We start from the raw sequence: 112,104 nt of genomic DNA on the forward strand, positions 1-112,104 counted from the left end.
TCGACGTGTTGTACGGCTTCATCGACCCGAGAGTGAGGGTGGCATGACCGACGTCCTCGCCGTCCAGACCAGGCGCAAGGGCCGCTTCCGCGTCTCGAAGCAGCTGCGCACCCCGCTCGCCGTCGCGGGTGGCGTCATCGTGCTCTTCTGGCTGCTCGTCGCGGTGCTCGCACCGTGGATCCGCCCGTTCGACCCGCTCGCGCAGGACTTCGACCGCCTGCAGGCACCGAGCGCCGAGCACTGGTTCGGCACCGACCAGGTGGGCCGTGACGTCCTGTCGCGAGTCATCAGCGGTGCCCAGGTCTCGATCCCGCTCGCCCTCATGCTCGTGGTCTTCGCCATGCTCATCGGGTCCCTGCTCGGGGCGATCGCCGGATACTTCGGCAAGGCGCTCGACGAGACGATCATGCGGATCGCCGACCTGGTGTTCGCGTTCCCGACGATCATCCTCGCGATGGTCATCGCCGCCTCGCTCGGCCCGAGCCTCACGAACGCGGTCATCGCGATGCTCATCGTCTCCTGGCCGGCCTACGCCCGCGTCACCCGTTCGCTCGTCATCGGCGCGCGCGGTGCCGAATACGTCATCGCTGGCCGGCTGCTCGGCAACGGGCCGTTCACCTCGCTCGGCAAGGACATCCTGCCGAACGTCGTCTCGCCCGTCGTGGTCCTCGCGACCCTCGACGTCGGCACGGCCATCCTGTTGCTGTCCGGCCTGTCCTTCCTCGGTCTCGGCGCGGTGCCGCCGACGCCCGACTGGGGTGCGATGGTGTCAGACGGCGTGCAGAACTTCTCCTCCTGGTGGATCGCGGTCTTCCCGGGACTCGCCATCCTCACGGTGGTGCTCGCCTTCAACTTCCTCGGCGACGCCCTCCGCGACGCCCTCGACCCGCGCTCGCAGGAAGCCGTCCAGGGGCGTGCCCTGTGAGCGGCCGGCACGGCGGGACCGACGCACCGAAGGGACACGACATGACACCCGGAGCGAGCGCGGCAGGCGGAACGGGCGGCGGCATCGTGATCGAGGGGCTCACCCTCGGCTTCGGCCGCGGCGCCGCGGCCAAGCAGATCCTGCGGGGCATCGACCTCGAGGTCCCCGCCGGGCGGATCACCGGACTCGCCGGTGAATCCGGCTCCGGGAAGACCATGACCGGCCTCGCCATCTGCGGCCTGCTGCCCGCGGGCGCCGACCTCGGCGGGAGCATCCGCTTCGACGGCACCGAACTCGTCGGGCTGAAGCAGCGCACGATGAACCGGTACCGCGGCACGGAGATCGCGATGATCTTCCAGGACCCCACCGCGAGCCTGCACCCGATGCTGACCGTCGAGGCGCAACTCGTCGACCACTACCGGCACCACACCGGAGCGTCGAAGGCGGCGGCGCGTGCGCGGGCGCTCGAGATGCTCGGCCTGGTCGCGGTCCCGAATCCGGAGGCGGCGCTGCGCAAGTATCCGCACCAGTTCTCGGGCGGACAGCTGCAGCGCATCGCGATCGCCTCGGCACTCATGTGCGACCCGTCCGTCCTCATCGCGGACGAGCCGACCACGGCACTCGACGTGACGGTGCAGGCCGGCATCCTGCGGCTGCTGCGCAAGCTCTGCGACGAGCTCGGCATCGCGATCATCCTCGTCACCCACGACCTCGGGGTCATGTCCGCCCTCGCCGACACGATCGCGGTCATGCGCCTCGGCGAGATCGTGGAGCACGGCACCCGCTTCCAGGTCATCACCGATCCGCAGCACGAGTACACGAAGGCGCTCATCGACGCGCTGCCCGACACGGGAACGGAGGCGGCGTCATGACGCTGCTGCACCTCGACGACGTCCGTGTGACGTACAAGCTGCCCGGTCGTGGCTCGCTCAACGCGGTCGACGGCGTGAGCTTCGAGCTGGAGCCGCGCCAGGTCCTCGGGCTCGTGGGGGAGTCGGGCTGTGGCAAGTCGACGCTCGCCCGTGCCGTGTGCGGGCTCGAACCCACCTCGGGTGGATCGATCACGTTCAACGGGACGCCCATCGGCAAGCTCGGTCTCCGCAAGCGCCCGCCGGAGCTCCTGCGGATCCAGATGGTCTTCCAGAACCCCTACGCCTCGCTCAACCCGCGACGGACGATCGGGAGCCAGATCGAGGACGGCCTCCGGGTGAACCCGGTCCGCGACGCCTGGGACGTCGGTCAGCTCCTCGAACACGTGGAGCTCGACGCCGCCAGCCGGACCCGCTACCCCCACCAGTTCTCCGGAGGGCAGCGGCAGCGCATCGCGATCGCCAGGGCCATCGCGGCGGGGCCGGAGCTGCTCATCGGTGACGAACCGATCGCCTCGCTCGATGCCTCGTTGCAGGCGCGGGTGGCGAAGCTCATGCGGACGTTGGCGGTCGAGACCGGGGCGGCGCTGCTGTTCATCAGCCACGACCTGTCCGTCGTCCGCGTGATCGCCGACGACGTCGCCGTGATGAGTGCTGGACGCATCGTCGAGCACGGCCCGGTGGACCGCGTCTGGTCGGACCCGCAGGACCCGTACACGCAGCGCCTCCTGGCCGCGATCCCCGTCGTCGACGGGCTCGGTACGCTCCCGGGCGCCTAGGCCGCGCTCCCTGTCTCAGGTGCGTCCCGGCGTGTCGGACCCCCCCCTCTCCGACACGCCGGGGCGTTCCTGAGACAGGGAGCATTGCACCTTCGGAGCGACCCTCGCCCGGAGCGGGTCAGCGAAGGGTCGGCGAGACGACCGGGCCGGGGGAGTCGTCGAGGAACGGGCGGTCGATCGTCTCCCGCACGAGCAGCTCGAGCAGGCGGAACGCGCCGACGGCGACGAGTTGGACGAGCAGCAGCGGTGCCAGCAGCGCACCCGCATACGGCAACCAGACGAGGAGTCTCCGCTCCTCGCGCCAGAACACCGCCAAGACCGCGGGAGCGATCCCGAGGGCGAGCCACGCGGGGCTCTGCACGCCGAGCAGCGGGGTCACGAGGCCGATCGTCGCGGCCACGATCGCCAGCACGCCGAGGACCGACTGCCCGATGAGCACCGCGGCGAGGCGCGGGGCGTGCCGGAGGTACCGTTCCACCGAGACCACGGCCCACATCAGCCAGGCGCGGAGGAGCGGCACCCGCTGCTGCCGGAGACCGACCCGGAACTGCCGGTCGTCCTCGAAGCGCTGCGTGAGCGCTTCCTCCGACGGGAGCCCGAGTGCGAGGGACACCCGGTGGTCGTGCACGATCGCGGGGGCGGACTGGCGGCCGTAGCTGCCGATGAAGCTCCAGAGCACCCCGGGTACGGACGCGAGGTCCGTCCGTCGACGCGCGTCGTCCATGTCACGCGCGTCGTCGTGCGCTGGCGCCCAGACGACGGGGCCGTCGGGTGCGTGCTCCTGGAACCCGATCCGACGTTCGAGCCGGAACAGGCGGCCGGTCGGGGGGATCTGCGCGAGGTCGATCCGCTGCAGCGGCTGCTCGTCGTCGTCGAGATACGGCATGCGGACATCATCCCGCAGCCCACCGTCAGGTGTGAGTCACCTGGATGTCGGCCCCTCCGCTTGCCGTTGCGTTTCCCACGTCGTAGCGTGGCGTTCCGTTGCCGTTCAACAGAGTCTGGTCAGATGGTCGAACAGCTGCGATGCGGTTCGGAGAGCATCGCTCGAACGAGAGTTGTCACGTGAGTCTTCGCACGGCCGAGTACCCGAGGCCTGATCACTTCCTGCTCCATGTGAGCGACACGCACCTCCTCGCCGGCGGGGGGAGCCTGTACGGAGCGGTCGACAGTGAAACGCACCTGCGGCAGCTCTTCGCGGAGTTCGAGGCGTCCGGCGGGCGTCCGGAGGCGATCATCTTCACCGGCGACCTCGCCGACAAGGGCGAACCCGACGCGTACGACCGCATCCGCGCGATCGTGGAACCAGTCGCCGCGCGTCTCGGTTCCCAGATCATCTGGGTCATGGGCAACCACGACGACCGCCAGGCGTTCCGCGCCGGGCTGTTCGGTGAGGTCCCCACGACCCGCCCCGTGGACCGCGTCTACGACGTCAACGGCCTCCGGGTCATCAGTCTCGACTCGAGCGTGCCCGGCCACCACCACGGCGAGGTGTCCGACGCCCAGCTCGACTGGCTCGCCGAGGAGCTCGCGACCACGGCCCCACACGGGACGATCCTGGCCATGCACCACCCGCCGGTGCCGAGCGTGCTCGACCTGGCCGTGAGCGTGGAGCTGCGCGACCAGCCGAAGCTCGCCGAGGTCCTCGAGGGCTCGGACGTCCGCAGCATCCTCGCCGGACACCTCCACTACTCCTCGACCGCGACCTTCGCCGGCATCCCCGTGTCGGTCGCATCGGCGACGTGTTACACCCAGGACCTCAACGTGCCCGTCGGTGGGACCCGAGGACGCGACGGTGCCCGGGCGTTCAACCTCGTGCACGTGTACGGGTCGACGGTGCTGCACTCCGTCGTCCCGCTCGGCGAGACGCCCCCGCTCCACTACATCGACCCCGAGGAGAGCGCCCGCCGCCTCGCGCTCGCGGGCGTCGAGCTCCCGGTGTCGGACACGGTCCGCGTGGAGCCGGAGCCGCCGCTCACGATGCCGATCGGCGTGATGGCCTAGGCCTCGCTGCACCGCGACACCCCTGGTTTGTGAGCCTGCCGAAGGGCTGCGACCTCGCCGTTGCGGGAGGACCGTCGCGCGGACGCGCCTATCGTTGACGGATGACTTCTTCACCGAACCGTCGCACCGCACTCGTCGTCGGCGCCAGTGGCATCACCGGCGCAGCGATCGTGTCACACCTCCTGGCCGACGGCGACTGGCGCATCCTGGCCCTCTCCCGCAGTGCTCCCGTGTCCCACCCGCAGGTCGAGCACGTCGCCGCCGACCTCCGGAACGCGGACGACCTCCGCCGGGTGCTCGGCGGTAGCGGAGTCTCCCACGTGTTCTTCACGGCCTGGTCGCGGCAGGACTCCGAGGCCGAGAACATCCGGGTGAACGGCGGCATGGTCCGCGACCTCCTCGCCGCACTGTCGGACGAGCCGGTGCAGCACGTCGCCCTGGTGACCGGCCTCAAGCACTACCTCGGTCCATTCGAGGCCTACGCGGCGGGCGAGATGCCCGACACCCCGTTCCACGAGGACGAGCCGCGCCTCGACACGCCCAACTTCTACTACGAGCAGGAGGACGAGCTGTTCGCGGCGGCCGCGCGGTCGGGCTACACCTGGTCGGTGCACCGCTCGCACACGGTGATCGGGCACGCCGTCGGCAACGCGATGAACATGGCGTCGACGATCGCCGTGCAGGCCTCGCTCTGCAAGCGGCTCGGACGTCCGTTCGTGTTCCCCGGCTCCGAGACCCAGTGGAACGGGCTCACCGACATGACGGACGCCGGACTCCTCGCCGAGCAGATGCTGTGGGCGGCGACCTCGCCGGCCGGAGCGAACGAGCCGTTCAACATCGTCAACGGCGACGTCTTCCGTTGGCGCTGGATGTGGCCTCGCCTGGCCGCGTACTTCGGCGTCGAGGCGGAGGGGTTCCGCGACGCACCGCGTCCGCTCGAGCAGCAGATGGTCGGGCTCGAAGGCGAGTGGGCCGAGCTGGTGGCCGAACACGGTCTGGTCGAGCCCGACCTCGCGCGGGTGGCGTCCTGGTGGCACACCGACGGCGACCTGGGGCGCGACATCGAGGTCGTCACCGACATGAGCAAGAGCCGTCTCGCCGGGTTCACCGGCTACCGGCGCACCCTGGACGCGTTCACGGCGATCTTCGACCGCCTCCGCGAGGAGCGCATCGTCCCGTGAGTCCGGTTCGACAGGCTCGGTGACCGCGTCGGTCCCTGAGCCTGTCGAAGGGCGGGCGCCCGCTCAGCTGAGCTTGGCGGGTTCGATCTCCAGGGTGCTCGGCACGGCGGCCTCGCGCTCCCACGGAGCCGGGAACGGGAAGTAGCGGTCGAGGAAGTCGATCACCGCGGTGGTGCGCTCCTCGACGGAGATCTCCGGGCGGCTGCCGTCGTTCAGGCAGAACATGTCCTGGTCGCGTCGCTTCAGGAGCCGCTCCATCTGTCCGAGCGACTGCTTGAGCGTGGTCTCGATGTAGCGGACCTTCGCCTGGGTCTGCTGCACCGCTCGCCCGGTCATGAGGCCGTAGTAGTGGTAGAACGAGTTCGTCACCGAGATGTTGTCGGCCGCGCGGAAGGCACTGTGGGCCGTCGAACGGAACTCCTCGGCGAACTCCTGTTCCATCTCCGCCATGATGCTGCGGCGGAGCGGTGCGGCGCAGTGCTCGAGGTGCCTCGTGGTGACGCGTCCGAAGCGCTCGTGCAGGAGGCGACGGTTCACGCGGGCGGCGTTCTCGAAGCCGCTGCGGGACGGGTCGTTCGCGCCGAGACCGATACGGGTCGTCGCCTCGACGAACTTGCTGATCCCGCCGGGTGAGAAGAACAGCTCGGGGCTGATCGGCCGGCCGAGGAACATGTCGTCGTTGGAGTACAGGAAGTGCTCCGAGAGCCCCTCGATGCGGTGGAGCTGGCTCTCGACGGCCATGGAGTTGTGCGTCGGGAGGGCATCGAGGTCGGCGAAGAACTCCTCGCTGCGCACGATGGTGACCTTGGGGTGCTCCGCCAGCCATTCGGGCGCGGGGGAGTCGGTCGCGATGAAGATGCGCCGGATCCACGGGGCGAAGGTGTGGACGCTGCGGAGCGCGTACTTCAGCTCGTTGATCTGGCGGAACCGGGCGTCGGAGTCATCGCCGTCGCCGACGACGTAGCTCTGCATGCGCTTCGCCCTGGCGCGCTGGAACTCCTCCGACGAGCCGTCGACCCACGAGAACACGAGGTCGATGTCGAAGGTGACGTCGCTCGCGAGCGCGCCGAACATGTGCTCGAGGGTGCGCCAGGTGCGGCCGTACCGTTCGACGGTGGTCTCGACCGCCTCCGTGCGCGGCATGTAGGTGCGCATGAGGACGTTCTCGACCGGAGCGGTGATCTCCTCGTCGCCGAACCGCCAGAACTCGAGCTGCAGCGCCGTCTCCATGCCGTAGCGGAGGCGGCCGAGCGGTTCGATGCGCGGTCGGTAGAGGCGGAACACCTCGGCCTTGCGCGAGCCGGCGAGCAGGCCGTCGGAGAGGAGGTGCGGTTCGCCGGCGGGCTTCATGGAGTCCATGCGCGCCTTAATCGGGACGCTGTAGAAGGGTTCGTCGGCGAACGCCTCGGCGAGGGCGGCCTGCAGGCGCTTCCGGAGCGAGCGGTCGATGACGATGACGGGGCGGTCGTGCTCCCCGCGGATGAGGAGGTACTCGATCTCCGCCGCGTCGAGCGCCTCGGCGACGGCGAGGAGGTCTTCGACCATCGACTGCTGCGGAGTGAGGTGCCCGTTGATGAGCGTGTAGATGCCCTTGCGCTGGACCACGTCGGGGCGCTCGAACCGCGGTGAGCGGGAGCCGCCGGTGACGAGCACGAGTTCCGGAGCCGTGGTGAACGGGAGTTCCGGCGGATTGGAGTCCTTCACGGTACTGGTGAAGGCCGTCGGTGCCTGAGTGCCGACGGTGATCCGCTGGTCGTCGAGTTCGTTCGTGATCGTGTCCGCCTCTGGTCTGCTGGGGAGTGGGTTCCTCGTTATTGTACGGCCGTCGTCCACTCGCGGCGTCAGCTTGTCGGCGACGGGGCCTCCGGTGCCGTCCGGCTACGATTGATCCCATGGTGAGCGTGGCGGAATCCTTGGTGCGCCTGCGGGACCTGGCCTCGTCGCCCGTGGTCGCCCGGGTCGCGACGGTGTTCGCCGAAGCCGGCTTCGAGCTGGCCCTCGTGGGTGGTCCGGTCCGCGATGCGATGCTCGGTCGGCAGGTCAGCGACCTCGACTTCACCTCGAACGCCTCACCCGATCAGATCCTCTCCGTGCTGAAGCCGATCGCGAGCGCGTGGTGGGACGTCGGCCGCGACTTCGGCACGATCGGTGCGAAGGTGTCCGTCGTCGACGACGCCGGGGTCGAGCACGCCGACACGGTCGAGATCACGACCTACCGGGCCGACGCGTACGACGGCGTGACACGGAAGCCCGTCGTCGCGTTCGGCGACACCCTCGAGGACGATCTGCGGCGACGCGACTTCACCGTCAACTCGATGGCGCTCCGCGTGCCCGAGATCACCCTGGTGGACCCCTCCGGCGGGGTCGAGGACCTCGTCGCCCAGCTGCTGCGGACGCCGAGCGCCCCCGAGGTCTCCTTCGGCGACGACCCGCTGCGCATGCTCCGGGCCGCCCGGTTCGCCTCGCAGCTCGGGTTCCACCCCTCGGACGACGTCGTGCAGGCGATGGAGGAACGTCGCGAGACCATCTCCATCGTGAGCCCCGAGCGCATCCAGGCCGAGCTCGGCAAACTGCTCGCGACCGACCGTCCGCGGGCCGGCCTCGAGCTGCTCGTCGACACCGGCATCGCCGACCTCGTCCTCCCCGAGCTGCCCGCGCTCCGGCTGGAGCCCGACGAGCACCACCACCACAAGGACGTCTACCAGCACTCGCTCACCGTGCTCGAGCAGGCGATCGGCTACGAGCACGCACGCCACCCCGGTGAGGCGCCGGACCTCGTCCTCCGCTGGGCCGCGCTCCTGCACGACATCGGCAAGCCGGCCACCAAGAAGATCGGCCCCGGCGCCGCGGTGACCTTCTACCACCACGACCTCGTGGGTGCGAAGCTCGCGAAGAAGCGCCTCACCGCGCTCCGTTACGACGGCGACACCATCAAGAGCGTCGCGCGGCTCGTCGAGCTGCACATGCGGTTCTTCGGGTACTCGGAGGGCGTGTGGGCGGACTCGGCGGTGCGGCGCTACGTGCGCGACGCCGGCCCGCTGCTCGAACGGCTCCACATGCTCGTCCGGGCCGACGTCACGACCCGCAACCGCCGCAAGGCCGACCGGCTCGGTTTCGCCTACGACGACCTGGAGCACCGCATCGTCGAGCTCCAGGAGCAGGAGGAGCTGGAATCGGTCCGCCCGGACCTCGACGGCAACCGCATCCAGGAGGTGCTCGGCATCGCGCCCGGTCGCGAGGTCGGCGAGGCCTACCGCTGGCTGCTGGAGCTGCGCCTCGACGAGGGCCCGCTCGGCGAGGAGGAGGCCACGCGTCGGCTCCTCGAGTGGTGGTCCTCACGCTGACCTCGTCACAGCCCGTCCCTGGCACTTCGCGGGCCTTCAGACTGAACTGCTAGCCTCCCTGAGGTTCCCGGAACGAAGGATGCTCATGCACAAGCGACACGCCGCCCTTGCGATCGCGGGCGCTTCGGCCCTGCTGTTGAGCGGGTGTGCCGCCGGGTCGACGGAACGCACGACCGTGACGGTCCGGGTCTGGGACTCGGCCGTCGCCGACGCCTACGAGACCTCCTTCGCCGCGTTCGAGCGCGAGAACCCCGACATCCGTGTCCGGGTGGACGTCGTGGAGTGGGCCGACTACTGGACGAAGCTCCGCACCGACGTCGCGGCCGACACCGCACCGGACGTCTTCTGGCTGAACAACACCTACCTCGCCGGATACGCCGACAGCGGCAGCCTCCTCGACGTCGGGCAGACCCTCGGCGACGACGCCTCGAAGGCCTGGGCGCCGAGCGTCGTCGATCAGTTCACCCGCGACGACAAGCTCTGGGCGGTGCCACAGCTGTCGGACGCCGGGATCGCGGTCTACTACAACGCCGACCTGCTCGACGCGGCCGGCGTGAAGCCCGAGGAGCTCACGAAGGCGACCTGGTCGCCCGACACGGCGAAGGACACGTTCCTGCCCTTGGCCAAGAAGCTGACGAAGGACGCGGCCGGTGTCTCGGCCGACCAGCCTGGCTTCAACCCGGCGGCTCCGGCCACCTACGGCACCGGCCTCGGCTACGACCTGCAGGCGGTGCTGCTGCCCTTCATTGGTTCGAACGGCGGCACGTACCAGGACGGTGACGACTTCGCCTTCAACGACCCGAAGACGAGTGAGTCCATCAGCTACCTCGTGAACGCGATCAACGGTGCCAAGGTCGCCCCGCCGGCCGCGTCGACGAACGCCGACGGCGATTTCGCGCGCGACGCCTTCATCCAGGGCAAGGTCGCGATGTTCCAGTCGGGGCTCTACAGCCTGAAGGCCGTCCACGACGGTGCCGACTTCCGCTGGGGCGTGGCCGAGCTCCCGTCCGGTCCCGCCGGTCGGGTGAGCGTGACGAACGGCATCGCGGCAGCGGGCAACGCGGCGACGGAACACCGCGACCAGGTGAAGAAGGTGCTCGCCTGGCTCGGCAGCACCGAGGGCAACGCGCCCGTCGGTTCGTCCGGCGCGGCCGTCCCCGCGGTGACCGCCGCCCAGAAGCAGTACTTCTCGTACTGGAAGGGTGAGGACGTCGACGTGCAGCCCTTCTTCGACGTGATCGACGACGACGCGAAGACGATCGCACCTCCGACGGGCGCCAGCTATGCCAAGGGCCTCGCGGCGTACGACCCGATCTTCAAGGAGATCTTCGCGGGCACGACGCCTGTGGCCGACGGACTCAAGAAGGCGCAGGAGGCGGCCAACGCCGCCATGAACGACTGAGCCTGCGTCCCGCAGGCGCGTGACGCCGCCCGCATCGCGGAGTGGTCACCGCGCTCGGGGCCTCACGCCCTTCCGGCGACCGGGTCGTCGTGCTGCGCGGCTCGGGCGTCTCCGGCGAGCCGCTCACTGACGCGCCCGTAGCCGGAGCCGATGTGGCGTTCGACGGTCTCGTCGATCTCGGCCGCCCGTCGTTCGAGGAGCAGGTCGAGGAGTTCGGTGTGCTCCTGCACGATGATGCTGTGGTAGTCGTCGACCTTGACGCGTCGCGTGAGGAGGAAGAGCGCGACCTGCCATTTGATGGCCTGCCAGGCGGTGTAGAGACGCGAATGGTCGGCGAGCAGGAACACCTGATCATGGAAGTCGATGTCGAGGCGGACGAGTTTGGCCTTCTGATCCGTCTCCACGGCGACGCGCATCTCTTCGATGATGGCGCGCATGGCGCTCACCTCGTCTTCGCCGGCTCGCTCGATCGCGCGTGACCAGGCGAGTCGTTCGAGCGCGGTCCGCAGTGTGGACAGCTCGAGGAAGTCCTGCGGTGACAGCGTGACGACGGACGCGCCCTTGTAGGGCAGCGACACGACGAGACCCTCCTGCTCGAGGTGGAGCAGCGCTTCTCGGACCGGCGCGCGACTGACACCGAGCGTGGTCGAGAGGTTCACCTCGCTGAGACGCTCCCCTTGGACGAGACGACCCTCCAGGATCGCCTCCCGAAGCTCGTTGACCGCGGCCCCTGTCAACCCGGTTCGTTCGAGAGTTTCCATGCCCGAATCCTAGCTCAAGCCATTCCTTGTTGTCGATTGTCGACAGTGTGCAGTCTGTGATATTGTCCACCAACAGCACATGAACGTTCCGTCGGCGGCTCGCTTCCTCAGGAGGTCCGGCACAACCCTGACAGGAGTACTCAGTGAAGAAGACACTGCGAGGCGCGCTGCTCGGAGCAGCGCTCGCGGTCGCCCTGACCGCGTGCAGCGCTGGCGGTGCGGGCGGCGGGAGTACGTCCGCCGCAGGCGGCGACCCCAAGTACGGCGGCACGATCACGACCGCAGCCGCATCCGATCCGGAGACCTTCGACCCGGCCGTCTGCACGGGCGCGACGTGCTGGAACATGATGCGGATGATGTTCGACCGCCTCTACGACTACGACCGCGACACCAGCGAGCTGAAGCTCCAGGCGGCCGAGTCCTTCCCGGAGGTGAGCGACGACGGCCTCACCTACACGATGAAGCTCAAGCAGGGGCTCACCTTCAGCAACGGTGACCCGCTCACCGCGAAGGACGTCGCCTACTCCTACGCCCGCGTCCTCGATCCCGCCACGAAGGCGGGCCTCGCGGAGTTCTGGCGCGGCATCGCCGGTGCCGAGGAGTACGCCGCCAACCCGACCGGACTGCCGAGCGGCATCGAGGTCGTCGACGACCAGACCCTGAAGATCACGCTGGCGACGCCGAACTCCTCGTTCAAGTACATCCTCGCCATGCCCGCCGGCTCGATCATCCCCGAGGGCAGCGGCGGGACCGTCGCGACCGAGCCCGTCGGCTCCGGGCCGTTCACGCTCGACACCTTCAGCGCGGGCAAGGAGATCACGCTCGACCGCAACCCGGACTACTGGGACTCGCCGCGTCCCTACGCCGACCACATCCGCATGATCCTCGGCGTCGACCCCGACAACCAGGTCCTCATGCTCCAGAAGGGCGACATCGACCTGATGGGCAGCCCGATCCCGCCCGCGAAGTTCATCCAGGTGACCTCGGACCCGAAGCTCAAGGACCAGCTCGTCGAGATCGAGAAGCCGAGCACCTACTACCTCACGATGAACGTCAACACGCCTCCCTTCGACAACCCGAAGGTCCGTGAAGCGGTCTCCCTCGCCTTCGACCGGAAGGCGCTGCTCAAGCTCGTCAACGGGCAGGGCACCGCGGCGACCGAGTTCATCCCGCCGAAGGTCCTCGGCTACACGGGTGACGAGATGACCCACGAGCAGGACGTCGCGAAGGCCAAGAAGCTGCTCGCGGAGGCGGGCTTCGCCGACGGCATCTCGACCGACATGTACGCCTGGAACGTCCCGCCCTTCTCGGCCCTCGCGCCGCAGATGCAGCAGGACCTCAAGGCCATCGGGATCGACGTGAACCTGCAGACGCTCGCCCCGAACACCTTCAGCGAATTGGCCGGAGCCGGCAAGGCCCCGCTCGCCCTGACCTTCTGGGTGGCCGACTACCCGGAGGGCTCGGACTTCCTGCAGGCACTCATGTCGTGTGCGTCGGCGGTCCCGCAGGGCCACAACTACGCGTACTACTGCAACCCGGAGATGGACGAGCTGGTCGCCCAGGCGCTCGCCGAGACCGATCCGGACGCGGCGACCGCGAAGTACGAGGAGGCGTCGAAGCTCATGCTCGCCGACAACCCGATCGTGCCGCTGTACTTCGGCACCAAGACCGAGCTCCACAGCACCGGCATCGAGGGGTACTTCCCGCAGCCGATCTGGGGTTGGGACATGGCCGAGTACTGGAAGTCGGACGGCACCGCCAAGCGGTAGTCACCGGTCCAGCAGCACCTGGCGCACCGGCGCGCCGACCCCATCACCGCACCACGGAACCACGGCACCCGAACCGCGGGTGGTCCCTCGACGGACCACCCGCGGCGCCCCCACCGAAAGGACGCGACATGAGTGCGCTGCTCGACGTCTCCAACCTCGTGGTCGACTTCCCGACCTCGTCGGGAGACCCGTTCCACGCCGTCGACGGCGTCTCGTTCCAGGTCTCGGCCGGTGAGCGGGTCGGCATCGTGGGGGAGTCGGGTTCCGGCAAGTCCCTGACCTCGCAGGCCATCATGCGGCTCGTGTCGGACCCGGGGGTCATCGCCGGCGGCTCGGTCCGGTTCGGCGGCGAGGACGTGCTCGGGTACTCGGATCGGGCGCTGCAGCAGTGGCGCGGCTCGCAGGTCGCCATGGTCTTCCAGGACCCCATGTCGAGCCTCAACCCGCTCATGCGGGTCGGTCGTCAGATCACCGAGTCGCTCGAGACGCACCTCGGTATGGGACGGGTCGCCGCCCGGGCACGTGCCGTCGACCTGTTGCGCCGCGTGGGCATCCCGGACGCCGAGGCCCGCATGAACGACTTCCCCGGCGCGTTCTCCGGCGGCATGCGGCAGCGCGTCTGCATCGCCATCGCCACGGCCTGTTCGCCGAAGCTGCTCATCGCCGACGAGCCGACCACCGCGCTCGACGTGACCGTGCAGGCCCAGGTGCTCGACCTGCTCGACGACATGGTCTCGGAGCAGGACACGGGCGTCATCCTCATCAGCCACGACCTCGGCGTGATCTCGAGCTTCTGCGATCGCATCCTCGTGATGTACGCGGGCCGCATCGTCGAGGAGGGCACGGCCGAGCAGATCGTCGGCGATCCGCAGCACCCGTACACCCACGCACTCCTCGGCTCCATCCTCAAGCTCTCGGAGCCGATCCCGCCACGCCTCCGCACGATCTCCGGCGCCCCGCCCACCGCCGGCCGCCGCCCGCGAGGCTGCTCGTTCGCGCCGCGCTGCCCGGCCGCGATCGACACGTGCCTCACGAACGACCCGGCGCTCGTCCAAGCGCCACTCGGCGGAACCGGACAGCGGGTCGCGTGCGGGGTCGTCGCCCCCGAGGCGTTCGCCGTCGAGCAGGAGTCGGCCGCATGAGCCGGCTGGACGGTTCGGACCTCGTCAACGGTCCGAGCAGCCGGTCGCGGACCGGTGAGGCGCTGCTCGAGGTGCAGGACCTCGAGGTCACCTTCCGACGCTCCGGTGGCATCGGTCGCCGTGCCACGCGCGTCCCCGCCGTTCAGGGTGTCAGCTTCCGGCTGCGAGCGGGCGAGACCCTCGGCATCGCGGGGGAGTCGGGCTCCGGAAAGAGCACCATCGCCAGGACGCTCATGGGCATCAACCAGGCGTCCGCCGGCAGCATGCGCCTGAACGGTGAGAACGTCGGAGCGCTGCGCGGACGTCGGCTCGCCGAGTACCGGCGCACGATGCAGATGATCTTCCAGGACCCGTACGACTCGCTCGACCCGCGGATGAAGGTGGGGGAGACGCTGCTCGAGGCGATCTCGCTCCGGACCACGAAGGCGACCGATCCCAGACGGGCGGTCGAGGGCATCCTCGACCAGGTCGGCCTCTCCCGGAGCTTCGTCGAGCGGCGTCCACGCGAGCTGTCGGGCGGTCAGCGCCAGCGCGTGTCGATCGCGCGGGCACTCTGCGTCGACCCACGCCTCATCCTCTGCGACGAGGCGGTCTCCGCCCTCGACGTCTCCGTCCGGGCCCAGGTGCTCAACCTGCTGAAGGACCTGCAGGAGGACCTCGGCCTCGCGTACCTGTTCATCTCCCACGACCTGTCGACCCTGCGCTTCATGGCGGACCACGTCGGGATCATGTACCTCGGTCGCCTCGTCGAGATCGGGACGCGCGACGAGATCTTCGACAACCCGCAGCACCCGTACACCAAGGCGCTGCTGTCGGCCGTGCCGGAGCCGATCGTCCGCGACCGCTCGACGCGCCTCCCTCGGGTCCGCCTGACCGGCGAACCGCCGAGCGCCGCGAACCCGCCGAGCGGCTGCAGCTTCCACCCGCGGTGTCCGATGGCCCAGGAGGTCTGTCGCACGGTCGCCCCGCCGCTGCGGACGACGAGCTCGGGCCAGGACGCTGCCTGTCACTTCGCAGATCCGGTGCTGGTGCCGGAACCCGTCCGGATCGGAGCCGAGGCATGAGCGAAGCACTCCCGCCCGTGATCGGCCAGGGCGTCGACCTGGCGGCCACCGACGACGACCGGCCCATGCGCGCCCGCGAGGTGCTGCGCAGTCTCCGACGCGACCCCGCGGCCCTCGTGTCGCTCGTCGTGCTCTTGCTCATCGCCTTGATCGCCGTGCTCGCGCCACTCATCACCCCGCACGACCCGCTCCAGACCTACAACGACATCGGGCTCGGCCCCCAGGGGCAGCCCCTCCCGCCCGGGACGCCCGGCTTCCTGCTCGGCACCGACGCCCTCGGCCGCGACGTCCTCTCACGACTCATCTCCGGGACGCAGGTCTCGCTCGTCATCGGCATCGTCGCCAACGGGCTCGCGACGATCGTCGGAGTGACGGTCGGTGTCATCGCGGGCTACTTCGGCGGCATCGTCGAGGCCGTCCTCATGCGGATCACCGACGTCGTCATCTCGTTCCCGATCCTGCTCCTCTGCACCGCGCTCATCGCGGTCACCACCCGGAGCACCACGAACGTCATCATCGTCATCGCCCTCATCTACTGGACGACGCTCGCCCGCATCATCCGCGGCATGGTCATCTCGCTGAAGCACCGCGAGTTCGTCGTCGCGACCCGCACGCTCGGCGTCAGTCACCTCCGGATCATGTGGAAGCACATCATCCCCCACCTGCTGCCGGCGATCATCGTGTACGCCACCCTCGGCGTCGCGTCCTCGATCCTCATCGAGAGCGCGCTGTCCTTCCTCGGCATCGGTGTCCCGATCCCGCAGGCCTCGTGGGGCCAGATGATCTCGGACGGCAGCACCTACTTCCAGATCGCACCCTGGATGCTCTTCATCCCCGGCATCTGCCTCATCGTCACGGTGATGGCGTTCAACCTGGTCGGCGACTGGCTGTCCGAGATGCTCGACTCCGCAGCACCGATGGCGAGGTAGACCGTGTTCTGGTGGCTTGCACGACGACTCGGCCAGATGGCCCTCGTCCTCTTCGGGGTGGTCAGCCTCGCGTTCCTCCTCGTCTACGCCGTGCCCGCGGACCCCGCGGCCACGCTCGCCGGGCCGAACGCGAGCGCCGAGACGATCGCGTCCATCCGCGCACAGCTCGGCCTCGACGCCCCACTGTGGGAGCAGTACCTGGGATTCATCGGGCGGCTCCTGAGCGGCGACCTCGGCACCTCCTACGTCCTGCGGGAGACGAGCGTGTTCGAGCGGATCGTCTCCGCCCTGCCGACGACGGTGCTCGTGGCGATCGGCGGGCTCATCTGGCAGATCATCCTCGGCGTCCCGGCCGGCATCTACGCCGCCTACCGTCGCGGTGGTTGGGTCGACCGCACGGTGACCTTCGTCTCGCTCATCGGGCTCTCGGCACCGTCCTTCTGGCTCGGCCTGCTCCTCATCTACTACTTCGCCTTCAGCTGGGGACTGTTCCCGCTCAACGGGCTCGGCGATCCGATCATCTGGTACCTCGTGCTCCCGACCTTCACCCTCGGCTCGGGCGGCGGCGCCTGGTACGCCCGCATGACGCGCACCAACATGATCGAGACCCTCGACTCGCCGTTCGTCCGTATGGCCAGGGCGAAGGGCATGCCGGAGCGCACCATCCTCTGGCGCCACTGCTTCCGACACGTCGCCATCCCGCTCGTCACGATGATCGGGCTCGACTTCGGCTACTTCCTCGGCGGCGTCGTCATCGTCGAGACCGTCTTCGGGCTGAACGGCATCGGCCGGCTCGCCTTCGACGCGATCTCGAACCTCGACACCCCGATGATCGTCGGCACGGTGCTCTTCTCGGCCCTCTTCATCGTGGTCGTCAACTTCATCGTCGACCTCCTCTACTCCGTCATCGACCCACGCGTCCGCCTGCAGCGCGCGTGACCTGAACCTCCGACCGATCCCACCACCGTCCGCGCATCGCACGATGCCGGCACCCGCAGAAGGAGAACCACCATGTCCGATCGCAAGCTCCGAGTCGCCGTCGTCGGTGCCGGCCGCTGGGCCGTCCGCTCCCACATCCCCGGCTGGCAGCGCGACCCGCGCGTCGAGGTCGTCGCGCTGGCCGAGATCGACGAGGAGGCGCTCGCCTCGGCGGCCGCGGAGTTCGGCATCGAGCGCGCCGTCACCGACTACCGCGAACTGATCGACGACCCCGACATCGACGTCATCGACGTCGCGACCGGCAACGCCATGCACTTCGAGATCTCGATGGCGGCCATCGCCGCGGGCAAGCACGTGCTCTGCGAGAAGCCCGTCAACAGCGACTACACCGAGACCCGGCGTGCCGCGGCGCTCGCCGCCGAACGGGGCGTGAAGACGAAGCTCGGCTTCACCTTCCGCTTCGCCCCGGCGATCCAGTACGCGAAGCACCTCATCGACCAGGGCTTCATCGGCGAGCCCTACATCTTCAACGGCTATGAGCAGAACAGCCAGTGGATCGACCCGAAGACGCCGCTCCGCCAGGTGGACCCGGACGCCGACCCCGACGTCATCGCAGTGTCCTCCATCGAGGGCTACGGTGCACCGATCATCGACATCATGCACTGGTGGCTCGACGCCCCGATGACGAGTGTCGTCGGCACCATGCGCAACTTCGTCCCCGAGCGGATGGTGCGCGACACGGGCGCCATGCAGCGCATGAACATCGACGACGGCGACATGTGGATCGCCGAGTTCGAGCAGGGTCGTCTCGCATCGATCCAGTCGTCCTACGTCACCGTCGGCAACTTCCCCGGCATCGAGGCCCGCATCTACGGCTCGGAGGGTGCGATCATCGTCCGCCTGGTCGAGGAGGCGGGGATCTGCCAGACGATCAAGGTCGCGAAGAAGGACCAGGTCGAGTTCGAGGAGCTCGAGATCCCGCAGGAGTTCTTCCCCGAGGGCGGGGCGTCCACGGAGCCGTGGCCGTTCCTCTTCTACTCGAACCTCTGCAAGGACTTCGCCACCGAGATCCTGTCCGGCGAGGACTTCAACCAGGGCAACTTCGACCAGGGCGCGCTCGTCCAGGAGACGATCAACGCGTTCGAGCTGTCGTTCCGCACCCGCGCATGGTGCGACTTCCCGCTCGCGCTCGCCCCGTCGGACGCGAACGACACCGAGGCGGTCCGCGCGTGACGAGCGCCGACACGGTCGCGCCGCTCGCCGCGGTCGACGCTGCGGCTCATGCGTGGGGCGAGCTCGCGGACGACCAGGCCGCCGCGACCATGCTCACGACGGTCCTCGCCGCGGTGGACGTGCCGGGCGTCAGCTATGCCGACGCCCGCCTGATCGAAGCCGAGGAGGTCCGCCTGTACTCGACGCTGGAGTCCGGCCTCGACGAGCGGATCGAGCACAACCTCGGCGTCGGTGTGCGCGTGCTCTTCAACGGCAGCTGGGGGTTCGCCTCCGTGCCGATCGACGACGACGACGACCTGACGCTCGCCGCCCATCGTGCCCTCGCCAACGCGCGGAACGCCGACCGGGTCTCGGACGCCCACCGCACTGAGCTGCCGCCGATGCCACCGGTGAGCGGCCGGTACGCGACCGACGTCGTCCTCGACCCGTTCGCGGTCTCGGCGTCGACGCGCCAGGCCCTGCTCGGCGACATCCTGAGCGCCGCCAGCGCCCCCGTCGAGGTCGTGATGGCGCAGGCCGGTCTGAACGCGAAACGGCAGCACCGGCACTTCGCCAACACCGAGGGCTCGATGCAGCACCAGCACCTCATCGAGAGCGGCGCGATGGCGCTCGTGAACGCGGTCGGCAACGGCACGATGCAACGTCGCTCCTTCCCCAACTCGTTCCACGGCAACACCGCGCAGGCGGGCTGGGAGTACGTCGAGGGGCTCCGGATGGTCGAGGAGGCCGACCGCATCGGTCGGGAGGCCGTCGAGTTGTTGACCGCCCCGCTCGCGCCGCAGGGCACGGCCGACGTCATCATCGGCCCCGCCCAGATGGCGCTGCAGATCCACGAGTCCACGGGTCACGCGCTCGAGCTCGACCGGATCCTCGGCGACGAGGCGAACTACGCGGGCACCTCCTTCATCGGACCGGACGCGGTCGGCTCGCTCCGCTACGGCTCCGAGGCGGTGAACATCACCTCGGACCCGACGGTGCCCGGCACCCGAGGTTCCTTCGCGTTCGACGACGAGGGCGTCCCGGCGTCCCGTCAGCCGCTCATCTCCGAGGGCATCATCCGCAACTTCCTCTCCACCAGGGACTCGGCCGCCCGGATCGGGGTGCCGTCGATCGGCGCAGCCCGCTCGGACGGCTGGGGCTACACCCCCGTGTGCTTCGCGACGAACGTGTTCCTCGAACCCGGCAGTGGGTCGACTGAGGAACTGCAGGAGCGCCTCGGCGACGGGTACTACATCGACGACAACCGCAGCTGGTCCATCGACGAACGGCGCCACAACTTCCAGTTCGGCACCGAGGTCGCGTACGAGGTGAAGCACGGTCGGCGGGGTCGCCTGCTGCGTGGCTTCTCCTACGGCGGCACGACGCCCGAGTTCTGGCAGTCCGTCGAGGCGGTCGCCGGGCCGGAGGAGTTCAAGGCCTTCGGCATGCCCTGCGGCAAGGGCGAACCCAAGCAATGGGGCTTCCTCGGGCACGGCGCCTCGCCGACGCTCGTGCGGAACCTCCGGATCGGAGTGGACCGATGAGCGACACCGACAGCACGACCACCACCGCGTTCAGGCCCGTCGTGGGCGGCGAGCGAGCCGCGGAGGCGCTCGAGGCCGCCCTGCGCGACGCCCCGGCCGACCGCATCGAAGCCTTCCTCACCGGTCGGCGCGGGGACTTCACCCGCTTCGCCGGCCGCCGGGTGCACCAGAGCCAGGCCATCGACGAGGTGCAGATCATGGTCCGCGCCGAGGTGGACGGGCGGGCGTCACTCGCTGCCGCCAGCTCGATCGCCGGGCTCGGTCGGGCGGTCGCGAACGCGAGTGCCGCCGCGCGCGAGCAGGCCGAGCGAGGACTCCCCGCCGCTGCTCCTCGAGCCGATCCCGGTCCGGTCGACGAGCCGGAGGTGTCCGGCCGCACCGCGTCCGGCGCCCTGCTCTGGGGTGAGGACACGGCGGCTTGGGACGTCGGCGAACACGTCGCCCTCGCCGACCGCGCGATGTCTGAGGCCGACCGGGCCGGTGGCGTTGCTGCGGGCATGTTCGGCCGCGCGGTCACCGAGGTCGCCTTCCACGACCGCGAGCGCGGCACCTCCCGGTACGCCGCGGCGACGGAGGCGCAGGGCTCCCTCACGGTCCGCATCGAGGACGGTTCGTCCCACTGGAAGGACCTCTCCCGATCCTCCGACCGTCTGCTCGCGGCGGAGTCGGTCGAGCGGACGCTTGCGGAGGCGTCCGCAGCGCGGGGCCGTGCGCCACTCGCCCCGGGTGAGTACGACGTGGTGCTCGGGGCGCTCGCCGCCGGTGAGTTCCTCGACTTCTTCGGAGCGTTCGGCTTCACGGGCGGAGCCTTGGCATCCGGCTTCGGCACGGCAGCGACCCGCCCAGGCGAGCAGGCAGCCTCATCGCTCGTCTCCGTACACGACGACGCGACGGCCGACCTCGGTCTCCCGTTCCCGTTCGACTTCCAGGGCACCACGAAGCGCGACGTCCCGTTCCTCGACCAGGGGCGGGTGGCCGAGGTCGTCACCGACCGCGAGACCGCGTTCGCCCTCGGGACGGCGTCGAGCGGCAACTTCCACATCGCCCGGGAGGAGGCGCCGCATGCGATCCCGATGAACGTCATCCTCCGCGCCGCCGACACCACCGAGCTCGACCTCATCGCGGGTGTCGAGCGCGGGGTCTACCTGCAGCGCTTCTGGTACACGCGCACCGTCGACCCGGTCCGCTCGACGATCACCGGGGTCACGCGCGATGCGTGCTTCCTCATCGAGAACGGTCGGATCACGCGCCCGGTCGAGTCGCAGCGGTTCACGGTGAGCGTGCTCGAGAGTCTCGCCCGGGTCGACGGCGTCGGTTCCGTCTCCCTGAGCCAGCCGCTCATGAACGTGTTCAACGGTGCCGCCACCGCGCCGCCGCTCCGTATCCGCGGTTTCGCCCTCGGCACCGCACCGGTCCCGAAGGGAACGACGGCATGAGTCTCAGGACGAACGAGGACCGCCTGGTCACGCAGATCCTGACCGGCGAGGTCTGGCCGCCCCAGGCCGACCGACACGGTTACCGGGTCGACCCCGACGGCCACCCCTTCATCCTGCCCGGCATGGGCGGGGTGACGATGGGTGCGCACGTCGGCGAGGCGGCCACGGGCTACGCCAGCGACCACCTCGAACCCGGGCTGTCGATCCGGCATGCGGGCGGTGAGGCGAACGCCGCACTGCAGTTCCTCAGCTGCGTCGGCAACGTCGTGACGGTGCGTTCGGGTGCCGCCGTCGGAGCGGAGGGTGTGGTCATCGGTCAGCATGCCTATGTCCTCGCCGACTTCGCCGACGGCTCGCTCCGCCAGGTGACCACCGGTGACGCCGTGAGTGTGGAGGCCCGCGGTCAGGGCCTGCGCCTCCTCGACCACCCGGACGTCCGGGTGAAGAACCTCGACCCGCGGCTGCTCCCGCATCTGCCGTTCTCGACGGCGACCGACGGGACGCTCCAGGTCGGTGTCGCCATGCGCGTCCCGGCGGAGGCGGCGGGCGCAGGAGGCGGCATGCTCTCGGAGTTCGCCAACACCGACCTGATGGGCGCCTACCCCGGGCTCAGTGAGGACCTCTCGCTCGGCCTCGAGTCGCTCCGCATCGGCGACATCGTCGTCCTCGAGGATCAGGACCATTCCTACGGCCGCGGCTACCGGCCGGGTTGGATCACGATCGGCGTCATCTCCACGGGCGAGTGTCGGCTCTTCGGGCACGGTCCGGGGCCGTCGACCCTGCTGTCCGGACCGGCGTCGGCGTTCACCGTCGTCGACGACCGGGCCGCGAACCTCGGCGTCGCGCTCGCAGGGATGGGCCGCGCGACCACCACGACCACGACCACGACGGAGACGGACGCATGAGCTCGATCATCGCCAACAACCTGCTCGGCTTCGTCGAGCACGCCGGCCTCACCCCGATGGTGTCGTACCGGATCGACCGCGACGGGCACCCCTACGTGCCGATCGGCGACGGTGGGGTCGTGCTCGGCGTGCACCTCGGGGACTCGGTGTTCGGCACCGACACCGACCACGTCGCCCCGGGGGTCACCCTCGTGCACCCGGACGCCGGGTCGCGTTTCGGACTGACCTCCTTCGCCTGCATCGGGAACCGTGCGACCGTTCGGTCGGGCGCTGCGGCAGGGGCGACGGGGTCCGTCATCGGCAAACGCGGCGAGGCGGGACGGGTCATCGTGTCCTTCGACGACGAGACGATGGCGGCCCTGCTGCCCGGGGACCGGGTCGCGGTGCACGCCATGGGCCAGGGGTTGCGACGCGAGGACCTGCCCGAGGAGATCGTCCTGCTGAACATCGACCCCGCGCTCCTCGCCGTCCTCCCACTCACGGTCGAGGACGGCGTCATGGGCTTCGACGTGGTCGGTGTGCTGCCGGGCAAGGTGGCCGGGAACGGTATCGGTCGGCCCGCGCACCAGTGGGACGTGGACCTCGCCGTCGTCCCGGACTCGCCCGAACTCGCGGGGATCGACATGCGGCTCGGGGACCTGTTCGCGGTCGAGCACCTCGACGTCCGCCACAACATGGGGTACCGGCGCGACTGGATCACCGTCGGGATCATCGTGCACGGTGGCTCACCCATGCCCGGTCACGGGCCCGGCTTCGTCCCGATCGCGTGCGGACCGAGCTCGGTCCTGCGGGTTCGCGCGGTGACCGAGGGGACGGACGGCGTCCGGCCCGCGCTCACCGCCGAACGGCTCGCAGCGGTGGCCCCCTGGCCGACCGCCTGAACGGACGACATCGCGGCACGCCGCGTCACGACCAACGCACCGCCGCGCCCGCGGCAGGATGGACCATCATGCAGATCCTCATCGCCAGCCACCTCGAACCCGAGCACGTCGAGGCGATCCGTGCCTCGCACCCGGACGTGGAGGTGCTCTACGACCCCGCGCTCGTCGGTGCCCCGCAGTACGTGTCGGACCACCACGGCCCCACGCCGCAGCTCTCCGCGGCCGACCAACAGCGGTGGGAGGACATGCTCGCGCGGGCGGAGGTCGCGTTCGACTTCGACTGGCAGGATCCCGCTGCGCTGCCGGAGCGCGCTCCGAAGCTGCGGTGGATCCAGGCGACGAGCGCCGGCATCGGCGCGTTCATGCGTCGCACCGGCCTCGACCGGAGCGGCATCGTCGCGACGACGGCCGGTGGCGTCCATGCCGTGCCGCTCGCCGAGTTCGCCCTCACCGGGGCGCTCTTCGTCGTGAAGGGCCTGCCGGATCTGCAGCGTCGGCAGCGCGAGCGCCGGTTCGAGCGCTACACCACCAGGCAGCTGGCCGGCATGCGGGTCACGGTCGTCGGCGTGGGTGGCATGGGATCGAACGTGGTGCGGACCTTCGACGCGATCGGTGCCCGGGTGACCGCCGTGGGTCGGGTGGGCGGCTCCTACGAGCTGCCCGAGGGCGTCGAGCTGAGCGATGTGGACCGCCTCGAGGAGGTGCTGCCGGGCACCGAGGTGCTCGTGCTGTGCACGGCGCTCACGCCGGAGACCGAGAACCTCATCAGCGCCGAGCGGATCGCGCTCCTCCCCGAGGGGGCCGCCGTGGTCAACATCTCGCGCGGACAGGTGATCGACGAGGACGCCCTCATCGACGCCCTCCGTTCGGGCCGGTTGGGCGGTGCGGCCCTGGACGTCTTCCGCGAGGAGCCGCTGCCCGCGGACTCGCCGCTCTGGGACCTCGACAACGTGCTCATCTCGCCGCACTCGGCGTCCACGGTGGAGAGCGAGAACGCGACCCTCACGGCGCTGTTCATCGACAACCTCGCCCGATATCGCGCGGGGGAACCCCTGCTCAACCGCTTCGACGCCGAGCGGGGGTACTGACCGGCGGATCCGCAGCCGGTCGGACCGTTCGTCAGGCGACGTTCCGCAGGCCGGCGACGAGCACCTCGACGGCCGCCCGGGCTTCCGACGGCCAGTGGGGGCGGTCCGTCGATGAGCCGATGCCGTGGAGGACCACCATGACGGCACCGACGGGCACGCCGTCGCGCATGTCCCCGTCGGCGACAGCGCGGGTGAGGAGCTCGGCGACGGTGCGCTCGAGTTCGCCGCCACCGGTCCGTTGCACGTCCGGGTCGACGAAGGCCGCGAGAGCGCGGGCGAGGCCGGTGTGGGCCACGACGTGTTCCACGAACCCGCGCAGGAAGGCGACCAGGTTGTCTGCGGAGGTCCGTGCCGGGTCCTGGGCCTCGGCGCAGAGGGTCGCCACCTCGCCCTCGTAGACCGCGGCTGCCAGCGCCGCCCGGGTGGGGAAGTGCCGGTAGAGCGTGCCGACACCCACGCCCGCCCGTGCTGCGAAGTCGTCGAACCGCAGCTGCGCGTCCTGGTCGAAGGCTTCCCGGGCCGCAGCGACGATCGCGTCGCGGTTCCGACGTGCGTCGGCCCGGAGCGGGCGTGATTCCGGCATCGGGCCGCCTTCCGTTGACAAGTGGAGGTAATCTCCATATCTTGTGTACATGGAGACGATCTCCATCTTATGACTGGAGTCGACGATGCGGATCTTGATGTTCGGGCGAGGGGTGATCGCCACCGTCTACGGCTGCATGCTCGACGAGGCCGGGCACGACGTCGAGTTCTACGTGCGGCCGGGACGCGCCGAGGAGTATGGCGACGAGGTTCGGCTGGACTGGATCGACGGACGGAGGAAGCCCTTCGGGCGGCGACGGCAGGAGGCGTTCCGGACGTCGTTGCGCGAGACGCTCGATGCTGCGGACGGGTTCGAGCTGATCGTGCTCAGCGTCGGCCACCATCGGCTCGCCGAAGCGGCGGCGTTCCTGGCCCCACGCATCGGCGAGGCGAGCGTGCTGGTGTTCGGCAACGTCTGGAAGGAACCACTCGACGCGGTCGCACCACTGCCCGCAGATCAGGTCGTGTTCGGTTTCCCGCAGGCGGGTGGCGGATTCGGCGAGGACGGCGTCCTCCAGGTGGCGTCGCTCCCCTCGGTCGTCGTCGGCACCGACGGCGCATCCGCTTCGATACGGGAGGCGGCGGTCGTCGCCGCCTTGCGGGAGACGGGCCTCTCGGTCCGTCGGGAGCCGGACATGCGCGGATGGCTGTGGCTGCACTTCGTGGCCGACGCCGGCATGTTCGCCCAAGCGCTTCGGAGTGGATCGCTCGCCCGGATGATCGGCGACCGCCAGGCGTTCCGCACCGCGTTCGCGACCGCGCGTGCGCTGCTCCCACTCCTCGAGGCCAGAGGAGTCGACCTCGGACGGCATCGGAGCGCCACCCTGCCGTTCAGGTTCCCCGGCCTCATGGCGGCCGCATCGGCATGGGTGACCAAGCTCGTCCCGATGGCCGGTACAAGCCTCGCCGCACACACCGACCCTCGCGCCGCGGAAGCACTCGCCGTGTTGGCGGACACCCGACTGGAGGCGCGCCGGCTCGGCGTCCCAATCCCGCGTCTCGGGCCCTGAGCGGCCGCGTGGCCCGATTCCCGGTCGAGGGCAGCCTCAGTCCCAGGCGTCCGAACCCGGCTGCAAGCGGGCGATGAGTTGGATCTCGACGGGCGCATCGCCGGGAAGCGCAGCGACACCGAGTGCGGCCCGGACGGGCAGCGCGGCGTCCGGGAAACGCTCGACGACGACGGCGCTCGCCGCGTCGGCGATCTCGCTCAGCCGGACGAACCCGTCGGCCACCGCGAGGTACACCGTCAGTGAGACGACCTCTCCGAGCGCTCTGCCCTCGGGTACGACGCTCGCGGCGGCCGCGAGGGCTCGCTCCGTTGCCACTCGGGTGGCTGCCAGCGCTTCGACGTCGTCCAGTTCACGGCCGATCCGCCCGGTCGCCAGGAGCGCGCCGTCGACGCGGGGGGTCATGCCGGCCGTGTGCACCAGGTCGTCGACGAGCCGGGCGACCGAGTAGGCGCCGGCCGGCCGGACCGTCGCATCGCTCATGCCTCGATGCCGGCCGCGGTCGCGAGTCCGGTCAGGCAGGCGACCATCCGCTCGAGCGCCGCCGCCCACTCGGTCTCGTCGCGGGCGTAGCAGATCCGGAAGTGGCCGGTTCCGGAGGGGCCGAACTGGTACCCGGGAGACACGACGACCTGAGCCTCGCGCTGCAGGGCTCCGGCCACCTCGACGTCCGACACCCCGAAGGCGGAGACGTCGAGGAACAGATAGGCCGTCCCGTCCTGCGGCGTCATCCGCAGCCCCGGCACCCGCGACAGGCTCTCGACGGTGGTCCGCTTGATCGCCTCGAGGTCGGCGATGCGTTCCCGGAGGAAGTCGTCGTCGTCGACGAGCCACCGGGCGAGCATGCGCTGGGCGTAGGCGGGCGCGCGGAGCGAGGTCATGGCGAGCGTCTGCTCGACCGACGCGATGACGTCCTCCGGGGCGACGACGACGCCGATCCGGAACCCGCTCATGGACTCGGTCTTGGAGGGGCCGAGGAGCGTGATGGTGCGATCCGCCATGCCGGGCTCCGAGCGGAGGTGCGGGAACGGGACATCGGTGTAGAGGAGTCGGCTGTACAGCTCGTCGACGAGGACACGGAACCCGCCGGCGAGGGCGAGGTCGGCGACCCGGGAGATCATCTCCGCGGGGTACACGGCGCCGGTGGGGTTGTTGGGGTGCGAGAACATGAGCAGCTTCGGCTGCTCGGGGAGGAACCGTTCGACCGCGTCGAGGTCGAGGCTCGGTTGTCCTCCGTCCAGGATGAGCGGGATGCGCTCGACCCGCGCGCCCAGGAAGGCGAGGATGCGTTCGCAGAACAGGTAGTCCGGGTCGGCGAGGAGGACGAGGTCGCCCTCGTCGACGAGCGAGGAGAGCGTGGTGAAGAGCGCTCCCTGCGTGCCTGGCGTCAGCGCCAGGTTGCCGGGGCCCACCGGGCTGCCGAGGAAACCGCCGATCGCCGTCGCGAGGTCGGCGAGCACGCCGGGGTCGCCGCGGTAGGGGGTGTACGCCCAGGCGCCGGTCGCGACCGCCTCACGGATGGCCTCGTCCGCCCAGGCCGGTGGCGGGAAGCGGACCGTGTCGAAGTGGGTCGTGTCGAGGAGCCCGTGGCCACCGCCGTCCAGGCGGAGCGAGAGGTCGGCCTCGCGGACCGAGAGCCCAGGCGCGGCATCCCGGTAGGTGAGGTGTGTTCGCGCCACGCGGGCGCTCTGGGCGGGGCGCAGGCCTGGAGCGGCGGGCGTGTCGCCGCCGAGCTGAGCGGTGGTGGCCGCAGGCGGGTGCACAGACATACGAGCTCCTCAGAACGATGAGGTCCGCCTCATCCGGACCTGTCATCTGTAGACTGTATACTATCGACAACCGGTGATCCATGATCCATCTCGAAGCCGACACTCGTCGGGATCGGCGGAAACGCGCAGTCGTTGCGTCGCGACAGCCGCGCGCGCACGTTTCGTGCTCGTAACGAATCTGCACCGGAAGCCTCCTGAGTTTGAGGGAGTTGTTCGGACCGTGCTGTAATCCTCTACAAGCACGTGCGAAGAACCTGCACACAGCCGTGCCGTCTCTCACACACAGAAAATGAGGTCGACATCAATGTCATCCCCACGTAGTGGATTCCGGAAGAGCGCCGTCGCGCTCGCGGGTCTCTCCATCTCCGCTCTCGCCCTCGCCGGCTGCGCCGCCGGTGGCGGCAGCGGCTCCAGCAGCGGTGCCAGCGGCACGATCGTCATCGGTACGACCGACAAGGTCACCACGCTCGACCCGGCCGGTTCCTACGACAACGGCTCGTTCGCCGTCATGAACCAGATCTACCCCTTCCTGCTGAACACGCCGTACAACAGCCCCGACGTCGAGCCCGACATCGCCGAGTCGGCCGAGTTCACCTCGCCGACCGAGTACACGGTGAAGCTCAAGGAAGGCCTCAAGTGGGCCAACGGCAACGAGCTCACCTCCTCCGACGTGAAGTTCAGCTTCGACCGCCAGCTCGCCATCGCCGACGACAACGGCCCGTCGTCGCTCCTCGGCAACCTGGAGAAGACGGACGCGCCCGACGACCTCACCGTCGTCTTCACGCTGAAGACCGAGAACGACCAGACCTTCCCGCAGGTGCTCTCGAGCCCCGTCGGCCCGATCGTCGACGAGGACGTCTTCTCGGCCACCGAGCTGACGCCGGACAACGACATCGTCAAGGGCAAGGCCTTCGCCGGTCAGTACACGATCGACAGCTACAAGTTCAACGAGCTCATCTCGTACAAGAAGTACGCGGACTACCAGGGCCTCCTCGGCGAGGCGAAGAACGACACCGTCAACGTGAAGTACTACACCGACGAGTCCAACCTGAAGCTCGACGTCAAGCAGGGCAACATCGACGTCGCGTCGCGCAGCCTCTCCGCGACCGACATCGAAGACCTGAAGAAGGACAAGAACGTCAAGGTCATCGACGGCCCCGGTGGCGAGATCCGCTACTTCGTCTTCAACTTCGACACCATGCCGTACGGTGCGACCACCGCCGACGCCGACCCCGCCAAGTCGCTCGCCGTCCGCCAGGCCGCTGCCGACCTCATCGACCGCGCCGCGATCGCCAAGGACGTCTACAAGGACACCTACACCCCGCTCTACTCCTACGTGCCCGCCGGCCTGACCGGTGCCACCGAGTCCCTCAAGGGCCTCTACGGCGACGGCGACGGCGGCCCGGACGCGGCGAAGGCCAAGGAGACGCTCGAGGCAGCCGGTGTGACCGTTCCGGTCGCGCTCAACCTCCAGTACAACGGTGACCACTACGGTTCCGGCTCCGGCGACGAGTACGCGCTCATCAAGGACCAGCTCGAGGCGGACGGTCTGTTCACCGTCAACCTGCAGCAGACCGAGTGGGTGCAGTACTCGAAGGACCGTACGACGGACGTCTACCCGGCCTACCAGCTGGGTTGGTTCCCGGACTACTCCGACGCTGACAACTACCTGTCGCCGTTCTTCGCCACGGACAACTTCCTCGCGAACCACTACGACAACCCGGCCGTCAACGACCTGATCAACCAGCAGCGCTCGACGACGGACGCCGACGCACGGACGAAGCTCATCGAGCAGATCCAGGATCTCGAGGCGGCCGACCTGTCGACCATCCCGCTGCTCCAGGGCGCTCAGGTGGCGGTCGTCGGCAAGGATGTCGAGGGCACCGTCCTCGACGCGTCGTTCAAGTTCCGCTACGCACCCATCAGCAAGGGCTGAGTAGCCTGACCAACTGATATCCGACTATGGTGAGTCGGACGTCGCGATCGGGGTGGCTCCACAGAGCCGCCCCGATCGTCTGTCCGGGCTCTACCGAGTCGGTGATCGAGGAGGATCCACTGCAATGACGGCAGCTGTCGCAACCCCACCCCCCAAGGCGGCCAGACGTTCCGGAGGTGGCGGACTCTGGCGGTACCTCGTCATCCGCTTCCTGTTGATCATCCCGACGGTGTTCATCCTGGTCACCATGGTCTTCTTCCTGATGCGCCTGACCGGTGACCCGATCACCGCGGCGCTCGGAGGACGGCTCCCGGCCGACCAGCTCGCGGAACGCATCAGTGCCGCCGGCTACGACCGGCCGCTCTTCGTCCAGTACTTCGAGTTCCTCGGACAGATCGCGGTCGGCAACTTCGGCACGACGATCTCCGACAACCGGCCCGTCATCGAGGTCCTCCTCACGTACGGTTCGGCCACGCTCGAACTCGCGATCTACGCGCTCATCGTCGCGTTCATCGTCGGCATCCCGCTCGGCATGCTCGCCGCTGCCCGCCGCGACCGCTGGCAGGACGCCGGCCTCCGCGTCTTCGCGATCCTCAGCTACGCCACCCCGGTGTTCTTCGCCGGCCTGCTGCTCAAGCTCATCTTCTCCGTCTGGCTCGGGATCCTGCCGGTCGCCGGTCGAGCCAGCACCGGCACGGAGCTGACGCTCCAGACCATCTCGAACCCGTCCGGCATCTACCTGGTCGACGCGATCCGGCTCGGTGACCCGACGGCGATCAGCGACGTCCTCGCGCACGCCGTGCTCCCGGCCATCGCCCTCGGCCTGCTGACGGCGGGTGTCTTCCTCCGTCTCGTCCGCACCAACGTCATCGGCACGCTCGGTTCCGGCTACGTCGACGCGGCCCGCTCGCGCGGCGTCAGCGAGTTCCGACTCGTCACGAAGCACGCCTACCGTCCGGCGCTCATCCCGATCATCACCGTGATCGGGCTGCAGATCGCCCTGCTCCTCGCCGGCGCGGTCCTCACCGAGACGACGTTCGAGTGGAAGGGCCTCGGCTTCATGCTCAGCGAGTACCTCAAGGCTCGCGACTTCGTGGCCGTCCAGGGCATCGTCGCGCTCCTCGCGGTGATCGTCGCCCTGACCAACTTCATCGTCGACATCATCGCGGCGATCATCGACCCGAGGGTGAGGTACTGAGCATGAGTGCTCCGACAGCCACCACCGCCGTGCAGACCGCGCCCGCGAAGCGTCCGCTGCGCGAACGCCTGCCCATCGTCAAGCAGTTCCGCCAGTCGGTGGGGCTGCAGCGCGCGATGCTCGTCATCGGTCTCGTTGTCACCGGCGTCTTCGTGCTCGTCGCGATCCTCGCGCCGCTCGTCGCGCCCTACCGCTTCAACCAGTTGCGCGGCGATGACGGCTCCTTCGGCACGCAGCAGGCGCCGAACGCGACGAACCTCCTGGGCACGACCGTCGGCGGGTACGACGTCCTATCCCGCGTGCTCTGGGGTGCCCAGACCGCGCTCTTCGTCATCGTGTCCGCGATCATCCTGTCGATCTTCATCGGCGTGCTGCTCGGCCTCGTCGCCGGATACTTCGGCGGCTGGCTCGACCGCGTGCTCGTCGTCGTGTGCGACGCCGTCTACGCGTTCCCGTCGCTGCTGCTCGCGATCGTCATGTCGATCGTGATCAGCCGCGGCCAGTCGAGCCTCTGGGGCGGCATCCTCGCCGCCGCGATCTCGATCACCGTGGTGTTCATCCCGCAGTACTTCCGGGTGATCCGCTCCGAGGTCGTGCGCATCAAGAGCGAGGCGTTCGTCGAGTCGGCGAAGGTCATCGGTGCGTCCAGTTCGCGCATCATGTTCCGCCACGTGCTGCGGAACGCGACGAGGACCTTGCCGCTCATCATCACGCTGAACGCCTCCGAGGCGATCCTCACGCTCGCGGGCCTCGGCTTCCTCGGCTTCGGCATCGAGCCGACCGCGGCCGCCGAGTGGGGGTACGACCTCAACCGGTCCGTCTCCGACGTCACGAGCGGCATCTGGTGGACCGCGCTGTTCCCCGGTCTCGCGATCGTACTCGTCGTGCTCGGCATCACGCTCGTCGGCGAGAGCCTCAACGACCTCTCCGACCCGCGTCTGCGCAGCCGTCGTCGGGTCAGTGCGTCGAGCGGGTCAGTCGCGGCCACCTCGAGCATCACCACCACCGGTGGCACGCCCGACAGCCCCGGTGGTGCCGGGATGATGGACGCCGAGTCGCTGGGTGCCGTGAGCGACACCGCGGCCGACAGCGATCTGGAGAACCGACGAGAGGACGAGCGCTCATGAGCCTGTCGAAGCCGACCAACGGTCCTCGCGACCTCGGCACCAAGGACATCGTCAGCATCCGCGACCTCGGCGTCTCGTTCTCGACCGACGCCGGCGCGGTGAAGGCGATCAACGACATCTCCCTGTCGGTCGCTCCGCGCGAGATCGTCGCGATCGTGGGCGAATCCGGGTCGGGCAAGACGGTCACGGCGAAGACCATCCTCGGTCTCCTCCCCGAGACGGCGACCGCGTCCGGCGCGGTCGTGCTGCGTTCGCGCGACGGCTCGACGGAGCAGGACGTCGTCACGGCGTCGGCCGAGCAGCTGCGGTCCATCCGCGGCAGTGACGCGGCGATGGTCTTCCAGGAGCCCTCGACGGCGCTCAACCCCGTGTACAAGGTGGGATGGCAGATCGCCGAAGGCCTCCGCGCCCACGGGACGTACACGAAGGCAGAAGCGCGGGCGAAGGCGATCGACATCCTGCGCCGCGTCGGCATCCCGGAGCCCGAGGAGCGGGTCGACTACTTCCCGCACCAGTTCTCCGGCGGGCAGAAGCAGCGCATCGTCATCGCGATGGCGCTCGTGCTCGACCCGGGCCTCATCGTCGCCGACGAGCCGACGACGGCCCTCGACGTCACCGTGCAGGCGGAGATCCTCGACCTGCTGCGTCGATGCCGCGACGAGTTCGGGACGGCCATCGTCCTCATCACGCACAACATGGGTGTCGTCGCCGACCTCGCCGACCGCGTCGTGGTCATGTACCAGGGCGACATCGTCGAGGAGGCTCCCGTGCAGGAGCTGTTCTCCTCGCCGAAGGCCGAGTACACGAAGAAGCTGCTGTCCTCGGTGCCGCACGTCGGCCGCGGCAAGAGCTCCGCACCGGCCGAGGTCGAGCGCGGCAAGCAGCTGCAGCTCGGCGAGCCGGTGGTCGTCGCGAAGGGACTCGAGATCGAGTACCCCGGGCGCTTCGGTCGTGCCGGCTTCCGGGCGGTGAAGGGTGTGGACTTCACGATCCACGCCGGTGAGGTCCTCGGGCTCGTGGGCGAGTCGGGGTCTGGCAAGACCACCATCGGCCGCGCGATCGCCGGGCTCACGAAGGTCACCGGCGGCTCGCTGTCGGTGCTCGGTGTGGAGATGAACCGGGTGAAGGAGCGCGAGTTCGCTCCGAAGCGCCGCGACATCGGGTTCGTGTTCCAGGACCCGGCCACGAGCTTCAACCCGCTGCTCACCATCGCGGAGTGCGTCGCCGAACCGCTCATCGTGCACGGTCGCTTCGGCGATGCGCGAGCCGCCCGACGCCGGGTGGATGAACTCCTCGAGGCCGTGCAGCTGCCGAAGGCGTTCGGCGACCGCTTCCCGCACGAACTCTCCGGCGGACAGCGTCAGCGCGCATCCCTCGCCCGGGCGCTCGCGCTCGAGCCGGCCCTGCTCGTCGCGGACGAGCCGACCTCGGCGCTCGACGTGTCGGTGCAGGCGCGCGTGCTGGAACTGTTCGCCGAGTTGCAGCGCGAGTTCGGCTTCGCGTCGTTGTTCATCAGCCACGACCTCGCGGTGGTCGACATCCTCGCCGACCGCATCGTCGTGCTGTACCGCGGCGACATCGTGGAGGAGGGGCCCGGTTCGGCGGTGCTCGGTGCGCCGAGCGACGTCTACACGCGTCGCCTGCTCGCGTCGCTCCCGGTGCCGGATCCGGCCGAGCAGGCCGTCCGTCGCGAGGAGCTCCGCCGCCTCCGCGCCTGACGTCCGCCCGGTCCCTGAGCTTGTCGAAGGCCCCCAACCCGGTCACTGAGCCTGTCGAAGTGCCCCACCCCGGTCACTGAGCCTGTCGAAGTGCGCCCTTCGACAAGCTCAGGGACCAGGGCGGCTCAGGAAACGGGCGGGCTCAGGGACAGACGCCTCAGAAACCGCCGACTCAGCCGAGCTTGACGGCGGTGCCGTAGGCGACGACCTCCTGGTAGTTCTGGCCCACCTCGGCCGCGTCGAAGCGCATCGCGAGCACGGCGTCGGCGCCGAGGGCGGTGGCCGCCTCGATGAGGCGCTGCTTCGCCTCCTCGCGGCTCTCCGCGAGCTGCTTGGTGAGGCCGGACAGCTCGCCGCCCAGGAGCGCCTTAAAGTTGGCGCCGATCTGCACGCCGGCGTTGCGCGCGCGGACCGTGAGGCCGGTCACCTCGCCCAGCACCTCGGTGACCTGTCGGCCGGGGACATCGTTCATCGTCGAAATCAGCATGGTCGCAGTCTGGCACCGGCCCGCCGACCCCCATAGGGGGGATGTCCCGCCCTCCCGCGTCGGTCGTGGTCGGCGGGTGACGGCAGACTGGGGTGGTGCACATCGTCCTCCAGCAGCTCGACGGCGCCCGCGTGCGCGTCGTGCACCTCGAGGACCGCCCGGCGTCGCCCGGCGAGGCAGCTCCCACGCCCGCGACCACCATCGCGCGCGCCGAACTCCCCGCGCTCGTCCGCCGCCTCGAGGCCACCCCGAACCCGCCGCGCTGGGTCTGGGACGACACCTCGCTCTGGTACCCGGCGCTCCTCGCCGCGGGTGTCCGCGTCTCGCGCTGCGTCGACCTCCGGCTCCGCCACAACATCCTCCGCAATGCCGCGTTCACCGCCGACTCAGCCCTCGCCACGGCACCGCCCGGCCCCTGGGACGAGGTCCTCGACCCGCGGGTCGCCCAGCGCGCGGAGGCGGTCGGTACGCTCTTCGACCTCGACCTCCCGGGTGGCGAGCGCGACGCTGTCGCCGAGTTCGCCTTGCAGCGCGCCGCGGTCGACGGGGCGACGCCGCAGGGGCGTTCGCAGCTCGGACTCCTGCTGGCCGCCGAGTCCGCCGGCGCGCTCATCGCGTCCGAGATGACCTTCGCCGGCCTGCCGTGGAACGCGGAGGTGCACGACCGCATCCTCGCCGACGCCCTCGGGCCGAAGGTGCCGCCAGGCGTCCGGCCGGCCAAGCTCGTCGAGGTCCTCGAAGAGGTGAAGGCCGCGCTCGGGGTGCGGGAGCTCAGCCCTGAGTCGCCCGGCGAACTGCTCAAGGCCCTCCAGCGGGCCGGTATCAACGCGACCTCCACCCGCCAGTGGGAGTTGCAGGAGATCGAGCACCCCGTCATCGAGCCGTTGCTTCGCTACAAGAAGCTGTCGCGCCTGCTCACGGCCAACGGCTGGACCTGGGTCGAGACCTGGGTGAAGGACGGTCGGTTCCGCCCCACGTACGTTCCCGGTGGGGTCGTCACCGGCCGATGGGCCTCGGACGGCGGGGGAGCCCTGCAGCTCCCGCACCAGGTCCGTGGTGCGGTCCTCGCGGACGAGGGGTGGCGGTTCGTCGTCGCCGATGCCGCGCAGCTCGAACCACGGATCCTGACCGCGATGTCCGGCGACCGGGCGATGGCGGATGCGGGCCGCGGGGTCGACCTCTACCAGGGCATGGTCGACGTCGGCGCGGTCGACACCAGGCCGCACGCCAAGATCGCCATGCTCGGAGCCATGTACGGAGCGACGACGGGGGAGAGCGGTCGCCTCCTGCCCCGGCTGACGAGGGCGTTCCCGCGGGCGATCGAGTTCGTCGAGACGGCCGCGAGGGCCGGTGAACGCGGCGAACGGGTGAGCACCCGGCTCGGCCGGACCTCACCACTCCCCGGTGAGACCTGGCGCGAGATCCAGTCGGCCGCCTCGATGGAGGGCGCCAACGCCGCAGCCACCCAGCGCGCCCGCATGGAGGCACGCAGCTGGGGGCGCTTCACCCGCAACTTCGTCGTGCAGGGCACCGCCGCCGAGTGGGCGTTGTGTTGGATGGCCGGCCTCCGCACGCGGCTGCAGGCGCTCGCCGCAGAGATCGGGGGCGCGAATGCCGCGCTCACCGGATCGGCGCACCTCGTGTTCTTCCTCCACGACGAGATCGTCGTCCACTGCCCGGAGGGGCAGACCGAGCGCGTCGTCGCCCTCGTGCGCGAAGCAGCGGCCGAGGCCGGGCGCCTCATCTTCGGTGCGGCGCCCGTCGAGTTCCCGGTCACCACGGCCGTCGTCACCTCCTACGCCGACGCCAAGTAGCCGGTGAGGGCGAGGGCGACCCCGCTCAGCCGCCGGTGATCGCGCGGATCGCGTCACCGACGATGAGGTACCACCCGTAGACGGCGAGGACGAGTCCGATGACCCACCACCATCCCGTCCGCCGGGACAGGCGCCGCCCCTGACCGGCCACACCACGAGGCGGACGGAGCAGCGGGAACGAGCCGATGATGGCCGCCGTGTCGGTGGGGTCCAGCCGTCGATCCCGCCAGCGCTCCCACTGCGCGATGCGCTCGGTCAGGATGTCGATGACGGACATCAGCCAGGTCCACACCTCGGGATCGAGGGTCGAGAGGTCCTTCGGCGCGTAGAGGAAGAGGTAGTCGTCGACGATCTCCACGTCGAGCTCGGCCACGGTGTCGATGAACCGGGCCATGATGTCGGGCGTGAACAGGTACAGGGCGTCGGTCTCATACCCGCGCGGGCAGTACAGCTCGAAGTGACGGTCGAAGTCCCCTTCGAGTGACAGGCGCTGGTCCTTCGCAAAGGTGACGGGGAGCCGAGGGTGCCGGAGGGAGTTGTTGCCGACCGCGTCGAGCACGATGTGGGGGAGCGGCACCGGGAGCCGGAGTGCGACGTAACCCCATCGGTGCTCCTTGCGGTTCCGTCCCGAGCCGATGATCGTGCGCTGGTTCCCGACGGACAGTGGTGACCGCCCGTCGCGCCAGAGGAGGTCGCGGACCACGCTCGCCCCGCCCATGGTGAAGATGAGGCTCGGCAGCGCGACGGGAATGGCGGTCGGCCGGTAGCTCAGCCCGTTCGCCCGCGCGAAGCGGTCCAGTCGGTACTGCCGGAGCCCGCTCCGCCGCCGGATCGTGCGGACCAGGAGGAACACCATCCCGATGGGGAGCGAGAGGTAGGGCAGGAGGATCAGCGCTGAGGCGTCCCACGGTTCGGCCGGGATCGAGCCGTCCTTGAGTACGAACCACCAGGCGGACAGGAATCCGACCGGCAGCACGAAGAGCACCACGGCCGGCCAGACCACCGAGACGAGTGGCGGACGGACGTCGCCGGGAAGCCGCTTGCGGTAGTCGCGGAGCGCGCGGCGGTCGATCTGTTCGGTGAGTGGCCGGGTGTCCAGCTGCGCGCTTCGCGTCGCCGAGCTGGTCATCGGAGGTCGGGGTGTTCCGCCGGACGCGGGGCCGGCGGCGGCGTTGCGGGCAGCGGTGTGCTGCGGTTCGCGAGGACGGTGAGCGCGCGCCCCGACGCGTGCACGAGCGTCTCCAGCGGGCCGCGGCGACGGGTCAGCGCGATGATCCAGCCGAGCAGCAGGGCACCGGCGACGTGGAGGACCCAGAGCTGGGGGCTCGAGATCAGCCAGGCGGTGTCCTGGTACGACCCGATGATCGCGGCGATTAGCGCGCCGACCGATGCCATGAAGACGTGCGCCGAGTAGACGGTCAGCGGCGCTGCGCCGGCCCCGGTCGCGGGCATGAGCACGCGCGACCAGCCGCGGTTCAACACGGTGCCGAGGGCCAGGCAGAGGCCGATGACGACCGCGGCGATGCCGATCGTGAAGACGAGGTCGAGCGTGGTGCCGGAGTGCGGTGAGCGGGCGACGAGCCACCAGAACGAGTCCGTCGGGCTCGTGCCGTACATCCCCTCCGTGAGGGCGTCCTCGACGGCGGTGATCGTCGTCGGGTCGGGCTCGAGGCCGCCAGTCATGCCGCGTGCGATGCCCTGGACACCACCGAGCGGGCCGAGGAGGAGGGCGGCCATCCGGTCGGCTGCGATCGCGACCCCGAGCCCGATCGCGGCGAGTAGCAGGGCGAAGCGGCGGAGCGTCCCGTCGGCTCGCGCAGCCATGAGCATCCGACCGATCGCCATCCCGACGAGGACGTAGACGATCCAGGTGAGCGCCGGGTATACGCCCGTGATGAGGAGCCCGCGGGCGAATCCTCCGGTCGCGACATCGAACCAGGACGCGCTCCCGATCTCCGGTGAGTCCACCCCGTCGAGCGGCATGCGGACCGCCTGGGAACAGATCGGCCAGACGATCGCCCAGATCCCGGCGAGGATGAGCAGGGTGCGCGGCCGCCAGGTGACGGCCGGGATCGCCAACCAGAAGGTGACGCCGTAGTAGGCGATGATCACGTAGATGCCCCCGGGGATGACGCCGAGGGTGAGGCCGAGGACGAGCAGGGTGAAGCCGCGCCCGAAGAGGTTGAGCCGCGCGGCGGCGGGGGAGCCGGCGGCGAGGTCGCGTCGGCTGGTGAGCACGATGCCGATGCCGGCGAGGACGGCGAACAGGGCGGCGGCCTTGCCCGACAGCACCTGCGTGATCGGGGTGTCGCCGCCGGTCGCGATGTCGTACGCCCAGACGTGCGTGGCCATCATGCCGATGAGGGCGAGGAAGCGGGCGAGGTCGAGCCCGACGAGTCGGTCGGCTCGGGATCGGCTGGCTGGCGTGCTCATCCGGACCAGCATCCCACGTGCGCGGCCCGCGCGACAGGCCCGCGGTGGCGGTCGCAGTCCCCGTCCGGTACACTATGAAGGTTGCCCGGGCGCGTCCGCTCTGTTCTCGGCCGGTAGCAACGATGCTTACACCCTCCTGCCACAGAAAGTCTGTGGCCGTTCGAGTCCGAAGGAGGTGGGTTAGTGACGCATCAGTACGAACTCATGGTCATCCTCGACCCCGAGATTGACGAGCGCACGGTTGCACCGAGCCTCGACAAGTTCCTCAACGTCATCCGCAACGATGGTGGAACCATCGACAAGGTCGACATCTGGGGCCGTCGTCGTCTCGCTTACGAGATCAACAAGAAGACCGAAGGCATCTACGCCGTCGTGGACTTCACTGCATCGAGCACTGCTACGCAGGAGCTCGACCGTCAGCTGAAGCTCTCCGAGGCCGTCATGCGCACCAAGGTGCTGCGTGCCGAAGAGGCCATCGCTCAGGTCGCCACCGAGACGAAGCGCAGCGAAGAGAAGGCCGCCCGCAAGGCTGCCGCCAAGCCCGCTGCCGCTGTCGCCGCGGCTCCCAAGGCAGACGCGGCTCCGGCTGCGGCTGAGACCAAGGAAGCCTAGGGCTCATGGCCGGCGAGACCGTCATCACCGTGGTGGGCAACCTGACCAGCGATCCGGAACTGCGTTTCACGCAGAACGGCCTGGCTGTCGCCAACTTCACCATCGCTTCCACGCCGCGCAACTTCGATCGTGCGGCGAACGAATGGAAGGACGGCGAAGCGCTGTTCCTGCGCGCGAGCGTCTGGCGTGAATTCGCCGAGCACGTGGCCGGATCGCTCACCAAGGGAAGCCGTGTCATCGCGACCGGGCGTCTCAAGCAGCGTTCCTACGAGACGAAGGAAGGCGAGAAGCGGACTTCGATGGAACTCGAAGTCGACGAGATCGGCCCTTCGCTCCGGTACGCGACCGCGACCATCAGCCGTGCACCCTCGGGTGGCGGCGGCGGTGGACAGCGCGGCGGCGGAGCTCCGCAGGTGCAGCAGAACGAGCCCTGGGCTCAGAGCGCACCGGCAGCTTCCGGCGGCAACGGCGGTGCAGATGCCTGGAACACTCCGGGTAGCTACAGCGACGAGACCCCCTTCTAAACAGATTCGATCGGTCCGGTTCTGCCGGCTCAGCCGATCACTCCATTACACGCAAAGGAACAACCATGGCTGGAAAGTCGAGCGGCGACCGCCGCAAGCCTGCCCGCGGTGCTAAGGGCGGCAAGAACGTCGCTCCCGCGAAGGCGATCCGCGTTGGTGTCATCGATTACAAGGATGTCGCCACGCTTCGCAAGTTCATCTCCGAGCGGGGAAAGATCCGTGCTCGTCGTATCACCGGTGTCAACGTTCAGGAGCAGCGACTCATCGCACGTGCGGTCAAGAACGCACGCGAGATGGCGCTCCTGCCCTACGCCGGCTCTGGCCGCTAGGAGGCGCCGCACATGTCGAAAGTGATTCTGACGCACGAGGTCTCCGGCCTCGGCTCCGCTGGTGACGTCGTCGACGTCAAGAACGGCTACGCTCGCAACTTCCTCGTGCCCCAGGGTTTCGCGACTCCGTGGACCCGCGGTGGCGAGAAGCAGGTCGAGCAGATCAAGTCGGCCCGCGCTGCGCGCGAGCACGCCACGATCGAAGAGGCCCAGGACCTGAAGGCTCGCCTCCAGGCCACCAAGGTCAAGCTCACGGTCAAGACGGGTGGCGAAGGCCGTCTGTTCGGTTCCGTGAAGCCTGCCGACATCGCGAAGGCCGTGGCGGAAGCCGGGCTGGGCGAGGTTGACAAGCGCAAGATCGAGATCCACACCCCGATCAAGTACGTCGGCGAGCACGAGGCCACCATCAGCCTCCGCGACGAGATCGTCGCCACGATCACCCTTCAGGTGGTCGCGGCCAAGTAGTACCGCCGTGCGGCGTCCTGACCCTCGGGTCGGGGCGCCTCATGCACGTCGCGTGAAGCGCGATGGCGGTGGACCGAGAGGTCTGCCGCCATCGCGCTTTTCTGTGCCCTGAACGGGGGCGGAACGTGCGTCCCAAGGCCGATCGCTACACCGTTCTCGGCCTCGGAGTCAAGCAAGTTGTACACAGGTGACCCCCGTTCTCCCCAACGTTCGACACAGGATCGAGAGAACTTTCCACACACAGCCTGTGGAATCGGAAACACCTGGTCAGGGATGCTTTGTCCGACAAAAATACTTCTCTGTCCACAGGGTTTCCCACAGCTTGTGCACACGACACGCGGCGTTTCCCCCGATCTCTCCACAGAGTTATCCACAGGCAGAGTTGGTTGTGGAGACGAGTGGCCCTATCGTGAGTCATCGGCGTCTCGGAACAGCCGGGCGAGCAGGCTTCGAAGCCCTCGTCCGTGGCTCTCGAGGCTCGCGCGGCGGCCCGAATGTCCTCCGCCCCTGATACACCTGAATCGTCACCACCCGCAGCACCCGAGTCCACATCGAGAAGGGATGTCCACTTGTCGATCGCTCACCTCAACCGCTCAGAAGGCGGCGGCTCGTACGACGAGCCGCGCAGCAACGAGCGGGTCCCTCCGCACGACCTGCTGGCCGAGCAGAGCGCGCTCGGTGGCATGCTGCTGTCGAAGGACGCCGTCGCCGATGTGGTCGAGACCCTCCGTGGTGTGGACTTCTACATCCCCAAGCACGAGGTCATCTACGACGCGCTGCTGACGCTGTACTCGCACGGTGAGCCGACGGACGTCATCACGGTCACCGACGAACTCGTCAAGACGGGTGAGTTGTCGCGTGCCGGTGGTGCCGACTACCTGCACACGCTCACGAGCCTGGTGCCGACCGCGGCGAACGCCGGCTACTACGCCCGCATCGTCGCTGAGCGCGCACTGTTGCGTCGCCTGGTCGAGGCAGGCACCCGCATCGTGCAGATGGGCTATGCCGCCGAGGGTGAGGCCGTGGAGCTCGTGAACTCCGCGCAGGCGGAGATCTACGCCGTCTCCGGCAACCAGGAGGTCGAGGACTATGTCCCGCTGACCGACGCGGTGAGTGCGGCGATCGACGAGATCGAGGCGGCGAAGCACACCGACGGTTCGATGACGGGTGTGCCGACGGGCTTCCGTGAGCTCGACGAACTGACGAACGGTCTCCACCCGGGGCAGCTCATCATCGTCGCGGCCCGACCCGCTATCGGTAAGTCGACGCTCGCGCTCGACTTCGCCCGCGCGGCCTCGGTCCACTACAACCAGCCGTCGATCTTCTTCTCGCTCGAAATGGGTCGCAGCGAGATCGCGATGCGTCTGATGAGTGCGGAGGCGTCGGTGCCGCTGCAGCTCATGCGGAAGGGAACGGTCGACTCGCAGGACTGGACGAAGATCGCCCAGGTCCGGGGTCGCATCAACGACGCTCCGCTCTACATCGATGACAGCCCGAACATGACGCTCGTGGAGATCCGGGCGAAGTGCCGTCGGCTCAAGCAGCGTGTGGGGCTGAAGATGGTCGTCATCGACTACCTGCAGCTGTTGACGTCCGGCAAGCGGGTCGAGAGCCGCCAGCAGGAGGTCTCGGAGTTCTCCCGTGCGCTGAAGCTCATGGCGAAGGAGCTCCAGGTCCCCGTCATCGCGCTGTCGCAGCTGAACCGTGGTGCTGAGCAGCGTGCCGACAAGATGCCGGCGCTGTCCGATCTCCGTGAGTCGGGCTCGATCGAGCAGGACGCCGACATGGTCGTGCTCCTCCACCGTGAGTCCGCCTACGAAAAGGACAGCCCGCGTGCCGGCGAGGCCGACCTCATCATCGCCAAGCACCGTAACGGCCCCACCCGCACCATCACCGTCGGCTTCCACGGCCACTTCTCGCGCTTCGCGGACATGGCACCGGGGCAGTAGGGCGAACGCGCCACGCAAAGTGTCGCTTTGCAATCTAAAGTGTCGCTTTCTGTTCGGAGCGACACTTTAGATTGCAAGACGACCTCGCGACTAGTCACGTCCCGCGTCCAGCCACTCCTGAACCGTCGCTGGAGGAACGCCGACGGCGACGGCGATGTCTTCCGGGCGGACGCCGTTGCGGTGATCCGTCTGGATGTTCGATGTGCGTGGCGGATATGAGACGCTCGCCTCGAACTACGGACTGGACAGTGACCCGGCGGCCGTCGCCCAGTGGATCGCGGAGCAGGCCTATCGAACTGGATCGCCTGCGGCCAGACGGCCTGAACATCCCTCCGCCGGCTGATTCAGGACGGAGCGGACCCTCGAGCGCGTTTGGGTGCTGGAACGGGAGTCAACTGAGCGCTCGTGGTCAGCTCTTTGAATCGCGTGAAAAGAGCTCGAAGCCGGTCGCTCTCTGTGGCGGTTCGGGCGCGGCCAGCGATCAACTTGTCAACGACTCGATCGAGGGCGCGGTGAGCTTCAAGCACGGGGGCCGGGACGCCGTTGCGCTCGTATAGCGTCGCCAGTGATGCACTGGGATACAGCGCTCGAGCAGCAAGGATGGCCTGGCCCGCCGCGATGAGGTCCAGGCGCTGCTGCCCGGCGAAAGGAGGCAGCGGGAATGTGTTCCAGCTCAGCAGCTTATTGAACCTGAGATCGCTCTTGATACGGCCTCCTACGACGCGCTGCCAAGCGATGAACATCGAAGACGAAATGACGGCGAAGGCAATACCGTCTGGGTCTGGTGCGATGAAGTTGGCATTGGAGGCGATCACCTCCGGCTCGTAGTACCCGGACGGGAAGTATTCGCGCTCGACGCTGACGTGAATCGGAATACCAAGGTAGGGCGTCTTGGGTTGGGAAACCTGACGGAACAAGGTGGGTCGGTTGTAGCTACGCGTAGCTTCCGCTTTGCTTCCATCTCGGAACGTTTTCACGGCGTCGACGCGCGATTTTAGGAGAGGACTACGGCCAAGATCTCCGGGTTCAAGATCGACCAGCCACAGGCACCAGCGGTCCTCGTCGTAGAGGAGTTCGCGGGCCCCGATGTACTGGCGCACGTACTTCGCAGCCACCGGGTCCGCGCGGAAAGGAGCGAGATCCCCAGGCTCAATGATGAGGTTGCCGTCGTCGGTCGGCTTGTTACCGTAGCGGACCTCGGGCAACTCCGAGGAGAGTGGCTTGCTCCGCCCGTGGACAGGTCCGGTTTCGACTTCGACGAGGTACGGGTTGATATTGGAAACGACGCGTGGGACCGGCTCACCATTGATGTCGGGGTACTCGTAGAGTGTGCGTGTTCGAGGCTCTTTTGCAATCCCGATGATGACGACGTGGACATGGGCTGGGCCTCGCGCTTCAGATCTCCACGCGAACGTCTTGTGCGCGAACGCGATCTGGTAGCCGGCCGCGAGAATTGGATCCCAGAGCGGGGCTACTTGCTCACCCTGAGTGATCGAGTTGGTGGACACCAATGCCATCGGGATCGCATAATCCGCGCTGTAATCGAGGACCTTCCGATACCAGCCCGTGACGTAATCGAGGGTGCCGTGATAGCCCTTCCCCCAGACAGCCTGCAACTCAGCGGTCTGCTCAGCACTCCTGAGAGAGATGCCCACGAAGGGCGGATTCCCGAGTATGTAACTGCACTGCGCAGGCGGCAGCACGGAGGCCCAGTCGACGGTCATCGCATTATCGACTGCGATAGTGGCGGTCGCGCCGATGGGAAGCTTTACGAAGTACCGGCCGAAGGCTGCACCCACAGCGACGTTGGCAATGTGATCGACGAGCTGCATCGCGGTCTCGCCGATGCGTGCCGGGAACTCCTCTATCTCGATTCCGTAGAATTGTGCCGGCGTGACTCTGATCAACGACTCGATATCCGTGACCTGAGCCGTTGGATGCCATTTGGGGTCGGCGTCGCGCATCGCGAGGAGTGTCTCGAGCTCGAGCCGCCGGAGTTCACGGAAGGTCAGGAGTAGGAAGTTCCCAACACCGGCTGCCGGGTCGAGGAAGAAGAGTGTGGAGAGTCTTTCGTGAAACTCGCGTAGACGGTTCAATCGGCCGACGTTGGCCGTTCGAGCTCGCTCAAGGTCGGCCTCGAGCTGGTCCAGGAACAGAGGTCGGATGACACGCATGATGTCTCGCTCGCTCGTGAAGTGAGCGCCCAGCGAGCGGCGCTCCGGTGACGTCATGACGTTCTGGAAGAGCGAGCCGAAGATGACCGGACTGATCCGTGACCATTCGAAGCCGCACGCGTCGAGGAGTGCGCGTCGAATGGCACTATTTCCGGTCCACGAGCGGAGGTGTTCGCGGAACACGCCGCCATTCACGTAGGGGAAGTCAAGGAGCGTAGCGTCAAGGTTCGATAGTCGATCGTCGTCGTCGGTGTTGAGGAGCTCGAACAACTCGTTGATCCGCAGTCCGAGATCGGTTCCGTCCTCGGACGTCTTCACGTCGATGAAGTCCTCGAACAGACGGTGAGCCCACACTCCTGTGTCGTCGGCGAAGAGGCAATACAGCAGTCGAACGAGGAGCACGCGGGTGTCGTGGGCTGGGTAGCGGAAGGTGAGCAGCTCGTCGTGGATGGTGGCGAGCAGCTCAGTAGCGCGGAGGTTTGCCTCCTCTTCTGCTTCGAATGCCGTCGCGCGGGTGTACCCGGCGAGGAACGCAAACAGCTCAACACGGGCCGGCAGTTCAGCCAGTGTGAAGCTCGTCTCAGTACCGGTTTCGGTGTCCCGAACCACAAAATGCTCGAAATCACAGACCACGAGAAGTCGCGGAAGATCCAGATCGCTTACTGCGGGCAGATAATCAATGAGTTGATCCATGGCTGCGGCGAGATCTTCCCCTGCTGACTTATGTTCAACTCCGATGTGGCGCGGCCACAGGAGGTCGACGAAGCCATGGTTGCCGGTGCTGTAGCGGCGCGCGACATACTCGAACACTGCTCCCACACGGCGCCTGCTCACGCCAAAGATGCTGAAGAACTCGTTCCAAAATGTGTCTTTCTCGGCGCGTTCTCGACGTTCGCCAGCCCAGTTGTTCGCGAATTCGGCAGCGTTAGCCCTCATGTCAGGCAGCGTGGCGGTCAATGCGGCTTCACGAGTCATAGATGAATCATGGCGGAATGCCGTCCAATCTACTAACGGTTTGGACGTCGCCTAGTGGAGCCGGTGATGTTGTTTGAGAGCTGAAGTCGAGTTCGCTTGGGGCGACGAGCCGTCCCCTCGCTGTACTCGGCCGTGACGTCGGCGACACCTCAAGTTTCAGCTCGACTCATGTACCGCTGTGGCTCGCTAGTGCTGGTAGAGCGTCACGCCGCTCCATCCGACGAGCGCAGCGGCTCTCGAGGCTGTGCGGCCGCGGCCGCGGCCACGGGCGTCGGCACCGATTGCGAGTTTTTCCGCGAGGATGTCGGGGTTCACCGGCGGACCCGGGAACCGAGTGCCCGATTCGTGTGTGGCGGCGATGCCGGCGTTGACACGTTCGTCGATGCGCTCGCGCACGAACTCGGCCAGGGTGGCGAGCATGTGGGGCATCGGCCGGCCCGTCGACGTCGCAGGGGCGATCCCAGCCGAGGGTGATCGCGCGTGATCCCGCGGCCGCCTAGGAGCTCGATGGTGTTGAGGACGGCGATGAGGGAGCAGTCGAGTCGGTCGATGCGTCAGGAGACTACGGTGTCGCCGCCCTCCGCGCGCTCGAGCAGCTTCATCACGCCGGGCCGTTCGATCACGGTCTTGCTGCCGGAGGTCACGTCCGCGAGACATCGCGTTTCTGGACGCTGGCGGCGACGAGCGCACTTCGCGCCTACACGACAATATCGGGGCATCACCTGATTTTGTACTCGGGACTCCAATCTCGACGAAGTCGTTGTCCACGGGAAGACTCCGCGGAGGTCGATCAAGATTCCGCTGTACTTTGGAGGGAGCACTAGCCCGGACTTCATGTACGTGCTCAAAGGGAAGGCTGGGAAGCTCTCCTCGAACTTCCTCCTCGAGACCAAAGACGTCGAAAAACACTCCGATATGCGTGAGAGCGAGGAGCTGTGGATGAGAGCTGCCGTCAAGTTCTTCGAAGCCATGAGCCGCGACGCTTTCACTGTCACGTTCAAGCCGCAACTCAAGCGGGACGACAATGTTGTCATGATCAAGCAGCTGGTGATCAGGGGACAGCCGTCCAGGGCTGAGGGCTCCTTCGTTTTTGCACGATTCCGTTAGCGTTGGTCACAGCGTTTGTGCTGGATCGAATCGGTGCCTCCGCTGTGTGGCGAACCGCACGCTCCATTTGACAGGGCCGACACGGCTTCGGCTGGACCTCTTCGAGGCCTCTGCCCTGGTTCTAGGTTAATCCGCGGAGCAACACACCCCGGGCCGTCGTGAGCTCACGACTACGTGCCTTTACAGTTGACACGACACGTTAGGGCCGACCTTTCAGCCCTGTACGCGCTGAGCCGCGGCGGTCACATGAGGGATCACTTTTATGCGCATGAGGACGTTGCGAATACAGAACTTTCGCGGCATACGGCAAGCGAATCTCGATCTCAGTGCGCCATTCATCGCCTTGGTCGGCCCGGGAGACAGCACGAAGACAACGATCCTCGATGCCCTCGGATTTGTCCTTACTCCTCGGTACAATCTCGTCTTCACTGACGCGGACTTCTACAACGCAGTCACGACCGAGCCCATGGTCATCGAGGCCGTGATCGTTGACCTGCCAGACACTCTGGTCGACGAGCGTGCGCATGGCAAGAATCGCAGCGGCATCCGCTCCGATAACACCCTGACCCATGACCCCTTAGATGAGGACTCGGTCGAAGAGTGCCTAATCGTGCGCCTCACCGTCGCAGCTGATCTTGAACCCGTGTGGGAAGTGGTCCGCCCGGGAGAAGAGGTCGGCGAACGAATGACTGCGTCCGAGCGCGGGCAGCTCGGGCACTTCAGAATCGGGGAGAACTCCGGGCAGAATCTGCGGTGGGGTCGTGGATCCGCGCTGACCACGCTGACTCAGTCGAAGTCAGGCGCAGCCCATGCTCTCGTGGAAGCGCAGCGTCAAGCACGCGACGCCGTGCGCGCGCTCACCGGAACTGCACTGCACGACGCGGCAACTCTTGCTCAGAACCAATCCCTCCTGCTCGGCGCCGCGAAATTCTCAGACCTGCGACCGGGGCTTGACCCTGCATTCGGTGCCGGGAGTTCTTCTCTGATGCTGCACGAAGGCGATATCCCGCTCTCCCAATACGGTCTCGGATCTAGGCGGCTCTTGAGCCTCACGATCCAAGAGAACGCGTTGTCAACTCGCTCCATGGTCTCCATCGACGAGGTGGAGTCGGGACTGGACCCACACCGCTTGTCGAACCTGCTGCGCCATCTCTGCGAACAGACCGAGTCTGGGACCACGCAGGTGATCTTCACTACCCACTCGCCCTTGGTCGTCGAGTCGCTGTCGTGGAGGCAGCTTTTCGTCGTTCGATCGGTCGAAGGTGTCACGACGGTCAGTGCCGTGCCTGAAGACCTCGCGCCCGATCACGTCGAGACCGTCCAAGGTCTCGTTCGGTCGGCACCGTCATCCCTGCTTGCTCGCAAGGTTGTCGTCGGAGAAGGCGCCACCGAAGTTGGTTTCCTCCGAGCGATCATAAAGTCCCGCGACAAGGTGCGAGCTGCCAAAGGCAAGTCAATCTCGGTGTCGACAGGAACCTCGATAGCCAATGGCGGAGGAGACTCGCAAGCTCCGGATCGCGCGCGAGCATTCGCTGATCTTGGCTACCGAACGATGTTGATGTTGGACGCAGATGTCGACACGAACGCCGATAGGGTGACGGCAGCCGCAGATGCCGGCGTCGAAGTGGTCCAGTGGGACCGGCCCCACGCGCTCGAGGACGCGATCTTCACAGCGATCTCAGACGCCGGCATCGCTGCGATCCTCGACGTCGTGATCGAGGACAGGGGCATTGAATCTGTTGCAGGCGCCCTCGGTTCACGCTTGGCAACCGACCTTCCGCAGGACGACGTCAAAGGATGGTCTGCGTTCGCAAGTGACGACGAATACAGGTCGGCGCTTGCCGCGACCGCGAAGGCCAAGAAGTGGTTCAAGCGAGAGGACCACGGCATGGAGCTCGGTGAGATTGTCTGGCAGCATCGGAAGTCTCTTCCGGAAGAGGGGCTGCGCGCAGGTCTGGAGAACTTCCTCAAGTTCGTCTACCGCGATGAATCCTGACGACGATGTCTCGCGCATCCTCGCTGCGCTGCCATGCTCCGTAGAGCTGCCCGCGGGAACGGGGAAGACCGAGCTCATCGCCCGACTCGTGGCAAGCGCCTCCCACAACGGTCAGCGGTCACTAATCCTGACCCATACCCACGCTGGCATCGACGTTCTTCGCAGGCGCTTCAAGAGATTCGGCATCCCCCAGACCTCGTATTCAATCCGAACGATCGACAGCTGGGGCTTCGACCTGATCTCCAAGATGCCTGAGCTCTCGGGCATCATCGTCGGGGACGAACCCGACTGGAAACTAGCCCGCGACTACCACGTAGCTGCACGATCAGCAGTCCAATCGACGGCGATCACCCGAATGCTGGAGGTGAGCTACGACCTGATGTTCGTCGATGAGTACCAGGACTGCCAACTATGGCAGCACGAACTCATCGCCTCGATCTCGGACGTGATTCCCACCGCAGTTCTCGGTGACCGGATGCAAGGGCTCTTCTTCTTCAACAATGCGCAGCCGGTCGATTGGGAGGTAGATGTAATCCCGGTATTCCCTTCTAGCAAAGTTTCGATTCATCCGTGGCGTTGGCAAGGTCGAAACCCTGATCTGGGAGACTGGCTCCTTGAGGCTCGCACCTCGCTTCTTGCGGGCGACGGCATCGACCTCGATGGAGCGCCGATCACGCTTGCTGCCCCCTTGGACGGGCTCGCGACCTACCACGCTGCACCACGCCATCCAGAAACCACAGTGGCCATTGCCAAGTGGCCGAGTGACGCCGCGCTCCTTGCTCGAAAGCTCGGCGGCGCCTACACGATGATCGAGGAGATCGAGGGCAAACATCTTCGCGCCTTCGCGACCATCATCGACGCGAATGACGCTGGCGAGATCGCAGCTGGCACCGTCCAGTTCGCGATCGATTGTGCGTTCGGGCTCACCGAGTCCTTTCCGATGCGGCAGCGGAACCGCCTGCGCGGCGGTGAGCTCCTGAATGGCGCGCCCACGACCTCAGAAATGGATGAGGCCGTCTGCTCAGTCAACGCGTTGGTTGACGACGCGTCTGCTTCAAAGGTTCGTACCGCGCTGCTGGCGCTCAGCCAGATGCCGAGCTTTCGTCTCTACCGCCGCGAAGCCTGGTTCGGTGTTCTTGACGCTCTTCGTCTCTGCGAAGCAACTGAAGGCCTTTCCGTACTTGATGCGGTGGTCAGCATCAGGACGCGTGTCAGCCGCGCTGGAAGACGACCCGAGTCGCGAATTGTCGGGCGACCTCTGCTCATCAAAGGTCTGGAGTTCGACCACGCCGTCGTCGCCGACATCCACGGGTACAACGCGCACGAGCTGTACGTCGTCTTGAGTCGAGCCTCAACCAGCCTCACGGTGATCACCAATGAGACGTGTTTGGCGCCACCGCGCCCCCGCCGAAGTGAAAGTCCAATCTAGCCCGCTCACTCGCCCCGCATGCCCTGGACTTGTCGGTTGCCGGCCCAGCCTGGCTTGAGTGAAGGCCATTTTGCAGGGAAGGGAGGAAGCGTGAAGCGCGCCTACAAGGACGAGCAGGACATTATTGAACACGCCTCGGAAATCGACGATCTCGATGTGTGCTTCTACCCTGCAGAGAGCAACCTCGCTCGTCGGTTCCTGGCCTCTGTTCGAAACGGAACACTAGTTCAGCGAGAGCGCCCTGACTTCGAGGACCCCGCCGAGGCTCTCCTACTCGAAGCAATGGTCGTTGACGATCATCCGCGTCCGGGCGGACAGGATAAGACAAGGTCGCGCGAGGCCGAGGCGCTTAGAGAGCTCGCGATCGCGGGGCTCAACCTTCCACCTGACTTCAAAGTGATCACGACGGTGAGCAGCGGGCTGCCGATGCACCAGGACCACAACTACCGGGCATACATCGACCACTTCACGGGCACCGTATTGAAGCACGCTCGGAAATCCGCAGCCTACAGGGCGACGCAACCGGGCTACGAACTGGGGTTCATCGTTTTCGATGAGTCCACCGCATACTTCGAGGAAGCAGATGTGGCCGGGCTACCGGGTGCGGTGAGGCCTCATTTCTGGTTCGCCGATTCGGCGTTCATTCACGTTGTCGTGCGGGCAGACGCGGACTGTGTCGTGTGGTTGACCCCTTACAAGCGCCTGATTGCGGCGGAGTCTGTCGCAGTCCCGCTCCCGGCTATGACAATCATCGATGTCTCACTCCTGAGGTAAGCGAAGCCCCTCACCTACGACCCGGACCGCATGGTCTCATCCGAGCGGTGACGCAGAACGCGTCCTATAGAGCTTGTGTAGATGGCATGGTTACCCCGCGCTCTCGCCGCGTCCGGGTCGATGAATCCTGCACTCGACACGCTCCGGCGGGCCATCGGACTCCTGCCCCTAGACGTGATGGGTCGCCCAGTGCCGCCATCCGCGCGAAGGAAAACGAAACGGCTGAAGCCCGGCAACAAGAAGCGGAAATAGACGACGCTCGAAAGGACCATGAGCAACTGCTCGGTGACTGGGAGATGTGCCGGGTTGAGACCGCTGTCCCCATCTGACCGATCCATGGTGTCCGCCGTGATGAGTGAAACACCGTCGGCTCGGCTCGGCCGGACGTGGGGACCATTGATGTCGAGGTTCGAGCTGAGGCACCAGACTTACTCTCAAGACGGACCGCGCCTGTGCGAGCAGCAGACGCGCCGGAGAAGTTGACTAGGTTGGGGGCATGAAGCCGTTGAAAGTCGCTCGTGAGCAGCAGATTGCCGTGTTTGGTGAGTCGGGAAGCGGGAAGACAGTCCTGCTGTCGTCGTTCTACGGAGCGGCACAGGAGCCGGCGTTCTTGAAGCAGAGCCTGTTTGCAATCGATGCCGACGACACCGCGCAAGGTCGCCAGCTGCACCAGTACTTCCTGGGGATGAAGAACGCTGGCACTACTCCAGCGGGGAATCGCTTCTCGGCGACGAAGTACGTGTTCTCAGTGAAGCGTCGTCCGAGAGCTATGGAGAAGGGGAAGAAAGCGGCCGCGGAGGAGCTGCGGCTAGTGTGGCACGACTACCCCGGCGAGTGGTTCGAGGAAGATCCGTCCACTCCTGAAGAGGTCACGCGCCGCGCCGAAACATTCAGCGCGCTGGTTGGCTCGGATGTCGCTGTACTTCTCATCGACGCACAGCGGCTGATGGACAACTCCGGCGAGGAGGAGCGGTATCTGAAGGCGCTCTTGACCAACTACATCTCTCATGTGTCGCGCGTGCGGGACGAGCTGCTGCCGGACGGCCAGCGGCTCGTGCGTTTCCCCCGGGTATGGATGTTCGGCCTGTCGAAGGCGGACCTGCTGCCTGACGTGGATGTGACGACATTTCGTGACCTGCTGGTTGAGAAAGTCGGTCAAGAGATGTCACTTCTGCAAGAGGAGCTAGCCGCGTTCGTGGAGGAACCGGAAGCATTCTCACTGGGCGAGGACTTCGTTCTGTTGTCCTCGGCCCGCTTCGAGCCTGGGAGGATCGATGTCGGCCATCAGGTCGGGGTGCGGCTGATGCTGCCGATCGCGGCCATGCTGCCATTCTCGCGGCACGTTCGATGGGCCAAGGCGCTCCGCGCAGGTGGGAAGGTAGCCTCAGACCTCATGAAGTACGCCGGGTCGGTAGTCACGTTCCTAACTGCGTTGAAGCTGCCCGGGAAACTGAAGATCTTCACCTTGGCGCTCCCATTTGTGGCAGACCCACTGCTCGAGTTCAGCACCGCGAAAATCCAGGCGGCGTACGACGCTGCGGTGGCGAGACATGATTTTCTCGCTGCAGTGCTGCTCGGTTTCCGACTCGACCTTGACCAAGCGGTGGAGGAACAGGTGCTGGTCGAAAGCACCAAGTGAACTTCATCTGGGCAACTCGCGGCAAGACCTGGGGGTTCCGATTCCTCCAAACGGGCGGGGTCGCAAACCCTCTTGCGGTATATGAGCGTGCCTTTGCGGGGACCGGCGGAGCACCAGCATTGCTCGCCAGGCGAGGCGAGCTAGTTGCCGTGCGATTTGCCGACCCAGACGGGAGATCAGATCGTGCTGGGCGCCCCATCCCGCACGACTTTGTGATCCTCTCGGCTCATACAGACAGCTTCCACAATGTGGAGGATGCGCGCGCGGCGCTCTGGCCGGAAGTCAGGGATGAGTACGACGCGATTTGGGAGACGCCGATCGCGCCCGATTCGGCCGCGCCCGAATAGACCGACCGGGCGATACGCGCGACGCTCATCGTTCCCCCATCGGCACCCCGCCGCACCCCACGTGAATAGCAGTCGTTAGGATCAGGGCTTACATCAGCGCACTCCGGTCGAGTTGGAGATGATCACCACAACGGCGGCTCGCTCGAGATGAAGACCTCAACTAAGGACGGGACAACCAAACCGCCAGCAGACCCAGCCGACAGCGGTCTCGCTTGGTAGCACTTAGTCTCTGCGCGCAAACGCGAGGTTGTGGAAGCCGCTAGATTTCGACTGTGCATGCGCCCGATCCCATCCCCGTTATAGCCGAACCCATCGTGATCTTCGTCATTAATCGGGGATGGTCCCCTGACGCCGATTCGCAGGCGACGTACGACGCGACTCGTAAGTACTGGCGCGTGGGCTCCGACACTCGTGAGCGTGCAAGATATGCGCTCGGCGTCGCTGGTGGGATTGTCCGTGGCGCGTTTCGAATCCAGAGTTGGCACCCGGGTGAAGAGGAGGGCCGCTGGGGCTTCGAAGGCGTGCCGGCACCGGAACTCGGTGTTGTCGGGACGAGCGTCGAACGGCTTGCGCCTCCCAGAGGGGCGGCGAACCCGGTGCGCCGCTACCTGGGCGGGATACCGCCGACCGAGGAAAGACCAGTTGAGTCGCTCGCCCACGAGCTGAATATCGAGCCGCTGGCGCGAATCATGTATGGACAGCGCGAGTTGTTTCACAGCAACCTACTTGCGTGGTTTTTCGACACGCTGCCGGAAATTGCAGACTCCGTCTTCCGCGACCTGACCGTCGATGACCCGTCCGGTATCGCTTCGATTCGAAGTGTCGAACGAGAACGCCAGAGCCTCGACCTTGTGCTTCGCTGGCCTGCCGCAGCACCTTTGGTGATCGAGAACAAGGTGTTCTCGCTCCCGGAGCGAGAGCAACTTGATGACTATCGCAACAAGACCGCGAAGTGGAAAGGAGCGCCTGCTCAGCACGTCTTGCTGAGCATGTCCCCGCCGCGCGAGCCTGTCGACGGGTGGACCTACCTGAGCTACCAGGAACTCTCTGAACGCATCGATCTCGCCCTCGCGGAGTGCGATGAGGTGAGCTACGAGGTCGAGACAGTTCGACGCTACTCGCGAACCGTGAGGCTCCTGAGCGCGCTCCTGAACACCACGGCCGTCCACTCTACGAAGGAGTCTGTGTGGCTGGACGGCAATCAGCTGGCTGCGATCGACTTGCGGCAGACGAGGACCGCGCTGCAGAAGCTTCGCGCTAGGCGAGTGCAAGTCGTACTCGAAGAAATGGGTGTGCATCGCGGATGGGTCGATGCGGGCCACACACGTGGTGGGCCGTTGGTCTGGTGGGTACGCGGGGTGCGGATCGGCGGCACATATCTCGAAGCCGGATGGCAGTACCAATCGGGTCAGTTTCGCCGATGTGTGGTGCTGCCGCATCTCATCGGCCGTTCGGACGGGGACCGGAACGCTCGAGCTGAATTCGCTGCCGCGCACCCGCAGTTGTTCGACTTCGCTCCGCTGGATGACGTACTAGGACACCCGGACTTGCTACCGATGCCGCTTGATGGGTTCGGACACTTTGCGCCTGACTTCGTGCATCGATACGTGAAGGCGCCAGATCTGTCCATCGAACAGCTCGTCGGGGCGACCCAGGCGATCGACGCTCAGCTCGAGGCGCTTGGCGAATAGCGTGGTCGGTCGATGGACAGATCAGGAACGCATCTATCGGCTCCCTGCGCAGGCTCAGGGTTCAAGACCATAACGTCGCGCTGAAGGACTATCACCGGCTCTTCGCGGCTGAAGGATCCGGATGGTCATCGGGCGCAGCTCTGTCGTTCCGCGAGTGACGATCAACATCGAGAGCTATTCGGCAGTACACGTATGTTCCCACATTGCTCCATACGCGCTTTGGCCGTCGTCATACGAGTAGACCACACCCATTGGACCGATGATTCCGGCGTCTCGCATTGCTGGAAACACCGTGGAGTCGCACACGCTGTCGATTGTCGCTCGCTGCCCGTCCAGAGCAGTTGTCGCGCTAGACCAGTCGACTGGATTTGCGTAGGTGTAGTAGAACCAGACAACTGAATGAGTTCCTACCGACAGTCCTCGACTACCATCTGATTCCTCCAAGCTTCCTTCGATGCGAACTTCCGAGTACAGGCCTGGGTACTGCGACATGATCTGCGGAATGGTGGCTCGCTCAGCATCCACGTAGCTGAGGAGCGCCTTAGCGTTCGCACTTTCCGCACTTGACACCGAGGAATCAGGGGAGCTTGTATCCGAGGAGGCAGAGCATCCCGCTGTCACGAGTAGTGCACTGGAAACGAGCAGGGTGAGGAACAAGCGGCGCAGCGTCACGGAAATTTCTGCCTTCATCGGGTTCGGGTGTCGATGATTTCTACCACGGATTGGCGCAGCGGTCGCGACTCGCCTGAGTCGAATCGTGGAGCACTCTGTTGCTTTGCCGGCAGCAGGCCTTACGGGCAGATCGCAAGTTGATGGTGCAGGTGGATGCGTCTGACCAGATTCAACGCCGTCTCATCATTCCGCGCGTAGATCTCGCCGCGGAGCGCCACCAGATGACCCCATCCCTGCCCCAGAATCCGCGGAATCACGCGGGCGTGTTCGGAGCGACCCTTTGTGCTGGAAACCGCGGCGACACTTTACGTTGCAAACCCGCTCGTTCGCTGGCCCCACAGCGACACTTTACGTTCGCGTTCACAAGTAGGGCGAGTGTAGGGTCCGGGTGGACCTGGCATATTCCACGCGCATGTGGCGGGCATTTGGCAGATCTGCCATGTTCGTCAGAATCAGAAGGCTCTGGAGTAGCCGGTCGCAGCGGCATGCTGGAGCCCTGTGGTACACGGCCCCTTGAGACTTCTCCATCTTGATCTACCGTCCAGCTGCCACCGTGGGCCTGCTGGGGCCCCAGCCCGGTCGCGAACCTCGACAGCGTGGGTGACGCGATCCGCGCCTACCAGGCCACCATCCGGGAAGGCCGCACCGTCGACCAGGTGCAGATCCTCAACCGGCACCCCCTTCGCCCTCGCGGGCTCGGGAGCGATCCGAGAGCACGGCATCATCGACCGTCCCACCCAGGACATCGACCTGTTCACCTCCGACCTCGACGCCGGCCGGTTCGACACGGCCGTCAGCTCCGTCGTCAACGGGATCCGAGACTCCGGCCACGCCGTCGACGAGCTGCGACGTGTGGAGCAGTTCGCGCGCCTGCACATCACCACCGACGAGGGAAGTTTCGTCGAGATGGACATGGGCGTGGACTACCGCGAAGGCGAACCCGTCACCCTGTCGGTCGGTCCCGTGCTCAGCCTGGACGACGCCGTCGCCAACAAGGTCAGCGCCCTCTACAGCCGTGCCGAGGCCCGCGACTACCTCGACGTCGACGCGATTCGGACCTCCGGCAAGTTCACCGACGCCGACCTCATCGCCGCAGCACGGGAACGAGGTTTCGGATTCGAGGTCCCCATGTTCGCTGCGCAGCTCGAAGCGGTACAGCGGCTCCGACCGGATCAGCTTCCCAACCGCGCCCGGCACCCAGCGACAGGCAGCGCCCACCCCGCCAACCGCTGCACCCGAAGGCCGCTCCCCGGAGCAGAACCGCAACCCACGGCGCAGTCGATAGCACCCCACCACCCTTCGTGCGGGCGATCCTTTACTCAGCGACTCCCGTTCGGCGACAGGCGGTCAGAACGGTCGACGGCCGTGGGCTCGTTCAAAGGCCCGGAACCAGCGTGCGCGCGCTATCGCGACAATGAGCATGAATACTCCGGCGCCGCCCGCGATGACGAAGATGCCAAGGCCCACCACCACGACGCCTGTGGAGTCACCATCTATCGCGGACAATAAGAAGCAGAGAGCCATCACCAGCAGGAACGACCCCAGCAGCGCCTCACTGAGCGGAGTCCTCAGGGTCATCCGATACGGCCCAGAGGGTCGATTCGTGCTCATCCACGGGAAGGGTTCCGGCGGCAGGTCGTTCGGAGGTGCTGTGGGAGGGTGGTTGCTCATGGGCTCATCTAAGCAGCGCCGTGGCCGATCAGCCGGGGTTTCTGGGCTCAACCATCTGGCCAGTGCCCGAATCATGCGCCAGCAGAGGGAGATGGTTCGGTCGCCGGTGCACGAGCGACCGGTCGGGACAGCGATGGGGAGCGGTCCCCATCCGCCCGACTGAGCGGGACGAGTAGCGTGTGGCCATGAGGAATCGCACAGCACTCGTCGGCCCGAGTGTCATCGCCGTGGTTCTCGCACTCGCGGGGTGCAGTCCGGTCCACGGAGCGCCGAGCTTCGCGTCGACGAAGGCGGAGGCCCTCGCCTTGCGGGATGAGCTCGCCGCGACGCTGCCCGCCGAGGACGTGCTGACGACGGAGCCGGTGGAGAACTCCATCGAGTGTGACGGGAGCGACACGGCCCAGTTCGATGGGACGGTGACCCTCACCGTGGATGCATCGTTCGATCGCGCCGCCTGGTTGGACGAGGCGGCGGCGAGCTACGCGGATCGACCCGGGTGGCGGGTGCAGAAGAAGGTCGATGCCGACGGGTCGTCAGACGCCACCTCAGGTGTGTCGTTCTTCTCCGACGACGCCTACTATCTGCGGCTCGATGAGTTCGGGGACACTGCCGACGAGGAGCCGGCCATCGTCCTGTCCGCTTCGGGCCCGTGCAGCGTCCAGTGAGTCCCTCCACGGCGGCAGGCCACTGACCAGTGGCGGGTGTGCAGTCGTCGTAGACGGCTCCGATGCTGCGGAGGAGGTCGCTTCGTCCACTTCTCAGATCCCGGAGCGTCAAGGTCCTCGTCCGCGATGACGAGCGCTATTGCGTTCCACTCCGCTCTCGGTACGACGTCTGGTCGTGTTCCTTATTGAGGCGGTGGTCGTCCCGGCTCCGGCCAGACGAGCAGAATCGCGCGGTCCTGATCCGCGTCAGCGCACTACCCGCGGGGGCTTCCATCGTTCGGCAGGAGCTTCCTGGGGCTGGAGGCGCATGCTGACGTTCACGGGTCAGTCGCTGCCCTTTTCGTGCCGGGGTGGGAACGTTAGGCCTTGTACTTGAAGACGGCCGGGATGACCAGCCACGCTCGGTTGTCAGTGGTCGCTTCATACGACTCTGGCACGCTCGGGACGCTGATTACGATTAGAGAGTCATCCTCGACCGGGGAGAGATCGATCGAATCGACCGTGCTGTTTGGGGTTGATGATGGTGATATTTCGGAAACGCCGAATTTTACGCTAGCCGATACATCGAACTGAAGTTCGGCGCTACGAGGGTCCTTAGCCTGTAGGAATGCATCGCGCGTCATCGAGTAATATCCCGGCGCATCCACCTTGGCCACAATACGTACCATTCCTCCAGATTCCGGCACCACCCGTAGCGTGACCGTGGCTTTCTCCAAGTTTCGGACCGAGCTCAGGTTCACTATTGTCACGGCCACACTGACCTTCGTCGCGTCTGGCGTGAGCTGAAACGGAAGCCAAGCGTCGTCGCTAGAATCTGCGAACTGAGTCGACACATTGATGAAGAGCCTGGCGTCCTCTGATGCAGTACCGGTTGCGCTCGGTGGCATTGGGTTTTCGACCTGGTATAGCTGCACAGAACAAAACGTTGTGGATCCGAGTAGCAGTATCGAGAGCAAAATCGAAACGGCCGGGCGGAACGATAGTATGAACGAAACCCAAATTAAGGGACAGGCTACGACGGCAATAATCAGTATTGCAGCCTCTGGGTATCGGGGTAGGTGATAGCTGAGGAACCAGGCGCCACCGAGACTCCAGGCGGCAATAATGAGCGTCTGCAACGCGCGAGGCCACGGAAGCTTTGCTGGCTTGACGTTCAGGGATGCTGTCATGGGGCTACTCACCTTATTTCGGTATGACTGAGGTCCCACTCGGAACTCGGGGTGTTCTTGCGCCTACAACTTCTGGCACTATTCTGCTGCGCGGTACCCGTCGACGCCAGATCCGGGCGCCATGAGTGGTGCCCCAGAGCAGGGGGTATGTCCGCAATTTGAGGAAATGCACTCTGCTGCATGATGAGAACCCGCCTGTCTATTGCATGCGCTTGATTTCTCGATCCGGCGCGACAGTCGTTAGTCGGAGACCACGGCCTCCGTGGTCCGATATGCGGATACTGCCAGGTAGCTGCCCGACCAGCATGACTCCGGGTCGTCGCGGGCTGGCGTTCGCCAGGAATGGCGGAATTGGCCCCTCACAAGGGATGATGTGAGACGAGTTCGTCGAGGTGGCATTCAGGGTGGCAACCGAATCGACATAGAGTGGTTCGTCGATGGAAGAGGTGGTCAGGGTGCAGGATTCGGGAGCGATCGAACCGGATGCGCTGATCGACGCGCTCAAGGCGCTGGCCAACCCGGTGCGGCTCGAGATCGTGCAGTGGCTCCGCGACCCGGAGGCCGCCTTCGCCGACTACGAGCCCATCGCGGATCGCGCCGAGGTCGGCGCCTGCGTCAGCCACATCCAGGCGAAGAGCGGCCTCGCGCAGTCGACGATCTCCTCCTACATGGGAACCCTCGAGCGCGCCGGCCTCGTCCACCCCACCCGCGTGGGCAAATGGACGCACTACCGGCTCGACGAAGACCGCATGCGACGCGTGGGAGACGCCATCGGTTCCTCGTAGTCATATTTACGTATCGAGGTTTGTAGATATGATGGATGGGTGACGACGACTCCCATCTCGACCGTGCTGATCGTGCACGCGCACCCCGAACCCACCTCCTTCAGTACCGCTCAGGCTCATGGAGCCTGCCGGGCCCTCGAGGCGCAGGGCCTCCATGTCGACCTCCTCGACCTCTATGCGCAGGCATGGCAGCCGGTCCTGGATCGCCACGAGTTCCCGGCGTTCGACGGCCCGTTCAAGCCGCAACGCGAGCAGTGGAGCGCCGTCCGCGACGGCACCCTGCCCGACGACGTGCGCTCCGACCTCGACCGCGTCCTGGCGGCTGATCTCCTCGTGCTGTCCTTCCCGCTGTGGTGGTTCTCGATGCCGGCCATCCTGAAAGGCTGGCTGGACCGCGTCTTCGTCATGGGTGGCGTCGCCGGTGGTGACGCCGGCCTCTTCGAGACCGCGCGGCTCGCAGGACGACGGGCAGTGGCACTCGTGACGACCGGAGGCCCAGCAGCGGCCTTCGCGCCGGACGGCGCCTTCGGCGACATCGACGAGTTCCTGTTCCACATCCACCGCGGCGTGTTCGAGTTCGTCGGGTACGACGCCCTCACGCCAGTCATCACCTACGGGCCCGCGCACCTCGACGACGCCGCTCGGGCCGACGCCCTTCGTGCTGCAGCGGACGCCTTCCGGGACATTGAACATCGGCCGAGCGCCGCCACTTCGCGGACCCGGAGGAGTCTGGCCGGCTGATGCTCACTGCCCGCGGTTCGCCCTGCATGGGGAACCGACTCAGCCTGTGTCATCTCCCTGCGGACTCGAGGTTCGCACCGCCCATCGGCCATGGTGACGGCCATCTCCTCCACTCGGAAAGGTTGCGGGAACGACTTACGGAAGCTATCTTCCTATAAACACGTTCTGCTGAGGTTGGAGAGATGATGACTCGCAAGAAGATCCTGGTGCTGCTCGCGTCCGGGCTGGTGGTCGCCGGCGGACTCGGCGGCGTCGCGGCGCAGGCGGTGGCGAACGCCTCGGAGATCAGAGCGGCATCGACCGCGACCTCCACAGAGACGCCGTCGGCATCACCGACCGCAACGCCGATCGCGACCCCGACCCCGACGACGCCGCCGGCCGCATCCACGCACATCGACGAGTTCTACCTGCAGGACCTGTGGCTGCGGTTCCGCGAGGCGGGCCAGGTCGCGATGGCGTCCTGCATGGCCGACGCCGGGTTCGGGTTCGACCGGACCACCTTCGACGGGATGCCGCCGGCCCTCAGCGAGGCTGACCAGGCCGCGTGGCAAGCCGCCGCAGAGCCCTGCCGGGAGGTGCGCGATGCCGCGGTCGCCGCAGCCGAGGCCGCCTACGTCCCGACCGAGGAGGAGCGTGCGACGGCGCTGGCGTTCGCGACGCAGTACCAGGGCTGGATCGACGCGATGCGCTTGTGCATGGCCGACCGCGGACACCAGTTCGTCGGCGACGTCGACCTGACACTGCAGGTCGGCCCGTACCCCGAGGGTCAGCAAGCGACCGGGATGCCCGACGGGCTGTCTCCCGAGGAGGCCCACCAGTGGCGACTCGACTCGTCCGGCTACGACTCCAGCTACCCCGAGTCGGAGCAGAGCACGTGGGAGGCGTCCTGCGGCGCCGTCGCCGACGCCGCCTACGGAGGCCCCGGGCACTGACCGGTCTCTCGTCGGTGACAGCTCGCGATCGGCTGTGACGCACATGTCGGAACACCATCCCGCAACCGGGGTCGACATGCGCGTCGTGGTCGCGCGGCTTAGTGTCACTTAAGCCGTATAAGTGTCACTAGCGAGTGAGTTGGCGACAGGCGCTCAGCCGACCCGCGACTCAGCGCGTCATCGCAGGCGTGCTCCCACCCCACTCGCCGAGCCGGCGGACGCGGCGTCGAGCAGCTCGAGCACGTGGCGGTAGTCCTCGCCGGTCGCTCGGGTCATGCCGAGTTCGCAGGTGCGGTTGCACGATGCGTGCGCGTCGGCACCGATGGCCGCGACTTCAGCGGCCTCGGCCTTCGTCGCAGAGGCGGTGAGCTCCGGGTGCAGCATGCCGCGGTCGCCCGCGAACGCGCAGCAGCCCCAGTCGTCGGGCACGTGCACGCGCTCGGCGACGGCCTCGCCGATCAGCACCAGGTCGGGGTCGAGCCCCATCTGCCGGGAGGAGCAGGTCGGGTGCAGGACCAACTGCTCGATGCGGGCGTCGACCTCGACCCGCGGCAGGATCTCGCGGGCGGCGAAGGCCACCGCGTCCTCCATCACGACGCCACTCGCGCTGAGCAGCTTCGCGAAACCCTCCGTGCAGCTCGACGCGTCGCTCACGACCACCAGACCACTGTCGGCGACCGCCGCTCGGACGCGCTCGACCGTGCGCTGCTCGTTCACCGCCGCCCCGGACGCGAAGCCCTTCGACGACCACGGCGTCCCGCAGCAGATCGACTCGACACCGTCAGGCACGATCATCTGCAGGCCCGCACGCTCCAAGAGGCGCGTGAAAGCGCCCATGACACCGTCGCCCCCGTCCGCCGCGCCAAACATGCTGTTCACGCACGCCGGAACGTAGATGCCGACCGTCGGACCGTCCGCTGCACCGACCGTCCGACCGAGCGCCTTCCGCGAGCGCCCGCCGCCCGGCAGGTCACCGGAGTACTTGGGCACGGTGTCCGCGCCGAGCACGGCCCTGGCGACATCCGTCACCGCGCCGACCACGGGAGCCGGCAACAGCTTCGCGCCAGAGAGCGCGACCGAACCGATCCTCGTGGCCGGCCCCCAGCCGACAGCCGCCGCCTTCCACCCCGCCGCGGGGACCGGAGCCGCATCCTCGCGTCGCAGCCGCTTGACCAGGGCGCCGGTGTTGATCTGGACCGGGCACGCGGTCTGACACATGCCGTCGACCGCGCAGGTCTGCACGCCGGCGTAGTCGTAGTCGTCCGCCAGCTCCTCGGCCAGCGCGATGTCGCCGCGGGCCCGGGCGGACTCCTCGGCCCGGCGCACGACGATGCGCTGCCGCGGCGTGAGCGTCAGGTCGCGACTCGGGCAGACGGGCTCGCAGTACCCGCACTCCACACAGCGGTCGACCTCTTCCTCGACCGTCGGCTGCAGCTTGATCCCGCGGAGGTGTGCCTCCGGGTCCTCGTCGATGAGCACACCGGGGTTCATCACGCCGGCCGGATCCACGAGCCGCTTGAGCTCGAGCATCACGCCGTAGAGCTCGTCGCCGTACTGCCGACGGACGTACGGTGCCATGGCGCGCCCCGTGCCGTGCTCCGCCTTCAGGTTGCCGCCCGCGTCGAGGACGAGGTCGACCATCTGCTCCGTGAACGCGACGAACCGACCGAGCGCGGCGTCGCCCTCGAAGCGGTCGGTGAGCATGAAGTGGATGTTGCCGTCCTTCGCGTGGCCGAAGATGACCGAGTCGCGATAGGCGTGCTGCTCGAAGAGCTCCTGCAGGCTGGCGCAGGTGTCGGCGAGGGCCGCCGTGGGGACGACGATGTCCTCGAGCAGCGCCGTCGTGCCGGAGGGACGGGCACCGGCGACCGAGGCGTAGAGCCCCTTGCGGAGCGCCCACGCACGCGCACGCTGGGACGCGTCACTCGTGAACGCCACCGGTGCATGCACGTCGAGACCGTTGAGGAACGTGCCGCCCGCGGTCGCGCGGTCCCTGAGGTCCACGGCGTCACCGGACCGGTACTCGACGAGGAGGGCCGCGTGATCCTGCGGCGTGAACCCCTGGATCTCCGCAGGGCTCCCGGGGAGCCGCTGCCCGACCGTCAACGAGGTCGCGTCCATGAGTTCGAGCGTCGCCGCGCCGGACGCCACCAACTCCGGCAGCGCGCGCGTCGCCGCGTCGAGCGAGGGGAACACGGCCAACGCCGTGGACACCAGCGGCAGGACGGGAACGGTGCGGAAGGTCGCCTCGGCGACGAACGCGAGCGTGCCCTCCGAACCGATGAGCAGGTGCTGGAGGACGTCGACGGGGGAGTCGAAGTCGAGGAAGGCGTTGATCCCGTAGCCCATGGTGTTCTTCAGCGAGAACTGGCGCTCGATGGACGCGACGGACGCCGGGTCGGACCGCACCCGCCGTTGCAGCCGCTCGATGCCCTCGGAGAGTTCCGGTTCGGCGTCGTGCAGCTGACGGTCTGCCGTGGGATCGGCCGTGTCGATCGTCGTGCCGGACGGGAGTACGAACACCATCGACTCCAGCGTCCGGTAGGTGTTCTCGTCGATCCCGCAGGCCATGCCGCTCGAGTTGTTCGCGATGACGCCGCCGATCGTGCACGCCACCTCGCTCGCCGGGTCGGGGCCGAGGCGGTAGCCGAGTCGCGTCAGGCGGGCGTTCACCTGGGCCACCGTCACCCCGGGCTGCACGCGGACACGCTTGCCGCCGTCGAGGACCTCGATGGACTTGAACCGCTGCCTCGTGTCGATGACGAACCCGGAGCCCGACGCCTGGCCGGAGAGGCTGGTGCCGCCGGACCGGAACGTGACCGGAGCTGCGGAACGGCTCGCGGCCCGCAGGATCGCGGCGACCTCGGCCGCGCTCTCCGCGATGACGACGGCCTCCGGCGTGAGGAGGTAGTGCGAGGCGTCACCGGCGTAGGCGGCACGGTCGATCGCGCGGGTCCGGATGCGGGCGGGATCGCCGACGGCCTCGCCGATGGCCTGGGTGGCGGAGGATGGGACGGTGGTCGGGTGTGCCACGAGGCTTCCTTCTCGAGATCGGGCGTCAGCGGCGCGCGGGGATGCGGGTGCAGGATCGCGACGCCTCAGGTGGATGGAGCGTCATCGGCCATCGCCCGACCCTCATTCGAAGCGTTGCCACTCCGGCCGGTTGTCGTAGGTGTAGCGATAGTAGTCCGCCAGCTTGAGTCGCGACGCCGCGGCCTCGTCGACGATGACGGTCGCGTGCTCGTGCAGCTGCAGCGCGGACCCGGGAACGAAGGAACTCAGCGGTCCTTCCACCGAGGCCGCGATGGCCTCCGCCTTCCCGGCACCCTGCGCGACGAGCACGAGTTCGCGGGCCTCGAGGATGGTGCCGAGCCCCTGGGTCATGCAGTGGGTGGGCACCTGGTCGAGCGAGTCGAAGAACCGCGCGTTGTCCTCGCGGGTCTTCGGCGCCAGGGTCTTGATCCGCGTGCGCGAGGCGAACGACGAGGTGGGCTCGTTGAACCCGACGTGTCCGTTCGCGCCGATTCCGAGGATCTGCACGTCGATACCGCCGGCCTCGGCGATGGCGCGGTCGTACTCCTGCGCGGCGGCCGCGAGGTCGGCGGCTCGGCCGTCGGGGACGCGGACGCGCGACGGGTCGAAGCCGAGCGGGCCGACCACCTCGCGGGCGATCACGTTGGCGTACGACTCGGGGTGCTCCGCCGGGATGCCGACGTACTCGTCCAGCGCGAACCCGCGGGCACCGGCGAACGACAGCGAGCCCGCCTGGACGCGACGCGCCAGCTCGGTGTAGATGCCCTGGGGGCTGGAACCGGTCGCCAGGCCGATGACCGGCTCAGGCCGTCCGGCCACGATCGACGCGATCTTCGCGCCGGCGACCCGACCGACCTCGGCTGCGTCGGGAAGGATGATGATCTCCACGGTGGTCCTCTCGTTCCTGTTCAGGCGCTCGCAGCAGCGGACACGGCCGCGCGGACGTCGCCGTCGTTCGCTTCGAGCAGGCGTGTCGCCGTCGCGGCGTCGACGTCGGCGAGGAGCATGACGACGGCCGTCTTGGCGTGTGACCCGGCCTGTTCCAGGGCGGCGTCCGCGACGGCGCGGTCCGCTCCGGTGGCGTCGGCGACGATCCGCTGCGCGCGGTCGACGAGCTTCTCGTTCGTGGGCCGCACGTCCACCATGAGGTTGGAGTAGACCTTGCCCGAGCGCACCATGCTCGCGGTGGAGAGCATGTTGCACACGAGCTTCTGCGCGGTCCCGGCCTTGAGTCGGGTCGAACCCGTCAGTGCCTCGGGGCCGGTCATGACCTCGATGGCGATCTCGGCCTCGGCACCGATCCGCGAGCCCGTGTTGCAGGACACCGCGATGGTCGCTGCGCCCAGCTGTCGGGCGTACCGCAGGCCGCCGATGACGTAGGGGGTGCGACCACTGGCTGCGAGCCCGACGACCACGTCCGTGGGTCGGAGCTCGGCTGCGCGGAGTTCCGCGGCACCGAGTTCGATGTCGTCCTCAGCACCTTCGACGGCGACCACGAACGCGTTCTCGCCGCCGGCGATGAGCCCGATCACTTCGGAGGGGTCGGTGCCGAACGTCGGCGGGCACTCGACCGCGTCGAGCAGGCCGATCCGACCGCTCGTCCCGGCGCCCAGGTAGATGAGGCGCCCGCCGTTCCGTCGTGCCTCCGTGATGCGTTCCACGGCGCGGGCGATGTCCGGCAGTTCCGCGCGGACCGCACCCGCGACGAGCCGATCCTCGTCGTTGATGACCTCGAGCAGCCGAAGCGTGTCGAGGGTGTCGAGGTCGATCGTGCGCGGGTTGCGCCCCTCCGTCGAGAGTGCGGCCAGGGTACTCGAGGTCTCAGGCACGATGGGCCCTCCGTTCTGGGTCTGACGGCGTGCGGCCGTCGAGGGGATCCGGGGTCGTGTCGGCGCTCATGCTTCGAACCGTAGCCCCCGCGGCGGCCCGTCGAGGGTGCGTGCCGGAAGGACGCGTCCGGGGACGATCGCGCCGAGCACGCTGCCGTGCGAGGCGCCGGTGGCTGAGGGCAGGGATCCCGCCTGTCCGTTCACCGTCAGGAAGCCGAGGACGGCGAAGGCGAGCGCCTCCTTCGCGTCGGACGGGAGCCCGGCGTCGTCGCTGATCACGACCTCGGCATCGGGGAGGGCCGCGCGGATGCGTGCGACGAGCTGCGGGTTGCGGACCCCGCCGCCGGCGAGGATGACGCGTTCGACCCCGCGGACCGCGTCGGCCACGGTCCGGGCGGTCAGCTCGGTCAGGGTCGCGACCAGATCCTCCACGGGCAGCGTCGGACGCCCGGCGAGCTGCTGCCGCAGGTACGCGAGGTGGAAGAGTTCCTTGCCCGTCGACTTCGGTGCGGACCGCTCGTAGTACGGCTCGCGGAGTAGCAGCTCGAGGGTCTCCTCGTGGACGGTGCCGCGCGCGGCGAGTTCACCGTCGGCGTCGTACTGCCGGGCGCCACCCGTGTGCTCGGCGACGACCGCGTCGATGAGGGCGTTCGCGGGTCCGCTGTCGAACGCGATCGGATCCGTTCCCGGGCGCACGATGGTCGCGTTCGCGATGCCGCCGAGGTTGACGGCTGCGGCGGTCCCACCCGCGAGCCAGAGGGCGTCGATCATGCTCACGAGCGGGGCACCCTGGCCGCCGGCCGCGACGTCGCGCGAACGGAGGTCGGCGACGACGGTCACGCCGGTGCGTTCGGCGATCCAGGCAGGCTGACCGAGCTGGAGGGTGCCCTCCACCCGGCCGTCCTCGACCCAGTGGTACATGGTCTGGCCGTGGGAGACGATCAGATCGGCGTCGCCATCGCACAGCTCGGCGACGGCCCGGACCGCGAGGTCGGCGAACGCCTGGCCGATCCGGGTGTCCAGGCGGCAGACGTCCTCGACGCTCGTTGCCGCGGGCGGGAGGGCTGCGGTGATCATGGCCCGCAGCTCCGGCTCGTACCCGGCGGTGATGAGGCCGAGTGGGCGGACGACGAGGGTGTCGCCGTCGACGCTGATCTCCGCGGCGGCCGCGTCGATCGCGTCGTGCGAGGTGCCCGACATGAGGCCGATGACACGCACTGGCCGGGTCACTTGCGCAGCTCCGTCCGGTGCGCGTTCCCTCGGAGGGTGCCGATCGCGATCGCGCTCACCACGCACGTCGCCATCACGTAGTACGCCGGCACGTCGAGGTCGCCAGTGGAGGCGATCAGTGAGGTGATGATGAGGCCGGCGCTGCCCGAGAACACGGCGTTCGAGATCGAGTACGACAACCCGAGGCCGGTGTAGCGGACGGAGGTGGGGAACATCTCGGCGAGCATGGCCGGGCCGGGGCCCGCGATCATGCCGACGACGGCTCCGGCGACGAACACGGCGAGCCCGTGGATCCCGACCCCGAGGTCCGGGTTCTGGAGCACGTTGAGCAGGGGTAGCGCGAGGATGACGATGAGGCCGGTGCCGGTGAGCATCACCCAGCGGCGTCCGATCTTGTCCGACAGCCATCCGGCCGGGAGGATCGTCGCGGCGAATCCGGCGTTCGCGAGCACGGTCGAGATCAGGGCCTCCTGGAACGACGCGTTGAGGCTGCTCTGCAGGTAGGAGGGCATGACGACGAGGAAGGTGTACCCCGCGGCGGACCATCCCATGAGGCGGCCGATGCCGAGGAGGATCGCCTTCGCGGTCGCCGCAGCGCCGGCACGGACGACCGGCTGCGTCGCAGCCTTGGCGGTGTCGGAGCCGTCGGTGCCCGAGGCGGTGATCTGCTGGAACTCCGGCGTCTCCTCGAGCTTGAGGCGGAGGAACAGGGCGACCGCGCCGAGCGGGATCGCGAGGAGGAAGGCGATCCGCCAGCCCCACGCCGCCAGATCCGCTTCGGACAGGACGGCCGACAACAGCGCGACGGTTCCCGCGCCGCCGAGGAGGCCGAGCGCAACGGTGAACGACTGCCAGGAGCCGTAGAGTCCGCGCTTGCCCGCAGGTGCGAACTCGGTCATGACCGAGACGGCCCCGCCGAACTCGCCACCCGCGGAGAGCCCCTGGAGGATGCGCACGAGCGTGAGCAGGATCGGAGCCGCGACACCGATCGACGCGTACGTCGGGAGGATGCCGATGAGGGCGGTCGCTCCGGACATCAGCACCAGGACGAGGATGAGCGTCGGCTTCCGACCGATCCGGTCGCCGATCCGGCCGAACAGGGCCGCACCCACCGGGCGGAAGAAGAAGGCGATGGCGAAGGACGCGTACGTCGCGATGAGCGACTCGATACCCGTCTGCTCGCCGTCGCTGAAGAACTGGGCCGCGAGGATCGTGGCGAGGAACCCGTAGATCCCGAACTCGTACCACTCGATGAAGTTGCCGACGCTGCCGGCCACGATGGCGCGACGCCGGGCGGCGCTGCTGATCGTGATGGGCGGTGTGGAGCTGGTCACGGGACCTCCCTTGGTTCCTGGATCGTGCTCGGGGCTTTGCCACAAAGATACACGGTCAGACGAGGGATGGTACTTTCCATACCTGTCGTCGGCCGGTGCCGACGGTACAGTGATGACCGACGAGGGGAGCACGCATGGGAGCAGACGGCCGCAGAGCGCGGGCGGTGTCCACCGAGGTGCGCGCTCGTCTCGAAGAACTCCGCCCCTCGGAGCGCCGCATCGCGGAGTCGCTCCTGGCCGACCCGGGCGCGTTCGCAACGCGGTCGGTCGCGGAGATCGCGGAGGAGGCGTCCACCTCGACGACGACGGTCGTGCGGTTCACGCGGAAGATCGGCTACGACCGCTTCAAGGACTTCCGGCACGACCTGACCGAGGAGAACCTCCGCGAGCGGCTCGCCCTGGCCGGCACGAACGCCCAATCGCCCGACATCGTCGCCGGCGACAGCCTCGACGACATCGTCGCGAAGGTCGCCGCGAACGAGTCCCTCTCGATCGCCGACACCGCCCAGGCCCTCGACACCGAAGCCCTCACGCGCGCAGCGGCAGCGGTCGCCGGCGCTCGCCGCGTCGACATCTTCGGCGTCGGAGCGAGCTCGATCGTCGCCGTCGACCTCCAGCGCAAGCTCTCCCGCATCGGCCGCGTCGCACTCGAATGGCCCGACTCGCACGCGGCCTGGACGGCTGCCGCGATCCTCGACGAGCAGTCGGTCGCCGTCGCCATCTCGCACTCCGGAGCGACCTCCGACACCGTCGACTTCCTCCGTCTCGCGGCTCGCTCCGGCGCGACGACGATCGCGATCACGAACCATGCGGAGTCGGCGCTGGCGAACGGCGCGGACATCGTGCTCCAGACGGCCGCCCGGGAGACCGCGTTCCGGTCGGGGGCGCTCGGAAGTCGGATCGCGCAGCTCATGGTCGTCGACTGCCTCTTCATCGGCGTCGCCCAGGTCGACTACGAGGCGTCCACGGCGGCCCTGCAGCGCACCTTCGACGCGGTGCGGGAGCGTCGCACCTCCGAGTGACGTCCGCGTCGGCCGCATGTCGGTCGGTGCCGAGGTTCGTTCCCGGAGGGTGTGAACGCTCGATCGGTGAGTAGCATGCGGGTCATGGCAATCAAGCTGGAGAACGTCGGGATCGCCGTCCGGGACATCGAGGAGGCCATCTCCTTCTTCGTCGATCTCGGGCTCGAGGTCGCGGGGCGGGACACCATCAGTGGCGACTGGGCGGACACCGCGGTCGGTCTCGACGGCAACCACGCCAAGATCGCCGTCCTCAAGACGCCGGATGGTCATGGGCAGATCGAGCTGTTCGAGTACCTGCACCCGGATGCGATCGAGACGGAACCGACAGCGCCCAACGAGATCGGCATGCACCGCGTCGCCTTCTCGGTCGACGACATCGACGTCGCCCTCGCCACGGCGGCTCGACACGGGTGCTACCCGCTTCGTGGTGTGGCGAACTACCAGGACGTCTACAAACTCACCTACCTGCGTGGCCCGAGCGGCATCCTGGTGATGCTCGCCCAGGACCTGACGAAGACCGAACCGCGCTGAGCGGCACCCTGCCGGACGGCGGTGCCGGCGTCTGGACGCACCAGATCCGCACTGGACAGGCTGGGCGCTCCTCGCCAAGGTGGGAGGGATGACCGACACCCGAGCAGACGTCCTGATCCGACCGGCCACCGAGCCTGAGCTGCGCCACCTGCCCGACTGGGCGATGAGTGGCCCGGTGACGACGGTGGCCTTCGAGCGCTTCGGCGGCGAGGTCGATGCCCGGAACTATCGGCCGGAATGGACCTGGGTCGCCGAGCGGGACGGGCGGATCGTCGGTCACGCGCTCTGGTGGGGACAGTCCGACGCGTCGAGACCTGCCACCCTCGACCTCCTCGCTGCCGACCCCGAGCTGTCGGCCCCTGAGGTGGTCGGAGCGGCCCTCATCCGCGCCGGCGTCGACGCGTTCGGCGCCGGCCCGGCACTGGAGTTCAACGTCGACGTCGCTCCGGGGTGGGCGGATGACCCCGGAGCGGTCGCCGCCGTCCGCTGGCGGGAGGCCGCGGCTCACGGGGGAGGGCTTTCTCGCACCACCGAACGCATCAGCTTCGCGAGGTCGAGCACCGATCCCAGACCCCCGCGCTCGACCCGCCTGCGCTTCGTCGAAGCCCCGGACGAGCGGTTCCACGAGCTGTTCGCCCAGGTCGCGACCGGGACGCTCGACGCGCACACCCTCGACATGGTCGCCAGCGAAGGCGTGCAGGCGCTCGCCGACGACGACCTCGCGTTCTACCGCTCCCTGCCCGGGAAGCGCGAGGCGTGGCGGGTCGCCGAACTCCTCGACGGCACGACCGTCGGGTTCATCATCCCGACCAGGACCGCCTACGACGCGAGCATCAGCTATCTCGGCGTGCTGCCCGACCATCGTGGACACGGGTACGTCCACGACCTCCTGGCGGAGATGGTCCACGTGCACCACGACGACGGGCAGGACCGGATCGTCGGCACGACCGACGCCGCGAACGTGCCGATGCGGAACGCGTTCGAACGAGCAGCCTTCTCGGTCACCCGGGTGCGGATCGTGCACGCCCAAGCGGGCGACGGTGCAGAAGGCGACGCGGCCGGACTCGCCTAGAGCATGCCCGGTCAGCGGCGATGGACTCGACCATCGCGGCGTCGCCATCGGACGGTCGCGCATCGCGCCGACCGCAGCCCGGAGATCGTCCTTGTGGCTGATTCGTGCCGGGCGTAGCTTGACCGCATGAGCCTCTTCATCACCTGCCCGGTCGAGAGCGTCGAACGCGCGACCGCCTTCTACGACGCCCTCGGCTGGACGCGCAACGCGGCGATGTCCTCCGAGCAGGTGTCCTGCTTCGAGATCGCTCCCGAGCAGTTCGTCATGCTCGGCAGCCGCGAGATGTACGCCGGGGTCGGTGGCACCGAGGACCTCATCGGCGGACCGGACACGCCGTCGAAGGTCACGGTCTCGTTCGACCTCGGCAGCCGGGAAGCGGTCGACGAACTCGTCGAGCGTGCTGGCGCCGCGGGCGGACGGGTCGGCGACACCGACGACTACCTGTTCATGTACCAGCGCCAGTTCGACGACCCGGACGGCTACCACTACTCACCGTTCTGGATGAAGCCGGACACCGAGCCGACCGCCTGAGCGACCCCACCTCGACACGGTACGGCGAGCAGGTCTCCAGCCACGAGGTCTCGCGGGAGCTGCACGAACGGCTCGTCGCCCGCCGGATCGAACGCGGACTCGTTGTCGAGGCGGAAGGCGACGGAGTGCGTCGTGGACGCCCGGCCGATCAAGCGGAGTTCCGACCAGCACGCGTCGGTTTCCGACAGGCGGGCGTCGAGGGTGAGGTGATGGCCGTCCTCGCCGACGGCTACCGCGACGACGCGGGTGACGATCACGGAGGTCTGCTCGGTGGAGGACGGACACCCGCCGGTGCCCGGGATCACCGCTGCCGCGGTGTGGACGCACGGCGTTCCCCGCCGCGCGACCAGGAGCAGCATCGGGACGTCGGCGACGATCACGTCCGTGGTGCTGAGGCTGGTGTGTGCCGGCCAACGGTCGGGGACGAACGGGTCCGGGATGCTGCGGCGGAGCGAGGGCAGGATGGTCGTGAGGGTCATGACGACCGGTCTACGCCTCACCGACCCGTCGGATGCCGGTCCTCACGGGATCCATACGTCGATGAGCGGAACCCCGACGTTCTCCTCACGCTCTGAACTCAGGACTCGAGCGTGGCCAGCGAACTATGAGGGTTCGCCGTCCTCGTGCACCGGTCGCTGCGCCGCTCGACGCCGGCGGTCGTCGCGCCACCTGAGGAGGGTCATCGCCAGGTTGAGGGCGAGGAGCGAGAGGGCGGCGAGCTTCAACGGGAGCGGCATGGACGGGTTCAAGCCAAGGATCAGCGCGAGAACACCGAGGAACCCGAGCCGGACCCAGGGTGCCGCAGCCGCGTTCTTCATCCGGCCACTCTAGCCGCAGGCTTCCGGCGGCGAGTCGCGCTCGCAGTGTGCCCCGCACGCTGAGCTGCCCATGACGTGAAGGAACCGCTGGCGACGACCGGCCGGGACGACCTAGGCTGACGTCCATGCCACCGCCGCCCATGAGCAGGACCCGTTCCACCCTCCTGCTCGCTGCGGCGGCGCTGCTGACCGTCGCCGGGCTCGCGCAGCTCGTGTTGTGCCTCATCGACTGGTCCGGTGAGGCCGGCGACGTGTTCCAGCTGGTGCTCGCCGCGGTGCAGTTCGTGTGCGGGCTGATCGCGTTCATCCTCACCGCGCGTCGTCGTTCTCGGTCGTGATCGCGAGTGGTTTCGGCAACCCCTGCTGACCGCGAGTCGCGGGCCCCCGTCAGTCGATGGTGTGGCCGCCGTTGACGGTGATGCGCTGGCCCGTGATGAACCCGGTCCGGTCGGAGGCGAGGAACGCGACGGTGTCGGCGATGTCGTCGATCGTGCCCATGCGCCCCATCGGCACCTCGGCCAGGTACGCGGCGATGTCGTCCGCTGACGCATCAGCGTGACGCTCGACGGGGATCCACCCGGGGGCGACCAGGTTCACGGTGATGCCGTTCGGCCCGAGCTCGCGCGCCCACGACCTGGTCAACCCGAGCTGGGCACCCTTCGCCGCGACGTAGGCGGACATCTCGGGGAGCGCTCGCTCGAACATGTCCGAGCCGATCTGGATGATCCGGCCGAACCGCTGCTCCCGCATGTGCGGGGCGATGGCCCGCACGAGCAGCGTCGGACTCTTCACGAAGAACGCCAACTGGGCGACGTGGTCGTCCCAGCCGAGCCGGTCGATCGGCACCGACGGTTGGGGGCCGGTGGCATTGGCGACGAGCACGGAGATGGGCGCGGCTGCCTCAGTGATGCGCTCGACGAGCGAGGCCACCGACTCCTCGTCCGTCACGTCCGCGCTGAACGCCTCGGCTGCACCACCGGCCTGCCGGATCGATTCGACGACGTCAGCCGCCTGTTCGGCACCTGATCGGTAGTTCACGGCGACGAAATACCCGTCAGCACCCAGCCGACGGGCGATCCCCGCACCAAGCCCTCTCGACGCACCGGTCACCAGTGCGACTCGTTGACCCGCGAACCCGTGTGAGGTCATCGCCGTGCTCCGTTCGATCGTCGGCTCGAACGCCGATGGATGGGACGCCATTCCGCGCTGCCGTCCAGAGTTGGCGTCGCGTCTGCCCTGACCTTCCCGAGGATAGTCGGCCGTTCGACCGGGTCGACGCCCGACGACATGACGCGGCCACCACCAACGGGCACTACCGTCGAGGGATGCGCCCTGCTCCCCGCTCCACCGGCAGCCTCCGTGTCGCCCAGGTGGTCTCGGAGGTCTTCGGGCCCGCGCCGCTCCTGACGTTCGCACTGGTCCAGGCCGGTGTCGGCACCGCGCCGCACGGCGTCTGGACGGCCCTGCTCGCCTCGCTGCTGATCGCGGTCCTGCCCTACGCGGCGCTCATCCTCTTGGCGCGCTCCGGGCGGGTCAGCGGGCGGTTCGTCTCCGAGCGACGGCAGCGGGGACCGATCCTCGCGTGCGTGCTCGTGTCCGTGCTGCTGGGCGTGTCACTGCTCGTCTGGCTCGGCGCAGACGCCGGGTTGCTGGCCGTCGGCATCGCCGCGATCATCGGCTTGCTCGTCGTCACGGCGGTGAACCTGGTGTGGAAGTTGTCGATCCACGCGGCGATCGCGGCCTTCGTCGCCATCCTGCAGTTCGGGTCCCTGCCCGTGGGGCTCGCCGCGGCGCTGCTCCTCGTGCCGCTCGTCGTCGGCTGGGCTCGCGTCCGCGAGGGGGCGCACACGACGGCGCAGGTCGTCGCAGGGTTCGGTGCCGGTGGTGCGGTCTTCCTCGCGTATCTGCCGATCCTCGCCGCGCTCCAGGGGTAGCGGGAGCTGTACCCCGGTTTCGTCTCGATCGACGAAAGACGTGGCCGGCCTCGACGTGACGTGGAACGGCACCGCCCAGGACACGGTCGGTGTGCACGTGCCGGGCTGGAGCCGACCGCTCCCGGTGTGAACCGATCGGCGGTTGCTCGCGGGGCCCAGGCGCGCCTACTCGGCTCGGTCGGGCCGAGGGTGCGTCCGGCGACGTCGACGAGCGCGGACGAACTGCACGAGCGCGATCGTCGAGGCCGCGACCAGGACCGCGATGATGATCCACGTGCGGAGGGCGGCGGGAGAGGACGCGACGTCGACGCCGAACGCCAGTAGTGCGACGGCGGACACCAGGACGACCCGCACCGCCCAGTTCTTCAGGAGCCAGTCGCTGACGCGATCGACCCCGGCGGTCTCATCCCAGTCCCGGTACCCCATGCGCGCAGCCTACGCGGGCCAGACCTTCGTGGTAGGAAGGTCCCCATGCGCCGCGCCGTCAGCACTCTCCTCGCCATCTGCATCGTCGGTGCCCTCGCGGGGTGTGGAGCGTTCCAACGAGGGCCCAGCTACGAGTCCGCCAAGGCGGCGGCGGTCTCCCTGCGTCAGGAGTTCGAAGCGACGTTGCCGGACGGAGCGTCGACGGTGAGCGAGGACGAGGTCGACGTCGCATGTAACGGCGGTGCCGTCGAGTTCAACGGCATCGTCACGGTGAGCGTCGCGGAGGATTTCGACCGGAACGCCTGGTTGGACGAAGCTGCCGCGATGTATGCCGACCGAGCGGCGTGGAGGGTCGAGAAGAAGGTCGCAGCCGACAACTCCTCGGACGCCACCACCGCCGTCTCGTTCTTCTCCGAGAACGGCTACTACATGCGTCTTGGCGAGTTCGCGACAACGCCCGAGTGGGGGCCGGTCATCGTGCTGTCCGCATCCGGTCCGTGTGTGCGTCGCTGAGTCGAGCGTCCGTCCACGCCCGTTGAGCGGCAAAGTGGGCGACTTCCGCTGATCGGGCGGTCGCCGCTCAGCGGAACGTCGCGAGCCAGTCCGTGACCGCGGCCTGCAGCTGCGTGTCGTCGACGACGGTGTCCGGCTGGATCGGGACCCCGTACCGTTTGCCGGTGCGATCGGCGTCGACGGCGACGGTCAGGTTCACCACCGCTCCGTCGTAGAGGCGGAGCGGCTGGTTGGCGGTGCTGAAGCCGTAACTCGGCTGCCCGAACACGTGCACGTCCGCTTGGCCGATGAACGCGATCGCGACCGCTTCGGCGGAGCTGCCGGTCATCCCGTCGATCAGCACGGCGATGGGGCCGTCCACCTTCTGCTGCGGACTCGTCGCCGCGGCCTGCTGCGCACCATCCGAGGAGACCGTGCCGCCGTCCACCGATACCACGGTGGATCGGTCGACGGCTTCGAACGTCTCGACCGTGCCGTCGTCCAACAGCGGTGCGACGGCCGCGAGCATCGGCCAGACGTTGCCGCCGTGGTTGTCGCGGAGGTCGACGACCCAGTCGGTCGTGCTGCGCGCCGCGTCTGCGATGGCGGTCGTCACCGTGTCGATGTACCGCTGGCCGAAGGAGTCCGGCCCCGTCCCGCCGCCGATCAGGGTCGGCAGGCGGATGGTCGTCACGCCGTCGGTGCTGGTCACGGTCGGGAGCTCGTTGTCCGCTTCGTTCCCGGAGGATGGCCCGAACTGCTCCGCGGCCGCAGCGGGATCGGCGAACGTCGTGTGGGGGCCGCCCAGTCCGGATGCCGCTGCGGCGAGCGGCCCATAGGTGTCGGTGTACACGTCGGCGTCGGCGACCTCGGAGAGCACTCGCGCCCGGACCTCCGCGTACCGCTTCGGCGTCGCCTCGATGCCCTGGCGCATGCCGTCGAGCGCGACCTCCGCGTAGGTCTGCGGCGACGGCGGGACGAGGTAGATCCCGAACGACCGCAGGAGCGGTGCGGCGACGATCGCGCCACCCACGATCACCGCGAGGAGCGACGCCGCGACGACGCCGACGATGCGGCCCCGTCGTCGTCTCCGCCCGGTGATCGGCTGCTGCAGGGGAGGGTGGTGACGGGTGGTTCGGGGCATGCTTCCACGCTACGAACCGCTGCCGCCCGAGGCGTCCGTCCGCAGGACGATCCCGCCTCGTGGACGTCATCCGCGGGCGGGATCGTGGTGCGGCGGTTCGGCGGTCAACGCCAGTAGCCGTTCGCTGCGGCGACGGTCTGGAAGTTGATCGCGATCACCTGGGAGGCGCCCATCAGGCTGTCGGCGTTCTCCGCATAGGCGACCCGCAGACGTGCGCGGACGTCCGCGTCAGGCTGGGTCATCTTGACGCCGGTTCTCGACAGCTTGATGGCGAGCGCATAGCCATCCTCCGGTGTGGCGGCCAGCAGGGTGGGGAGCCAGGATTCGGTCATCGGGACCACCCCGCTCAGGCTGCAGGGCGAAGCGCCACGGTCGGGAAGTCGACCGGCACCTCGAGCGCGACGTTGAGGTAGTTCGTGAACAGGTTCAGGGCGACCTGGCCCACGATCTCGACGATCTGCTCGTCGGTGACGCCGTGCGAGCGCAGCGCTTCGACGTCGGAGGACGGGACCTGACCCCGGAGCTCGACGAGCCGCAGCGCGAAGGCGAGGATGGCGGCGGTCTTCGGGTCGTGGGACTGCCCGGTCTGCGCAGCCGCCATGGCGTCACGGCTGACACCGGCCTTCCGGCCGAGCGCGGAGTGCGCGGCGAGGCAGTACTCGCAGGAGTTGCGGTTGGCGACGGCGACGGCGATCTGCTCGCCGAGGGCTGCGCCGAGCGAGCTGCTCGCGCCGAACGCGCCGAAGGCCGACCACATGCTCGTCAGGGCAGCGGGCGAGTTCGCGACGGTCTTGAACATTGCCGGAACGGTGCCGAAGGCGGCGCGGATCTGGTCGAGCTGCTCCTTGGTGGTTCCGGTCGCGGTCTCGGGATCGACGAGGGGGATGAGTGACATGGCTGGGTTCCTCTTCTGACTGGCCCGGTGTCTCCGGGGGTGATCCCATCCTGCGCGCCGACACCGGACGATTCGTTGCAATACGTCTGGACTTCGGTGCAGATCGTCTGAGATGCTGGCGGTATGTACCCCGTGGACCGCCTGTCGTCGATGCTCGAACAGTTCCGGATCCGGGCGAGCCTCTTCCACGCGGGCCCGCTGTGCGGCGTCACCACGTTCGCGGCGAGCCCCGGGCGCGGCTTCCTGCACGTGCTCCGCGACGGCGAGATGACCGTCACGCATCAGCACGCCGACGGCCGGATGGAGACCGTCGAGGTCGATCGCCCGAGCCTGCTGTTCTACCCGAGGCCGCTGGAACACGCCTTCCACAACGCGCCGACCGAGGACTCCGAATTCGCCTGCGCCACCATCGACGTCGAGGGCGGTGCCACACATCCGCTCCTCCTCGCGTTGCCGCCGGTCGTCGTGATCCCGCTCGACGCAGTGACAACGCTCCGGCCCGCCCTCGATCTCCTCTTCACCGAGGTCGACGCCGGTGCCTGCGGGCAGCGGGTCATCGTCGACCGGCTGTTCGAGGTGGTCCTCATGCAACTGTTCCGCTGGATGCTCGACCACACGGACGAGGTCGGGTTGCCGGCGGGCCTCCTCACCGGGCTGGCGGATCCCGCGCTGGCACGCACGCTCGTCGCCATCCACGAGGCGCCGGGTGAGCCGTGGACGTTGACGTCGATGGCGGAGGAGGCACGGCTGTCGAGAAGCACGTTCGCGGCTCGGTTCGCCGCGCTGGTCGGGATGCCTCCCGCCGAGTACCTCACCAGCTGGCGCGTGACGCTCGCGCAGGGCATGCTCCGTGCCGGGGAGCCGGTCGGCCGCACCGCCTCGCGCCTCGGGTACGCCAGTGCGCCGGCGTTCTCGCGCGCCTTCTCGCAGCGCGTCGGGTCATCGCCGCGGGCCTGGTCGGCCTCCGCGCTGTCGGCTGACGCGGTGGCCGTGCGGCCGTGCGGGCTGGCATGATGCCACGATGAGAAGCCACCACGTCAGTCGGGTCATCGCCGCGTCGCCGGAAGCCGTCTACGACTACGCCTCGGACGTCGACAACCTCCCGCGCTGGGCCGCCGGGCTCGCGCAGGCCGCGGTGGTGCGCGAGGGCGACTCACTGTTCGTCGAATCGCCGATGGGCCGCGTGGAGGTCCGGTTCGTCGAGCGCAATCGGTTCGGTGTGCTCGATCACGACGTCACGCTGCCCACGGGCACGGTGGTCACGAACCCCGTCCGGGTCCTGTCGCACCCGGACGGTGCGGAGGTCGTCTTCACGGTCCGCCAGATCGAGCTCGACGATGACGAGTTCGCCCGCGACATCGAGCTCGTCGCGAAAGACCTCGAGCGACTCGACCAGCAGATCACCGGGACCGATCGTCCTCGTCCATGACCGGCCGTCGGCTCTCCCTTCGGACCGTCGTCCTGGCCGGAGCGCTGCTGCTCGGCGTCGTCGGCTGCAGCCCGCCCGCTCCGTCGCCCTCCGGCGGCCCGAGCGCGACACCGACGTCGTCGGCACCGGCGGTGGTCCCCGCACCCGACCGCTCGGCGGAGTTCCAGGCGCTGGAAGCCGAGTTCGGCGCGCGCGTGGGGGTCAGCGCGATCGACACCGGGTCCGGAGCCCGGTTGTCCTACCGAGCCGATGAGCGCTTCGGATACGCCTCGACGATCAAGGCGCTCGCCGCAGCCGTCTTCCTCCACGAGGTGCCCGCCGCGGCGCGGGAAGAGCTCGTCACCTGGTCGGCGGAGGACGTCGAGGCGGCCGGCTACTCACCGGTGACGAGCGAGCACATCGACACCGGCCTCACCCTGTCGCAACTCGCCGAAGCCGCGGTCCGCCGGAGCGACAACACGGCACTGAACCTCGTCCTCGCCCGGATCGGCGGGCCGAGCGGACTGGACGCGGCGCTCGCCGCCCTCGGCGACGAGGTGATCGAGGTCGTCAACGCGGAGCCGACGCTCAACGTGATCGAGCCGGGCAGTACCGAGGACACCAGCACGCCCGCCGCGTTCGCCGACGACCTCTCCCGGCTCATCGACGGTTCCGTGCTGGAGCCCGCCGACTTGGAGACGCTCCTCACCTGGATGAGCGGGAACGCGACCGGCGACACCCTGATCCGGGCCGGTGCACCCGCCGACTGGCCGGTGGCCGACAAGTCGGGTGGTGCCGGCGGCATCCGGAACGACGTCGCGATCGTCCGTCCGCCCGGTCGGGAGCCGATCATCCTGTCGATCTTCACCAACAAACTGGACCCCGACGCCGACTACGACGACGCGCTCGTCGCGGCGGTCGCGAAGGCAGCGCTCTCCGCGTTCGCCTCCTGACCGCTCGTTCCGAGCGATCACGGGTCCGCCGCTACGGGATGAGCCGTTGCTCGCGCAGCTCCTGGAAGATGCCGAGGAACATCGCCTCGGTGTCGACGTACTCGTGGAACCCGGCTAGACGGGACTTCGAGGTGTCCGCGATGACGTCGTAGTCCCACGAGAACACGAAGTCCCCGAACGTCCATGACGAGACGTCCCGATAGGGCGTGGCGACGAGCCCATGCCGGTCGACCATCGCGTTCCACAGCGCCTCCTTGTCGGCCATGACCTCGGCGAGCTGCATCTCCAAGGGTGGTGCGACCTCGAGGTCGAAGAACGCGGCGATCTTCGGCCACATCGACGACCACCGGAACAGGTCGCCGTTCGTGATGTTGAACGCCTGATCGCGGGCGTCCTCGGTGGTCGCCGCCCACACCGTCGCCTTCGCGAGGAGGTCCGCGTCGGTCATCTCGATGAGGCTCGTGTAGGCGCCGGGTCGGCCGGGGAAGCGCAACGGGATGCCGAGCTCCTTGCTCATCGACGCGTAGACGGCGATGACCATGGCCAGGTTCATCGGGTTGCCCAGGCCGATCCCGGCGACGACCGAGGGGCGCAGTGCGGACCAGGACCAGCTCGCCCCGTCGCGTCGGCGTTCGAGGAACTGCTGCTGGTCGACGTTGAACTCGGGCGGCATGTGCGGCGGGTCGGACTCCTTCGCCGGTGTCGCGAAGGGGCCGAGGTGCGCGCCGTAGACCTTGTAGCCCTGCATCAGGCTGATGTGCTCGAGGTGCGTCGCGACGGGTTCGACGGCGTCGACGACGTTCGTGAGCATGGCGAGGTTCGGGGCGACGAGTTCGGCCCAGCTCGGGCGGTCCTGATAGGCGGCGTAGAAGATGTGGGTCACCTCGGTCAGCCCGCGCAGTGCCCGCATGGTCGCGTCGCGGTCGAGCAGGTCGACGGCGATGTGGCGGACGACACCTCGGTCCGTCCCACCGCGGCGCGACAGACCGATGACGTCCCATCCGAGCGTCTCGAGGTGGGTGATGAGGTTCCCGCCGATGACGCCGCGGGCGCCGACGACGAGTGCTGTGTGTTGCGTCATGACTTCTCCATCGTTAGATCGTGATTTACCGATGCACAGTCTCACACAACATCGGGAGATCGCGATATAGCGATAGAGTGGGGCTATGGCGAACGCTGACGAGTCGGACCTGGTGGCGGTGTTCAAGGCACTCGGGCATCCGACGCGCCTCGCGATCCTCGGCTGGCTGAAGGACCCCGAGTCGTTCCCGCCCCAGGATCGGCCCGCGAGCGAGGTGGGTGTCTGTCTGAAGCACATCCAGGCGCGGGCGGAGGTCTCCCAGTCGACCGCTTCACAGTTCATGGCGACGCTCCAGCGCGCCGGCCTGGTCACCTGTACCCGGATCGGCCAGTGGTCGCACTACCAGCGCGACGAAGCCGCGATCGAAGCCCTCGGCCGGCGGCTGTCGCTCGACCTCTGACGGCAGCGGTTGTTTCCTTTCGGGAAACACTGTGATAGTTTCTTCAGACGCAACGACTGGAGGTCGATCATGGATCATGAAGACGCACAGGACCGCTTGAACCAGGCGCGAGACGCCTCACGCCGCTCCGCCCGACAGGGAGCACTCACCACCGCCATCCTCACCGCGGTGCTCATCATCGCGCTCGGGGTCGTCGTCGACCTCGACATGGTCTGGCTGCTCGGACTCGTCGCCATCGGCTTCGTCGCCCTGTCCCTCGCGCGGCCGGTGCGACTCCGCCTCGACTGGTCGGACCGGACCGGCGTCCTGCTGCTCACCGCGAGCGGTGTGGCGGTCGCCGTGGTCTACGTCGTGACCCAGTGGATCGCCCGATCCGCAGGCGCCCCCGTACCCAACACGGTGTCGGCGGTCGTCGCAGCCGTGGTCGTGTTCGCCGCCTGCCTGCCCGCGCTGGTGCGGCTCGCGAACGGCTCCGCGACGCTGGGCGGGCGGTCGGGGTCGCGCGATGTCTGACGACCACCGAGCCGAAGACGCCGAGATCAGCCGTCCGGCGCTGAACCCGCTCTTCCACGAGCCCGCCCGCCTCGCCCTGCTGTCAGCGCTCGCGCCCGCCGAATACACCGACTTCGCCTCGCTCCTCCGCATCACCGGCGTCAGCAAGTCGGCGCTCTCGAAGCACCTCTCGGCGCTCGCCGAGGCCGGCGTGGTCGAGGTCGGGAAGAGCGACACCGACCGCCGCGGTCGACGCATCGCCCTCACCGCGGACGGACGGGTCGCTTTCGAGTCCTATCTCGACGCCCTCGCCGCGATCGTCGAGCGCGCCCGGCGCTGACGCTGACGCACCGCCGATCCGGCCCTCCTGCGGACTTCCGACGCCCGTCGAAACGAGGCGTCTCCCGTCCGACCTAGGGTGGAGGCAGACCATCGGAAGGGGGCGCGATGCGAGCGACACCTGCTGGCGACAGTCTGTCGATCGGGATCGTGGGCGGCTCCCTCGGCGGTCTGTTCGCGGCCTCCCTCCTGATGCGCCGCGGCCATCACGTGACGGTCTTCGAGCGGTCCAGGACCGGGCTCGAACGCCGCGGCGCCGGGCTCGTCGCCCAGCAGGAGATCGTCGACCTGCTCCAAACCGTGGGCCGTGGCGCCGAGGCCCGGGTCGGCGTGGTCGCCACCGAGCGCATCACCCTCGCTCGAGACGGCCGGGTCCTGACGAGCGATCCGACCCCGCAGACCCAGGTCTCCTGGGACCACACCTATGCGGTCTTCCGGAGCCTCGTTTCGCCCCAGGCGTATCGGCTCGGGCAGGCCGTCGTCGCCGTCCACGACCGCGGCGAGGTGGCCACCGTCGAGACGGCGACCGGGGAGCGACACGAGTTCGACCTCGTCGTCGGCGCCGACGGACTGGGTTCCGTCACGAGGCACGCCGTCGCCCCCGACGACGATCGCAACCAGTACGTCGGCTACATCACCTGGCGCGGCCTCATCCCCGAGACCGCCCTCCCTGCCGACGCCGCACGTACCCTCCTCGGACGCTTCGTGTTCTTCTCCGGCCCGCACGTGCACATGCTCGGGTACCTCGTGCCCGGCGCGGGCGGGGAGACCGAGCCGGGAGCGCGGCGCTGCAGCTGGGTCTGGTACCGCAGCATGTCCCCACGTGAGCTCGCCGAGCTCATGCGGCAGTCGGGTCGTCCGGCCGGGAGCTTCTCGACCGCGCCCGGCGACCTCCCGAGCGAGCTCCGCGAACGACTCGTCGCCGAAGCCGGGCAGCTCCTCCCTCCGCCGTTCGCCGCCGCGGTGGCCGCCGAGCCCGAGCCGTTCATGCAGGCGATCTACGACTACGTGGCGCCGCGCATGACGAGTGGTCGCATCGCGCTCCTCGGCGACGCCGCAGCCGTCGTCCGCCCGCACACCGCGATGGGAGCGGCCAAAGCGGCAGGCGATGCGCTCGCGCTCGCCGCGAGCCTGGGCCTGGGGCTCGGTGTCGAGGCGGCGCTCGCGCACTACGAGGCCGAACGGCTGCCGGTCGCTCGCGCGATCAGCGACTACGGCCGTCGCATCGCCCGTTCCCTGCAGCTCTGACCACACACCCTTCAGGAGGAGACCACCATGGACGATGTCGAGCGATTCATCAAGCCGGACGTCCCGCCGTCCGGACCCGGTTGCGTCGAGTGCGAGGCGACCGCCAGCTGGTGGCTGCACCTGCGCCGCTGCACGTTCTGCGGCCACATCGGGTGCTGCGACGACTCCTTGAACAAGCACGCCACGAAGCACGCGACCGCGACCGGCCACCGGGTGATCCGCAGCTACGAACCGGGCGAGGACTGGTTCTACGACTACGGCACGGAGGAGTCGTTCGCCGGTCCCACGCTCGCGCCGCCACTCAGCCACCCGCGGTCGCAGACGGTCCCCGGTCCGCATGAGCGGGTGCCGGCCGACTGGGAACGCCTGCTCGGTTCATGACCGCCGTCGGGGAGGTGGCGACGGCGCCATTGCTGGTGTTCGAGCGGTCCTTCGGGCGTGAGGCGTTCGCAATCCGCGACTACCTCACGCGCAGTGGTGTCCCGTTCCAGACGATCCTCATCGAGACCGATGAGGACTGCCGCGACCAGCTCGGCGCTGCGCTGACGGAGACCAGCCTGCCCGTCGTCGTCTTCCCGGACGGCACCCGGCTCGCCGACCCGACCCCGGCGCAGATCGCTGAGCACTTCGGCTGGATCAAGCGACCGAAGCGCAGCGAGTACGACGTCCTGGTCTACGGCGCCGGCCCGGCCGGGCTCTCCGCAGCCGTCTATGCGGCGTCGGAGGGCCTCGACGTCGCCGTCGTCGAACGCGACGCCGTCGGTGGCCAGGCCGGTTCGAGCAGCCTCATCGAGAACTACCTCGGGTTCGCGCACGGCATCTCCGGGGCCGCGCTCGCCGAACAGGCGCGCCGACAGGCGATCGCGTTCGGCGCCGAACTCCTCGTCATGCGGCACAGCCTGAGCCGCAGTTTCGGCGACCACCACATGCAGGCCGAGTTGGCGGACGGCTCCCATCTCTCGGCGCGAGCGGTCATCTGCGCCACCGGCGTGCAGTGGCGTCGGTTGGGCCTGCCGCTCGAGGACGAGCTCGAGGGCTCCGGCGTGTTCTACGGCGCCGGCACGAGCGAGGCGTCGTCCTGCGTGGGCGAGCACGTGTACATCGTCGGGGGTGCGAACTCCGCCGGGCAGGCGGCGATGAACCTCGCGGCGCACGCCGAGCGGGTCACGGTCCTCGTCCGTGGTCCGTCGCTGTCGTCGACCATGTCGACCTACCTCCTCCGTCGCCTGCTCGCGGCTCCGAACGTCGAGATCCTCGTCGACACCAGGGTCACGGCGCTCCACGGTGACGACCGCCTCCGTGCGCTCACCGTCGAGTCCGCGGGCACGACCACTGAGATCCCGGCCACGCGTCTGTTCATCTGCATCGGCGGCCGGCCCAACACCGCCTGGGCGGAGGATTCGGCGGTCGCGCTCGACAGCCGTGGCTTCCTGCTGACCGGCGGGGACCTCCTGCCGGAGCACCTCACCCGGTGGCCGCTCGCCCGGCAGCCGATGCACCTGGAGACGAACCAACCCGGGGTGTTCGCCGCGGGGGACGTCCGAGCCAACTCGATCAAGCGCGTCGCCTCCGCGGTCGGCGAGGGCGCGATGGCGGTCTCGCTCACCCACCGCTACCTGGCCGAGACGTACGGGTAGGCGTGAGACCGGGACCCCGGAGAACGGCCGGCCTGGTCAGGCCTGTCGGGCCGCCCGCCGCGTCATCGCGACACCGGCGAGCACCGTCGTCACCAGCACGAGCGAGACGAAGATGAGCAGCACCTCGATCTCGGGCGCGAAGGTCAGGGCGAACCCGATCGCGAGCACCGGGAGCGCGAGCCCGCAGTAGGCGATGAGGAAGACGAGCGACAGCGTCTCACCGCGGCGGGCCGGGTCGGCGAGGGACGCGGCCGTGGCGATCGCCGACTTGAAGAGGACGCCGACCCCGAGTCCGGCGATGATCCCGCCGACGATGAAGACGCCCAGCTGCGGGAGCAGTGCACCGGCGGCGACGGCGGCGAGACCGACGCCGCAGCTGACGGTCGCGATGAGGAGCTGGCGCTGCAACGGCAGTCGGGCGAGGAGCACCTGTCCGACGGCTGCCGCCCCGAACACGGAGAACGTCGTCGCCCCGGCGAGGAGGTGGTCCGGTTCGTCGAAGGTGCCGATGAGGATGGTCGGGGCGAGCGAGGTGAACAGGCCGAGCAGCGCGAAGCCGGCGAAGGCCCCGAAGCCGGCTGCGACGAAGGCTCCCCGGGAGGACGCCGGCACCGCGAGTCGCTGCGGTCGATAGCGTCGCTTCGGCTCGCTCTGCGCGACGGTCTCCGGCGCCGCGGCGATCACGATCCCCGCGACGATGAGTGCGACGAGGAACACCGCGTGGGGGAGGACCAGCGGATCGGGGAGGAACTCCGCGAAGAGTCCGCCGATGAGTGGGCCGAGGGCGAGGCCTCCGAGATTGCTGGCCCCGGCGACCGAGGCGGCGACCACCGCGTTCTCATCCGGTTTGGCCACCGCTCGCAGCTCGCCGAGGTGTGCGGTCGCGGTCGCGGTGAGGACGCCGATGCTGACGCCGTTGACCACGCGGGCGACGATCAGCCCCTCCACGCTGTTCCACAGCAGGAACAGCACGGCCGAGAGGGCGGAGATGAGGATCGCGATGAGCAGCATGCGCCGTCGTCCGACCCAGTCGCTGATGTGCCCGACGAAGAACAGACTGAAGACGACCCCCACGGCGTAAGCGGCGAAGATGACCGTGATGGTCGAGACGGGGAAGCCGTCCTTCGCCTGATACAGCGCGTACAGCGGTGTCGGGACGGTCGAGTACGCCATCACGAGCAGGAAGGTGGTCGCGACGATCCAGAATCCGGCACCGTGCGAGACGCGGGATCGGGTCGGGACGGAGGAGGTCGTCATCGGGTCGCCCGGCTCTCGGTCGTCGCGGCGGTCAGGGGAGGATCGAGTCGACGTAGCCGCCGTCGACGCGGAGGGCGCCGCCCGTCGTGCCCGACGCGAGTGGCGACGACAGGTAGACGACGAGGTTGGCGATCTCGATGGGCTCGAGGAGTCGTCCGATGAGCGACTGTGGGCGGTGCAACCGCATGAACTCGCGCTGGGCGGCGTCCCAGTCGAGTTCGTCGCCGACGAGCTGCCGCACGAAGGTCTCGACACCGGGCGTGTGCGTGGGGCCCGCGATCACGGAGTTGACCGTCACCCCGGTGCCGGCCGCCGCCTTCGCGAAGCCGCGGCTCACGGCGAGGAGGGCGGTCTTCGACACGCCGTAGTGGATCATCTCCTCGGGGATGACCACGGCCGAGTCGCTGGCGATGTTGATCACGCGACCCCAACTGCGGGCGGACATGCCGGGGAGCAGGAGCCGGGTGAGCCGTGCGGCCGTCAGCACGTTGACCTCGAGCATCGACCGCCACTGCTCGTCGGTGATGTCGAGCGGCGGAACGGCTTCGAAGATCCCCAGGTTGTTGACGAGGATGTCGACGTGGCCGGCCTCGGCGACGAGTTGCTCCGCACCTTCGGCGGTGCTCGCGTCGGCGGTGATCCCGCGGACCGACTCGACCGACTCTTCGTCGAGTGACAGGATGGCCGCTTCGAGCCGGTCGGCGTCGCGCCCGTTGATGATGACGTCCGCTCCGGCCTCCACGAGTCGTGCCGCGATCGCGTAGCCGATGCCGCTCGTCGAACCGGTCACGAGCGCGGTGCGGCCCGTCAGGTCGAGGGGGATGGATCCTGCGCGTTCGAGTCGCATGGGAGAGCTCCTTGGGCGTCGTGACGGTGGTCGGAAGCCCGGGTCGCGGACCTGCCGGTCCGAGCGTACGCCGCGACCGGACGGCCGTTGTCGGACGTTCGTCGCCGAGGTCTTCGACAGACGTCGAAACCGGTGGTGGTCGTGCCGGGGATCGTCGGGCAGGATGAAGGCATGAGCCCGCCCCAGCCGGTGACCCGACCACGGGACGGACTCGGTACGCCTCCACGACGGCGCCGGGTCGGGGTCTTCCTGTTCGACCAGGTGAAGACGCTCGACTTCGTCGGCCCGGCGGAGGTGTTCACGGAGGCGAACCAACGGGTCGACGGCTACGACGTCCGGTTCTTCTCCCACGACGGACGCGACGTCGTCACCTCCATGGGCTTGCGCGTCGGCGTGGACGCAGCCGCGGCGGACAGCGGCCCGCTCGACCTCGTGATCGTCCCCGGGAGCGAGTCGGCCCCGCAGGTGTACCGACCGGACGAAGTGCAGGCCGCGGTCCGGCTCCTCGCGTCGCGCGCAGACCGGGTGGCCTCGATCTGCAGCGGCGCGTTCGCCCTCGCGGTCACGGGGCTCCTCGACGGCAAATCGGCGACGACCCACTGGAAGTTCACCGGTGCTCTCGCAGCCGCCTACCCGTCGATCGACGTGCGACCGGACTCGATCTTCGTCCGCGACGGCGACACCTACTCGTCCGCCGGGGTCGCCGCCGGGATCGACCTCGCGCTCGCCATCGTGGAGGAGGACCACGGCGCGGACGTCGCACGGTCCATCGCCCAGCTGCTGCTCGTCTACATGCGGCGCTCCGGCGGACAGTCGCAGTTCTCCGCCTCGGTCCGGGCGAAGCCGGCGCGCACCTCGATCGCGAAGGCCGTCGCCGACTACATCCACGGCGACCCCACCCGGGCGGGCTCGCTCGCCGACATCGCCGCCCACGCGAACGTCGGCGTCCGCCACCTCAACCGGGTCATCCGCGACGAACTCGGCATGACGCCGATCCAATACGTGGGATCGCTCCGGCTCGACGTCGCGCTCGGCATGCTGGAGGCCGGCGACACCGTGGGCGAGGTGGCCGCCGCCGCCGGGTATGCCAGCCCGATCGCGTTCCGTCGCGCGTTCGCCGCCCGCTACAACACGACACCCTCGGAGTATCAGCGGCGGTTCCGGACGACCGGGGCCGGAGCGGTCGAAACGTCCCTCCCGTCCCGGGCCGGCGCAGCAGCCGACGCCGGTTCGCCGCTCCAGCGCTCGCCGCGCTAGCGGATCGCGATGGCCGCTTCGGGCGTCACGACCCGGAAGCTGAACGACTCCTCGAGGTAGAGACTGACCGAGTCCGCGGTGTGCGCCGCATACCCGAGGGCGATGTCCTGGCCGGACTCGAAGAGGAAGTCGCCACCGCGGCGGCTGATGACGACGGCGCCTTCGATGCCCGGTGTCCACACGATGCCGCCGCCGAGGATCGATTCCAGGTGGGACGAGAGCCGTGCGCCACCCGCGTCGTTCCCACCCGCGACCGACACCCAGCCGGGCGTGTCCACGGCCAGCGCGTACGGGCCGCCAATTCCGGCGCGGGCGAGCGTCTCCACGGCTGCCGCGACCACCTGGGCGAAGCGGGTGGGATCGTCCTCACGTGGCAACGGCTGGTGCGGCGAGGCCGCCGAGATCCCCGTGTACCCCGCCGCAGGCCACTCGGCGAGGATCGCCGTGTTCTCGACGGTCGAGAGGCTCGTGACCGCGTCGTCGAGCGGCGAGAGGTCCACGTCGAGCGCGCCCCTGGCGGCACTGTCGAGTTCGCCGCGGGAGAGGACGAAGTCGGCGCGCACCTCGGTCAGCGGGAGGACGGTGCGTCGGCGGGCGATCACCCCGTCGAGCGGGGCGTCGACGACCGCGCCGACGCGCCCCACGTCGGTGCTCGAGTGCTCCCAGCCGAGCGGCCCGGCGAAGTCGACGACGCGCCGACCACCGAGGACCGGGGTCAGTCTCGTGCGCGCTTCATCGTCGAGCATCTGCCAGGTCTCGGCGGTGATCGGGGCGAGGTGGCGGAAGAGGTGGTTCATGACGTCGTCCTGTCGTCGGCCGGGCGGAGCGACCCGAGGCCGAGTGAGCCGTCGGCCGGCGGTGTCGCGGGGGTGTCGGTGGTGGTGGTCGGCGCGTCGGGCACGGCCGGGTCCGGGTCGTCGTCCATCGCCTCGAGGAACGCGGCGCTGGGTGCGAAGAACACCGAACCGGTCTGCGCGGTCGAGAAGTCGAGGAGCCGGTCGTGCAGGCCGGGAGGATCGCCGACGAACATCCGCTGCAGCATCCGTTCGATGACCCACAGCCGCCGGGCGTACCCGATGAAGTACGTGCCGAACTCGCCGTGGGCCGGGCTGCCGAACGGCATGTTGTCCCGGAGGATGTCGTGTTCGGCGCCGTCCACCACGATCGTCGACAGGGTCTTGTGCGACTTCTGGCCGGTCTCGGCGTCGTCGAGCTCGATGTTCTCGGCCTTCGTGCGACCGATGATCGCCTCCTGCTGCTCGGTCGTGAGCGCACGCCAGCGATCCAAGGGGTGCGTGTACTTCTGCACGACGACATAGCTGCCGCCTGCGAACGCGGGATCCTCGTCGCCGACGAGCGTCGCGTCCGGGAGGGCCTGGCCGACGGGGTTCGCGGTGCCGTCGACGAACCCGAGCAGGTCCCGCACGTCGAAGGAGCGGAAGCCGACGGTCTCGTCCACGACCTCGACGGCGTCGCCGAGCAGGTCGAGGAGCTGCCGCTCGAACTCGAAGCACAGGTCGCGTCGCGCGGCTCGGATGTGGAGCAGCACGTCGCCGGGTGTCGACGGCGCGGTGTGCCGGTCGCCGACGACCGTCGGGAACACGTGGAGTTCGCTCGGCAGCGGACCCCGGGTGAGTCCGCCCCAGACCCGCGCCCCGATCCCGACCGTGCACGACAGGGCGGCGTCGAGGTCGCGGAAGGCGACGTTCTTGAGTACGTCCGCGACGCTCGCCAGCGTGCTGCGGACGGTGTCCATGGCGCCCGCCGCATCGCTCACGGTCAGCACGAGGAACACGGCCGTCCCGCTGAGCGGTGCGTCGACGGCCTGCGGCTCGATCGGCACCCGATGCGAGGAACTCGTCATCGCGGGAGCTCCTCGGCGCCCGCGGTGCGGGGGTGCAGCTGCCGGACCGGGGCGATCGCCCGCCGTCCGTCCCGCGCTCGCCGAGCCCCGGACGGAGCCGACGCGCGTCCCGACGCCGGCGTCCGGTCGTTCCACAGGCGCAGCAGCTTCAGCGTCAGGTGCAGCGTGCTCCGCTTCCAGCCGTCCGCAAGGGCTTCCCGCACGACCTCCGGCATCGTGTCCAGGCGGTAGTAGAGCGTCGTGCGGTGGATGTGCAGGCGCTCGCAGGCGGCGACGACGTTGCAGCCGGCGTCGAGGTAGGTCTCGATGGTCTCCAGCCGGACGGGGTCGGCGTGCCGCAACTCGTCGGCGGCGGGAGACACCGCGGTGATGAGGGAGGGGTCCGCCTCGATCGCATGGAGCAACCGCCAACCGCCGAGCTCCTCGGCCCGGGTCGAACCGACCGCCTGGCCGACCTGCCCCACGATGTCGGCCGCCGTGCGCGCCTCGTCGACCGCGTGCAGCAGGTCGTCCTCGTCGGCGTGGAGGGAGGCGGACCCGATCGCGGACACCCGGACCCCTGTCGGGACGACGGAGCCGATCCAGTCGGCGACGGTCCCGGGCGCCCGGCGTTCCGAGGTCACCAGGACGAACTCGCCGAGCTGCTCGAGCACGATCGTGTGGTCCCGGCCACCGTGGCGGAGGGCGCGGGCGAACTCGTCGCGCTGTTGGACGCTCGTCGTGGAGAGCAGGACGGAGCGCACGACGACGTCACCGTAGGCGTCGAGCCAGCGTCGGGTCCGAGCGGTGTGCAGGGCCCGCCGCCGACGGTCGCGGTGGTCGCAGAGCAGGTCGCCGAGGACGAAGGCCCGGTCGTCGGGGACGGACCAGGCGCTGTCCATGGTGTCGCTCGTGCTGCGTTCGCCGTTCATCGGTGCCCCTCCGCGCGGATGGATACGAGTGCTGTCCCGCTCAAGCTAGGGCGGTGGGTCCCGGCGAGCGTGGCCCGCCGAGAACCACCCTGCGGCTCATGGCCGGAGTGGCGTGATGCCCTGGGCCTCCCTCGGGAAGGTCGCCAGGGTCGCCTCGTCGATGTTCAGGTGCGCGGCGACGAGCGACGGCGGGACGTGCGCCAACCAGTTCGCGAGCGACACCTCCTCGTACCGGTCGGTGCGGAACACCTCGAGGAACTGGAGGACGTCGTCGCCGGTGTTCTCGACGTAGTGCCCGAGGTTCCTCTTCACGACGCCGATGTCGCCGGGCCGGAAGTCGGTCGTGTTCGCGTGCGGGCCGGTGTTGAAGACGGTCATGCGGGCGGACCCGCGCAGGTAGTACTGCCACTCGTCGGCGTTCGGGTGCCAGTGCAGCTCACGCATCGAGCCTGGCTCGACGGTGACCAGCGCGGCGGCGACGGACTGCGACAGCGGGAAGTTGGTGCTGTCGGCGATCTGGATGCTGCCACCGCTGTTGCGGTGGAGCGGCTTCGACCGCGAGAGACGGAAGATGATCGGTTCGGAGGCGCCCCACTCGACGCCGGCGTCCTCCTGGTCCTTCGCGAGCGGGCCAGGCTCGTCACCGGGGAAGATCCACAGGTTGTGCAGCGGGATGTCCGAGAAGGTCTCCTGGGCGACCCCGAAGTTCTTGGCCAGGACGTCCGGGGGCGTATGCGCGAACCAGTCCGTGAGGAGCAGGGTGTTCGACTCCGACTGCTCGCCGTCGTCGAAGGCGAGCACGAACTCGGCGCCGTCGGGCCCGAGGCCCTGGAGGGAGTGCGGCGTGCCCGCGGGGAAGAACCACAGGTCGCCCTCCTCGACGTCCTCCACGCTCGGCAGCCCGGACCGGCTCAGGGTCGTCACCCGGCATTTCCCCCGGGTCATGACGGCCCACTCCGCCGTCTGGTGCCAGTGGAGCTCGCGGATGCCACCGGCCTCGAGGTACATGTTGACGCCGGCGATCTCGTCGGAGATCGCGAAGTCCTGCTTGGTCACCTCGCGCGCCCAGCCGCCGTCCTGGACCCGACGGGGCGAGATGTTGAAGGACGACCAGAAGAACGCCTGCGTGCTGATGTCGGTGCCGGGAGCGTCGATCTGGTTCGGGAACTGACTCGCGATGGCCGGGTTCTGCGGTCCGGTCATCCGCGTGCTCTGCGGATGGAGGAGGGTGTTCTCCTCGCCCTCCGCCGGAAGGTCCGGGTTGCCCAACCGTGGGGCGTCGTGGTGGGGGACGGTGGCGTCCGTCGAATCCATGGTGATCCTCCTCAGGTTGCCGCGGCGCTGGGCCGATGCCCTCCAGCAGACCAGCAGCCGGCGGTGGTGGCTTCCTGCGGACGTCGGAACCTCGTCCGACACGGGTTCCGGACGGATCAGTCCGCGTCCGGTTGGGCCTCGTCCGACACCCGTGCGGCGAGGCGCGCGAGCAGCACTTCGGACTCCGCGTCGCAGGCCCGCCAGATCACCAGGCTCAGCCCGAAGTGCTCGGGGACCTGCAACTGCAGGTACCGCAGTTCGAGCGGACCCACCTCGGCGAGGGTGAAGGTGAAGGTCTCCGCAGCACCCGGTTCGGCCCCGGGATCGAGGTCGACCCAAGCCCGCGCGAAACCCCGGTTGCCGGCGCGGAGTTCATCGACGAGGCGCTCGAACACGTCGTCCCACTCATGCGTGCCGAGCGAGCTGCGCAGCGCGCCGACGACGTGGTCGGTGACGAGCTCGGGTTCGGGGCTCGCCCGGAGGACCTCCGGTCTGAGGAAGGTCGATCGCAGCAGGTTGGCCCCCGGACGGAACGCGACCGACAACGACCGCGCGAGCCGGTTCGCATGGAGCACGGTGAAGTGCCGGTCGTGGAGGAACGCCGGAACCGCGGACCAGGCGTCGACGAGGTCCACCAGGTCCCGCGGGAGCTGTTCGGACGGTTCGGGCCCAACCATGCGACCACGATAGTGACGGTCCGCGGAACCCGGGTGGGACGCGCAGGGCCACGATCGCGAGACGTCCGACGACGGGCCGACATGTCCAGAAACAGCCCAGAACGGACCGGGAACGGATCCATCGGTCGGCCCGGGATCGGCGATGATGGGCTTCGACTCCATACGCTCTCTCAGACGGACGTGGTGATGCCCTCAGCTCGGTTCTCGAATGCGCTCGGCGAGTTCCTGCGCGCTCGCCGAGAGGTCGTGCAGCCCGAACAGGTCGGGATCCGTGGCGGAGCCAGCCGTCGAGTGCCCGGGTTGCGCCGCGAGGAGGTCGCCCAGCTGGCCAGCATCAGTCCGGAGTACTACCTGCGGATCGAGCAGGGGCGCGTGCATCGGCCCTCCGAACAGGTGTTGCTGGGTCTCGCCAGGGCGTTGCTGCTCGACGACAACGGGCGGCGGTACCTGCTCCGCCTCGTCAGTCCGAGGCCGTTCATCCGAGCGGTCGACGAGCGCGCGTTCACGGTGGACGAACGGGTGGCCCGGTTGCTCACGCACTGGTCGGCGACGCCGGCGTACGTGAGCGACCGCAACCAGTACGTCCTCGCGGCGAACCCGCTCGCCCGGCTGTGGGTCCCCGCCGGCATGCTCGACCCGGGGGTCAACCTGCTCGTGTCCGCCTTCGAGCAGTACGCCGACTTCCGGGCGAGCACCCCGCCCGAAGCGCCGGAGGTCGACCGCATCCACCGGGAGTGGGAGGGGACCCTGCGCGATCTCACCGCACCGCTGCGCTACTACGGGCGACCGGACGATCCGCGCCTGCAGGAGATCGTCGGCATGCTGTCGGCGAGGCATCCGGTGTTCCGGACCATCTGGGCCGAGCACCTCGTCAAACCGCAGACGTCCAAGCGGACGCGCACGTTCATCGAGCCGCTCGGCTGGGTCGACTTCCGGTCGCAGACCTTCGAGGTCCCGCAGACCGACCAGTTCCTCACGGTGTTCTTCGGTGAGCGCGGTTCAGCGGCTGCGGCGGCGATCGCCTACCTCGCCGCCGGTGAGGCTGCTCAGGGGGCGGACACCGGATCGCTCGGCGACACCGGGTCGTCGCCGAGGACGTCGGCGGAGAGTCGTCGCAACGCTGCGCGCGATGCCGGTCCGGACGGGACGAACACCATCAGGAGGTCGCCCTCCGGGCCGGGTGCGCTCAGCAGGTTGTAGACCATCTCGATGTCGCCGACCGCTGTGGGGAAGTGGATGGGCCCGGAGGTCTCCACCGGTTCCTCCGGGGCGGCCCAGGTGCGGGCGAAGTCGCGCGACATCGCCGAGAGCTCACCGATGATCCGTGCCGAGGCACGATCGGTGTCGTGCTCGTCGACGGAGCGCTTGAGGAGCACCGCCGTCGTCGCGGACATGCGGTTCCAGCCGGCGTCCTCCGCCACGCGGTCGGGTGAGAGGAAGGCGAACCGGGCCAGGTTGACGCCGGCTTGGAACGCCGGTGACAGGCGTGACGCCGCAGGGTTGGCCTCGATGACGTCGAGCGTGCGATCGCAGAGCACCACGGGCACCTCACGCCAGGAGGCGATGAAGTCCTTGACCCGGTCCCGGCGTGCTCGGACGCCCTCGTTCGCGATCATGGCTCAACGGTAGGCCTTGGTGCCACCGTCGGCCAGCCCCCGGAGGACACGGATCGATCGAGCGTCGACGTGCGTGCGTCGGGTCGATCGGTGGCGATCGGTGGCGATCGGTGGCGGTCAGTCGCCTCGGACGGCGAGGTAGGCGAGCACGGCGGAACCCGGCGTCCCCGGTTCGGCGAAGATCGTCGTCAGCTGATGTCCCGGCCAGTCGGGGACGACGAGGTGCTGGTACTGCAGTTCGACGGTGCCGAAGTCGTCGATCGAGGCCCGGAGTGGGGCGCCGGCGAGCGGCCGGGCGTCGTGTCGGGCCCACAGGCGCGTGAACAGGGGACTGCGGCGGGTCAGCTCGTCGACGATCTCCTGCAGGCGTGGGCTGCTCGGATCGCTGCTGTAGCGGAGCGCTGCGACGACGTTCGGGGCGTACGCCTCCCACTCCGGGGCGACGGCCCGGATCCGGTCGTCGAAGTACCCGAGCACGTCGTTCTGGCCGACGTCGAGGAGGCCGCCGCCCACGCGCCGGGCAAGGGTGTTGGACGCGACGATGTCCCGGTTGCCGTCGGTGATGTAGGCACCCGTGTCGGACCAGTGGTCGAGGAGCGTCGTGTCGGGCACCGGCCGCTCGGCGGATGACGGCTGGTGGGATTCGGACGGCAGGTGCTCGGCCGGGAAGAGGTCGACGTCGTAGGCGAGCCGGAAGAGGTAGTCCATGGCGTGCTCGTCCAACTGGAGGGCGCGTCCGATGCCCGCGAGCACCGCTTCCGACGGGCGCTGGTCCCGTCCCTGCTCGAGGCGCAGGTAGTAGTCGGCACTGACGTCGGCGAGTGCCGCCACCTCGATGCGCCGGAGGCCGCTCACCCGTCGGCCGTCCTCCTGGGGGAGGCCCGCGTCCTCCGGCCGGACGAGTCCGCGTCGGGTGGTGAGGTATCGGCCGAGGGCCGCCGCCCGGGTGATCACGTCGTCCGCTCCTGCACGGGGTCCAGGCGGCGGGTCAGAGTCCGCGGGATACGGCGGCCGCCGCGGCGAGCCAGGCGCGCTGGGTGTTCGAGCGGAGGGCGTCGTGGCGGATGACCCCGTTCTTCAAGGCGGGGTCGAACGGCACGACGACGACATCGCGGACGTATGGGCGGAAGTCCTCGGCGTAGGCGTTGGCGATGGAGGTGTCCTTCGCCTCGGCCTCGGAGACGATGACGACGGCGTTGCGCGCGAGTTCCGCACCTCGTTCGCTCACCCGGCTGACGGCGGTGAGGGTGAGTCGCGCGCCCTCCTTCTTGTCCTCGACGGTCGTGGTGGGGATGACGAGTTGGTCGGTGAGGTCCACCATGCGCCGCCAGTTGGGGGCGCCGGCGGAGTTGCCCGAGTCCATCACGATCAACCGGTAGTACTTGGCGAGGACGCGGTGGACGAGGTCGACCTCGTCGGCGGTCACGACGTGTTCGCCGTCGGCCGCGGAACGGAGGACCTCGTACTTGTCGCCGGGCTGGTGGTGCACGAAGCGGGACAGGTCGGCGCGCTCCGCCCCGGGGGAGAGGAGGTCGCCGGCCGCGGCGAGGAGGTCGAGCACGGTCGAGTCGTGTCCGCCGTGCTCGGTCCGCCAGCCGAGCGTGCCCATGGTCTCGTTGTTGTCCCACGCGGCGACACCGCCACCGCCGTAGCGGGCGAACACCGACGACAGGTTGACGACGGTCGGCGTCTTGTTCGCGCCGCCCTTCTGGTTGGCGACGGAGATGGTGCGGCGTCTCGGGAAGTGGCGCGACACGGCGTTGACGTCGTCACGTTCGGCCCGCTCGTTCGCGGACGGCGGCATGGAGAACCCGAGCTTGTTGAGGAGGCCCGCGAGGCCGTGCTGCGCCGGACCGATGGTCGGCGGGGCGAGGAAGGACGGGGCGTCTCGCAGGTCCCGGCGGGCGGTCGGCGCGGCGGGCTGCCCGGCTGCGGGCTGCTGTGGGGCGACGGGAGGCTGGAGCTGTGGCGACTGCTGCGCGGGGACCGGCTGGCGTTGCGTCGGCGAGGTCGGCGTGGCCTGCTGGGTGGGGACGGAGCGCTGAGCCGACATCGGCCGCGGCGGGCTCGGCTGTGGCGCGCTGGGCTGTGGCGCGCCCGGCTGGCTCCGGATCGGCTGGAACGGCGGACCGTCGAGTGTCGGTTGCTGCACGGCCGGCCGCTGGGGTGGGACGGGCTGCGCCGGCGCCGTCTGCTCGGGGACGCGCGCGGGTGCGGGTGGCGGTGTCGTGGCGGGTCCGGCCTGCGCGGGCACCCCGGGTGGAGCCTGGATCAGCGTCACCCGACGACTCGCCATGGGCGGTGCGGGTGCAGCAGGCGCCCCGCCACGGGCAGGTGCGGCGGACTGGGGCTCCTCCTGCAGTTCGCCGTCGACCCCGACCAGCAGCACGGTGACGCTCGTGGGATCGGTCACCGTCACCCGGATCGGCCGACCGGAGGTCCTGGCCTCGGCCTGCATCAGTTCGACGAGCTGACGGCGGGCCGTTCCGGCGTCGGTGGCGGAGAGGTGTCGCTCGGCGGTGCCCACGCGGAACACGCCGGAGTTGTCCGCCAGCAGCGAGGCCGTCATCGGCGGGAAGTCCTGTATGGAGGTCTTGTCGATCATGCTCAGCTCCTTCGCGGCGGGTGTGAACCCGTCACCACTATGCCTTAGTACAACGCATGTCGGATATTTGAGCGGAACCGCGACCCCGTCACCGAGCGCTGTCGGTGCGGTCCCCGAGGCCGACGTACATCGATCGGTGGAGCTCGGCGACGTGCTCGGAGGCGAGGCGGCTCGCGGCGGCCACGTCGCCGCGGCGGAGGGCGTCGACGAGCAGGGCGTGCTCCTCGTTCGACGCCCGGAGGTACTCGATCCGATAGGGGATGAAGTAGGAGTACAGCTCGCGGGACACCCGGTCGTGGAGCTCCGCCGCTCCCGGCACGCCTGCAGACGCGGCCAGCTCGGCATGGAAGGCCGCGTCCGCCTCGCGGAACCGACTCCAGTCGGGCTCGGTCCGCATGGCCGCCACGAGTTCGTCGAGCCGACGTATCGACGCCACCGCCGGCTCGGCGGCAGCAAGCGCCGCCAGCCCGGCCTCGAGCGTCGCCCGCTGGTCGATGAGCGCATGCACGTGGACGGCGTCCTCGCGGTACGCGGCGATCTCGGGCACGGTGCCCACCGTCGGCGCATCCGCGATGAACGTGCCACCCGTGTTGCCCTGCCGCCGGACGACGACGCCCTCCTCGCTCAACGCCCGGTACGCGCGCCGCACCGACATCTCGCTGACACCGAACGCCCGAGCCGCCTCCTCGGGAGCCGGGAGCCGCTGACCGGGCACCAGCATCCCGAGTTCGAGCGCCAGCGAGATGCGCGCGCGGACGGTGTCCACGGCGGTCGTGCGCCGGATCGCTCCGAGCGAGGGTGAACCCAGATCCATGTCGCCCTCGTCTCGTGTGGTACCCGCTGGTGGCGGTGCGTCAGCTCACGGTCGGCTGCTCGGCGCTCGCCGTCGTCGTCGCGCCGTCCGGCTCGGTGTCCAAGGGGAACCGCTTCCCCATCACGATACCGACCAGCATCGCGACCACGGGGATGAGGGCGAGGACGACGCTCACGGCGACGCTTCCGCCCGTGACGAGGGTGAAGTTCGAGAGGACGAGCCACAGCGCGAAGGCGAGACCCACCACCGCGAGGATCGGGAACACCCGTGCACCCCAGGCGCGGCCGGCGACGAGCTCAGGTCGGCGCGCGAAGAAGACGAGGACGGCGATCGAGGTCGTCAGCATCAGCAGCACCATCCCGACGGTCGCCACCCCGGCCATGGAGCCGAAGACCCCGACGAGCGGGTCGAGGCCGGCGAGCGCGAGCGCGGCGAGGACGATGGCCGCCGTCACCGTCTGCACGATCGAGGAGGTCGAGGGTGAGTGGTGTGCCGGGTGGCGTCGACCGAGGCGGGCGGGCAGCACCGACTTCTGCGCGAGCGTGAACTGGTAGCGCGCGATGACGTTGTGGAAGGAGAGGACGCACGCGAACAGGCTGGTGATGAGCAGGACCTGGACGACGTCGCGCATGATCGGGCCGAGGTAGGTGGTCGTCGTGTCGAGCAGGAGGTTGCCTTCGCCGGCGAGTGTCTGCTGGGCGACGGCGACGGCGTTCCCCGCGCCGATGCCCGTCACGAGGGCCCAGCACGAGATCGCGTAGAAGACGCCGATGATGATCACGGCCAGGTAGGTGGCCCGTGGGATGGTGCGCTCCGGGGTGCGTGCCTCGTCCCGGAAGACGGCTGTGGCCTCGAAGCCGATGAAGCCGGTCAGTGCGAAGAGGACGGCCACACCGATCCCGCCGGTGAAGATGTTGGACGGGTCGAAGGTCTCGACCGCGATGCCGTCCGCGCCGCCGGTCGCGAAGATGACGACGTCGAGCACGACGACCACGAGGATCTCGAGGGTCAGGGCGATGCCGAGCACCTTCGCGCTCAGGTCGATGTGGCGGTAGCCGAGCACGGCGACGATCGCCATGGTCGCGAAGGAGTACAGCCACCAGGGCAGGCTCGGGCCGCCGAAGAAGGTGACGAGGTCGTCGAGTGCCCACCCCATGTAGCCGTAGACACCGACCTGGATCGCCGTATAGGCGACGAGTGCGGTGAACGCGGAGCCGAGGCCGAGTCGTGAGCCGAGTCCGGCCGTGACGTAGGAGAAGAACGCGCCGGCCTCGCGGACGAACGGCGTCATGGTCACGAAGCCGACGGAGAAGACGAGGAGGATGACGGCGGCGAGCGCGAAGCCGATCGGGGCCCCGGCGCCGTTGCCGGTGCCGATCGCGATGGGGACGTTGCCGCCGATGACGGTGAGGGGTGCGGCGGCGGCGATCACCATGAAGACGATGGAACCGGTGCCGAGTTGGCCGTCGAGGCGCTGGCGCGGCTCGGCGATGGGGTTGACGGTCATGAGGTCACTTTCCGGGGGAGTCGGGGGACTCGGGAGGGGGAGCGGACGGGGTCGTTCAGTACAGCTCGGCGCGGCGGTCGGCGAGGTAGGGGTTCTCCTGCCTGGCGCGCCTGGTGGCCTCCGGATCGATCGTGGCGATCATGAGGCCGGTGGAGTCCGCGTCGAGGGCGTCGAGGACGACGCCGTCCGGGCCGACGATGCTGCTGCGGCCGACGTAGGTGAGGTCGCCTTCGGACCCGACACGGTTGACGTAGACGAGGGGGGTCTGGTTCTCCCAGGCGCGCACCGGGATGAGGCGCTCGGCGATGTGCGCGTACGGCTCCATCTGTGCGGTCGGGACGATCACGACGTCGGCACCGTCGAGGGCCGCTGCGCGGACGGTCTCGGGGAACTCGACGTCGTAACAGATGAGCACGGCGATGCGGACGCCGTTCAGCTCGACGATTGGCGGCAGGGTGTCGCCGGCGACGAAGAGGTGCCGGTCGAGGTCGCCGAACAGGTGCGTCTTCCGATACCGGAGCAGCTCCGTACCGTCGGCGTCGATGAGGACGAGCGCGTTCGCGACGCCGCCGCTCGGGACGGGCTCGGGGAGGCCGGCGAGGATCGCGATGCCGACCTCCACGGCGATCGAGGCGACCCGGTCGACCAGCTCCGGCGTGGCGAGCGGGGCCAGCCGGTCGCCGAGGTTGTACCCGGTGACGAACATCTCGGGGGTGACGAGCAGATCCGCGCCACGATCGGATGCGCGTCGGGCGGCGTCGGCGATGAGGGCGAGGTTCGCCTCGACGTCTCCGAGGACGCCGTGGTGCTGCAGTCCGGCGACGGTCAGGGTCATGGCGGTGTACTCCTCGAGTGGGGCGGGCGGATGTGTCCAGTAAACAGCTCAAAATGATCTGTTTGATGTCCATCGTGTTGCAATCCGGTTTCGCCCACAAGTGGCGGGCGACATACTGAGGGCGTGCTCACCCTCCCTGTCGACGTCCCGATCGTGCTCGGTGCGTTCGGCGGCCTGTCCTCCATCGAGCTCACCGCGACCGTGAGCGACCTGGGTGGCCTCGGTTCCTTCGGGCTCTACGGCTACGACGCCGAGCGCATCGAGCGGACGGCCTCCGAACTCCGCCGGCGGACCGACGCGCCTTTCGCTCTGAACCTGTGGCTGCCGACGGGGGACGAGGTGGAGCCCGAGGGCTCCGATGACGCCTTCCAGGCCGCGGTCGCCGCCCTCCGGCCCGTGTTCGACGAGCTGTCGCTCGAGGAGCCGGTGCGTCCGACGCGATACACCCCGCCGTTCGACGAGCAGATCGCCGCGGTCCTGGAGGCGCGACCCGCCGTGGTGAGCTTCGTCTTCGGCGTCCCGCCCCGTCCCGTGGTGGACGCCGCGCACGAGCGGGGGATCGCCGTGGTCGGGACGGCGACCACGGTCGCCGAAGGACTCGCCCTGCAGGAGGGCGGCGTCGATGTCGTCGTCGGCACCGGGATGGAGGCCGGCGGGCACCGTGTCTCGTTCCTGCGCCCGGCCGAGGATTCGCTCGTCGGCCTCGTCGCCCTGATCCCGCAGCTCGTCGACGCTCTGGACGTCCCGGTGATCGCGGCCGGTGGCATCGCCGACCGGCGCGGTGTCGCCGCCGCGCACGCGCTCGGTGCGTCTGGCGTCCAGGTCGGCACCGCCTTCCTCCGAACGGGTGTCTCCGCCGCGACCGAGGAGCATCGTGCGGCCATCGTGTCGACACCGGCTGACGGCACGGTGCTGACGCGGGCGATGAGCGGTCGGCTCGGCCGGGGCATCCCCAACCGTGTGCTGCGGGAGATCGAGGCGTCGGGGGTCATCGGTCCGTTCCCGATCCAGAACTGGCTGACCGGCCGGTTCCGCACCGTCGCGTCCGAGCGTGGCCTCGCCGACCTCCAGGGGTTCTGGTCAGGTCAGGCGGCGCTCCTGACGCGCGACCGGGCCGACGCCGCGGCGGTCTTCGCGGAACTCGCGGCGGGCTTGCCGGTCCCACCCAGGGGACCCTGACCCCGGTCGGCACCGCACGCAGGACCGCGTAAGCTGGAGGGGACTTCCTGCAAGAGATGAGACGTTCACCGTGCCCAGCATCCCGTTCGACGGCGCCAAGCACGATCGGTACTGGATGGTCCCGATCCTGCGCGCGGTGGTCGCGCTCGCCACGGCCGGGGTCGTCACCTTCACGCAGGGTCACTCCTCGCAGTTCGGGCTGATCGTCTTCGGCGTCTTCGCGCTGCTCTCCGGTGCGATCGTCGCGGTGTTCGCCTTCCCGAACTTCTCCGACACCGTCACCCGGGCGTTCTTCCTCGGCCAGGGCGTGATCGGCGTCGTCACGGGCGTGTTCGCGCTCATGGTCAGTGGCGGTGGCCTGAGCATCTTCCTCTACGTCGTCACCCTGTGGGCCGCGCTGACCGGGTTCCTCGAGCTGTACAGCGGCATCCGTTGGCGCGGACGCCTCGCTGCGGCGAAGGACTGGACGGCTGTCGGCGCCTTCACCGTGCTGCTGGCCCTCGCGACGCTCCTCGTCCCGCCTGGCCTCGAGCAGCGTTTCGCCGCCCCGGGAGGTGTCGAAGGTGTCCTCCGTGCGGACATCGTCGTCGTCGGCCTCGTCGGGGCTTACGCCGCCATCATCGGCGTCTACCTCGTCATCGGCGGGCTCTCGCTGCGGTGGGCGGGCAACCGCCCGGCTGTCGCCCCGGCCTCCGACGACACCAACGGCACGGTTGGAGCCGCATCATGAGCAAGCCCAACCGAGACGACGTCCTGCGTCCCATCGAACTCCTCGTGCTCTCGGGCGTGATGGGCGTCTTCACGGGCGTCGTCGTCCTGATGTCCACCCGCGAGATCGTCCTGTCGCTGATCGGTCTCGGCATCGCGTTCATCGCCTCGCTCGTGGTGCTGGCGATGCTGGCGCTGGCCGTGAAGCCCGACTTCCAGGAGAAGCTCGACCTCGACGAGCAGGACGGCGACGACAAGCGTCCGCCGCGGCCCTCCGGCCACTGACCCGCCGCCGGCCCGGCCCGTCTGGTCCCTGAGCTTGTCGAAGGGCGCGCCCGCTCCCTGAAGCGACTCCGGTCCCTGAGTCGCCCCGTCGGTCCCTAAGCCTGTCGAAGGGCCGCCCCGCGACAGGCTCGGCGCCCGGTCTCCCGTCGCCGAGCCTGTCGGTGTGTCCTACGGCAGGTAGTCCACGAGGTCGTCGGACAGTCCGAGGTACGTCGCCGGGGTGAGCTCCAGCAGACGCTGCTTGGCGGCGTCCCCGATGTCGAGTCGACCGACGAACTCGACGAGTTCCGCCTGGCCGAGCCGCTTCCCGCGGGTGAGTTCCTTGAGCAGCGCGTACGGGTCCTCGATGCTCGAGCGACCGGCGGTCACTTCGGCGCGGATGACCGTCTGGATCGCTTCGGCGAGCACCTCCCAGTTGTGGTCGAGGTCGTTCGCGAGCACGTCTTCCGCGAGGTCGATCTGGCCGAGCCCGCCGAGGATGTTGTCGAGGGCCAGCAGGGAGTGGCCGAACCCGACGCCGATGTTGCGCTGGGCGCTCGAGTCGGTGAGGTCGCGCTGCAGGCGGGAGGTGACGAGCGTCGCGGCGAGGGAGTCCAGGATCGCGCTCGACAGTTCGAGGTTCGCCTCGGCGTTCTCGAAGCGGATCGGGTTCACCTTGTGCGGCATGGTCGACGAGCCGGTGGCTCCGGCGACGGGGATCTGGCGGAAGTAGCCGATGGAGATGTAGGTCCAGATGTCCGTGGCGAGGTTGTGGAGCACGCGGTTCGCGTGGGAGATCTTGCCGTAGAGCTCCGCCTGCCAGTCGTGGGACTCGATCTGCGTCGTCAGCGGGTTCCAGTCGAGCCCGAGACCCTCGACGAACTCCCGGGAGATGGTGGGCCAGTCGGCTTCGGGGTCGGCGACCACGTGTGCGGCGAAGGTGCCGGTGGCGCCGGAGAACTTGCCGAGGTACTCGTTCGCCTCGATCTGCCGGGCGATGCGCTCGAGCCGGTAGACGGTGACGGCGAGTTCGCGGCCCATCGTCGTCGGGGTCGCGGGCTGGCCGTGCGTGCGGGCGAGCATGGGGACGGCGCGGAAGTCGACGGCCTTGGTGCGGAGGGCGTCGAGCACGAGCCGGAGCTTCGGCAGCCAGATGGACTGGACGGCCTGTGACACGGTGAGCGCGTAGGAGAGGTTGTTGATGTCCTCGCTCGTGCAGGCGATGTGGGTGAGTTCGGCGATGCGGTCGAGTCCCAGTTCGGACAGGCGGTGGCGCACGAGGTACTCGACGGCCTTCACGTCGTGGCGCGTGACGGCTTCCTTCTCGGCCAGCCAGTCGATGTCGGCCTGACCGAACTCCAGGTAGAGGGCGCGGAGGCGCTCGACCTCGACCGGCGAGAGCGGGGCGGACCCGAACATGGAGTGCTCGGTGAGGTAGATGAGCCACTCGACCTCGACCTGCACGCGAGCGCGGTTGAGGCCGGCCTCCGAGAGGTATTCGCCGAGCGCCGTGACGGCGGGGCGGTAGCGGCCGTCGAGCGGGCTGAGCGGCTGGGCGGGGAATTCGGTCATGGGGTGGCTCCCTGGGTCAGTGCTGGTTCGAGCTGGTGGAAGAGGGATCGGCAGGCATGGTCGATCATGCCGAGGACGGTTTCGAACATCTGCTCGTCCGAGTAGTAGGGGTCGGGGACGTCGCGCGTTCCGGCGGTGTTGTCGAAGCTCAGCAGCAGATGCACCTTGGAGCGGTCGGCGTCGTCGCTCGCCCAGGCGCGGAGGATGCGTTCGTGGCTGCGATCGAGCGCGACGACGAGGTCGTAGCTGTGGAAGCGGTCGGGGTCGAACTGCTTGGCGCGGTGGGCGGTGGCGTCGTGGCCGTGGGCCCGGAGGGCGGCGACGGTCCGGTGGTCGGCGTGCTCGCCGACGTGCCAGTCGCCGGTGCCCGCGGAGGAGACCTCGACGAGCTGTTCCAGACCGGCGGCCGCGACGAGGTCGGTGAACACGCTCTCCGCCATCGGGGATCGACAGATGTTGCCCGCGCAGACGAAGCACACGCGGAACGGGGTGGTGCCGGGGTCGGCCTCCCCGAGGGTGTTCATGCGTCTATTCTGGCCGACCGCGCCCGGGCCGTCGAACTGTTCCCGTCAGACTCCTCCACACCTCGCCGCCGGCACGGCCGCTCCACAACGGGCGGTCGCCGAAGCCTGGCGGATCCGCGGGTTTGCCAGAGTCGGCCGTGATGCCGGCGGTGAGCGGGCGAAAGGTGAGTGGACATGGCAGTTGACTACGACTCTTGGACGATGGGCTCTTGGTCGCCTCAGACAGCAGAGGAGGCCCTAGCGGTGCTCGAAGCGCGGGCGCGGTGTGTTCAGGCTGTCCTGAGTGCGCTCGACACCGGCATCGCCGGCTTCGTGCGCAGCCGATCCGGGCTGGACTGGGTGGGGCCCGCGGCGTTGGAGTTCTCCTGGGCAGCCGACGACCTCGTCCGACAGTTGCGGGAGGCTTCGTCGGCGCTCGACGAGGCGCTCCGGAGGTCGCGTGGAGCAGCTTCGGCCATCTCTGCCGGGATCGACGGATGAGTGACGACATCGTGCTCCGTGGCGGTGGGGTGGTCGCTGTCGCTACGGACGGCCATCTCGATCTCGCGCGCGTCCTGGCCTGGCTCGCAGCTTCGTGCGAGGAGTGGGGCGGACAACTCGACACGGTGGGCCAGATGGACACCTCACGCGCGCCAACGGGACCACTCCTGGTTCCGCAGCTCGACGGGGAGGCAGGACGAGAGGCTGTCGAGCGTGCGGCAGCCAAGCTCCGGCACGCAGCCGGCGATGCGAGCCATCTCGGTGGTCGACTCGTCCTGTCTGCTGAAGCGTACGGCGACATCGAGCGCATGGTCGCCTCGCTGTTCGAACTGACCGACGGCGCGAACGCTTGGGTCTCGGGCGCGTTGCCAGTGAGCTGGGTACCGGGAGCCGTTGGTGTCGGTGCCGTCCTGCTGCTCGGGACGCTCGTCCGCGCGGCTGTCGGCGCAGTGTCGCGGGAGGCAGGAGAGCAGTTCGATGCCGCCACCGAGAAAGGTCTGCGTGATCTGATGGCGACACCGCTTTTCGCGGACGCGGTGCGCCGCATCGTCTCGTCGGCCGATGAATGGCTCGTCGGGGCCGGCGGCATCCCAGCCGGCATCGTGTCCATACTGGCCAGCGCTGAGGGCGTGCCGGGCGTTGCGCTGGCCGCGTTGGTGGTCGCGCGCACCGCCGATGGAACCGGGCTCTTCACCGCAACAGGAGTGCGCGCATCCGCTGCTCCTTCGTCGGAGGATGACGACGGTAGGGTCCCTCCACCGACGACCTACGAGGAACTCGCCAGACGGATGCCACACGGTGGTGACGGGAGCCCGCAGATCCGGATCGAGCGGCACGTCGACGCCGCAGGGGCGGAGCAGTGGATCGTCTGGTCGGGCGGGACGATCGACACCGGCTTCCCGACGAGCGGCTCGGAGCCGTGGGACAACCGGAGCAACCTGTACGGCGTCGCCGCCTCCGCGCTCCCGGGTCTCGCTGCCGACAGCACCAGGGCGACCCTCCAGGCCATGGAACTCGCGGGCGTCCCCAAAGGGGCATCGGTCCTCCACGTCGGCTACTCGCAGGGTGGGATCGTCGCAGCGGCCATCGCAGCAAGCGGCGACTACGATTCATCGCTCGTCACCTTCGGCTCACCGGTCGACACGGTCGTCTTCGACGAGGACGTGCCGCGGGCGCACTTCGAGCACACCGAAGATGTCATACCGGCGTTGTCGGGGCGGCACGAGGGCCAGCCTGCTGGAGGAACTGTCATCAGCCGGTCTCTGTACGACGGTGCGGCTCCACCGAGTGGAGACGACCCACTCCCGGCCCACGGGCTTGAGAACTACCAGAACACGGCCCGATTGGCAGATACCTCAGCGGATCCACGCCTGCGAAACGTCATCGGGCCACTCGCTGAGCTGGCGGACGACGGTCGGTCATCGCAGTATCGGGCGGAGCGGGTGGAGTGATCCGCCGCCGCTCCCGCCGACGGGTCAGACCCGCGTCCGTCAGTCGCGCTTCTTCGGGCGGATGATGATGCCGAGCAGCCAGTTCACGATGGAGATGACGATCGCGCCGAGGACACCCCACCAGAACCCGTCGACGCTCAGGCCGAATCCGAACCAGCCGCTGATGCCCGCGGTGATGAGCAGGAGGAGGCCGTTGATGAGCAGGCCGATCAACCCGAGCGTCAGGATGTACAGCGGGAAGGCGAGCACCTTGATGACCGAGCCGATGATCGTGTTGACGATCGCGAAGATCAGCGCGACCAGCGCATAGGTGAGGACGATCTCGAGCGTGCCGCCCGGCGCGTAGGGGGTCATGTGCACGCCCGAGACCAGCAGGGTCGTGACCCAGATGGCGAAGGCGTTGGCGAGCAGGTTCAGCAGAAAACGTCCCATGGGGGCCATCCTCCCACTCCCGTAGCGCCCACGACAGGGCCGGTCTGGGCAAGCGCACTGCATTCCGCCGCGGGTATCCGTCGCGCCCTAGACTCGTCGGGTGAGTGAGAACCCGCCTACCACCGCCCAGCCGGCCGCTCAGCCGGGCCGGAGCCCGGTCCGTCTCCGCCCCGAGATCGCCGATCTGCCGCCCTACCGCCAGGGCAAGCCCGCAGCACCCGACGCGTTCAAGCTCTCCAGCAACGAGGTCCCGTTCCCGCCGCTCGACGCCGTCCTCACGGCGATCACCGACACCGCGGCGCACGCCCACCGCTACCCCGACGGTGCGGCCCTGGCGCTGCGCACGGCGCTCGCCGAAGCGAACGGCGTGACGCCCGAACGCATCCACATCGGTGCCGGTTCGGTCGCGCTGCTCAGCCAGTTCATCACCGCGACCGCGGGTCCGGGCGACGAGGTCGTCTTCGCCTGGCGGTCCTTCGAGGCCTACCCGGGTCTCGTCACCGTCGCCGGCGCCACCTCCGTCCCCGTCCCGAACCGGGCCGACGGCTCCCACGACCTCGACGCGATCGCCGCCGCCGTCACCGACCGCACCCGGGTCGTCATCGTCTGCACCCCGAACAACCCGACGGGCACCGTCGTCGGACGCGAAGCCTTCGAGACGTTCCTCCGCGCGATCCCCTCCGACGTCCTCGTCCTCCTCGACGAGGCCTACCGCGAGTTCGTCACCGACGACGACGCCGTCAACGGGATCCCGCTCCTCGACGCCCACCCGAACCTCGTCGTGCTCCGCACCTTCTCCAAGGCCTACGGACTCGCCGGCCTGCGCGTCGGCTGGGCGATCGGTCACGAGCTCGTCCTCGACGGCGCCCGCAACGCAGCCATCCCGCTCTCGAGCACGGCCCCCGCACAGCAGGCGGCCATCGCCGGACTCGCGAACGCCGACGACATCCGTGCGCGCGTCGCCGTCATCACCGAACGACGCGACGCGCTCGCCGATGCGCTGCGCGAGCAGGGCTGGTTCATCCCCGAGGCCCAGGGCAACTTCGTCTGGTTCGGCCTCGGTTCGCACGCTGCGGCGGCGAACGAGGTCTTCCTCGCCCACGGCATCGTGGGACGCGCCTTCCCCGGCGACGGCGTCCGCATCTCCATCGGCGAGGCGGAGTCGATCGAGCCGCTCCTCGCCGCGACCGCCGAGATCCTCGCCGCACTGCCGGCCGACCACCCGACACGAGAGGGAGTGCGCTCACGATGAGCCGTTCCGGAGACGACCCCACCGTGCCCAGCGTCCAGTTCATCGACGCCGCCGGCACCTTCGCGCCGAACGAGCACGCGGAGCGATACCAACCGTTCGTCGATCGCCTCACCGAGACCGATCTGCAGCAGTTCTACCGCGACATGGCGAACGTCCGCGCCTTCGACATCGAGGCGACGAACCTGCAGCGCCAGGGACAGATGGCGTTGTGGCCGCCGTCCCACGGTCAGGAGGCCGCGCAGGTCGGTTCCGCCCGGGCGGCGCGCGCGCAGGACCACATCTTCCCCTCCTATCGGGAGCACGTCGTCGCCATGATCCGCGGCGTCGACCCCATCGACATCGTGCGACTCATGCGCGGCAACACCCACGGTGGCTGGGACCCGGCAGACCCGTCGAACGGCAACGTGCACCTGTACACGCTGGTGCTCGCCGCGCAGACGCTGCACGCCACCGGCTACGCCATGGGCATGACCTTCGACAAGGTCGTCGGTACCGGCGACCCCGAGCGGGACGCCGCGGTCCTCGTCTACTTCGGTGACGGCTCGAGCTCGGAGGGCGACGCGAACGAGGCGTACATCTACGCCGCCAGCTACCAGACCCCGCAGGTGTTCTTCCTCCAGAACAACCAGTGGGCGATCTCCGTCCCCGTCTCGCGTCAGGCGCGCGAACCGTTGTACCAGCGCGCGGCGGGCTTCGGCCTGGACAGCGTCCGCATCGACGGCAACGACGTCCTGGCGAGCTATGCCGCGGCGGCGAAGCACCTCGACGACGCCCGCGCCGGCCGTGGTCCGAGCCTCATCGAGGCGATGACCTACCGCATCGGCGCGCACACCACGAGCGACGACCCGACCAAGTACCGGACGGACGACGAGCTGCAGTCGTGGATCGCCCGCGACCCGATCATCCGGTTCAAGACGTACCTGCGAGGGCTCGGCGCGTCCGACGCGTTCTTCGCCGAGGTCGACGAGGAGGCCGCTGCCCTCGCCGAGGACACCCGCGTCAGGACCCTGGCCCTCGAAGCACCGGGGCGCGGGCTCATCTTCGACGGTGTCTACTCCGAACCGCACCCGCTGATGGCCGAGCAGCAGGCTTGGCTCGAACGCTACGAGGCCTCGCTCGAAGGGGGCAACGCATGACGATCACCACCATGCCGATGGCGAAGGCGCTGAACGCCGGTCTCCGCAAGGCGATGACCGAGAACGACAAGGTCCTGCTCATGGGCGAGGACATCGGCCCGCTCGGCGGTGTCTTCCGCGTCACGGAGGGGCTGCACGCCGAGTTCGGCGGCGACCGCGTCCTCGACACCCCGCTCGCGGAGTCCGGCATCGTCGGGACGGCGATCGGTCTCGCGATGCGCGGCTACCGGCCCGTGTGCGAGATCCAGTTCGACGGATTCGTGTTCCCGGCCTTCAACCAGATCACGACGCAGCTCGCCAAGCTGACCAATCGTCACGAGGGCAAGCTGCAGATGCCCGTCGTCATCCGGATCCCGTACGGCGGGCACATCGGTGCGGTGGAACACCACCAGGAGAGCCCGGAAGCCTACTTCGCCCACACGGCCGGCCTCCGGGTCGTGAGCCCGTCGACGCCGAACGACGCGTACTGGATGATCCAGGAGGCGATCGCGTCGAACGACCCCGTCGTCTTCCTCGAGCCGAAGAGCCGCTACTGGCCGAAGGGCGAGGTCGACCTCGACGGCTCGGCCGCCCCGCTCCACGGCAGCCGCGTCGTCCGCACCGGCACGGAGGTCACGCTGGCCGGCCACGGTGCCATCGTGAGTGTCATGCTCCAGGCCGCCGAACTCGCCGCAGCCGAGGGGACGAGCGTCGAGGTCGTCGACATGCGATCGCTGTCACCCGTCGACTACGACCCGCTCGTCGAGTCCGTCCGTCGCACCGGCCGGCTGGTCTACGTGCAGGAGGCGCCCGGTTTCACGAGCGTCGGCTCGGAGGTCGCGGCCACGGTCACCGAGCGTGCGTTCTATTCGCTCGAGGCACCCGTCCTGCGGGTGTCCGGGTTCGACACCCCGTTCCCGCCGGCGAAGCTCGAAGGCGTCTACCTCCCGGATGCCGACCGCATCCTCGAGGCGGTCGACCGCTCGTTGGCCTACTGAACATCGAAGGAAGACGAGGAACCACGATGAGTGATCTCCAGTTCGAACTGCCGGACGTCGGCGAAGGCCTGACCGAGGCCGAGATCGTCGCTTGGAAGGTCGCGCCCGGCGACACCGTGTCGGTGAACCAGGTGCTGGTCGAGATCGAGACCGCGAAGTCGCTCGTCGAACTCCCGTCCCCGTTCGCCGGCACCGTCGGCGCGCTGCTGGTCGACGAGGGACAGACCGTCGACGTCGGGACGCCGATCATCAGCGTGACCTCGGGTGACGCCGCGGCACCCGCCGAGTCGACCGCCCCCGCCCCCGCCGGAGCGACCGAATCGGAGGCTGCCACCCTGGCCGCGGACACCGCCGCGAGCGTCTCCCCGGCCGAAGAACCGCGCCCCGGCGCCGTGCTCGTCGGGTACGGCAGCGCCGGCGCGACGTCCAGTCGTCGTCGTGGACGCGGCGCGACCCCGGTGATCGAGCCGGCGAGCCCTGCCGTCAGCCCGACGCCGCCCGTGCGCCGTCAGCCTCCGACGAGCATCCCGGCCGCTTCGGCACTGCCCGTCATCGCGAAGCCGCCGATCCGGAAGCTGGCGAAGGACCTCGAGGTCGACCTCACGACGATCGAGGGCACGGGACTCGCGGGCGAGATCACCCGCGACGACGTCATCCGCGAGGCCAGCCAGGCGAGCGTCTTCCGCAACATCGAGACGCCGGAGTGGGCGGACGAGCGCGAGGAGCGGATCCCCGTCAAGGGCGTCCGTAAGGCGATCGCGACCGCCATGACGCGGAGCGCGTTCACCGCGCCACACGTCTCCCTCTTCGTCGACGTCGATGCGACCCGCACGATGGAGTTCGTCAAGCGCCTCAAGAACTCGACGGACTTCGCGGGTGTCAAGGTCTCGCCGCTCCTCATCATGGCGAAGGCGATGATCTGGGCGGTGCGGCGCAACCCGACCGTCAACAGTGAGTGGACGGACCAGGAGATCATCGTCCGCCACTACGTCAACCTCGGCGTGGCCGCCGCGACCCCTCGCGGGCTCATCGTGCCGAACGTCAAGGAGGCGCAGGCGATGAGTCTGCTCGAGCTCGCACGGGCCCTCGAGACCCTGACGCTCACCGCTCGCGACGGGAAGACGCCACCGGCCGATCAGCAGAACGGCACGATCACGGTGACCAACATCGGCGTCTTCGGCATGGACACGGGAACCCCGATCCTCAACCCGGGCGAGGTGGGCATCGTGGCACTCGGCACGATCAAGCAGAAGCCGTGGGTCGTCGACGGTGAGGTGCGCAGTCGCTTCGTCACGACGCTCGGTGCGTCCTTCGACCACCGGGTCGTCGACGGCGATGTGGCGAGCCGCTTCCTGGCCGATGTGGCCTCGATCATCGAGGAGCCGGCGCTGCTGCTCGACTGAGTCCTTGGGCCTCGGACCACCCGGTCCCTGAGACTCCGATGGACGATTTTGAGAATCAGTATCAATAGGCGTAGCGTTGGGGCTCTCACCCCGATCGAGAAGGTTCATCCATGCGCGCTCGCACCCTGCTCCCGGCTCTCGCTGTCCTCCCGGCAGCCGCCCTCGTCCTCGCGGGCTGCTCCGGCAGCCCCGCCGCGAGCTCGACCGACGACGGCAAGATCAGCATCGTCGCCTCCACCAACGTCTACGGCGACATCGCCTCGAAGATCGGCGGGAAGGACGTGGAGGTCACGTCACTGATCACCTCGGCCGCCCAGGACCCGCACTCCTACGAGGCGAGCACGCAGGATCAGCTCTCCATCAAGAACGCGGACGTCGTCATCGAGAACGGTGGCGGCTACGACCCCTTCGTCGACACCCTCCTCGACGCCGCGAAGAACACCTCCGTCGAGGTCGTGAACGTCGTCGACCTGTCGGGTCTC

Annotated in this window: 108 protein-coding genes and 2 pseudogenes (2 of these 110 running past the window's edge); 69 read left to right on the forward strand and 41 right to left on the reverse strand. The window is 68.6% G+C overall.

Going from position 1 to position 112,104, the window contains the following annotated elements:
- The 4 genes in view from ASF68_RS11415 to ASF68_RS11430 are tightly spaced (at most 41 nt apart) and all read left to right on the forward strand, a layout consistent with a single transcriptional unit that may run on beyond the window.
- On the forward strand, positions 1-47 hold the 3' portion of the coding sequence (locus tag ASF68_RS11415; RefSeq protein WP_056010295.1) for an ABC transporter permease. 1,027 nt of this gene lie to the left of the window's left edge; the window shows 47 of its 1,074 coding nt (coding positions 1,028-1,074); the start codon falls outside the window, past its left edge; the stop codon is at positions 45-47.
- Positions 44-925: an ABC transporter permease gene (locus ASF68_RS11420; protein WP_056010297.1), complete on the forward strand. Its 882-nt coding sequence runs from the start codon at positions 44-46 to the stop codon at positions 923-925. The genes ASF68_RS11415 and ASF68_RS11420 overlap by 4 nt, the downstream gene beginning before the upstream one ends.
- 41 nt (positions 926-966) lie before the next feature.
- Positions 967-1,797: an ABC transporter ATP-binding protein gene (locus ASF68_RS11425; protein WP_056011847.1), complete on the forward strand. Its 831-nt coding sequence runs from the start codon at positions 967-969 to the stop codon at positions 1,795-1,797.
- Positions 1,794-2,573, forward strand: coding sequence for an ABC transporter ATP-binding protein (locus ASF68_RS11430; RefSeq protein WP_056010299.1), 780 nt, complete (start codon positions 1,794-1,796; stop codon positions 2,571-2,573). Before ASF68_RS11425 ends, ASF68_RS11430 begins: the two co-directional genes overlap by 4 nt.
- A gap of 118 nt (positions 2,574-2,691) precedes the next feature.
- Here ASF68_RS11430 and ASF68_RS11435 read toward each other — a convergent pair whose 3' ends face one another.
- On the reverse strand, positions 2,692-3,459 hold the full coding sequence (locus ASF68_RS11435; RefSeq protein WP_056010301.1) for a DUF1353 domain-containing protein: 768 nt from the start codon (positions 3,457-3,459) through the stop codon (positions 2,692-2,694).
- A 140-nt stretch (positions 3,460-3,599) separates the two neighbouring features.
- Between ASF68_RS11435 and ASF68_RS11440 the strand changes: the two genes are divergently transcribed.
- Both ASF68_RS11440 and ASF68_RS11445 read left to right on the forward strand, forming a co-directional pair.
- Positions 3,600-4,577, forward strand: a complete 978-nt coding sequence (locus ASF68_RS11440; RefSeq protein WP_056010303.1) for a phosphodiesterase — start codon at positions 3,600-3,602, stop codon at positions 4,575-4,577.
- Between the two features lie 101 nt (positions 4,578-4,678).
- Complete coding sequence (locus ASF68_RS11445) at positions 4,679-5,758, forward strand: SDR family oxidoreductase (protein ID WP_056010304.1); 1,080 nt, start codon at positions 4,679-4,681, stop codon at positions 5,756-5,758.
- 63 nt (positions 5,759-5,821) lie between these two features.
- Here ASF68_RS11445 and ASF68_RS11450 read toward each other — a convergent pair whose 3' ends face one another.
- Positions 5,822-7,462, reverse strand: a complete 1,641-nt coding sequence (locus tag ASF68_RS11450) for a stealth family protein (protein WP_369796452.1) — start codon at positions 7,460-7,462, stop codon at positions 5,822-5,824.
- 188 nt (positions 7,463-7,650) lie between these two features.
- Here ASF68_RS11450 and ASF68_RS11455 point away from each other — a divergent pair, with 188 nt between their 5' ends.
- Together ASF68_RS11455 and ASF68_RS11460 are read left to right on the forward strand one after the other, a co-directional pair.
- Positions 7,651-9,102 (forward strand): CCA tRNA nucleotidyltransferase, encoded by a 1,452-nt coding sequence (locus ASF68_RS11455; RefSeq protein WP_056010306.1) that lies wholly within the window; start codon positions 7,651-7,653, stop codon positions 9,100-9,102.
- A gap of 85 nt (positions 9,103-9,187) precedes the next feature.
- A complete protein-coding gene (locus ASF68_RS11460; RefSeq protein WP_056011853.1) occupies positions 9,188-10,504 on the forward strand; it encodes a sugar ABC transporter substrate-binding protein in 1,317 nt (438 codons plus the stop codon).
- Between the two features lie 62 nt (positions 10,505-10,566).
- Here ASF68_RS11460 and ASF68_RS11465 read toward each other — a convergent pair whose 3' ends face one another.
- Entirely contained in the window at positions 10,567-11,265 is a 699-nt protein-coding gene (locus ASF68_RS11465; protein ID WP_056010308.1) for a GntR family transcriptional regulator, read from the reverse strand.
- Positions 11,266-11,408: 143 nt separating this feature from the next.
- Here ASF68_RS11465 and ASF68_RS11470 point away from each other — a divergent pair, with 143 nt between their 5' ends.
- The 11 genes from ASF68_RS11470 (at position 11,409) to ASF68_RS11520 (ending at position 24,174) form a co-directional block, all read left to right on the forward strand.
- A complete protein-coding gene (locus tag ASF68_RS11470) occupies positions 11,409-13,034 on the forward strand; it encodes an ABC transporter substrate-binding protein (RefSeq protein ID WP_056010310.1) in 1,626 nt (541 codons plus the stop codon).
- A gap of 128 nt (positions 13,035-13,162) precedes the next feature.
- Positions 13,163-14,176, forward strand: coding sequence for an ABC transporter ATP-binding protein (locus ASF68_RS11475; RefSeq protein ID WP_056010312.1), 1,014 nt, complete (start codon positions 13,163-13,165; stop codon positions 14,174-14,176).
- Positions 14,173-15,240, forward strand: coding sequence for an ABC transporter ATP-binding protein (locus ASF68_RS11480; RefSeq protein ID WP_056010314.1), 1,068 nt, complete (start codon positions 14,173-14,175; stop codon positions 15,238-15,240). The genes ASF68_RS11475 and ASF68_RS11480 overlap by 4 nt, the downstream gene beginning before the upstream one ends.
- Positions 15,237-16,169, forward strand: coding sequence for an ABC transporter permease (locus tag ASF68_RS11485; protein ID WP_056010316.1), 933 nt, complete (start codon positions 15,237-15,239; stop codon positions 16,167-16,169). The genes ASF68_RS11480 and ASF68_RS11485 overlap by 4 nt, the downstream gene beginning before the upstream one ends.
- Before the next feature lie 3 nt (positions 16,170-16,172).
- Entirely contained in the window at positions 16,173-17,108 is a 936-nt protein-coding gene (locus ASF68_RS11490) for an ABC transporter permease (protein ID WP_157579953.1), read from the forward strand.
- Between the two features lie 72 nt (positions 17,109-17,180).
- Positions 17,181-18,341 (forward strand): Gfo/Idh/MocA family protein, encoded by a 1,161-nt coding sequence (locus tag ASF68_RS11495; protein WP_056010322.1) that lies wholly within the window; start codon positions 17,181-17,183, stop codon positions 18,339-18,341.
- Positions 18,338-19,864: a TldD/PmbA family protein gene (locus tag ASF68_RS11500; RefSeq protein ID WP_200921073.1), complete on the forward strand. Its 1,527-nt coding sequence runs from the start codon at positions 18,338-18,340 to the stop codon at positions 19,862-19,864. Before ASF68_RS11495 ends, ASF68_RS11500 begins: the two co-directional genes overlap by 4 nt.
- Positions 19,861-21,300, forward strand: a complete 1,440-nt coding sequence (locus ASF68_RS11505) for a metallopeptidase TldD-related protein (protein WP_082456014.1) — start codon at positions 19,861-19,863, stop codon at positions 21,298-21,300. Before ASF68_RS11500 ends, ASF68_RS11505 begins: the two co-directional genes overlap by 4 nt.
- Entirely contained in the window at positions 21,297-22,205 is a 909-nt protein-coding gene (locus tag ASF68_RS11510; RefSeq protein WP_082498587.1) for a DUF4438 domain-containing protein, read from the forward strand. Before ASF68_RS11505 ends, ASF68_RS11510 begins: the two co-directional genes overlap by 4 nt.
- Positions 22,202-23,086, forward strand: coding sequence for a DUF4438 domain-containing protein (locus ASF68_RS11515; RefSeq protein ID WP_056010324.1), 885 nt, complete (start codon positions 22,202-22,204; stop codon positions 23,084-23,086). Before ASF68_RS11510 ends, ASF68_RS11515 begins: the two co-directional genes overlap by 4 nt.
- A gap of 68 nt (positions 23,087-23,154) precedes the next feature.
- Positions 23,155-24,174: a D-2-hydroxyacid dehydrogenase gene (locus tag ASF68_RS11520; protein ID WP_056010326.1), complete on the forward strand. Its 1,020-nt coding sequence runs from the start codon at positions 23,155-23,157 to the stop codon at positions 24,172-24,174.
- Between the two features lie 31 nt (positions 24,175-24,205).
- Here the strand turns inward: ASF68_RS11520 and ASF68_RS11525 are convergent, their stop codons facing one another.
- Positions 24,206-24,757 (reverse strand): TetR/AcrR family transcriptional regulator, encoded by a 552-nt coding sequence (locus ASF68_RS11525; protein WP_056010328.1) that lies wholly within the window; start codon positions 24,755-24,757, stop codon positions 24,206-24,208.
- 85 nt (positions 24,758-24,842) lie between these two features.
- Between ASF68_RS11525 and ASF68_RS11530 the strand changes: the two genes are divergently transcribed.
- On the forward strand, positions 24,843-25,766 hold the full coding sequence (locus ASF68_RS11530; RefSeq protein ID WP_056010331.1) for a ketopantoate reductase family protein: 924 nt from the start codon (positions 24,843-24,845) through the stop codon (positions 25,764-25,766).
- A gap of 36 nt (positions 25,767-25,802) precedes the next feature.
- Here the strand turns inward: ASF68_RS11530 and ASF68_RS11535 are convergent, their stop codons facing one another.
- Positions 25,803-26,246, reverse strand: a complete 444-nt coding sequence (locus tag ASF68_RS11535) for a RidA family protein (RefSeq protein WP_056010332.1) — start codon at positions 26,244-26,246, stop codon at positions 25,803-25,805.
- Entirely contained in the window at positions 26,243-27,532 is a 1,290-nt protein-coding gene (locus tag ASF68_RS11540; protein ID WP_082498588.1) for a pyridoxal phosphate-dependent aminotransferase, read from the reverse strand. The genes ASF68_RS11535 and ASF68_RS11540 overlap by 4 nt, the downstream gene beginning before the upstream one ends.
- 304 nt (positions 27,533-27,836) lie before the next feature.
- Here ASF68_RS11540 and ASF68_RS11545 point away from each other — a divergent pair, with 304 nt between their 5' ends.
- The 4 genes from ASF68_RS11545 to ASF68_RS11560 all read left to right on the forward strand — a co-directional run bounded on the left by ASF68_RS11545 (position 27,837) and on the right by ASF68_RS11560 (position 33,511).
- Positions 27,837-29,468 carry an ABC transporter substrate-binding protein gene (locus ASF68_RS11545; protein WP_056010334.1) on the forward strand — a complete coding sequence of 544 codons (1,632 nt, stop codon included), beginning with the start codon at positions 27,837-27,839 and terminating at the stop codon, positions 29,466-29,468.
- A gap of 124 nt (positions 29,469-29,592) precedes the next feature.
- On the forward strand, positions 29,593-30,666 hold the full coding sequence (locus ASF68_RS11550; RefSeq protein ID WP_056010336.1) for an ABC transporter permease: 1,074 nt from the start codon (positions 29,593-29,595) through the stop codon (positions 30,664-30,666).
- A gap of 2 nt (positions 30,667-30,668) precedes the next feature.
- Positions 30,669-31,793: an ABC transporter permease gene (locus tag ASF68_RS11555; RefSeq protein WP_056010338.1), complete on the forward strand. Its 1,125-nt coding sequence runs from the start codon at positions 30,669-30,671 to the stop codon at positions 31,791-31,793.
- Positions 31,790-33,511 (forward strand): ABC transporter ATP-binding protein, encoded by a 1,722-nt coding sequence (locus tag ASF68_RS11560; protein ID WP_056010339.1) that lies wholly within the window; start codon positions 31,790-31,792, stop codon positions 33,509-33,511. Before ASF68_RS11555 ends, ASF68_RS11560 begins: the two co-directional genes overlap by 4 nt.
- A 172-nt stretch (positions 33,512-33,683) precedes the next feature.
- Here ASF68_RS11560 and ASF68_RS11565 read toward each other — a convergent pair whose 3' ends face one another.
- Positions 33,684-33,998, reverse strand: coding sequence for a YbjQ family protein (locus ASF68_RS11565; RefSeq protein ID WP_056010341.1), 315 nt, complete (start codon positions 33,996-33,998; stop codon positions 33,684-33,686).
- A gap of 95 nt (positions 33,999-34,093) precedes the next feature.
- Between ASF68_RS11565 and ASF68_RS11570 the strand changes: the two genes are divergently transcribed.
- Positions 34,094-35,812, forward strand: a complete 1,719-nt coding sequence (locus tag ASF68_RS11570) for a bifunctional 3'-5' exonuclease/DNA polymerase (RefSeq protein ID WP_056011866.1) — start codon at positions 34,094-34,096, stop codon at positions 35,810-35,812.
- A gap of 25 nt (positions 35,813-35,837) precedes the next feature.
- Here the strand turns inward: ASF68_RS11570 and ASF68_RS11575 are convergent, their stop codons facing one another.
- Complete coding sequence (locus tag ASF68_RS11575; RefSeq protein ID WP_056010343.1) at positions 35,838-36,941, reverse strand: hypothetical protein; 1,104 nt, start codon at positions 36,939-36,941, stop codon at positions 35,838-35,840.
- Positions 36,938-38,245, reverse strand: a complete 1,308-nt coding sequence (locus tag ASF68_RS11580; RefSeq protein WP_162239358.1) for a heparan-alpha-glucosaminide N-acetyltransferase domain-containing protein — start codon at positions 38,243-38,245, stop codon at positions 36,938-36,940. The genes ASF68_RS11575 and ASF68_RS11580 overlap by 4 nt, the downstream gene beginning before the upstream one ends.
- A gap of 204 nt (positions 38,246-38,449) precedes the next feature.
- Here ASF68_RS11580 and rpsF point away from each other — a divergent pair, with 204 nt between their 5' ends.
- The 5 genes from rpsF (at position 38,450) to dnaB (ending at position 42,124) form a co-directional block, all read left to right on the forward strand.
- Positions 38,450-38,857, forward strand: coding sequence for a 30S ribosomal protein S6 (rpsF, locus tag ASF68_RS11585; RefSeq protein WP_228506624.1), 408 nt, complete (start codon positions 38,450-38,452; stop codon positions 38,855-38,857).
- 5 nt (positions 38,858-38,862) lie between these two features.
- Positions 38,863-39,381: a single-stranded DNA-binding protein gene (locus tag ASF68_RS11590; protein ID WP_056010349.1), complete on the forward strand. Its 519-nt coding sequence runs from the start codon at positions 38,863-38,865 to the stop codon at positions 39,379-39,381.
- A gap of 65 nt (positions 39,382-39,446) precedes the next feature.
- Positions 39,447-39,710, forward strand: coding sequence for a 30S ribosomal protein S18 (gene rpsR / locus ASF68_RS11595; protein WP_056010351.1), 264 nt, complete (start codon positions 39,447-39,449; stop codon positions 39,708-39,710).
- Between the two features lie 12 nt (positions 39,711-39,722).
- Complete coding sequence (gene rplI, locus ASF68_RS11600) at positions 39,723-40,175, forward strand: 50S ribosomal protein L9 (RefSeq protein ID WP_056010352.1); 453 nt, start codon at positions 39,723-39,725, stop codon at positions 40,173-40,175.
- Between the two features lie 575 nt (positions 40,176-40,750).
- Positions 40,751-42,124, forward strand: coding sequence for a replicative DNA helicase (dnaB, locus tag ASF68_RS11605; protein ID WP_369796480.1), 1,374 nt, complete (start codon positions 40,751-40,753; stop codon positions 42,122-42,124).
- Between the two features lie 344 nt (positions 42,125-42,468).
- Here dnaB and ASF68_RS11610 read toward each other — a convergent pair whose 3' ends face one another.
- Both ASF68_RS11610 and ASF68_RS19405 read right to left on the reverse strand, forming a co-directional pair.
- On the reverse strand, positions 42,469-45,273 hold the full coding sequence (locus ASF68_RS11610) for a DNA methyltransferase (protein ID WP_157580329.1): 2,805 nt from the start codon (positions 45,271-45,273) through the stop codon (positions 42,469-42,471).
- Positions 45,274-45,459: 186 nt separating this feature from the next.
- Positions 45,460-45,702, reverse strand: a complete 243-nt coding sequence (locus ASF68_RS19405; RefSeq protein ID WP_369796455.1) for a hypothetical protein — start codon at positions 45,700-45,702, stop codon at positions 45,460-45,462.
- 327 nt (positions 45,703-46,029) lie between these two features.
- Between ASF68_RS19405 and ASF68_RS11620 the strand changes: the two are divergent.
- The 8 genes and pseudogenes from ASF68_RS11620 to ASF68_RS11655 form a co-directional block, all read left to right on the forward strand.
- Positions 46,030-46,380 (forward strand): annotated as a pseudogene (locus ASF68_RS11620) (hypothetical protein); the annotation flags it as partial.
- Between the two features lie 262 nt (positions 46,381-46,642).
- Positions 46,643-48,376, forward strand: coding sequence for an ATP-dependent endonuclease (locus tag ASF68_RS11625; protein WP_056010360.1), 1,734 nt, complete (start codon positions 46,643-46,645; stop codon positions 48,374-48,376).
- Positions 48,366-49,805, forward strand: a complete 1,440-nt coding sequence (locus ASF68_RS11630; RefSeq protein WP_056010362.1) for an AAA family ATPase — start codon at positions 48,366-48,368, stop codon at positions 49,803-49,805. Before ASF68_RS11625 ends, ASF68_RS11630 begins: the two co-directional genes overlap by 11 nt.
- A 90-nt stretch (positions 49,806-49,895) precedes the next feature.
- Positions 49,896-50,579, forward strand: coding sequence for a hypothetical protein (locus ASF68_RS11635; protein WP_056010364.1), 684 nt, complete (start codon positions 49,896-49,898; stop codon positions 50,577-50,579).
- Positions 50,580-51,075: 496 nt separating this feature from the next.
- A complete protein-coding gene (locus ASF68_RS11640) occupies positions 51,076-52,218 on the forward strand; it encodes a TRAFAC clade GTPase domain-containing protein (protein ID WP_056010366.1) in 1,143 nt (380 codons plus the stop codon).
- A 619-nt stretch (positions 52,219-52,837) separates the two neighbouring features.
- On the forward strand, positions 52,838-54,256 hold the full coding sequence (locus tag ASF68_RS11645; protein ID WP_157580332.1) for a PD-(D/E)XK nuclease family protein: 1,419 nt from the start codon (positions 52,838-52,840) through the stop codon (positions 54,254-54,256).
- A 1,272-nt stretch (positions 54,257-55,528) separates the two neighbouring features.
- A complete protein-coding gene (locus ASF68_RS11650) occupies positions 55,529-56,437 on the forward strand; it encodes a nucleotidyl transferase AbiEii/AbiGii toxin family protein (RefSeq protein ID WP_056010370.1) in 909 nt (302 codons plus the stop codon).
- 347 nt (positions 56,438-56,784) lie between these two features.
- Positions 56,785-57,264, forward strand: a complete 480-nt coding sequence (locus ASF68_RS11655) for a hypothetical protein (protein ID WP_056010372.1) — start codon at positions 56,785-56,787, stop codon at positions 57,262-57,264.
- 359 nt (positions 57,265-57,623) lie between these two features.
- On the opposite strand, the gene ASF68_RS18775 is transcribed toward ASF68_RS11655, so the two are convergent.
- Entirely contained in the window at positions 57,624-58,433 is an 810-nt protein-coding gene (locus tag ASF68_RS18775) for a hypothetical protein (RefSeq protein ID WP_157580335.1), read from the reverse strand.
- 455 nt (positions 58,434-58,888) lie between these two features.
- Between ASF68_RS18775 and ASF68_RS11660 the strand changes: the two genes are divergently transcribed.
- The 3 genes from ASF68_RS11660 (at position 58,889) to ASF68_RS11670 (ending at position 60,891) form a co-directional block, all read left to right on the forward strand.
- Positions 58,889-59,218: a helix-turn-helix transcriptional regulator gene (locus tag ASF68_RS11660; RefSeq protein WP_235526794.1), complete on the forward strand. Its 330-nt coding sequence runs from the start codon at positions 58,889-58,891 to the stop codon at positions 59,216-59,218.
- A gap of 39 nt (positions 59,219-59,257) precedes the next feature.
- Positions 59,258-59,959, forward strand: coding sequence for an NAD(P)H-dependent oxidoreductase (locus ASF68_RS11665; RefSeq protein WP_056010376.1), 702 nt, complete (start codon positions 59,258-59,260; stop codon positions 59,957-59,959).
- A gap of 182 nt (positions 59,960-60,141) precedes the next feature.
- Positions 60,142-60,891, forward strand: a complete 750-nt coding sequence (locus ASF68_RS11670; RefSeq protein ID WP_056010379.1) for a hypothetical protein — start codon at positions 60,142-60,144, stop codon at positions 60,889-60,891.
- A 177-nt stretch (positions 60,892-61,068) separates the two neighbouring features.
- Here ASF68_RS11670 and ASF68_RS11675 read toward each other — a convergent pair whose 3' ends face one another.
- The 5 genes from ASF68_RS11675 to ASF68_RS11695 form a co-directional block, all read right to left on the reverse strand.
- A complete protein-coding gene (locus ASF68_RS11675; protein ID WP_200936423.1) occupies positions 61,069-63,924 on the reverse strand; it encodes an FAD-binding and (Fe-S)-binding domain-containing protein in 2,856 nt (951 codons plus the stop codon).
- 102 nt (positions 63,925-64,026) lie between these two features.
- Positions 64,027-64,812, reverse strand: coding sequence for a glucosamine-6-phosphate deaminase (gene nagB, locus ASF68_RS11680; protein WP_056010381.1), 786 nt, complete (start codon positions 64,810-64,812; stop codon positions 64,027-64,029).
- Between the two features lie 20 nt (positions 64,813-64,832).
- Positions 64,833-65,753 (reverse strand): N-acetylmuramic acid 6-phosphate etherase, encoded by a 921-nt coding sequence (murQ, locus tag ASF68_RS11685; protein WP_056010382.1) that lies wholly within the window; start codon positions 65,751-65,753, stop codon positions 64,833-64,835.
- Positions 65,754-65,819: 66 nt separating this feature from the next.
- Positions 65,820-66,983 (reverse strand): anhydro-N-acetylmuramic acid kinase, encoded by a 1,164-nt coding sequence (locus tag ASF68_RS11690; RefSeq protein WP_235526795.1) that lies wholly within the window; start codon positions 66,981-66,983, stop codon positions 65,820-65,822.
- Complete coding sequence (locus tag ASF68_RS11695; protein WP_056010388.1) at positions 66,980-68,317, reverse strand: MFS transporter; 1,338 nt, start codon at positions 68,315-68,317, stop codon at positions 66,980-66,982. Before ASF68_RS11695 ends, ASF68_RS11690 begins: the two co-directional genes overlap by 4 nt.
- A 134-nt stretch (positions 68,318-68,451) precedes the next feature.
- Between ASF68_RS11695 and ASF68_RS11700 the strand changes: the two genes are divergently transcribed.
- The 4 genes from ASF68_RS11700 (at position 68,452) to ASF68_RS11715 (ending at position 71,473) form a co-directional block, all read left to right on the forward strand.
- The gene (locus ASF68_RS11700) at positions 68,452-69,339 is read left to right on the forward strand and encodes a MurR/RpiR family transcriptional regulator (RefSeq protein WP_056010391.1); all 888 of its coding nucleotides are present in this window, start codon (positions 68,452-68,454) and stop codon (positions 69,337-69,339) included.
- 84 nt (positions 69,340-69,423) lie between these two features.
- Positions 69,424-69,870, forward strand: coding sequence for a VOC family protein (locus ASF68_RS11705; protein WP_056011872.1), 447 nt, complete (start codon positions 69,424-69,426; stop codon positions 69,868-69,870).
- An 88-nt stretch (positions 69,871-69,958) separates the two neighbouring features.
- Positions 69,959-70,942 (forward strand): GNAT family N-acetyltransferase, encoded by a 984-nt coding sequence (locus ASF68_RS11710; protein ID WP_056010394.1) that lies wholly within the window; start codon positions 69,959-69,961, stop codon positions 70,940-70,942.
- 126 nt (positions 70,943-71,068) lie between these two features.
- Positions 71,069-71,473 (forward strand): VOC family protein, encoded by a 405-nt coding sequence (locus tag ASF68_RS11715; RefSeq protein WP_056010397.1) that lies wholly within the window; start codon positions 71,069-71,071, stop codon positions 71,471-71,473.
- Here the strand turns inward: ASF68_RS11715 and ASF68_RS11720 are convergent.
- Entirely contained in the window at positions 71,428-71,952 is a 525-nt protein-coding gene (locus ASF68_RS11720; RefSeq protein WP_056010400.1) for a hypothetical protein, read from the reverse strand. The genes ASF68_RS11715 and ASF68_RS11720 overlap by 46 nt on opposite strands.
- Before the next feature lie 123 nt (positions 71,953-72,075).
- Positions 72,076-72,291 carry a hypothetical protein gene (locus tag ASF68_RS11725; protein WP_056010402.1) on the reverse strand — a complete coding sequence of 72 codons (216 nt, stop codon included), beginning with the start codon at positions 72,289-72,291 and terminating at the stop codon, positions 72,076-72,078.
- 125 nt (positions 72,292-72,416) lie between these two features.
- On the opposite strand from ASF68_RS11725, the gene ASF68_RS11730 reads away from it, so the two are divergent.
- The gene (locus ASF68_RS11730; RefSeq protein WP_157579963.1) at positions 72,417-72,629 is read left to right on the forward strand and encodes a hypothetical protein; all 213 of its coding nucleotides are present in this window, start codon (positions 72,417-72,419) and stop codon (positions 72,627-72,629) included.
- Positions 72,630-72,678: 49 nt separating this feature from the next.
- Here the strand turns inward: ASF68_RS11730 and ASF68_RS11735 are convergent, their stop codons facing one another.
- A complete protein-coding gene (locus ASF68_RS11735; RefSeq protein WP_056011875.1) occupies positions 72,679-73,440 on the reverse strand; it encodes an SDR family NAD(P)-dependent oxidoreductase in 762 nt (253 codons plus the stop codon).
- A gap of 176 nt (positions 73,441-73,616) precedes the next feature.
- On the opposite strand from ASF68_RS11735, the gene ASF68_RS11740 reads away from it, so the two are divergent.
- A complete protein-coding gene (locus ASF68_RS11740) occupies positions 73,617-74,225 on the forward strand; it encodes a hypothetical protein (RefSeq protein ID WP_056010408.1) in 609 nt (202 codons plus the stop codon).
- Between the two features lie 165 nt (positions 74,226-74,390).
- On the opposite strand, the gene ASF68_RS11745 is transcribed toward ASF68_RS11740, so the two are convergent.
- Positions 74,391-74,651 (reverse strand): hypothetical protein, encoded by a 261-nt coding sequence (locus ASF68_RS11745; protein WP_056010410.1) that lies wholly within the window; start codon positions 74,649-74,651, stop codon positions 74,391-74,393.
- A gap of 45 nt (positions 74,652-74,696) precedes the next feature.
- Between ASF68_RS11745 and ASF68_RS11750 the strand changes: the two genes are divergently transcribed.
- Positions 74,697-75,164, forward strand: coding sequence for a lipoprotein (locus ASF68_RS11750; protein WP_056010413.1), 468 nt, complete (start codon positions 74,697-74,699; stop codon positions 75,162-75,164).
- 67 nt (positions 75,165-75,231) lie between these two features.
- Here ASF68_RS11750 and ASF68_RS11755 read toward each other — a convergent pair whose 3' ends face one another.
- From ASF68_RS11755 to ASF68_RS11765, 3 genes are all read right to left on the reverse strand, one after another.
- Positions 75,232-76,287: a S41 family peptidase gene (locus ASF68_RS11755; protein WP_056010416.1), complete on the reverse strand. Its 1,056-nt coding sequence runs from the start codon at positions 76,285-76,287 to the stop codon at positions 75,232-75,234.
- Positions 76,288-76,391: 104 nt separating this feature from the next.
- Positions 76,392-76,619, reverse strand: coding sequence for a hexameric tyrosine-coordinated heme protein (locus tag ASF68_RS11760; protein ID WP_056011878.1), 228 nt, complete (start codon positions 76,617-76,619; stop codon positions 76,392-76,394).
- Positions 76,620-76,633: 14 nt separating this feature from the next.
- Positions 76,634-77,182 carry a carboxymuconolactone decarboxylase family protein gene (locus ASF68_RS11765; RefSeq protein WP_056010419.1) on the reverse strand — a complete coding sequence of 183 codons (549 nt, stop codon included), beginning with the start codon at positions 77,180-77,182 and terminating at the stop codon, positions 76,634-76,636.
- Between the two features lie 123 nt (positions 77,183-77,305).
- Here ASF68_RS11765 and ASF68_RS11770 point away from each other — a divergent pair, with 123 nt between their 5' ends.
- From ASF68_RS11770 to bla, 3 genes are read left to right on the forward strand one after another with little or no spacing between them, the layout of a single operon-like run.
- Complete coding sequence (locus ASF68_RS11770; RefSeq protein WP_056010422.1) at positions 77,306-78,196, forward strand: AraC family transcriptional regulator; 891 nt, start codon at positions 77,306-77,308, stop codon at positions 78,194-78,196.
- Positions 78,197-78,203: 7 nt separating this feature from the next.
- Complete coding sequence (locus tag ASF68_RS11775; RefSeq protein WP_056010425.1) at positions 78,204-78,611, forward strand: SRPBCC family protein; 408 nt, start codon at positions 78,204-78,206, stop codon at positions 78,609-78,611.
- Positions 78,608-79,543, forward strand: a complete 936-nt coding sequence (gene bla, locus ASF68_RS11780) for a class A beta-lactamase (RefSeq protein WP_082498591.1) — start codon at positions 78,608-78,610, stop codon at positions 79,541-79,543. Before ASF68_RS11775 ends, bla begins: the two co-directional genes overlap by 4 nt.
- Before the next feature lie 31 nt (positions 79,544-79,574).
- On the opposite strand, the gene ASF68_RS11785 is transcribed toward bla, so the two are convergent.
- Positions 79,575-80,624 carry an SDR family oxidoreductase gene (locus ASF68_RS11785; RefSeq protein WP_056010428.1) on the reverse strand — a complete coding sequence of 350 codons (1,050 nt, stop codon included), beginning with the start codon at positions 80,622-80,624 and terminating at the stop codon, positions 79,575-79,577.
- An 85-nt stretch (positions 80,625-80,709) separates the two neighbouring features.
- On the opposite strand from ASF68_RS11785, the gene ASF68_RS11790 reads away from it, so the two are divergent.
- The 6 genes from ASF68_RS11790 to ASF68_RS11815 all read left to right on the forward strand — a co-directional run bounded on the left by ASF68_RS11790 (position 80,710) and on the right by ASF68_RS11815 (position 84,740).
- Positions 80,710-81,024 carry a helix-turn-helix transcriptional regulator gene (locus tag ASF68_RS11790; RefSeq protein WP_056010431.1) on the forward strand — a complete coding sequence of 105 codons (315 nt, stop codon included), beginning with the start codon at positions 80,710-80,712 and terminating at the stop codon, positions 81,022-81,024.
- 69 nt (positions 81,025-81,093) lie between these two features.
- Positions 81,094-81,537, forward strand: a complete 444-nt coding sequence (locus tag ASF68_RS11795) for a hypothetical protein (RefSeq protein ID WP_056010433.1) — start codon at positions 81,094-81,096, stop codon at positions 81,535-81,537.
- Positions 81,530-81,856, forward strand: a complete 327-nt coding sequence (locus ASF68_RS11800) for a transcriptional regulator (protein ID WP_082456019.1) — start codon at positions 81,530-81,532, stop codon at positions 81,854-81,856. The genes ASF68_RS11795 and ASF68_RS11800 overlap by 8 nt, the downstream gene beginning before the upstream one ends.
- 107 nt (positions 81,857-81,963) lie before the next feature.
- Positions 81,964-83,103 (forward strand): FAD-dependent monooxygenase, encoded by a 1,140-nt coding sequence (locus ASF68_RS11805; protein WP_056010436.1) that lies wholly within the window; start codon positions 81,964-81,966, stop codon positions 83,101-83,103.
- A gap of 27 nt (positions 83,104-83,130) precedes the next feature.
- Positions 83,131-83,484, forward strand: coding sequence for a UBP-type zinc finger domain-containing protein (locus ASF68_RS11810; RefSeq protein ID WP_056010439.1), 354 nt, complete (start codon positions 83,131-83,133; stop codon positions 83,482-83,484).
- On the forward strand, positions 83,481-84,740 hold the full coding sequence (locus ASF68_RS11815; protein ID WP_056010441.1) for an FAD-dependent oxidoreductase: 1,260 nt from the start codon (positions 83,481-83,483) through the stop codon (positions 84,738-84,740). Before ASF68_RS11810 ends, ASF68_RS11815 begins: the two co-directional genes overlap by 4 nt.
- 36 nt (positions 84,741-84,776) lie before the next feature.
- On the opposite strand, the gene ASF68_RS11820 is transcribed toward ASF68_RS11815, so the two are convergent.
- Together ASF68_RS11820 and ASF68_RS11825 are read right to left on the reverse strand one after the other, a co-directional pair.
- Positions 84,777-85,997 (reverse strand): MFS transporter, encoded by a 1,221-nt coding sequence (locus tag ASF68_RS11820; protein ID WP_056010444.1) that lies wholly within the window; start codon positions 85,995-85,997, stop codon positions 84,777-84,779.
- A 31-nt stretch (positions 85,998-86,028) separates the two neighbouring features.
- Positions 86,029-86,844 carry an SDR family NAD(P)-dependent oxidoreductase gene (locus tag ASF68_RS11825; protein WP_369796457.1) on the reverse strand — a complete coding sequence of 272 codons (816 nt, stop codon included), beginning with the start codon at positions 86,842-86,844 and terminating at the stop codon, positions 86,029-86,031.
- A gap of 171 nt (positions 86,845-87,015) precedes the next feature.
- Here ASF68_RS11825 and ASF68_RS11830 point away from each other — a divergent pair, with 171 nt between their 5' ends.
- The gene (locus ASF68_RS11830; protein ID WP_082498675.1) at positions 87,016-88,101 is read left to right on the forward strand and encodes a GlxA family transcriptional regulator; all 1,086 of its coding nucleotides are present in this window, start codon (positions 87,016-87,018) and stop codon (positions 88,099-88,101) included.
- Here the strand turns inward: ASF68_RS11830 and ASF68_RS11835 are convergent.
- The 5 genes from ASF68_RS11835 to ASF68_RS18970 all read right to left on the reverse strand — a co-directional run bounded on the left by ASF68_RS11835 (position 88,098) and on the right by ASF68_RS18970 (position 92,867).
- Positions 88,098-88,898: a family 1 encapsulin nanocompartment shell protein gene (locus ASF68_RS11835; protein ID WP_056010447.1), complete on the reverse strand. Its 801-nt coding sequence runs from the start codon at positions 88,896-88,898 to the stop codon at positions 88,098-88,100. The genes ASF68_RS11830 and ASF68_RS11835 overlap by 4 nt on opposite strands.
- Positions 88,895-89,965, reverse strand: a complete 1,071-nt coding sequence (locus ASF68_RS11840; protein WP_082498592.1) for a Dyp-type peroxidase — start codon at positions 89,963-89,965, stop codon at positions 88,895-88,897. Before ASF68_RS11840 ends, ASF68_RS11835 begins: the two co-directional genes overlap by 4 nt.
- On the reverse strand, positions 89,962-90,876 hold the full coding sequence (locus ASF68_RS11845; RefSeq protein WP_056010450.1) for a CdaR family transcriptional regulator: 915 nt from the start codon (positions 90,874-90,876) through the stop codon (positions 89,962-89,964). Before ASF68_RS11845 ends, ASF68_RS11840 begins: the two co-directional genes overlap by 4 nt.
- Before the next feature lie 96 nt (positions 90,877-90,972).
- A complete protein-coding gene (locus ASF68_RS11850; protein ID WP_056010454.1) occupies positions 90,973-92,190 on the reverse strand; it encodes a cupin domain-containing protein in 1,218 nt (405 codons plus the stop codon).
- 116 nt (positions 92,191-92,306) lie between these two features.
- A complete protein-coding gene (locus tag ASF68_RS18970) occupies positions 92,307-92,867 on the reverse strand; it encodes a hypothetical protein (protein ID WP_056010457.1) in 561 nt (186 codons plus the stop codon).
- Positions 92,868-93,053: 186 nt separating this feature from the next.
- On the opposite strand from ASF68_RS18970, the pseudogene ASF68_RS18975 reads away from it, so the two are divergent.
- Positions 93,054-93,875 (forward strand): annotated as a pseudogene (locus ASF68_RS18975) (helix-turn-helix transcriptional regulator); the annotation flags it as partial.
- Between the two features lie 38 nt (positions 93,876-93,913).
- On the opposite strand, the gene ASF68_RS19220 reads toward ASF68_RS18975, so the two are convergent.
- The 6 genes from ASF68_RS19220 to ASF68_RS11890 form a co-directional block, all read right to left on the reverse strand.
- On the reverse strand, positions 93,914-94,483 hold the full coding sequence (locus tag ASF68_RS19220; protein ID WP_162235757.1) for a hypothetical protein: 570 nt from the start codon (positions 94,481-94,483) through the stop codon (positions 93,914-93,916).
- A gap of 117 nt (positions 94,484-94,600) precedes the next feature.
- Positions 94,601-95,437 (reverse strand): helix-turn-helix transcriptional regulator, encoded by an 837-nt coding sequence (locus tag ASF68_RS11870; RefSeq protein ID WP_056010463.1) that lies wholly within the window; start codon positions 95,435-95,437, stop codon positions 94,601-94,603.
- 34 nt (positions 95,438-95,471) lie between these two features.
- Positions 95,472-97,088, reverse strand: coding sequence for a hypothetical protein (locus ASF68_RS11875; RefSeq protein ID WP_056010466.1), 1,617 nt, complete (start codon positions 97,086-97,088; stop codon positions 95,472-95,474).
- Between the two features lie 88 nt (positions 97,089-97,176).
- On the reverse strand, positions 97,177-97,902 hold the full coding sequence (locus ASF68_RS11880) for a FadR/GntR family transcriptional regulator (RefSeq protein WP_056010470.1): 726 nt from the start codon (positions 97,900-97,902) through the stop codon (positions 97,177-97,179).
- Positions 97,903-97,942: 40 nt separating this feature from the next.
- The gene (locus ASF68_RS11885) at positions 97,943-99,409 is read right to left on the reverse strand and encodes an APC family permease (protein WP_056010472.1); all 1,467 of its coding nucleotides are present in this window, start codon (positions 99,407-99,409) and stop codon (positions 97,943-97,945) included.
- Between the two features lie 55 nt (positions 99,410-99,464).
- The gene (locus tag ASF68_RS11890) at positions 99,465-100,244 is read right to left on the reverse strand and encodes a carbon-nitrogen hydrolase family protein (protein ID WP_157579965.1); all 780 of its coding nucleotides are present in this window, start codon (positions 100,242-100,244) and stop codon (positions 99,465-99,467) included.
- Between the two features lie 123 nt (positions 100,245-100,367).
- On the opposite strand from ASF68_RS11890, the gene ASF68_RS11895 reads away from it, so the two are divergent.
- The 3 genes from ASF68_RS11895 (at position 100,368) to ASF68_RS11905 (ending at position 102,416) form a co-directional block, all read left to right on the forward strand.
- On the forward strand, positions 100,368-101,423 hold the full coding sequence (locus tag ASF68_RS11895) for a nitronate monooxygenase family protein (protein ID WP_056010475.1): 1,056 nt from the start codon (positions 100,368-100,370) through the stop codon (positions 101,421-101,423).
- Between the two features lie 70 nt (positions 101,424-101,493).
- Positions 101,494-102,153, forward strand: coding sequence for a hypothetical protein (locus ASF68_RS11900; RefSeq protein WP_056010477.1), 660 nt, complete (start codon positions 101,494-101,496; stop codon positions 102,151-102,153).
- The gene (locus tag ASF68_RS11905) at positions 102,150-102,416 is read left to right on the forward strand and encodes a hypothetical protein (protein WP_056010480.1); all 267 of its coding nucleotides are present in this window, start codon (positions 102,150-102,152) and stop codon (positions 102,414-102,416) included. The genes ASF68_RS11900 and ASF68_RS11905 overlap by 4 nt, the downstream gene beginning before the upstream one ends.
- A gap of 168 nt (positions 102,417-102,584) precedes the next feature.
- Here the strand turns inward: ASF68_RS11905 and purB are convergent, their stop codons facing one another.
- Positions 102,585-103,967, reverse strand: a complete 1,383-nt coding sequence (gene purB / locus ASF68_RS11910) for an adenylosuccinate lyase (RefSeq protein ID WP_056010483.1) — start codon at positions 103,965-103,967, stop codon at positions 102,585-102,587.
- The gene (locus ASF68_RS11915; protein WP_056010486.1) at positions 103,964-104,491 is read right to left on the reverse strand and encodes a low molecular weight protein-tyrosine-phosphatase; all 528 of its coding nucleotides are present in this window, start codon (positions 104,489-104,491) and stop codon (positions 103,964-103,966) included. The genes purB and ASF68_RS11915 overlap by 4 nt, the downstream gene beginning before the upstream one ends.
- A gap of 174 nt (positions 104,492-104,665) precedes the next feature.
- Here ASF68_RS11915 and ASF68_RS11920 point away from each other — a divergent pair, with 174 nt between their 5' ends.
- Both ASF68_RS11920 and ASF68_RS11925 read left to right on the forward strand, forming a co-directional pair.
- Positions 104,666-104,971, forward strand: a complete 306-nt coding sequence (locus tag ASF68_RS11920; protein ID WP_056010488.1) for a hypothetical protein — start codon at positions 104,666-104,668, stop codon at positions 104,969-104,971.
- A complete protein-coding gene (locus tag ASF68_RS11925) occupies positions 104,968-106,422 on the forward strand; it encodes a hypothetical protein (protein WP_056010491.1) in 1,455 nt (484 codons plus the stop codon). The genes ASF68_RS11920 and ASF68_RS11925 overlap by 4 nt, the downstream gene beginning before the upstream one ends.
- A 39-nt stretch (positions 106,423-106,461) precedes the next feature.
- Here the strand turns inward: ASF68_RS11925 and ASF68_RS11930 are convergent, their stop codons facing one another.
- Positions 106,462-106,854 carry a phage holin family protein gene (locus ASF68_RS11930; RefSeq protein ID WP_056010494.1) on the reverse strand — a complete coding sequence of 131 codons (393 nt, stop codon included), beginning with the start codon at positions 106,852-106,854 and terminating at the stop codon, positions 106,462-106,464.
- 100 nt (positions 106,855-106,954) lie between these two features.
- Between ASF68_RS11930 and ASF68_RS11935 the strand changes: the two genes are divergently transcribed.
- The 5 genes from ASF68_RS11935 to ASF68_RS11955 form a co-directional block, all read left to right on the forward strand.
- Positions 106,955-108,106 (forward strand): histidinol-phosphate transaminase, encoded by a 1,152-nt coding sequence (locus ASF68_RS11935; RefSeq protein ID WP_082498594.1) that lies wholly within the window; start codon positions 106,955-106,957, stop codon positions 108,104-108,106.
- On the forward strand, positions 108,103-109,242 hold the full coding sequence (locus ASF68_RS11940; protein ID WP_056010498.1) for a thiamine pyrophosphate-dependent enzyme: 1,140 nt from the start codon (positions 108,103-108,105) through the stop codon (positions 109,240-109,242). Before ASF68_RS11935 ends, ASF68_RS11940 begins: the two co-directional genes overlap by 4 nt.
- A complete protein-coding gene (locus ASF68_RS11945) occupies positions 109,239-110,219 on the forward strand; it encodes an alpha-ketoacid dehydrogenase subunit beta (RefSeq protein ID WP_056010501.1) in 981 nt (326 codons plus the stop codon). Before ASF68_RS11940 ends, ASF68_RS11945 begins: the two co-directional genes overlap by 4 nt.
- Positions 110,220-110,245: 26 nt before the next feature.
- Positions 110,246-111,622, forward strand: a complete 1,377-nt coding sequence (locus tag ASF68_RS11950) for a dihydrolipoamide acetyltransferase family protein (protein ID WP_056010503.1) — start codon at positions 110,246-110,248, stop codon at positions 111,620-111,622.
- A 110-nt stretch (positions 111,623-111,732) separates the two neighbouring features.
- Positions 111,733-112,104, forward strand: partial view of a metal ABC transporter solute-binding protein, Zn/Mn family gene (locus tag ASF68_RS11955; RefSeq protein ID WP_056010506.1) — the 5' end (the start) only. It continues 618 nt past the right edge of the window; only the first 372 of its 990 coding nucleotides appear in the window; the start codon lies at positions 111,733-111,735; its stop codon lies beyond the right edge, outside the window.

Source organism: Plantibacter sp. Leaf314 (assembly GCF_001423185.1).
Classification (GTDB): Bacteria; Actinomycetota; Actinomycetes; order Actinomycetales; family Microbacteriaceae; genus Plantibacter.

Bases quoted from the DNA above. Each gene is read 5' to 3' on its own strand.
- ASF68_RS11555 (WP_056010338.1), top strand. From the start codon at position 30,669: ATGAGTGCTCCGACAGCCACCACCGCCGTGCAGACCGCGCCCGCGAAG.
- ASF68_RS11705 (WP_056011872.1), top strand. From the start codon at position 69,424: ATGGCAATCAAGCTGGAGAACGTCGGGATCGCCGTCCGGGACATCGAG.
- ASF68_RS11845 (WP_056010450.1), bottom strand. From the start codon at position 90,876: ATGAACGGCGAACGCAGCACGAGCGACACCATGGACAGCGCCTGGTCC.
- ASF68_RS11790 (WP_056010431.1), top strand. From the start codon at position 80,710: ATGGCGAACGCTGACGAGTCGGACCTGGTGGCGGTGTTCAAGGCACTC.
- rpsR (WP_056010351.1), top strand. From the start codon at position 39,447: ATGGCTGGAAAGTCGAGCGGCGACCGCCGCAAGCCTGCCCGCGGTGCT.
- ASF68_RS11810 (WP_056010439.1), top strand. From the start codon at position 83,131: ATGGACGATGTCGAGCGATTCATCAAGCCGGACGTCCCGCCGTCCGGA.
- ASF68_RS11625 (WP_056010360.1), top strand. From the start codon at position 46,643: ATGCGCATGAGGACGTTGCGAATACAGAACTTTCGCGGCATACGGCAA.
- bla (WP_082498591.1), top strand. From the start codon at position 78,608: ATGACCGGCCGTCGGCTCTCCCTTCGGACCGTCGTCCTGGCCGGAGCG.
- ASF68_RS11515 (WP_056010324.1), top strand. From the start codon at position 22,202: ATGAGCTCGATCATCGCCAACAACCTGCTCGGCTTCGTCGAGCACGCC.
- ASF68_RS11820 (WP_056010444.1), bottom strand. From the start codon at position 85,997: ATGACGACCTCCTCCGTCCCGACCCGATCCCGCGTCTCGCACGGTGCC.
- ASF68_RS11915 (WP_056010486.1), bottom strand. From the start codon at position 104,491: ATGAACACCCTCGGGGAGGCCGACCCCGGCACCACCCCGTTCCGCGTG.
- ASF68_RS11905 (WP_056010480.1), top strand. From the start codon at position 102,150: ATGAGCAAGCCCAACCGAGACGACGTCCTGCGTCCCATCGAACTCCTC.
- ASF68_RS11875 (WP_056010466.1), bottom strand. From the start codon at position 97,088: ATGATCGACAAGACCTCCATACAGGACTTCCCGCCGATGACGGCCTCG.
- ASF68_RS11755 (WP_056010416.1), bottom strand. From the start codon at position 76,287: ATGCCCCGAACCACCCGTCACCACCCTCCCCTGCAGCAGCCGATCACC.
- ASF68_RS11830 (WP_082498675.1), top strand. From the start codon at position 87,016: ATGAGCCCGCCCCAGCCGGTGACCCGACCACGGGACGGACTCGGTACG.
- ASF68_RS11730 (WP_157579963.1), top strand. From the start codon at position 72,417: ATGCCACCGCCGCCCATGAGCAGGACCCGTTCCACCCTCCTGCTCGCT.
- ASF68_RS11455 (WP_056010306.1), top strand. From the start codon at position 7,651: ATGGTGAGCGTGGCGGAATCCTTGGTGCGCCTGCGGGACCTGGCCTCG.
- ASF68_RS11525 (WP_056010328.1), bottom strand. From the start codon at position 24,757: ATGCCGGAATCACGCCCGCTCCGGGCCGACGCACGTCGGAACCGCGAC.
- ASF68_RS11430 (WP_056010299.1), top strand. From the start codon at position 1,794: ATGACGCTGCTGCACCTCGACGACGTCCGTGTGACGTACAAGCTGCCC.
- ASF68_RS11740 (WP_056010408.1), top strand. From the start codon at position 73,617: ATGCGCCCTGCTCCCCGCTCCACCGGCAGCCTCCGTGTCGCCCAGGTG.
- ASF68_RS11440 (WP_056010303.1), top strand. From the start codon at position 3,600: ATGCGGTTCGGAGAGCATCGCTCGAACGAGAGTTGTCACGTGAGTCTT.
- ASF68_RS19220 (WP_162235757.1), bottom strand. From the start codon at position 94,483: ATGATCGCGAACGAGGGCGTCCGAGCACGCCGGGACCGGGTCAAGGAC.
- ASF68_RS11770 (WP_056010422.1), top strand. From the start codon at position 77,306: ATGTACCCCGTGGACCGCCTGTCGTCGATGCTCGAACAGTTCCGGATC.
- ASF68_RS11950 (WP_056010503.1), top strand. From the start codon at position 110,246: ATGAGTGATCTCCAGTTCGAACTGCCGGACGTCGGCGAAGGCCTGACC.
- ASF68_RS11560 (WP_056010339.1), top strand. From the start codon at position 31,790: ATGAGCCTGTCGAAGCCGACCAACGGTCCTCGCGACCTCGGCACCAAG.
- ASF68_RS11655 (WP_056010372.1), top strand. From the start codon at position 56,785: ATGAGGAATCGCACAGCACTCGTCGGCCCGAGTGTCATCGCCGTGGTT.
- ASF68_RS11420 (WP_056010297.1), top strand. From the start codon at position 44: ATGACCGACGTCCTCGCCGTCCAGACCAGGCGCAAGGGCCGCTTCCGC.
- ASF68_RS11610 (WP_157580329.1), bottom strand. From the start codon at position 45,273: ATGACTCGTGAAGCCGCATTGACCGCCACGCTGCCTGACATGAGGGCT.
- ASF68_RS11925 (WP_056010491.1), top strand. From the start codon at position 104,968: ATGAGTGACGACATCGTGCTCCGTGGCGGTGGGGTGGTCGCTGTCGCT.
- ASF68_RS11940 (WP_056010498.1), top strand. From the start codon at position 108,103: ATGAGCCGTTCCGGAGACGACCCCACCGTGCCCAGCGTCCAGTTCATC.
- ASF68_RS11495 (WP_056010322.1), top strand. From the start codon at position 17,181: ATGTCCGATCGCAAGCTCCGAGTCGCCGTCGTCGGTGCCGGCCGCTGG.
- ASF68_RS11480 (WP_056010314.1), top strand. From the start codon at position 14,173: ATGAGCCGGCTGGACGGTTCGGACCTCGTCAACGGTCCGAGCAGCCGG.
- ASF68_RS11750 (WP_056010413.1), top strand. From the start codon at position 74,697: ATGCGCCGCGCCGTCAGCACTCTCCTCGCCATCTGCATCGTCGGTGCC.
- ASF68_RS11545 (WP_056010334.1), top strand. From the start codon at position 27,837: ATGTCATCCCCACGTAGTGGATTCCGGAAGAGCGCCGTCGCGCTCGCG.
- ASF68_RS11710 (WP_056010394.1), top strand. From the start codon at position 69,959: ATGACCGACACCCGAGCAGACGTCCTGATCCGACCGGCCACCGAGCCT.
- ASF68_RS18970 (WP_056010457.1), bottom strand. From the start codon at position 92,867: ATGGTTGGGCCCGAACCGTCCGAACAGCTCCCGCGGGACCTGGTGGAC.
- ASF68_RS11835 (WP_056010447.1), bottom strand. From the start codon at position 88,898: ATGAACCACCTCTTCCGCCACCTCGCCCCGATCACCGCCGAGACCTGG.
- ASF68_RS11670 (WP_056010379.1), top strand. From the start codon at position 60,142: ATGATGACTCGCAAGAAGATCCTGGTGCTGCTCGCGTCCGGGCTGGTG.
- ASF68_RS11575 (WP_056010343.1), bottom strand. From the start codon at position 36,941: ATGACCAGCTCGGCGACGCGAAGCGCGCAGCTGGACACCCGGCCACTC.
- ASF68_RS11720 (WP_056010400.1), bottom strand. From the start codon at position 71,952: ATGACCCTCACGACCATCCTGCCCTCGCTCCGCCGCAGCATCCCGGAC.
- rplI (WP_056010352.1), top strand. From the start codon at position 39,723: ATGTCGAAAGTGATTCTGACGCACGAGGTCTCCGGCCTCGGCTCCGCT.
- ASF68_RS11735 (WP_056011875.1), bottom strand. From the start codon at position 73,440: ATGACCTCACACGGGTTCGCGGGTCAACGAGTCGCACTGGTGACCGGT.
- ASF68_RS11640 (WP_056010366.1), top strand. From the start codon at position 51,076: ATGAAGCCGTTGAAAGTCGCTCGTGAGCAGCAGATTGCCGTGTTTGGT.
- ASF68_RS11475 (WP_056010312.1), top strand. From the start codon at position 13,163: ATGAGTGCGCTGCTCGACGTCTCCAACCTCGTGGTCGACTTCCCGACC.
- ASF68_RS11760 (WP_056011878.1), bottom strand. From the start codon at position 76,619: ATGACCGAATCCTGGCTCCCCACCCTGCTGGCCGCCACACCGGAGGAT.
- ASF68_RS11880 (WP_056010470.1), bottom strand. From the start codon at position 97,902: ATGGATCTGGGTTCACCCTCGCTCGGAGCGATCCGGCGCACGACCGCC.
- ASF68_RS11540 (WP_082498588.1), bottom strand. From the start codon at position 27,532: ATGTCTGTGCACCCGCCTGCGGCCACCACCGCTCAGCTCGGCGGCGAC.
- ASF68_RS11850 (WP_056010454.1), bottom strand. From the start codon at position 92,190: ATGGATTCGACGGACGCCACCGTCCCCCACCACGACGCCCCACGGTTG.
- ASF68_RS11530 (WP_056010331.1), top strand. From the start codon at position 24,843: ATGCGGATCTTGATGTTCGGGCGAGGGGTGATCGCCACCGTCTACGGC.
- ASF68_RS11580 (WP_162239358.1), bottom strand. From the start codon at position 38,245: ATGAGCACGCCAGCCAGCCGATCCCGAGCCGACCGACTCGTCGGGCTC.
- ASF68_RS11795 (WP_056010433.1), top strand. From the start codon at position 81,094: ATGGATCATGAAGACGCACAGGACCGCTTGAACCAGGCGCGAGACGCC.
- ASF68_RS11565 (WP_056010341.1), bottom strand. From the start codon at position 33,998: ATGCTGATTTCGACGATGAACGATGTCCCCGGCCGACAGGTCACCGAG.
- ASF68_RS11725 (WP_056010402.1), bottom strand. From the start codon at position 72,291: ATGAAGAACGCGGCTGCGGCACCCTGGGTCCGGCTCGGGTTCCTCGGT.
- ASF68_RS11805 (WP_056010436.1), top strand. From the start codon at position 81,964: ATGCGAGCGACACCTGCTGGCGACAGTCTGTCGATCGGGATCGTGGGC.
- ASF68_RS11920 (WP_056010488.1), top strand. From the start codon at position 104,666: ATGGCAGTTGACTACGACTCTTGGACGATGGGCTCTTGGTCGCCTCAG.
- ASF68_RS11460 (WP_056011853.1), top strand. From the start codon at position 9,188: ATGCACAAGCGACACGCCGCCCTTGCGATCGCGGGCGCTTCGGCCCTG.
- ASF68_RS11425 (WP_056011847.1), top strand. From the start codon at position 967: ATGACACCCGGAGCGAGCGCGGCAGGCGGAACGGGCGGCGGCATCGTG.
- ASF68_RS11550 (WP_056010336.1), top strand. From the start codon at position 29,593: ATGACGGCAGCTGTCGCAACCCCACCCCCCAAGGCGGCCAGACGTTCC.
- ASF68_RS11885 (WP_056010472.1), bottom strand. From the start codon at position 99,409: ATGACCGTCAACCCCATCGCCGAGCCGCGCCAGCGCCTCGACGGCCAA.
- ASF68_RS11505 (WP_082456014.1), top strand. From the start codon at position 19,861: ATGAGCGACACCGACAGCACGACCACCACCGCGTTCAGGCCCGTCGTG.
- ASF68_RS11930 (WP_056010494.1), bottom strand. From the start codon at position 106,854: ATGGGACGTTTTCTGCTGAACCTGCTCGCCAACGCCTTCGCCATCTGG.
- ASF68_RS11775 (WP_056010425.1), top strand. From the start codon at position 78,204: ATGAGAAGCCACCACGTCAGTCGGGTCATCGCCGCGTCGCCGGAAGCC.
- ASF68_RS11745 (WP_056010410.1), bottom strand. From the start codon at position 74,651: ATGGGGTACCGGGACTGGGATGAGACCGCCGGGGTCGATCGCGTCAGC.
- ASF68_RS11590 (WP_056010349.1), top strand. From the start codon at position 38,863: ATGGCCGGCGAGACCGTCATCACCGTGGTGGGCAACCTGACCAGCGAT.
- ASF68_RS11715 (WP_056010397.1), top strand. From the start codon at position 71,069: ATGAGCCTCTTCATCACCTGCCCGGTCGAGAGCGTCGAACGCGCGACC.
- ASF68_RS11510 (WP_082498587.1), top strand. From the start codon at position 21,297: ATGAGTCTCAGGACGAACGAGGACCGCCTGGTCACGCAGATCCTGACC.
- ASF68_RS11815 (WP_056010441.1), top strand. From the start codon at position 83,481: ATGACCGCCGTCGGGGAGGTGGCGACGGCGCCATTGCTGGTGTTCGAG.
- rpsF (WP_228506624.1), top strand. From the start codon at position 38,450: ATGGTCATCCTCGACCCCGAGATTGACGAGCGCACGGTTGCACCGAGC.
- ASF68_RS11520 (WP_056010326.1), top strand. From the start codon at position 23,155: ATGCAGATCCTCATCGCCAGCCACCTCGAACCCGAGCACGTCGAGGCG.
- ASF68_RS11630 (WP_056010362.1), top strand. From the start codon at position 48,366: ATGAATCCTGACGACGATGTCTCGCGCATCCTCGCTGCGCTGCCATGC.
- ASF68_RS11700 (WP_056010391.1), top strand. From the start codon at position 68,452: ATGGGAGCAGACGGCCGCAGAGCGCGGGCGGTGTCCACCGAGGTGCGC.
- ASF68_RS11800 (WP_082456019.1), top strand. From the start codon at position 81,530: ATGTCTGACGACCACCGAGCCGAAGACGCCGAGATCAGCCGTCCGGCG.
- ASF68_RS11435 (WP_056010301.1), bottom strand. From the start codon at position 3,459: ATGCCGTATCTCGACGACGACGAGCAGCCGCTGCAGCGGATCGACCTC.
- ASF68_RS18775 (WP_157580335.1), bottom strand. From the start codon at position 58,433: ATGACAGCATCCCTGAACGTCAAGCCAGCAAAGCTTCCGTGGCCTCGC.
- ASF68_RS11840 (WP_082498592.1), bottom strand. From the start codon at position 89,965: ATGACGAGTTCCTCGCATCGGGTGCCGATCGAGCCGCAGGCCGTCGAC.
- ASF68_RS11445 (WP_056010304.1), top strand. From the start codon at position 4,679: ATGACTTCTTCACCGAACCGTCGCACCGCACTCGTCGTCGGCGCCAGT.
- ASF68_RS19405 (WP_369796455.1), bottom strand. From the start codon at position 45,702: ATGCCCCACATGCTCGCCACCCTGGCCGAGTTCGTGCGCGAGCGCATC.
- ASF68_RS11945 (WP_056010501.1), top strand. From the start codon at position 109,239: ATGACGATCACCACCATGCCGATGGCGAAGGCGCTGAACGCCGGTCTC.
- ASF68_RS11825 (WP_369796457.1), bottom strand. From the start codon at position 86,844: ATGCGACTCGAACGCGCAGGATCCATCCCCCTCGACCTGACGGGCCGC.
- ASF68_RS11785 (WP_056010428.1), bottom strand. From the start codon at position 80,624: ATGACGCAACACACAGCACTCGTCGTCGGCGCCCGCGGCGTCATCGGC.
- ASF68_RS11485 (WP_056010316.1), top strand. From the start codon at position 15,237: ATGAGCGAAGCACTCCCGCCCGTGATCGGCCAGGGCGTCGACCTGGCG.
- purB (WP_056010483.1), bottom strand. From the start codon at position 103,967: ATGACCGAATTCCCCGCCCAGCCGCTCAGCCCGCTCGACGGCCGCTAC.
- ASF68_RS11765 (WP_056010419.1), bottom strand. From the start codon at position 77,182: ATGTCACTCATCCCCCTCGTCGATCCCGAGACCGCGACCGGAACCACC.
- ASF68_RS11465 (WP_056010308.1), bottom strand. From the start codon at position 11,265: ATGGAAACTCTCGAACGAACCGGGTTGACAGGGGCCGCGGTCAACGAG.
- ASF68_RS11535 (WP_056010332.1), bottom strand. From the start codon at position 26,246: ATGAGCGATGCGACGGTCCGGCCGGCCGGCGCCTACTCGGTCGCCCGG.
- ASF68_RS11890 (WP_157579965.1), bottom strand. From the start codon at position 100,244: ATGACCCTGACCGTCGCCGGACTGCAGCACCACGGCGTCCTCGGAGAC.